A 115,343-nucleotide genomic window follows, 5' to 3' on the forward strand; every position below is an offset into this window, starting at 1 on the left:
GCTAAAACGTTAAATAATACAGGTGGTCTTATTCAATCAAGTAAGGATATGATAATATCTGGAACTGTTAATAATGCACCAGAATATAATGAAATGTCATTTTACTATTATTTGACGGAGACGCTGAGTACCCCGATTGAGCTGGAGGTATATAGAAAAGTGATAGGTAGCGATTCTAGTTATGCTCAGTTTAATACGTTATATCAATTGCTGGACTTTTATTTCGGTGATGGAATCCCGGAATCTGTCTCAGGGAAGGATTCATATATATATGATACTCAGTCCAACAGCTTTAATAGCTTAAAAGAAATGGCCAAACAGAGTGAACAATTAAACAGTGTTATGAAAAGATTGTTCGGCGATGCGTGGTTATCTGATAGCCAAGAGAAGCTATCACAAGATTGGGCCAGGGTAACTGGCTCCAATAATGCTTCTTTGAAAGATTTAAAAGATTATGGTTTGTCGGATAATAACGGTGGGATTATCGCAGGCGGTAATCTGACTCACAATGGTGGAGCATTTAACAATGGATTATTCGGTGCGAAACTTGAAGGTGAAAAAATAACAGTTGCTATCGGTGATAAGGAGGTTGTGGTAACTCAAAATCCTTATGAAATTAATATTGGGTTGAAAACAATTGCCGAACTGACGAAAGGATTAAGTACCACAAAAACCTATACCGAACTCGCTAAAATTCAGGGGTTATTTGTTTCTAACCAGAAATGGAAAGATGTTGATTTCACTGCCAAAGTCGGGGATGGTGCCAGTAACCCTATTTATCCGTTTTATGAAACTCGAACTGAGATGATTGATCAGAGCCTTTTCTTTGGTTCGCAATATTTCTTTGACCAAATTGGCTATATACCAGAAACACCTGTTTTGGTTGTGGGCGATAATTATTTTATTAGTGAGGTTATTCGCCGCCAATTAAACGAGTCTGTTGGGACATTTTTCAGTGTGCGCGATGGTATTGATGGCACCGAGTTGGTTGAGAAATTAATGTCCAATGCTGCAACTGTGAATGGAGTAGAAGATTTTACCGTCGGTAAAGCTTTAACTGATGAGCAGATTGCCGGACTGGATAAAGATATTGTTTGGTTTGTAACGGAAAATATCGATGGTCATGATGTACTCACACCTAAAATTTATTTTGCAACAACTACGTTAGAACAATTAGAAAGTGGCCGCTATGATGGTTCCGCCATAGTCCACGCTGGCGGTAATATGGATGTTGATGCATCCTCCTTTAATAATGTTAATGGCCAGATCAGTGCCGGTGGCAATATTAATATTCAATCAGAAGGCAATATTAATAATAGTAGTGTGGGCATGAATGGTGGTATCACTTCAGGTGGAGATTTATCATTGGTCTCCAGTGGTGGTTCTATAACCAACAGTGGCTCTGCTCTTAGTGCCGGTAATGATCTCACTTTACAGGCAGATAATGGTTCAATTGAGCTTACTGCCAGCCAAGGCGCTAATGTTTCCGGTAATCAAGAGCTTCATTATTATAATGATGGTGTCACCGCCGGTGGTAGCATTGACATGAGTGCCAAAGATATCACGGTTAATGCTGTTGATATTGCTGCGGAAAAAGATATCAGCCTGACTTCAACTGAAGGTGATGTCACCTTCAATAATATGTATGAGGTTGAGGGGAATTATGAATACAGCCATAAATCTACGGGGATACTAAGTCACGAATCGACAGAAACTGTCAGCTCAAGTGCTACGAGTGTTGATAGTTCGGTGAACGCAGGCGGCAAGTTTACCGTTAATTCCGCGAATGATATTGTTCTCAAAGGTGGTGAGTATAATGCCCAATCGGGTGAATTGAAGGCTGCTGGCGATGTAGACATCCAAACATCACAAGATTACAGCTATTCTGAAACCACGGTTGAACGCACTGATCTAAAATTTGGTGCAGGCGCGAGTGGTTTTGGGCAATCGGTAGGTTATGATATTAGCGGTCTGGAAGGGGAAAGTAGTAGTACCAGCACCGGTGAGCATAATAATCTTGGGTCGGATATCACCAATGCCGGGTCTAAGCCTGGTCGTGCTCCAACATCTTCCTCTGGTAATTTCCAAGCCGGGTTAGAAACCGTCACGACGGTTGATACTCAGCAAACGACGACAAATAATAATGCTTCACTTAACTTTACCGATTCTATGACATTAGAAGCGGGAAACACGGTTGATATTGGTGGTGGTAATTTTAACACTGAAGGTGCGTTGACTATTGTTGCCGATGAAGTCAAGTCTACAAAGTATGAAGATGAAGTGATAACAACGAGTGAGGAAACCGTTTCGTTTTATGGCGTAAAGGGTGAAGCTCATAGTTCAGTGGCTGATGCTGCTGATAAAGTCGGTAATTTGGTTGAAAAGGGCAATGACGGGCAAGAAATTGATGCCGGTTTAACGGCGGCAGAAGTGGCAGGTAGTGCTTCTAACCTTATGTTTAATGATTTGCTTGGAGGCTCAGTCTCAGTTGGATTCGATACGACGACGACCAGTAGTTCATCGACGACTAAAAGTGAAAATATCACTAATATAAATGCTGGTAATGTATCAATTACTAGTAATGGCGATACCACGTTAAAAGGTGTCGAATTATCGGCTGACAGTGTAGAGATCACTACTGGCGGTGATTTGAATATTTTAGCCGCCGAGTCCTCAACTGAAAATTGGTCGCAAAAAGATACCCACTCTGCAGGCGTCAGTGCCGGGGCCTCCGCCGCTCCTACAGGGGCTGGCGCGGGAGTTTCTGTTGATTACCATGGCAGCACTTCAACCTCAACTGGCTCAAGCCACACATATACTAACTCCAACCTTAATAGCAGTGATATTAGCATTAACACTGGGGGAGATATGACTTTAGCTGGCGGTAATATTCAGTCAGAAACCGCCAACCTTAATATTACTGGCGATCTGAATGTGCAGAGCGTGCAAGATACGGTCAATAACCAGACTAATAGTAATGAGTGGGGTGGATCAGTCGGGGTTGCTGTTTCAACCAATGGAGGACTTATCCCAACATTGGCTGGGAACTACGGCCAAGGTGGCGAACATTATGATTCGAAGACTACAGGGACCCAGACCGGTATTAATACCACCGGTGAGCTGAATATCTCTACAGGAGGGGACCTCAATCTTACTGGCGCGCACATTGTTTCTGATTCCAAAACCGGTACTGTAGATGTTGCGGGCAATATTAACGCAGTCGAGCTATCAGATACTATTGATCAAGATGGTGCTTACGGTGGTGGTGGTGGTGGTATTTCTAAAACAGGCTTACCGACAGTCAATGGCTATTACAACACTGTGGAAAAAGTTGAATATCAAGAAGATCAAAAAGCGACCATCGATGTTGGTAATATTAAAGGAAATGTACAAGGTGAACTGAATACTGATGGTGAAACACTTTCTCAAGTAAATGTTGATAAAGTTACAGCATCAAATAGTATTTCATTTACTGCTGGCGGTTTATCGAGTTCAAATAAACCGGCAAAAAATGGCAATACATCAAAACCACCCAAAACCGCGCCGGTGAAAACTGACAAACCGACACCACCGAAACCTACTCCGGTGGAAACTGACAAACCGACACCACCGAAACCTACTCCGGTGGAAACTGACAAACCGACACCACCGAAACCCACTCCGGTGGAAACTGACAAACCGACACCACCGAAATCTACTCCGGTGGAAACTGACAAACCGACACCACCGAAACCTACTCCGGTGGAAACTGACAAACCGACACCACCGAAACCCACTCCGGTGGAAACTGACAAACCGACACCACCGAAACCCACTCCGGTGGAAACTGACAAACCGACACCACCGAAACCCGCTCCGGTGGAAACTGACAAACCGACACCACCAAAGAATCGACCATCAAAACCAGTGAAAGGAGAGGAGAAGCCAAATCATATGAGCCCTAGTTATCCAGGTTCTAAACTAGGTGGTGATTTCAAAGGTCATTTACCAAAAGATGATAAAAACTCTTCTCGGTGGATCAAAAAAACTGCCACAGGAGATGAGCCAGTATCATACCCTAAGCCATCCGAGATTCGGCAGTCTACACCGCCGTCTAAAGCGCCAGTTTCTTCGGGTAAGCTGCCTGTAGAAAGCAATCCAAATCATATGAGCCCAAGTTACCCAGGCTCGAAACAGGATGGTAGTTTTGTCGGTAGTTTACCTAAAGATGATGGTACATCGTCAGGTTGGATCAAACACCCGACAATATCAGTGCCAACGGATTCGTCCAAACGATAGCCTAGACTAGGTCTATCGAGATAATACTAACAACAGGCTGCCATTACTTTGCAGCCTGTAATTTAACAATAGGATCTATTTGTTCAATTCTTTCTACCGATGCTGAGTTTTAAAGGTGATATAACATGATGGAGATGATTCGGTATAATAAGGCTGTTATAAAAGCCGAGCAAATTGTACCTACTTAATTATAATGGAATTTAGGATCATCTTTACGAGATGAAAATAGAATGTTTATGAAAAATATACTCTCCATCTGCATTAAAAAAAAATTGGAAATTTCTATTTTGATTTTTATCATAATCTCTATTTGTTTGTTTATCTTTTTAAGAGGCAGTAATGATGAAAAAGAGAGAGGATTAAATGTAATAAAATGTAATGCTGAAGTCATCATTCACAGTAATGTACCTGGTATGGTTGCCAATGTTAACATTGATTTTTCAGTTAATTCTACTAGTGGTATTGTTTCTATTGATGGTAAGCTTTATAAGGATAATAAGAGTATAGGGGTGATTAGTCGCAGGATTATTTTTTACGTCTACTCGATTAATGATATACTCTTATTAAGATCAGTAAATAATTGGGCTAGCGAGGTAAATAGTATTGATGATACTTTGATTAATGAAATCATGATCCATGAGTTCTACACCACACCAAATAGAAAAATGCAAATTACGTTCTCGAAAAAAGAGGAGGGCTATTATGGGATATCTACAAAAAGCATTCCATTTATATATTGCTCGCCACGGTAGACTTGCTGATGAGTACAATTGTTGATGGTTTTAATTTTTACAAACAGTTCTTACTTTAGATAGCACATGTCATTTAACTGCTATATTGCTCCAGTCGTTATGGTATATAATATTTAAAATTGTGGTGAGGACCCTAGCTCGTCGTTCTTCAACCCTAGAAACGAAATGTAAGTTCAAGTTGCATTTCATCTGTCGCTACTCATTCTGTTTACTGTGAAAAAAAGTAGTCTTAGCAGAGAAGTACTGCACAATACTCTCAATGGGTCGTATCTTACTTAATCTGATATTGTCAATCCGAGTCAGATTAACCTTTGTGACGAACTGCTAACCCTTGGTAGATTTGCCATCGCAATGTTCTCCTTTATTGATTATTATTGCTGACTATCTATAATAAATTTTTGATACGTATCATTGGAAATAATTGGCATGAGTAAATGTTATACTATAAATGATAATATTACATTTTACCCTGAAAGTGGTATCCTCTCATCCTCTTTGGGTGGCGCTCGCATTAAGATCAACGTGCCAACAGCACAATTACTAGAGGCGTTTGTTAATAGAGTTGGTTTGATAATATCGCAAAGTGATTTGTATTCAATTGCTTGGGGTGATAATGGTGTGAATGTCACACCGAACACTCTGTATCAAAACATTTCATTATTACGTAAAGCATTGCAAGATATCGGGTTGTCTGGTGAAGCCATCACGACTGTAAGAGGAAAAGGGTTTATCTTTACAGTCACTAAAGTTACAGAATGCGAAATCGATATTGACCCTGAAGATGATGAAATTATTATCGAGAATATTGTCCCTCAGCAGCAAGATGAGAAACTAGTAACCAAAAATAAATATAAAATATATAATATAGTATTACTATTCGCATCTGTATTGATTTTCTTTGGCGCTGTGTTTTATTTTATCCATAAAAGTATTCCTAAGCGTATAATCGATTATCCTAAAAACTTCACATTTTTATCAAAAATTGATGGGTGCAGTATATTCACCAGCACTGAATTACATAACTTGGAAAGTCAGGAGAAAGTTAATACGTTTCTAAGTGGCCAATCATTAGAGTGTAATAATTACCCTTATATTTACTTAAACTATACAATAAGACACCCTACAATATCAGTTATTTCTTGTGAGTTTGAAGTTAATTATAGTAAGAAAAATAACTGTAGAACTGAAATATTCGTCAATCATGGTGGTTTTAATGAAATCAAATACTAAATACATACTGCTGATTTTCATATCAGTCATCATGATTGTTTCCACTATTGCTTATGCTTATTTTTTAGCGGATAACAACAATAAAAAACTAAATTGCCATGGTGTGCATTATACGTATAGTAAAAATTTCAACATCAAGTCCAATGTTGAAATAAATCTATATAGCAAAAATGGTTATATGATAATAAATGGAATTGTTACTAATAATAACATACCCTATCAATTAACCAGGAAGACACTATTTAACATCTCTGATATAGATAATAAAACGATTCTGACTTTTACTGGCGTTGAGATTAGTCTTTCAGACGAAGTGAGCCGAACTGATCTTGAGAAAATGCTACCTAGTTTTATGTCTCAAGTAGGGAGTAATCTCTTAATTTCTATTTATAGAATTAACAATAATAATTATATTATTGAGTCTAATGGTGTGGCAAGTTTTCTGTGTAATAAGGATTAGTTTATTAGGTGTTCTGCTTAAACGTCGGCGTGGTTTTGACTATTTTAAATAGAGATATTTAAGCAGTTTTTTATCATACCCTATATCTTTATTATTTATTTTTAAGATTATATTCATTATTATGAATATTAACCAAGTCTTAACTTGGCTAAATTCCGCTCAACTAAAGCCCATCTTCCTCCTGCAGTTGTAGTGAAATTTCCATGCAAGAAAATCACATAATCACTCTTTATTTCAATATGTTATGGTGCATGCGTGACACTTTGATATGGGCTTCTTTGCATAATTTCATTAATTAATTTTTATTAAGACCTTATGATTTATATTATTTCTTAGCTTATGTTTTAATTGTTGCTCTAATTTTTTAATTCAAGTAAAGAGTACATTTTTATGCACTGTATGATAACTATATCTGACCACAATAATTTTTTTTCGTATGGATTGTATCATTTATTTAAGAGCCACCTTAAAATTTGTTTATTGGTTAAGACTACGAGTCTTGCCAATGAGACTGATGATGGCTTTATCGCTATATCCTTTTGTGAGAATGTCAGCGTTACTCTTAAAATTAGAGACAAAAAACATATGGCAAAAGAACTGGCTTCGGAAGTTGTAATTTTTAGGAATGACAGCATTAATCAATTAAGCAGTAAAGTTGAATGTATAATCGCCAATATGCTAAAGCATGGTCACGGGCATGATGTTATCTATAATGATCGTGGGGTCATTAAATTAACGTCAACTCAAATAAAAATTTGCAAATTCTTTTATGATGGGATTGCCACTAAGACTGCTTCTATTTTGCTAAATTTAAGTGAGAAAACCATTAGCACTCACAAACGAAATGTTATGAGGAAGATAAATGTTATTAATAATCAAGGGCTATATCTCTGGATTGAAAAAAATAAGAATCACTATTTTTAAATAGACATAAAAAATTAATTTAAAATAATAAGGTTTTGCTTTGATGAACGATGTTGCTCTTGTGAATAAAATTTATTTCATATTGAAAATAATACTGTCTATCGTGTTTGTTTATTCCGTTTCATTTTTACTGCTAAAATTTAGATATGATAAAAGTGATGTTATTAATTGTAATGCGAATCTGACCATTCATAGAGAAGAATTGGGACTAATGACAAAACTTATGGTCGAATTTTCTATGAATAATAAAAATGGAATTGTCTATATTGATGGCATTGTTTATAAAAATAGTGAGAAAGTAGGCACGATAAGTCGTAGAACCTTTTTTGATGTAACAGCGATTAATGATGATTTGTTATTAACATCGAAGAGAAACTGGGTGACTGAAACTAATAATGTGAATGAATCTTTATTTTCAGATCTGATGCTATCGAGGTTTTATTTAGTTGATGATCATCCCATGGCTGCTTTCTTCACTAAAAATCGTAACGGAAGTTATTATATTTCGACAAAAACAATGCCCTATGTGTACTGCTCTAAGGTTTTAAGAGATCGCTAGAGTTTAGCTTTTTAGAAATAGTGGTCTATTAGCATACTGAGGATATCATTGCTGGTCAGCCTCCTGTAAGTAACCCGTCAACGTGAACCACTAATTCCGGGATACTGATTATGTCCCCTGGAGGAGATCGCCATGTGCAAGCTCCATTATCTGTTAATTGTCTTTATGCAGTCTATTGGGGTTAGGGAACCTGAAAAGATGTCGGCTAGCAAAGCTGGGCTATCTCAGGTAACTGACTTCAACACATAATCCCAATTGGTGGATTTAGCTGTCATGTTTCAAACATATTCGGACTGATATTCTGTATTGTCGGTGTTGAACAATACATTTAAGAGTAAAGTTAAATGTATTTAAAATCAATTTGTTAGGTATTTACTTTTATTGAAAGTAAGCCTGAAGAGTCTTAACTCCACCTTAATTAGACTAAATCATTAAATTTTTAGCTCTCTCTAGGACACACTCAAATCCTTAATCAACGTGTCATTAGAGGAATAAATACATGCGTACAACACTTTTAACTTTATCACCTGCCGCTTTGTTATTGTTGGCTTCGGCTGGAACGGCCTTTGCAGCAGACTCTGGGCGTAATGCAATGATAACGATAGAGGCTAGCATCGTAACTGCAACCTGTGATGTATCGGTCACTGACCGATTGAATTTGAATAACCACACAGCAGCCGTTTTCACTGCCGCTAATACTTTTATTGATACGACGGCACAAAATTTTGATGTGAGACTTATGAATTGTGGGACACCATCGGCGGAGGATGATACTGCGAGCTTGCGTATTTCGGGTTCAACACTGAGCGGTGGCAGTAACAATATCTTTAACAGCGATAATAGCTCTAGTGTTGGTGTCATGATCAAACATGAAGGCACCATCTTACAAAGTGGAGACTCTATTCTTGTTGGGACTGCGGGTAGCACGCCAGCACCTGGAGATTTTGAAAAATCGATTTCTTTAAGTGCCGCGTTAGCTACCACTAATATATCAGCCATCGAAAATACAACGATTAGTGCACCAATTACATTTAGTTTTGTTTATAACTAACCATTTCTGATGGCAGGTGATGATAACTCCCTGCCATCAGGCAAGAGGAGTTTGAGTAATGAAATTTTTATTTCGCACGCTGTCTTTGATATTTGTTGGTTTGACTGCCACTCAAACCGTTCAGGCTGGCGGATTTGGTATTAGTGCCACTCGGCTGATTTACCCACAGGGTGCATCGAGTGTTTCACTCACTTTGCGCAATACGCAACCAGATGCTCCTTATTTGGTACAGACCACAGTCAGCGCTTCTATTGATGGGAAAGGAGTAGCCCCTTTTTTGGTCACTCCTCCGTTATTTCGCCTCGAACCAAATAGTAGCAACCAAATTCGGATTTCTGCTAATGGCGGGGCTTTGCCCAGTGATCGTGAATCGGTTTTCTATATTAATGCTCGGGCTATACCCAGTAGTGTTGCAGGAACTGGAGAAGATCAGCAACAAAGCGTTGGTGGTGAAGTAAAACTGGGCGTTGCGAACGTCATCAAGTTATTTTATCGCCCTGCTGGATTAGCCCCGAGTGTCGCCAATGCCCATAAGAACCTACAATTTACCCTAGTGAAAGAGGGATTACAGGTTAATAACTCCTCACCCTATTTTATTAACTTTGCTGGCATCAGTTTTGCCGGAGAGGCGCTATCTTTGGCGCGCGCCGAAGCTAGTATGATTGCCCCTTTCAGCAGCCATATCTTCCCGACCAAAGTTAAACAAGGGGAGATCCGCTGGCGGGTGATCAACGATCTTGGAGGTATCGATGCCTTTACTAAAGTGGTGCCGTAATGCAGGTTCTGCGAGCCTTTTCATCTGTGTAGTCGCTCTGCCGGTACAAGCTGCTGAAATAGTGGATTTCCGTGCCACCATTGTTCCTGGAACTTGCGAAATTAAGCTAGATCAAGAGTTTTTGGATTTGGGGAGCGTCCAAACAAGCTCGTTGTTATCGGGAGCCGTGGCTGCATCCAATACTTTCTCTCTGAAAGTACAAAATTGTAGCGGGACGGCACCTGGTAGCCAAAAACCTGTTATCCAGGTCACTGGCAATGGTGATGGCAGTGGCAGCAAATGGCTGTTTCGTGACGCTGACTCAGACGCTCAAGGGGTTGGTGTGCTGCTAACTCAAAACATGAATACCGTTCGCCATGATGACAAGCTGCAATTTCAAGGAATAGTCCCGCCAGCCACAGGTGCCGCTATGGCATTTTCCGCAGGGGTATCCTGTATTGATTCGGGGGGCTGTAATCCAACCACCGGTAAACTCATTGCTCGAGTTACCTTCAATTTTCTTTACGATTAAGAGCGCATTATGATTCGAGCCCTTCGTTTTCGAGACTTGCAACTTATCAGTGGCTTACTCCTTAGCCTCTGGGGAAATAGCGTTTTTGCTGCTGATGGCGGAATAAGCCTTGGACAAACGCGGGTCATATTTAATGAAACTGATCGGGCGCGCACTGTTCTGGTTAAGAATGATGGCGATAAAACTTATTTAATTCAGTCTCTGATTCAACTGGGCCCAGATAATAAGCAAGCAACACCATTTAACGTGACACCACCCTTATTTCGGCTGGAGCCTAATAGCCGTAATTTGCTGCGTATTATACGCCAGAATGAAGGAACATTATCGCAGCAACATGAATCGGTGTTTTATTTATCTGTTCTGGCGATTCCTGCTCAAGCCTCCGAGCTGACAGAGCAGGCCCAGCTATCAATGGGAATTCGTTTTTTGATTAAGCTGTTCTATCGCCCCGATGGGTTGAATATGATCCCGGAAGACGCTTACTGCAAATTACAATTTACCCAAGTCGCTGAGGGTATCCGTGTAGAAAATCCTACACCCTATTTTTTAACGCTGGGGCAATTGAATATTAATCATCGCGCCGTTAGTTTCGAGCAGCACCCGGCAATGATTGCCCCTCACAGTAATCAAATTTATCCAGCTATTTCACCGTTGGCAATGGCTGACTGGCGAGTGATTACCGATTACGGGATCCTCTCGTCGAAATGCGAATATTCACCGCCATAATTTCTGGAGAGTAAATGAAAAGTTTCTGGACTCGCCTGTCATTAATAATGATTGGGAGCTTACTGATGCTGAACAGTTTATCGGTGAGCGCAAATCAGACTGAACTTAAAGGTATTTCCTTTTATGTGATGCGGGTTATTTACCCGGAAAAAGCCAGTCAGGGTGTTGCATTAACCGTCTATAACAAAAGTGATCAGCCTTTTTTAATGCAATCTTGGATTCGGAGTATGGATCCTCAAACTGGCGGCGTTGCACCGCAGGGCAAAGTCGTTACTCCGATGCCCTTTATTGTCACTCCACCGCTGCAACGACTGGAGCCTAATAGTGATTTGACCTTGCGTATTCGGCGTACCGGAGGGGAGTTAGCACAGGATCGGGAGTCAGTATTTTATATTGCTACCAAGGCTATCCCATCTACACCTGCGAATATGGCGCAAAACGGCGGTCAATTAACGTTAGCTGTTGTCAGTAATCTTAAACTATTTTACCGCCCGTCCAGCCTGCCGGACAGTGGGGTGGCAGGTGCTGCCTCACAATTACACTTCCATCTGGAAGGTAATACGCTGGTTGCTGAAAACCCAACGCCGTTTTGGTTGACATTTTCTCGGTTAAAAGTTGGTAACTATTTGTTTGATAATGCGGCTATGCGCCTGATGGTTCCACCAAAAGGGCAGCAACGCTATAACTTGCCTGCGGGTACAAAGGGGCCAGTTGAGTGGCAATTGCTTGATGAGACAGCATGGAATACGCCATTAGAACAACAAAAATCACTTACTGGCTCATCTCGATATTGATATCCAGTTTGCCGACAAACTTATTTTAACTTCTGGTTAATCATATGTTTTTAATTCCAATTTTGTGTATTGGCAAAACAGATAAACCAGGTTGAGCTAAATATCATGAAACGACACGTTAATGGGATAAAAATCTCACCTATATTTACGGGTGCGATATTACTTACGTCTGTTCTGCCCGCTTGGGGCAGGGATTATTTTGATGCCGGACTGCTAATGCTTGATCAAGAGCAGTCTGAAAAAGTGGATTTGACTCAGTTTGAGACTACCGATCAGGTGCCTGAAGGGGCCTATCTGGTGACGGTATTTGTTAATCAGATTGAGCGCGGCGAGCAAACAATCACTTTCCAAAAAGGCTCTCGGAATAAGGTTGAGCCACTCCTCACGCCAGCGTTACTGAATGAGTTAGGCGTGAATACTAGTGCACTGCCGACATTCTCAAATTTACCACTGGATAAGCCAGTGGAGGATTTGCCTGCCCTGATTCCTCATGCACAGGTGCAATTTTCTCTGGCCAAGTTGCGGCTGGATATCAGTATCCCCCAAGTCGCAATGCAGCCAAATAGTAGCAGTCAGGTTGATCCCTCATTGTGGAACCAAGGTATTCCGGCATTTTTGCTGAATTATAACTTGAACGGCAGCCGCAGCCGACGTTCTTCCCAATCAGACTTGGGAACATCAGAGCAAACAAGCCTCTTTGCCAACTTACGGGCGGGGTTGAACTTTGATGCCTGGCGTTTACGCAGCCTGATTACCCATAGCCGGAATACGTCGAATGGTGATAATCGTGCGGGTGAAAGTACGCAGGACACCCAGTTTATCAATAGCTACCTGCAGCGGGATATCCAGCCTTGGCATTCTGAAATATTGGCAGGTGAAAGCAGCAGTGGCGGGGATGTTTTTGACAGCATTCCGTTCCGTGGCGTCAAACTTAACTCAACCGAAGAGATGTTGCCCAACAATCTGCGTGGCTTTGCTCCGGTTATCTCTGGTGTTGCGCAAAGTAATGCGAGGGTAACCGTGAGGCAGAATGGCAACATTGTATATCAAACCTATGTTGCACCAGGCCCGTTTACGCTAAATGACTTGGGGCAGAGTGGTTCTTCAGGTGATTTGACGGTAACGATAACTGAAGCTGATGGTTCTATTCGCACCCAGACTGTCGCCTATTCAACACTGCCGGTAATGTTACGTCCTGGTGCATTTAAGTATGAACTGACCAGTGGGAAATATAATGGCAGCACTACTGTTGGTTCTCAGGAGTCAACCTTTGGACTCGGCACTTTGGTTTATGGCTTGCCCTATAATCTCACGCTGTATGGTGGTGGACTGGTCGCGGATGATTACTTCTCAAGCGTGGTAGGGAGCGGGTTGTCTTTAGGGAACTTTGGCGCATTGTCTGCGGATGTCACTCAGTCGAACGCTAAGCTGAAGGACGTGGATGACCGGCAAAAAGGAGAGTCATATCGGTTGCGCTATGCCAAAAATATTGCCAGTACCGGCACATCAATTGATGTCGCGACTATGCGCTACTCGACCCGAAATTATTACAGTTTTTCCGATGTTAACAACAATGGCTACCAATTACGCGACGATCAGTTGCCCTGGTCACAAGACCGTAAGCGCAATAGTTACCAGTTACGTTTGTCTCAGAATATGGGGGATTTAGGATCGCTATATATCTCTGGGATGCGGGATAACTATTGGGACAACGGTAAGGTCAATAACAACCTTACTGCGGGCTATAGCAACAGCTACCACGGGGTGACTTACGGCATGAATTACAGTATTGACCGCATTAAAGGGGACAATAACTGGCCGGAGAACAGACAGTTATCCATGAACGTTCAAGTACCATTAAGTTTGTTGAGTGGTTCATCACTTGCTAACCGTAGCTTCGCCAGTTATCAGATGACAAATAACAATCAAGGTAGTGTCCAGAATCAGGCGGGTATTAACGGAACATCAATGGATGACCGTCTTTCTTACAATGTGACACAAGGCTGGTCTAACGACGGCAGCAGTGACATGGGGTCTGTGAATACTGGTTACCGTGGCAGCAAGGGTATGGCGAGTATGGGATATAGCTATGGTAGTGGCTACCGCGCGGTGAATATGAATGCCAGCGGCGGGGTGGTGGCACATGCCGACGGAGTCACATTGAGTCAACCTTTGGGCGATACCGTTGCATTAGTCAGTGCACCAGGTGCCAGAGGAAGTAAGGTGATGAGCGGCAATAATCAGGTGGACAGTCGTGGTTATGCGGTAGTGCCTTATCTCTCAAACTATCAGCGCAATAATATTAGCCTGGATCCGGCAACCCTGCCTGAGGGGGTTGACATAACGCAGTCAAGCCAAAATCTCTACCCAACTAAAGGTGCAGTGGTTAAGGCTAACTTTGCAACACGCGTTGGTTATCAAGTATTGGTTACTTTGAGTAAAAGTGGCGGATTAATACCTTTCGGTGCCGTGGTTGCCGTTGAAGAGAGTGCGGGTGAAGAGCCGAATACCAGCATTGTTGGAGATGCAGGGCAGGTCTATCTCAGCGGGCTACCAGAAAGTGGTCGTCTAAAAGTGAAGTGGGGGGGGGATACTAGCCAGCAATGCAATGTAGCGTTCAATTTGGCAAACACTCCAGCCCCGTCAGCGGCTAATCCGATACGTCATTTACCATTACGTTGTGAGGTTTAACATGTTGAGCACCGAGAATTCGCCCAATAGAGGGGTAAACACCGTGACAGATAAAATAAGCACCACTGGTTTTACGCGGTTACGAATAGGGCTTTGTCTGCTGTCGTTGGGCGTTATTATGCCATTACAGGCAGCTATCATTGAGATTGGTAGTGGTAGCCAACAATGGGCAGGCCCAGCCATTAATCAGAATATTTCCACCAGTTTTGGTGACTACTATATGACGCTCAATCCAAATTATGGTCTTGTTGCCATCACGGGGGCGGGAATTCCTGAAACCTTGGGTTGCGTTAAAAACACCGCCCTAAGTGATGTTGGTGGAATTCAAGGGTATAAGATTGCTCAAGGTATTTTTTTGGTACCGCAGGCATCTTTCACTATGATTTATCAGTTAAGTGCTGGCTTATCAGAAACCATGAGCGGAACTTTTAGCAATTCGGGAGTCCAGGGGATAGTCTCTGGATCTGGAAATGCTGCTGCAACGCCTGTAAATTCTGCCTGGTGTTTATCACCCCGGGCGATCTCGACGCCCTCTTTTTTCGAGGAAGATAGCGTCCGCAGTGGATCAATAACGGGCGAGTGGGTCATTATCACCGATGGGACCCAGCAAGATGGAGTATTCCCCATTCCTGAGATGTATTTTAGTAGCAGTGCATTAGTGAGTGCTACGAAGGCAAGTATTCTTACTGGCTATCAGGTTAAAGTTTCCACACGGCAATGCTCGATCAATATTAACAAATCGATCAATTTTGGCGAAGTAGAACATAATTCGACTTTTGGGGCTGAATTAGAACTAGTGAAGGATAGTCTGGTGGTGGGATGCACCCAAAATAGCGCTAATCCTGCCGCTAATATTAATATAAAATTTCAGGCTAATTCAGGGCTTTATGGCAGTGAAACTACCCGTTTGTCTCTCACTGAGGGAGGGGGTTATATCACAGGTGAAATAACGGGAGTTACAGGAACTGGAACATGTAATCTCACACAAGGTCTGAAGTTTAATGGTGAACCAATGAGATTAGGTTCAATTAATGCGGGTGAATCTAGCGAAGTTTTCTCAAATGAACTCACCTGGCGACTATGTTCCGGTGGCGACACATTACCTGTTGGTAACGTTACCGCCTCGGCAACTGTCGATGTTATTTTTAACTGATAGTCGAATAAGTCTAGTGAACATATATTATTATATTTAATCTACAGTATATAAAAATATTCTAATTTATAGATAAATAAACAAGTAACTGGAGTGGTGGCATGTTGGGATCAGCATGTCGTGTCGTATTCTTGCATGAAAATCCTTCATTAAGGCTAAGAAGTTATTCTCATCGAGACAGTCAGTGACATATTCATTAGAAATTTGAGTATGGAATACCTTAGGTTTAGACGACCTGTATCATTGAATCGGCCTAAAAAACCATTTAGGCCACTCAATTATTATAGAGATAATAGGCGAAATGAAGAGATTTCGAGCTTTAAAATAACAGTAATACAGTCGGATTTCACACTTGAGAAATCTTAATTTAATCAATTAAAACAAAAGGTTAACTCTTAATTTAATTTGATTAAGACTGTGTTTCTTTCTTTTGAAAACAATAAGTATTAAATTTATATCACGTTTTAGATATCGGGAAATTGAGGCACTAACAATGAGCGAAATTATTATGGATAGGAAAGTAAGACGACGTCTTTTATGTAAAGATGTTAACGCTGGCACCAGAGGTAAACTGGTTTTAGGTATTGTACTTGTTTTTATTGGTGCAATGGGGATGCTATTTGCAATTACTCAATAGTTTAGTCAAAAGCCCTGAGTTGGCAAAATTTCATCAATATTATTTATTTCATATTTTAAGATGGATGTAAGAGTGACATGTTATGACATCCATCTTTATTACTCCATCGATACACCTTATTTTCCTAAAAATAATATGCAGACCATGTTAATTAAAATGGTCAAATTTCCACTATCACTAAGCCATTCTTCCTGCTATGAACCTATCCCTGCAAATAACCTTCTTCAGTCTCTAAAGTTATTATCCAGAATCATAATGTTTTACTTAACCCTCTATGAAATGGATAAATGAGTTTTTAGTTTGGATTGTGGGATTTTAGCATTAAATGTAAATATTTATTTTTATTGTCAATCTCATCTATCACATATTAAAAAAAATTAAAATAGGCTATATCGTCTTTATAGTGCGACATAATGCCTCACTTCATGATGAATATTTAAACATGATATCATCATTACTTTAAAACAAAATGATTTATCATTAAAAATTGAAAATATTTTCAATATCATTAAATTCTTGTTTTATTTTTTTAATATGTGCTCTATGTTTTAATCGTGGATTGGCCGAGAGGTTTATCCATGCTGAAATCTTAAATTATATTATCTAAATTCTATTAAAGGATATTCCTATGAAAAAGATTAACGTAATTATGTTAGCTGCAACCTCAGTATTATCAGCATGTTCCTTTTATGTATCAGCCGCTACGGTTGATGTATCGAAATTGATGAAGGATACAAGTTACACACAAAATACGTCCATGACCTCAGACTTGATGTTGATTAAGCACGGCAGCCATGGTGGTGGTCATGGAGGGAATGGAAACGGAGGCAACGGTAACGGCGGTAACGGCAACGGCGGTAACGGCAACGGTGGCAATGGTGGTAATGGCGGTAATGGTAACGGTGGTAATGGCAACGGCGGCAATGGGGGGAACGGTGGCAATGGTGGTAGTGGTAATGGTGGTAACGGCAATGGGGGGAATGGTAGCGGTGGGAATGGTAACGCAGGCAACGGAAGTATGTAATAACGAATCCCCCCTTCTTGGGGGGATATCAATGACGCCTAGGGAATTAATAGCCATAGATGAAATATAAATACATTATTAAACAAGAGTTAAACAAAAGTTAATTTAATTTATATTTAATGTTGATCTAAGCAATTTTGTAATCTATGTTTCATTTTATATATATACGTGACTGATTAAAATGAAAATATTACAGGCACTACCTCAGCATAAGAAGCTAGCTATCATTACTTGGGCTAGGATTTTTGCAATATGTAGTCAACTTCTATTAAGTGTTATTTTATTTAAAGGAAAATCAAACTACATCTATTCATTTGTATTCCCTATTGCTATTATTTTATTTTTATTGTTACTCAGTATTGTTGTGACATTATACAGGATGAGGCTTCCTTCACCACTAGAAGAAAGAGAACTTGTTGCTCAGATTTGTATTGATTTACTTTTATTTACTCTCTGGGAGGAGTTTAATTTTCATGGTGAAATATTAAGTGTTTCATTTTACCTTCCAGGTGTAGCAATGGCCTTTGCTATTCTATCTAATAAAAACATTGCATTCATAGTGATTTACTCGGCTATTTTGTTTTATATTTCATCTAAGTTAACATTATTAAATCATCTCGAAATTACGCATAGACCTAAAAGCATAGAATACTATGCTCCGTGGGTGAGTTTTTTAATGTCCACATTTATTATTATTTTCTTTATAAAAAAGATGAATGACGTATCAATTGAATACAATAATGATTTAATTCGATCAAAAGAGTATCAAAAACAGTCTGATATAATATTTTCTTTTGGTCTGCAAGCTGCGTCTTCTGCCCACGATATATCAAAACCTATATCAACAGCGGTTCTGGCCTTAGAGGAAATTAAGCTATTTAAACCAGGGGAGCGATCGGGTAAAGAGTTTGATGAGTATTTAAATTTAGCCTTGGAACAAGCAAAAGAGTGTACGAAAAAATTAGCTAATATGTCATTTTCATTAGGATTTAATGAGTTTGAAAATGAAGAAGCTATCAACTTATGTTTATGGCTTGACGGCGTATTTGGTTCATTTAAACTTAAGTGTAATAAAAATATAATTTATAAATTACCCAACGCCTGCGTATATATAAAAAATGCTGGCATTCTTCATACTATTATTGTTAATTTACTTGAGAATGCTAATTCGGCTATTCCCAGTGACAATGGTTTCATTCAATGTGGTTGTAAGATAGAAAATGGTAATGCAATTATAAGCATAACTGATAATGGATGTGGTATACCAAATGATTTAATCAACCTCCTAGGAAAAAAACCGGTAAAAAGCACAACCTCTGGATATGGTATTGGCTTGATGTTAACCTTTTCTAATGCAGTCAGAATTGGTGCTAAAATAAAACTATACTCAGATTATACCGGAACAACAGCCACTATTAGGGTGAGATTGTTATGATGGAAAAGATCTTAATTTTGGATGATGATGATGTATTTACTAATACGCTATCAACGATTCTGCTTAGAAAAGGATTCTTTGTTAATATAGCAACCACTGGAGTGCAGGCCGTCAGAATGGCCGAATCTACTCAGCATATGTATATTGTGATAGATCTGCAGTTGAAAGATGACTCTGGGCTAGCATGGGTTTCTGCATTAAGACATCTTAACCCATTATCTAGAATTTTAATTCTGACAAATTACTCTAGCATCACTTCAGCCATCATTGCGTTAAAAAAGGGGGCTGATAATCTTCTGCAAAAGCCAGTGAGTGTGGATAACATCCTATTGAGTCTTCGTAATGAAATACCAACATTAAAAAATGATAAGGGTAGCCCATTTACCTACCCCTCACTAGAACAAATGGAATGGGAGTATATAAATAAAGTTGTGGATGATCATCTTGGTAATATTTCTGCTTCGGCAAGAGCGTTGAGTATGCATCGACGAACATTACAACGCAAACTTTTGAAAAAGAATATTCCTAAACCTTCATAGAAATGATTTATGCTAGAGAGGTATATTTCAATGTTTAGTTTACTGGTCGAAACTTACCATTTTTCTCAATAACTATTTCTGATAATTGCCTAATTTGTTCATAGGCAGCGGCATTCCCCTGTCTGAACAGGCCCATTTGTTCAGGTATGCCGAAGAACGTGACAAGGGGAAGTTAACCCCCTGAGCGCCTATACTCGACGGTTTTTGTATCATTGCGTTTTTAACAGCAAAAAACCGAGCTTAATGACCCGATCTGTTTATTTTTAATCCTACCTAAATGCCAGCCCCGCGAGCTCCTGAAGCTGAGCTCGTGGCGCGCCGCTGGAGAACTTGAAGTCTAACTGCTCCAGCGTTTTAACCGCTGGCAGTCCTGATAACCGTAAAAGCGTCTGCCGGCGACGTTCGTTACGGCTGTTCGTCTCCAGTTGCAGAAGCTGTTCCAAAAAGTCGCCGAATATGTCCCTGCATCCTCCAGTTTTTTTTGGGCGAGTGCGAGCCACTCACTGGCAATACGTTCAAGCTTGTAGTCGGCACAGAGCTCGCTAATACGTTGATGCTGAAGGCTCATAATCCCGCCTCCAACAGCGACTGATAGACAGACAGTGGATGTTGAAAACTCTCTCTTGGCATAACCCTTTGATTATCCGCGACGACGGGTACTGTCCTTCCTACTCGAGGAAGCAGTGCAGCCAACTCCTGTTGCAGCCGGTGTTCTGGCGGAACACCGGTCGTTCCATGCTTACGGGCGTTGGCCACGGTAATAAGCCACGGCCCGATGCGACTGTTGGCTGAGTCGACATCAAGTAGCAGCCCAGCCTGCTTAAACGTGGTTGCCAGAGGGACGACAAAGCTATGCTTCAAATAACGGTTGAATCGCTCAACTTTACCCTTGGTCTTTGCGCGATAAGGCCTGCACACCGGGGCGTAAAACCGTACTTCTCGGCGAGAGCCAGTAATAGCGGGTTCCACCGGTGGCGACCATCACCATAAACGTCACGTTCAAGAATATAGGGCTTAAACGGGTCCAGCTTCCCGGGTCGGGGAAAGCGTGCAGAATAACGAGCTTTAGCAGGCGAGTCCTGCATACGAATATAGCGGCGGATGGTCTGCCGTGAACAAGAAAGCTGTCGGACAATCCCTCGAATAGACACGCCCTGACGTAAAAGAGCTACAATCTCCACGCATAACTCCAATGTCAACATAGGCAGCTCCATAGCTGCCATTTTTACCCAAGGTGGGTCTGCTTTACATTGGCATGTGGGTCATTTTTACATCGGTACTAACAATACCTCTGTACCATTTCAATTGATTCCCTGCCGCCCACTTCTTGTGATAACCAATCTGATCGCGAAGTACTCGGCAAGCGGTGTCGTTGAGAGTGACGCGATTGCCTGACCAGATTTACTCTTATCCGGATGTATCCATGCAACCTTGAGCTGCAGGTCTGTAAAGGTCGGCTCGATGGAGTTATTAGTTGGCGGGGCGGGGAAGAAGCAATAAATTACCTCAGCACTGTTGTTAGCTTTATTATAGGAAATAAGACCATTCCATATGGCCTATATAGATAGAATTAGCTAGATTTAAGTTATATAGCGATTAGTAAAGGTAATAACAAATGTTTAAACACCGTTTGTCTGTAATCGCATTAGCGCTGATGGCTTGTCTATCGTTATCTTCAGCCCCTTCCATTGCCAACCCCGGCAATGGAAATGGTGGTGGACACGGAAACGGTAGTGGAAACCATGGTAATAGTGGGGGTAACGGACCCAGTAATAAGGCGAATAAAGCCAAAAAGGGTAGTGATCATTTAGTTTCAGTGAATCTAACCTATGACCGGGTGCGACCATTAGCTATTAATTACGGGTTGACTGGGTATCAGTCATTACCTCCGGGTATCGCTAAAAATCTGGCGCGGGGCAAGCCACTTCCTCCGGGTATTGCTAAGAAAGCCGTTCCTGCATCTTTACTGAGGCAGTTACCGTCTTACCCTGGATATGAGTGGCAAATCGTTGGTAATGACTTAGTACTTATTGCATTAAGTACAGCGATTGTTGCATCAGTCATAAATGGCGTATTTGATTAAATAGCCAAAGAAGAATACGCCTCGGCGATTTTAACCGCCCACGAGTTTAAGCCACGGGTCTTATAAGCCGGTGGCTTTTCTATTTGGAGTCACACCATGCCTCCAAACTTCTTGCGGCAGGTATAAAAGGTGGTGTCGGAGCATGCTGATGGCCTGTTGGCTGGAAGAATGCTTCTTGATGGAAGCATTACTAATATGGAGGTCTTTTAATCAATGGAGAGCGGGTCAGGTATCGAATTCTGCTTTTTTACTTCCTTATACACATCTTGACATTCGTTGCTCTATGCTCAGAGTATTTATTCCACTCTATCTGATGGTGATTATGAATAACTTGATGCAACAATTACAATCCATGCTTGGACAGGTAACGAAAAAGAACAACGAAGGTGGTTCTAGCCTGAGTAATATGTTAGTACCCGGTGCCTTAGGCGGTCTTGCAGGCTTACTGGTTGGGAGTAAATCATCACGTAAACTTTTGAGTAAATACGGTAGCAGTGCGTTACTTGTCGGTGGCGGCGCGGTACTGAGTACTGTGTTATGGAATAAATATAAAGATAGGATCCGTCAGAATCATCAGGATGAGCCACAGTATGGTCAGCAAGCTACACCTGTAGACCAGCGTGTGCAGAGATTGGTTATGGCATTAGTGTTTGCGGCCAAAAGTGACGGGCACATTGATGCGAAAGAACGACGTATTATTGAACAGAATATGCAGCAAGCTGGCATCGGTGAACAGGGCGAGCGTTTGGTGCAACAAGCGATTGATAGACCGTTAGATCCTCAATTACTGGCCAGTGAAATACAAAATGAAGAAGAAGCGCTAGAGCTCTATTTCCTCAGTTGTGCCGTTATTGATGTGGACCATTTTATGGAGCGTAGCTATCTTACCGCATTAGGTGATGCACTGAAAATTCCACAAGATGTACGTGATGGCATCGAACAAGATATTCAGCAGCAAAAGCAGAGCATTGCTGACTAATCATCTCATCTGATGGCCTTATCCTTAGGCCATCCGTTTTCCCCCCTCTTAACCCGTACTACGACAAAAACATCCTGAACTTAATATGTCTACGAGAGCGTCTGACGATTGTACTGGCAGACTTGTGGCATGGGTATACGTCGTTTCTCCTCAGAGGATATCGTAATCTTCCTGTGCTGCAGTTATCGTGCTGTAATAATGATGGACTCAGTCATCGGGAGGCTAAAAAAGGTTGGGCGGGATATATCAACACACCACGAGTGAAACTATTGCCTGATGAAATAAGGGTAAAATGGCATTAAGTCATCCGATGAAGAAAACGGCTTCACGAAGAGAGGTTGCCCAAATGGTAGTATTTTTGCTCTCTGATGATAGTAGTCTTATCACATGCGCTTTCTATCCGATTGATGGGGGAGATACAGCCCGCTAATAGCGATTGATAAGTCTTAGTGTGTCCGTACCACAGTGGATAATTTCTTTATGGATAAGCCTCTGTGCGGTGAGTTTTGCTGTTTTGTGAGCCATGACAACTATAAATATGATTATGTTTAACTTTTGTTTATATTTACAATGTAAATTATAACGTGCTGTGATAGTTGTCTTGGTGCATGGATTGCATTGGTACGGTTACAGGATTGGCTATCACAGCACCCCCATTTTAAACCTCGCCTCGGCGAGGTTTTTTTACTTCACAATGACCTTGCCTCTGATATTTACAAAACAAGCCATTGAGTTAATCGCTCAGGGGGCTGTTATTTCTCATTCAAGGGGGCCGTGTCAGATCAATGACTCCTGTACACGCCGATAGCTATTAATCTACACTTTTTGACTGCTACTGACTTTATTCCGCCCATCGGTATGCTTAAATATCTTGAGCAGATTTTATGGCGGTTTTTTGCCTCTTAATTTTCGACTGTATTTCGTCTTTCTGAATCAGTTGGATGGCAAAATAGAGATCAGGCACTAAAATAATCTCTTCGGTGTAATGTGACATACTATTTTTTCTCAGCCAGAGAGAAAGCTCTCTGCTACGGCCGGCAAGAATAAGTGTAACGCCTTTTTCCTTCAAAGTAGGAATCAGTTCTTTAAGCATTGTAAATACGCTGGCATCATTATATGTAAAGCTAGTTGTTGCATCGACCACCAGCCACTCAGGCGCAATAGGCGCATTATTAATTAGCTGGTTCACGCGCTTTTTAAAGTAGGCAGCATTAAAATAGGTCAATATAGAATTAAAGCGATACATTATTAAACCATCAATAGATTTTATACTATCCGTAGTATCAAGAGAGTGAATTACTCCTTGACTATCAACACCAAGTAACTGATCTGTGGGTTTGAATACTGTACGAAGGAATTGCAAGAGTCCAAGAATAATGGCAAACCCGATACCGTCGATCAATCCTACAACTAACACTGCTATTAAGGTGAATATCGTTAAAATATAGGCTGAACGATTGTGTGCTCGCATGGAGAAAATAGCCTTAAAACTAAACATTGACCATGCAGCATAAATAAGAACAGCCCCAAGTGTTCCCAATGGAATGAAACTAAGAGCCTGTGTCAGGAATAAAAGTACCAAAGCAATCATTAAGGCAGCAATCACTGAAACCATCTGAGACTTACCACCATTGGCGTCATTAACTGCCGTCCGACTTGTTGCCGCACTGACGGCAAATCCTTGTGATAATCCCGCAACTATATTGATATAGCCTAAAGCATATAACTCTTGATCAATATCGACCTCATAACCATTTTTATTGGCAAAACTTTGTACTGTCATCATAAAGCTAACAATACTGATCACGGCAAGGTTGAGTGATGGGACGATAAGCTCACGCAATAAGTTAGGGTCAAAATGCGGCATACTGATATGTGGAAACCCTTGGCCTAAGCTACCAATAATGGCTATTCCCATCGAGCTAAAGTCTAGGTACCAGCTTAATAGGGTGGCAATCGTCATCACAATAAGTGGTGTTGGCCATTTCGGTCGCAGTGCTTTTAGAATAAAGAGAACAAAGAGGCTGGTAACTGAAAGTATTAATGTTAATTTATGGGTGTCTGATAATCTTTCAGGTAAGGCAATCAGGCATTTAATCAAGTCTGATGGGAGTGAATTTAATCCTAATATATTGCCAAATTGCCCAATCATGATAGTAATGGCAACGCCATTCAAAAGCCCTTGTAAAATAGGCTGAGAAAGGAAGTCCGCAAAGATAGCGAGCCGAAAGCGAGCCGCAATAATGCACCAGAATCCGGTCATTATTGTCATGGCAATAGCCATTTGCCAGAGAGTATCTGGATCTCCAAGAGCAAGAGGTGCGACTGCTGCAGTAATGACGGCACAGGTCGCCGCATCTGGGCCAACAATTAATTGCCTTGATGTACCAAACAGTGCGTAAACAATCATGGGTAAAATGCAGGCATAAAGCCCGACAATAGCATTAATCCCCATTAATTCGGCGTAAGCAATGGCGACGGGTAATGCAACAGCCGCAACAGAAAGCCCCGAACGAACATCAGATTTTAAATTTGCTTTATTATAATGAATGAAAGTCGTGAGCCCAGGAATCCACCGAGTAGTCCATTTGGGTTGCATTAGGTTGGGCTCCTTAGTTTCGATATCATCAAAAATATCACTATAAGCTATTTCTTTCATAGTAGGAGTATCACATCGTGGCCTCTATCTCCGGATAACGTTATTGAGATTTATCGCCATATATTCCCGCAGAGAGAGCCGTAGCTATGAAGCAGAATTGTGTCGGGGTAAATAGTGTGGAATAGGGAGAATAATGCTAACAAAAAGCCGCCAAATGGCGGCTCACTAGCATCAATATAATTCTGTGCTTAAAAGCCCCACATAATCCAAGTAGGGCTTTAGTTTATTAGTTTTTCGCAGTCTGACCGGCTGTATTAGTGTTTTGGCCTTGGCTTACAGAGTAGGTGCCTTGGTAGCTGTCATGATCACCGATATTTGCCATTGAAACTGTTGGTGCCAAGATTGCTGCGATTAGGGCGAATGCTACGATAGTTGTTTTCATAATAAATTCTCTTCTGTTTGTTTATGTGAAAGCAGGTTACTTTCGATAGGAGAAATGTTACTCCGATCACATAATTTGAATATCGAAGAGAATTGCTGGTGTTAGTCAAAAAATATGAACGATCTTTATCTGCATACTCATACTGTGATAACGCCGTCTGATTAGGCCATTACACTGATACGTGGCAGAATATTAAAAAACCGTGACCGCTGTATCACCTGAGATGACAAACACCTAAATATGGATCGCTCCCGTTTACTGAAGTTCCTATTGCCTTATCTGTGGCCTAAAAATAACCGCAAACTACGCTATTACCTGATTGCTGCTGTCATATTTATGGTGGTTTCCAAGGTTAGTACGACACTGGTTCCGCTAGCCTATAGAGCCATGGTCGATACATTAAGCAGCGAAAGCGCCAAGATGATGGCTATTCCTCTTGGTTTCATCGTCGCTTATGGGGTAGCGAGAGTTAGTGCCGCTTTATTTGAAGAACTGCGTAACGTCATGTTTATACATATCAGCCAAAATGCGACTCGATTACTTGGCTTACGAGTATTTAAACAATTACATGAGCTCAGTTTACGCTTTCATCTTGATCGGCAAACGGGAGGGCTATCGTTATCTATCGAGCGTGGGACACAAGCAGTAGCGACGGTTCTTTCACGCATACTGTTCTCTATATTTCCCATTTTATTTGAGATAACACTGGTCTCTCTGATCATGTGGCATCTATTAGATGGTTGGTTTGCAGTAGCCATTTTGGTAACGGTGGCTTGTTATATCCTATTTACCGTGGTGGCGGTGAGTTGGCGAACTCGTTTTCGGCGAGAGCTAAATCAAGCCAATGCAGATGCCAACACGAAATCCATCGACAGTCTGATAAATTATGAAACGGTAAAATATTTTGGTAATGAAGAGTTTGAAGCTGAGCGTTTCAATACCTCGCGTCAACTCTATGAATATGCCGCGATAAAGAATCAGTTCAGCTTTACTGCATTAAGCCTCGGGCAAACAGCCATTATCTCAATAGGGTTGGTTGTGATGATGTCTATGGCGGCGCAAGGTATTACGCAGGGCCACATGACCATTGGTGATTTCGTGCTGGTTAATGCCTATCTTCTCCAGTTATATCAGCCGCTCAATTTCTTTGGGTTTATTTACTCCGAAATCAGGCAGGCGCTAATTGATATGGAGAATATGCTCGATTTATTGATGGTTAAGAAAGAAATTACAGATCGTCCTGATGCATCGGATTTACATCTCACAAAAGGTGAAGTGTGTTTTGACTCAGTGAGCTTCGGTTATGATCCACGCAGGCCTATTTTGAATAAAGTGAGTTTTACTATTCCCGCAGGTAAAACTGTGGCGGTTGTCGGTGCATCAGGTGCAGGTAAATCGACACTGTCTCGCTTACTGTTTCGTTTTTATGATGTAACCGATGGCGCGATTTATATTGATGGTCAAGATATTCGTAATGTAACTCAAGCGAGTCTGCGCGAAGCTATTGGTATTGTCCCTCAGGATACCGTGCTATTTAACGACACGCTGCGCTATAACATTGCTTACGGCAGAACCTCTTCAAGTTTTGAAGAGATTGAACGTGCAGCAAAACTCGCACATATTCATGATTTTATCATTAGTTTGCCAGATGGTTATGATACTCGGGTCGGGGAACGCGGGCTTAAATTATCCGGTGGAGAGAAGCAACGGGTAGCGATCGCGCGTACCATCCTTAAAAATCCAGCCATTTTAGTTTTTGATGAAGCGACGAGCGCATTGGATACCCATACTGAACGCGAAATTCAGGCCCACCTGCGGGAAGTCAGTCGTGATCACACCACACTGGTTATTGCTCACCGTTTATCAACCATCATTGATGCCGATGAGATTATTGTGATGGAAGCCGGCGAGATCGTGGAGCGTGGGCGGCATGAGGCATTATTGCTTAAGAATGGGCGATACTCAGCCATGTGGCAAAATCAGTACCATGAAGAGGAACAACTCGCTTTGTAACGCACTGTTGCATTATGAGTATTTAGGGCGGTTTGGCTCTTCCGCCCTAAGCTCCGGTAAAGTGAGTGTAAGCAAATACTGCCAGGGCTATGGCAATCATTATCATCGTTGTTTTTCGCATCTCAGTTTTACTCTCTTTCTAGATTGTCAGTGTTATGTAGTTGCCTAAGAAGATAACGGAAAATCAGCGAAAAAACAGCGTGCAACTGCAAAATACCTCGGTGCTGTCTAAATCTAATGAAATTAATGACTGCGCTAGCACGGGTGTCTTCTATGACAGACTTTCCTTGGAAGTTGACTTGCGTCTCGTTTTCATAATAATTATTTGTGCTAATGTAGAGGGCGTGCTAGGCCGCATGAGGGGGTTAAAATGTCAGCACTTGAGAAGCTTGTTTCTGCCTATTGCCATACCAGCCTGGACTTTGTGGCATCCACGGTTGCGTTTATGGAAAACCAAAAAAAGAAGATCAATATTGATGAGATTGAAGCCAAATTTTCACCAGAGGAACGCGATTTCTTTCGGGAAAGATTAGCTCACTATAGGGATATTTATCGGCCACTGTAATGTAGCAACCAATACATCAATATTGCGTTATGCTAAGTAAGCCGCCAGAGAGCGGCTTACTCTATGTTTATATATCTATTACAAAAAAAGTGAGTATTTTCAGGGTTTCTTGGTCGCAACAATGACACTTGATGCTTTAAATAACGCCGTGACCTCACTTCCTACAGATAATGCCATCTCTTCCAAACTTTCATTCGTAATCACTGAAATAAGCATTAATCCATTAACGGTAACGACATGAATGGTAGAGTTTACGGCGCCTTGGGTGACGGTTTGGACTTTACCGGTAAATTGGTTACGGGCTGAGAAATGTAAACCGCAATCCACTGAGGCTAAAATAACCCAAGGCGCTTTGATGAGAGCGACCGCCGGTTTACCTACTGCCAACCCCAATGCTTTGCAGCTGGTTTTGGTAATAACAGTCGTTAGCTTTTCACCCCCCTCTAAAGTCAGGACGACTTCATCATTGACTGAACCTTCAATAATGGAATGGACTGTTCCAGCTAACTGATTTCGTGCAGAGATAGACATCGGATGCCCTCATGATCAGGTCAGATTGAAGTTGAGCCAGTTAAAGCTCTTACTCGACACCTCATTTGAGCAAATACACCTGTAGGAGTACAGATGTGACTCACATCAAGCGTATAAAAAATGTACATGTGCTGATGGTCACAATATTCCCCCTATTTCTTACCAAACTCGCGAGTCACTTGCTCATAAAACGGTCAATTCAACTAAGATTAAAGAAGGCAATGCACTGACTGTGGGGCCTGTTATGTACCATAAAATAGATGGAAGTGAATACCGCCGTATCTTTATTGTCGGTGACATTCATGGCTGTTATAAAAAATTGATGGATGCGCTGGATCGTGTCCAATTTGAGCGTGAGACCGATTTAGTGGTTTCTGTGGGGGATCTTGCTGATCGCGGTTCACAAAATCTTGAATGTTATGAGCTACTTAATGCGTCTTGGTTTCGTGCGGTTCGTGGCAATCACGAACAAATGGCCATTGATGTGCTGGCCGGAGGGGCGTTTGATACTTGGATAGCCAATGGCGGACGGTGGTTTTTCTCTCTGCAGGAGAGCAAGAAACATCAGGCAGAGCAGTTGATTAAACTGGCGGAGAAGCTGCCATTAGTGATTGAAATTAATACTGATAATGGCAAATATGTTATCGCCCACGCTGATTATCCTTCTGATGAATATGTTTATGGCAAACCTGTTAGTGAACAGTTGGTGGTGTGGAATCGTAAGCGTCTGAATGCGGCTATGAAGGGGGAAAGTAATGAGATTGCCGGGGCTGATAAGTTTATTTTCGGTCATACACCCTTAGTAAAACCGTCGTTATTTAAAAATCAGCTTTATATCGATACCGGCGCAGTATTTGGTAACACACTGACTTTGATTCAAATTCAGTAGGTAGATATGTCGTTGTCGTTTGCTCGCCTTATTTCTGCAATACAAATGCCTGGTTAGCTGAATACACTCGTATTATTGACATTAAATCACAAAGAGGATGCCACCACGTTATTTTCCCCGCAGCGGGCATCGACTTGCTGAAGTTGCCAGAGTTCATGGGGCTACGGTATTTAATGCTTGATACCCCCCACACTGAATGGAGGTGGGTTGTATCAATCAAAATGAGATAAAGCGTGATGTATATTTATTGAGTAGCAAAATTCGTGATAGCAATACTGATGCGGCAAATACCGATAGCAGTAGGGTGAACCTCAGCGTGACATCCGATAAGTTATATGCGCTGGAGATAAAATAGAAAATACCATCATGCAGAATATAAACCCCGATCATTGATGGGCTAATATAGGCTAACGTTTTTTTTATCCATTCGTGTTTAGTATTAAAGTTATCAAATATAACAAATAAACATAAACTTAGGATTAAAACGTGTAAATTATCGAGAAAATAGCCAGCATTCACTGTTTTATACACATAAATCGACATAAAACTTTCATAGTAATACATGGAAATGGCTGTCGGGATCAGAAGTACTTTGGCGGTAAGAACAACTCTTGGCAATTTTGTTATTTTTTGGCAAATCTTAGAGCACAGGAATCTGCCTGCTATATAATAGAAAATCCAAGTCCATAATCTAAAATATTGAGGAAAATCAATAAGATATGGTTTTTTACTAAATGCGCTAATTAAGTCGATAGAAATAGAAAATATAACCAAGCAGGAGAGGGTCATTATTGCCGTTCTATTACTTTTTAACACTTTAGAGATTATTGGGTTAATGAGATAAATAATGGCAATGCTAAATAACAGCCAACTCTGTAAGAAATATCCACGTTTGAAACCATCTTCATTGATAAAGTAGAAAAGTACGTTCCAGAAGATAATGATGCTTATTATCGATTTGAGCTTTCTTAGTATATCTTGTTGATCTATTTCATCATTTGAGTCGATATAACCAATAATCATGAAGAATAGTGGAGTCGCGATGATCGATAAAAAGTATAAAACACTCATCACTTCGCCACCTAAAAAACACTGTTCAGTGCAAGTTTTACTGGCTGAGTAAAAGGTAACTGCAGAAAAACAGCTTAACGTTTTGAGTGCATGTAAACCAACATTTCTCATAAAGTAGTCTGACTTAGAAAAAGGTTAGATGAGATATACAGCTTGATAGGGCATAGGCTTAGCATCTGAATCTTCCTATTTAGACTACTAATTTTTCTATATTTTTACATATAATCCCAATACTGTCACGTTTGAGACACTTAATTATAAATAAAGTATCAGGAAATATTTCTGACAGAAAAAGACGTTTCCTACACTCCTCGGTGTTGACATCCTATATATCTTCCCTTCCCGCTATGGTCTACTAAAATCAGGGTATATATAGTCTATCTTTCTAATTTTTAATGATATTTCATTTAATCACATGTAGACGTGAGTTAACAATTCATAGGGTGCTGAAGCACAAACGGGTGTGGCCAATATGATAAGTTGTATGATAGTTGATAATGATAAATATCAAACGTTGGGTATGGTATCTATCGTAAAAAAGATATTTGCATCGTTAGGGTTTAAAAAAGAGATTAAATTCTATCGGAAAGCATATTATTCAGCAGATGTGATCTTTATTGGTGTAGACGAATTCAGTTTTTTTGAAGCATTAAAACGTCTGGATAAGGCTCCTTCAGCAGCAGATGTTTTTTTGATCTGTGATGCCAGATTGAATAGCTTTTTACAGGGTATTCCACGCTTCAGTAATGTGACCATGATCTTTAGAGAAGACTCTGTTGAGGCTGCAACGAATAAGATAACTGCGGTGCTTAAACGCAAGCTACGTGGCATTAAAGATAATTTAACTGAGCATAAAGTCACTAAGGTGTTGAGTCTACCCTCCTCGGATCGACAGTATTTAACACCAAATGAAAATATTGTCTTGAAGTTGTTTAATGAGGGTTTTTCCGGCGGAGATATCGCCAGAATTTTGAAGAAGAGTGAAAAAACAGTCAGTGGGCAAAAACGGTCTGCTATGAAAAAACTGGGTGCCCGTACCGACGTTGAGTTAATTAAAATGTTTATGTTCAAATAGTTAATATAAGAACGGACTGCATTTTTGGTTAGTTTTATCGTCAACACCAGAGAATACCAAAGGGATTTTCTAGTGCTAGCGGGCAGGGATGCCAGCATCAATTTCCCGGGGGGAGGGACCCGGGCAGCCCCTGTTTTATGTCATTTGGGGCTGTTGATGGGGAGTATTTTGGCACCACTTCAGTAAAAAGGTATTTGTATTAAATACTCTTCAACTTCGCTACTGTGCTGTCGATATCAACTTCATGTTCAGAAAATGTGTAAGTTACATTTTGGAATGTAGTGATCGACAACATTTTCAATGGAACGGTCTTCTCTGAAATATCTTCTTCTTGTGGCCTAATTTTATTCATCAGTAAATTTACTGAGAGGATAGTATTCGCTTTATCAACCTCGGCCTGTGCGGGTACTTCTTTGACAAAAGTATTGAATGACTTGATGCTGGTGAGTTTGATTCTCTCATTGGCAATGAATATATATTTGCTCTCAATGGCCACTTTCACCGCATATGCAGACAATCCTTTCGTATTGGTTGTCGGTTCGAAAGTGACTTCCGCACCTTTTTTGATCATCTCGGGATTAGCAACTTTAATAACGTGAAAATAACGGTTATCTCCATTCTCATCGGTGATAAACCCAAAACCTTTATCTTCAAAAAAAGTTGTTATTCTACCGTTCATCATGCATCTCGTATTAGTGTATCCAATGGATAAGTATAATACAGGTGAATCGCTTTCAGATACAGTCTGGCGGTTTTGTGACGTGTTTTAGCCCTAGTCAAGGTGAGTTGTAAAAGATAGAAACATGGATTTCTGTGCTATAAATTGAGCAGAAAAGCCGACATTTTCACTTTTTGTCTGTTTTTTGTGATCTCTGCCGTGGACAAAAAACGCTTCTATTGCTGTACTGTATTTGACACACATTTTGTGTCCAACAATCACGTAAAGGTAAGTTTGATGTCTAAGATTAAAGGTAGCGTTAAGTGGTTCAATGAAGCTAAAGGTTTTGGTTTCATCACCCCAGAAGATGGTAGTAAGGACGTTTTCGTTCATTTCTCAGCCATCGCTAGCAACGGTTTCAAAACTCTTGCTGAAGGCCAGCGTGTAGAATTTGAAATCACGACTGGTGCTAAAGGGCCATCTGCTGCTAATGTTATCGCTATCTAAGTAGCCCATATCTCTTAAAACCCGCCTCGATAGGCGGGTTTTTTATTTATCGCATTGAATTAGCACAGAAGCATATTTACTAAAAGAGATATTCTTTAAAGAAAATGAAGGTGATAGACAGGCAAAAAATCACTGTCAGCCATTCAACCCAAGTCTTGGGTAAACTAAACATAGAATTTATCCAGCGTATCAGTTACCCCTGTGGCTAACTGTTCTTTGCTGAGTCATTATCCGGCCCAAAGATTAAGGAAACATTAAGAGGGCCATTGCTAATGAGGCTTATTTTCCCTGCAAATAACTATCCTAGGCAATGTTATTACCTCTCAGGTAACCCGACGGGTTATTAACCCGTGAATTTACTGGCTAGCAAGAGAATTGACTAATATAAACGCCAGCATAGTCATGGCGAGCGAACCGGCTAAATTAAGTAAGACAGTTCCTGCGGCCCAGGCTAATTTCCCATCCTGAATTAAATAGACAACTTCAACTGAGAAAGTAGAAAACGTGGTTAGGCCACCACAAAATCCAGTGGTAATCAGTAGCTTCCATACGGGGTCAATATGTGTCATTCGGGTAAATAGGGCTAATGCCAGACCGATAATAAAGGCACCGACCACGTTTACGATGAGTGTTCCCACCGGAATATGGCTTGGTAGGCTATTGAGCTTCATGCTGACCAGCCAGCGGGCAACGCTACCCACACCACCACCAATAAATACTGCAAGTAATGTATTAAACATAAATCCCTATTCTAATGGGTATCCTGGTGCGAATACCTTGTTCAACTCGCTAACTCAATACGGTTACGGCCATTATCTTTTGCCAAATACAGTGCTGAATCGGCGGCTTTTAGCCATTGCTGATAGTTAATCATGTCGTGCCGGTAGTCGGCAATACCGGCACTGACTTTGAGTTGCAAAGTTGGGGCTTGGGTAAAGACTATACCTGCCAGTTTTTCTTGGATCCTCGTTAGAATTTCCCTGGTTTGTTCGGCCGTCGTATTCGGCAAAATAGCACCAAATTCATCTCCCCCATAGCGACCAACAATATCAATGGCACGTAGCCCCAGCAGTAACTCTTCAGCAAGAACAGTAATAGCCTCATCGCCGACGGCATGACCAAAGGTATCGTTAATAGCTTTGAAGTTATCTATATCAAGTAAAATTAGTGTGGCGCCATGTTGATAACGTCGACAGCTGTCAAATTGATTATGTAGTTGATGTTCCCAATGCCTGCGGTTATACAACCCGGTCAATCCATCCCTTACGCTGATACGCAATAATTCTTCTTTATTTTCGGCCAGACGTTTTGCGGTTCGATAGGTGACTAGTCCCAGTAGGGAGGGGTAGATAAAAATCATTGGCAAGCAGGCATAAACTTGGATATGTGATGTTTCTGGCCTAAAGGGTAAATTAAATATCCACGCAGTCAGCAAACTACAGGCAATCTGTAATGCCAGCCCTTTGTAGAAAATATTTTTCCCGCCAGAGGCAATATTGTTCATACTCATCATGGAAAGAATAACGACCGAGGGTAGAGCATTGAATGACATTATTGCGACCCATACGCCTCCTATCGCTGAGTCTATTTTCATATTAATTATTTCTTGTTCAAATGGTTGTTCAGAGCGCAAGGCTAGAATGAATGCAATATGTGGCCAGATGAGCCCATTGATGGCTAGCGCTATCCATAACCATAATGAAGCATGTTGTGTATAGAGAACCGAGCCGACACAAAACATACCAATACCTAAGCCAAATGCTCGCGGTAAATAGGTCCTTTTAGCAAAACTTAACCCAGATCGACGGGTATTTATTCTACTTGAATAAGGCAATTGGCGGTTCCCTCGTTTTTTCTACTTTAGGGGGATGTTAACGGCAATGTCTCATCCGGAATGAGTCAAAAATAAGTAAGGTGAGACTCTTGAGTAAATCATAGTTCACTAACGAAATCTGTTACATATTACTGTTGTTTTAAACCATAATTTATTCGTAAATAGCCCATGATTTAATAAATAGTGCTAACCAAGAAGGTATATATGGAAGGTATCAGTATTACCAAATTACTGGTAGTCGGCATATTGATAGTGTTGTTGTTTGGTACCAGTAAATTACGGACGCTGGGGGCAGATTTAGGCGCTGCACTTAAAGGCTTCAAAAAGGCCATGGGCAATGATGATGCACCTGTGGCAAGTACTACGGCTGAATCTAAAGCAGCAACGGATGTCAAAACCACACCACCTCTTGAGCATAAGGATTGATTTTATTCCCTCGTTTTAGCCAGTCGTTAGGCTATTTCGGAAAATTAATCATTTATTAGCTCAAGCATTATCAGTTATCCCAAAATGGCTGATAACAAAAAACGGATCTCTAATGGAGATCCGTTTTTGTCTATCTGTGGCCTAAGGTGTAATAAAGTATTGCAGCCAGTGAGGCCCGAACATGAGTTCAGACCTGACGTGCTTATTTGACTTCTAACCCTTTTGCTTGCAGGTCAGCATGGTAGGAAGAGCGCACAAATGGGCCGCAAGCTGCATGGGTAAAGCCCATCGCCATTGCTTCAGCTTTCATCTCATCAAACTCAGCCGGACTGACATAACGCTGTACCGGTAAATGGTGACGGCTAGGCTGCAAATATTGCCCCAGCGTCAACATGGTTACCCCGTGACGGCGCAAATCACGCATCACTTCAACGATTTCTGCATTGGTCTCACCCAAACCGACCATCAAACCAGACTTGGTCGGAATATCAGGGTGAGCTTCTTTAAAGCGCTCCAATAATTTAAGCGACCACTCATAGTTAGCGCCAGGACGAACCTGACGATATACCCGAGGAACGTTTTCCAGATTGTGGTTAAACACATCCGGTGGTGTGACCGTCAAGATATCCAGCGCGCGATCCATTCGACCACGGAAATCGGGCACCAAAGTTTCAATTTTAATGGTTGGATTCTTGGCGCGGATTGCTGAAATACAATCGGCAAAATGCTGAGCACCACCATCACGTAAGTCATCACGGTCAACAGAGGTGATAACCACATAGCGCAACCCCATATCCTTGATGGTCTGAGCCAGTTTCTCTGGTTCATTGGCATCAGGAGTCACCGGGCGGCCGTGAGCGACGTCGCAGAATGGGCAACGGCGAGTACAGATTGCGCCGAGGATCATAAAGGTCGCGGTACCGTGGTTAAAGCACTCTGACAGGTTAGGGCAGGACGCCTCTTCGCAAACCGAGTGCAGACCGTTTTTACGCATTGCTGCCTTGATGCCCTGAATACGGCTGGAGTCAGCAGGGAGCTTGATTTTCATCCATTCGGGTTTACGTAGCAGCTCCTGACGTTCAGTAACCACGGTTTTAATCGGGATTAACGCCATTTTATCTGCGTCGCGGTATTTGACGCCGCGTTCCATCTGAATCGGTTTACTCATAATCGTGCTGGTTCCAGTTCTGAATCTCTCAATTTGAGATTTTTCATTAAATTCAACGGGATGTGGCGTTCGTTAAAAAATATTTGAAAATTGTTTAAAAATTATATCATCTTTGTCCCACTTCATTCAGCCCCCAATTTTGTAAGTGTTAGTGGCTCGTTGGGTAACTTATACTGCGTCAGATGATACATAGTCAGCCAGTGACCAAGGTTGTTGTTCTGCCTCGGGATAACCTAACTGGCGGGTAAATTCATGCACCAATATCGGTTGGATATCAGCCACTGTGGTGCCGACGTTCAGTGCACTGACTTGCGTCATTTGCATTCCGGCATATCCACAGGGATTAATGCGCTGGAAGGGCTCCAGATCCATGTCAATATTCAATGCCAGACCGTGAAATGAACAGCCCCTACGAATGCGTAGCCCCAGCGAACATATCTTCTGTTGACCAACATAAACACCGGGTGCATCTGGGCGTGCTTGTGACTCGATACCAAAATGGGTAAGTGTTTGTATTACGGTGTTCTCAAGGGCAGTAACTAACTGCCGCACACCCACTTTGGCTCGCTTAAGATCAATCATGACATACATGATTTGCTGGCCGGGGCCATGATAGGTAACTTGCCCACCGCGGTCACTTTGGATAACCGGTATATCACCGGGCATCAGCACATGTTCGGCTTTTCCTGCCTGACCCTGAGTAAAGACTTTCTGGTGCTCAACTAGCCAGATTTCATCGGCACTGGTATCAGTACGAAACTCAGTGAAATTATGCATGGCTTGAGATACGGGGGCATAGGGTTGTAACCCTAGCTGGCGTAAAATGATCTTGTGTTGTTGCAAGCGAGGCATCATCTGGTTACAGAAATGGTAGCGTCAGTATACCAGTCCAGAAGTGTGGGGCCACTATTTTGATATTTTAAAAAATAGATTAAGATTTTAAAAATCAAGTTTACATTTAAATTCATTTGGTTAGCGGCGTTAATGCGGAATTTAAGGCAAAATAAGGCCCGGAGAGAAAACCCATCGGGCCATTATAAGGCGAGTTTGAATTGATGTGATGGTTTGCCAATAGGCAAAGTGGCTAAATTACAGCACCATCCGCACTAATTCCAGATTGCCCAGTTCTTTATACAGCGTTTCCACCTGATCAATATGGGTTGCTGTGATGGTGATGGAAACGGAGTGATAGTTGCCTTTGCTGCTCGGTTTTACCTGCGGGGTATAATCACCCGGAGCATGGCGCTGTACCACTTCAACCACCTGGTTAACCAGCTGAGGTTCAGCGATGCCCATTACCTTGTAGGTAAAAGAACAAGGGAACTCAAGCAGTTCATTCAGTTTAGTTTTCATGTGCGCTCCTGGGTTGTAGCCGGAAAAATCAGTATGAAATAGTTCCGACTCTAAAATTATAACTCCCGCCGGAGCGGGAGTTTCATATTATTTTTAATATGGGGTCGGTCGGCTGATTTTCAAGTCTCCCCATCATTTTTCAAGCTGCAGATGTGTTGGCTGCACTCTGAGGTCTATAGGGTGAAAATCAGAAGATTAGCCGAACCAGCGATGGAACATCAGCTTGATGTAGTCCACCATGCGGCCAAAGATTCCGCCTTCTTTCACTTCGTTCATGACGACCAGCGGGCGTTGGTCGATAGTTTTGCCATCCAACTGGAAGTTAATCATCCCGACAACCTGATTTTTTGCCAATGGGGCATGAATTTCAGGTGTATTTAGCACATAGCTGGCTTTCAGGTCTTTCATTCTGCCACGTGGGATAGTCAGATAAACGTCTTTATCTACCCCTAACTGAACACGGTCGCTGTCACCAAACCATACTGGCTCAGAAGCAAATTCTTTACCCACCTTCAGTGGCGCAACAGTTTCAAAGAAACGGAAGCCCCAAGTCAGCAGTTTTTTACTTTCGGTTTCACGACCTTTAAAGGTGTGTCCACCCAGTACCGCTGAAATTAAACGCATTTGTCCATCGGTTGCGGATGCCACCAGATTGTAGCCAGCAGCGTCAGTATGGCCGGTTTTGATACCATCAACATTCAAACTGGTGTCCCACAGCAAACCATTACGGTTAGTCTGACGGATATTGTTGAAAGTAAATTCTTTCTCTTTATAAATAGCGTATTCATCTGGCACATCACGAATCAGTGCCTGACCAATCAGGGCCATATCGCGAGCCGAACTGAACTGCCCTTCAGCATCCAGGCCGTGAACGGTTTTAAAGTGAGTATTTTTCAGGCCCAGCGCGTTAACGTAATTATTCATCAGGTTAACGAATGAGTCTTGGCTACCGGCTACGTAGTCGGCCATAGCAACACAGGCATCGTTACCGGATTGCAGGTTGATACCGCGAGTCAGTTTAGAGACTGGCACACGATCACCCGGTTTCAAGAACATCAGCGAGGAACCCTTAAACTCTGGGTTGCCTGTCGCCCAAGCATCTTTACCCACGGTAACCATATCTTCCGGCCCGATTTTACCTGCTTTGATGGCCTGCCCAATAACATAACTGGTCATCATTTTGGTCAGACTGGCAGGGTTGCGGCGCACATCCGCATTCATTTCTGCCAATACTTTGCCGGAGTTGTAATCAATCAGAACATAAGCTTCCGCGTCGATTTGTGGCACGCCGGGGATCATGGTTTTCAGATTGACGTCATCAGCGTTTGCAGCAGACGCTGCGCTCATAACAATAACAGTGCCGAGCGCCAGGCTCTTGATAATGCGAGAAGTAGTTACATATTTCATGATCAGGACAACAACATCCGTGGGAGTAAGTTAAGAACGTGCCACACTATAACATACCCATCTTTATTGACATCGCAGGGTTAGCGGCTTTCACTCAAGCCCCTTCAAGCCAATGATTTGGGTAGACACCAATGTGGCGTTTATACATTTCTACCGGCAGATTTATCTACCGGATTACTATTATTCTTGCAACCGTAACATCCTGTTTGTACAGCATGTTACGGTTATTTTTGTTAGACCGGCCTTAAATTGCTACAAGGTATGTATGATTTAAGGTGCCGCGACCACAAATGACTGCTGCTGCGCTTCGCTTGACAGGCGCTGTTGTAGCGCAACGGCCTGCTGGCGAGTGCTGAATGGCCCAAGCTGTACGCGGTGTACGCTGCCATTGGTCGCCACTTTTCCCGGCACACCAAAACGTTGGCTCAGACTTTGCTGCCAGGTTTGCGCGCGCTGGGCATCACTCAATGCACCGACTTGAACCACATAACCATAACTACCCGCAGTTGCCGTAGTGGCAGCTGAAGCGGTCGTTGATGAGGTTACCGGGCCTGGATTGGCCACCACTGGTGGTCTGACGGGTTCAGAACTCATCGATGACTCGGTGCTCACGGCCGGTTCTGCGCTTTCGAGTACTCCAACCGGTACAGGCGTTGAGGCGCGCAGGAAACCACTGCTCTGTGGCGCAACAGGTTGCGTGGCATCCGCACCCGATAAATTACTGTTATCGATAGGTCGCACAGGTGCACTCACTGCTGGAGCATCCTGCTGTATTGGTGTCCCCATGCCACCAGAGGTCAAATCCGGGCGGCTTGGTAATGCATAACTTTGCTTGGCGATAGTCGTGCCGACCATGCCAGGGCCAGACAATGAGCCATCCGGTGCCACATTGATAAAGTCAATTTTCACCTTGGTATTATTCGAGATATTCAAACGATCAGCAGCGGCTTTGGATAAATCAATGACTCGGCCCGGAGTATATGGGCCACGGTCATTCACCCGCACCACAATCTGGCGGCCATTACTGACGTTAGTCACACGCACATAGCTGGGAATTGGTAACGTTGGGTGGGCCGCGGTTAAGGCATTGGGATCGAAGATTTCGCCGGTAGCGGTAGCATTGCCATTCGCCTCTTCACCATACCAGGCAGCCAAACCCACTTGAGTAAAGTTTTGTGGGTCCTTGACGATGGTGTACGACTGGCCATTGGCTTTGTAATCCTGATTAAAGTTAGGATTAAAAGGCTCATAGCGTGGCTCAGCACCGCCAATCTCTTCAACCGGGCCATTGTATGTCTGCTGCACTTGCTGCTGGGGTGCCGGGGGCTGGCTGGTACATGCTGACAACAGCACTCCTGCGATGCCGATCCAAAGCCATTCCTTACGCATTGCTCACCTCTATAAATTCTTAGATAACATTTTTCGATGAGTATGTATCGACATCACGATACCAAACCCGGCCATCAGGACTATCAGCGCCGAGCCTCCGTAGCTGACCAAAGGCAAAGGTACGCCAACTACAGGTAAAATTCCACTGACCATACCTATGTTAACAAACACATAGACAAAGAGTATTAGCATTAACCCACCGACCATCACCCGACCGAAGGTGGTCTGCGCATGGGCCGCAATCACTAGCCCCCGCATAATAAGACACAAATAGAGTGCTAGCAGCACCAGTACCCCAATTAAACCGAGCTCCTCTGCCAGTACGGCAAAGATAAAGTCAGTATGGCGTTCCGGTAAAAATTCCAACTGTGACTGTGTTCCATGCAGCCAACCTTTGCCTGATAATCCCCCCGAACCAATGGCAATTTTCGACTGAATAATATGGTAACCGGCACCGAGTGGGTCACTTTCCGGATCCAGCAGCATCATCACCCGGTCTCGTTGATAGCCATGCATCAGGAAGAACCAGAGGATAGGAATAAACCCGGCGACTAATACAGCAGCAATTGCAATTAAGCGCCAACTCATACCCGAAAGGAATAACACAAACAGGCCGGAAGCAGCGATCAGAATTGATGTACCGAGGTCGGGCTGAGCGGCGACCAACAAGGTTGGCATAAAGATTAAAATCAGCGCGATACCGGTATTTTTCAGTGAGGGCGGGCAGACATCACGGTTCATGAAGCGTGCAACCATCAATGGGACAGCAATTTTAGCAATTTCAGAGGGTTGAAAACGAATAAAGCCCAAGTCCAGCCAACGCTGCGCCCCTTTACTGATTTGACCAAATGCATCAACCAAGACCAACAAGATCACACAGACGAAATAGAGATAGGGCGCCCAGCTTTCATAGACGCGTGGTGGTATCTGTGCCATCACCAGCATAACAACCAGGCCCATTGCAATTTGGCCTACCTTGCGCTCCATCATGCCCATGTCTTGCCCGCTGGCGCTCCACATCACGAAGGCGCTATAAGCCAGCAGCGCCAGTACGCAAAGTAGAAACGGCAGGTCGATGTGCATTTTGTACCACAAAGAGCCTTTTTGTTGATTATCAGTCATGAGTTACCTTCATCCGTTTCAACTAACCCGCTCCAACTAATCGGCTTCGACACCCGGAGGCAGAGGAGCGGCATCCGGTAATTCAGTATTGTTATCGCCCAACAAAATATGGTCGAGGATTTGACGGGTAATCGTCCCTACCGCAGGTCCTGCACCGCCATTTTCTAAAATCATGGCGACAGAGACTGTCGGATTTTCGTAGGGTGCAAATGCGACCATCAACTTGTGGTCGCGCAAATGCTCGGCCACTTTGTGCGCATTATAGGTTTCGTAGCTATAAACTTGTGCGGTACCTGATTTTGCCGCGGCCTTATAGGGAGTGCCCTCAAAGAACTTACGTCCCGTCCCATTAGGGCGGTTGGCAACACCATACATGCCATCTTTGGCAATCTCCCAATAACCGGAATGGATATCGCCAATCTGTGTAGTATCTTCTTGTTTATAAGGGACTAACTGCCCATCAATACGCGTACTTTGCAGCAAATGAGGTGTTCTAACCGCCCCATCATTGATCAGCGTCATCAAAGCTTTCGCCATCTGAATAGGGGTTGCAGTCCAATATCCCTGGCCGATACCAACAGGGATCGTATCCCCTTGATACCAAGGTTTTTTATGGCGCTTTTGCTTCCATTCACGGGTCGGCATCAGGCCAGCGCGCTCTTCAGACAAATCGATGCCGGTATATTCGCCATAACCAAACTTGCTCATCCATGAAGATAGGCGGTCAATTCCCATGTCATAAGCAACTTGGTAGAAGAAGGTATCGGCTGACTCCTCCAGTGCCTTGGTGACATTCAAGCGGCCATGGCCCCATTTTTTCCAGTCACGGAAGCGTTTTTCAGAGCCCGGTAATTGCCACCAACCGGGATCGAACAAACTGGTATTTTTGTTGATAACACCAGCACTGAGTGCAGAAACTGCTATATAAGGTTTTACTGTCGATGCAGGGGGGTAAACACCCTGAGTCGCGCGGTTTATTAGAGGGCGATTGGGGTCATTCAAAAGCCCTTGATAGTCTTTACTAGAGATACCATCGACAAACAGATTAGGGTCATAGCTTGGGTTTGACACCAAAGCCAATATTCCGCCAGTACGTGGGTCTGTCACCACAACGGCGGCGCGACTGCCACTAAGTAACTGTTCGATATAGGTTTGTAGATGTAAATCGAGCGTCAGGTAGATATCTTTACCGGCCTGTGGTGGCTGCTCATGTAACTGACGGATCACCCGACCACGGTTATTGACTTCAACTTCTTCATAACCGGTCTTACCGTGTAACACTGATTCATAATAGCGCTCAATACCTAACTTGCCGATATCGTGGGTAGCAGCATAGTTAGCCAGAATGCCATCTTTATCCAGGCGCTCCACATCTTTATCGTTAATTTTTGAGACATAACCGATGACGTGGGTCAGTGCTGAACCATACGGGTAGAAACGGCGTTGATAGCCTTTAACTTCAATCCCAGGGAAGCGAAATTGGTTGACTGCAAAACGCGCGACTTGCACTTCAGTGAGCGGAGTTTTAACTGCAATCGAGGTAAAGCGGCGTGAGCGCTTGCGTTCCTTTTCAAAATTGGCGATATCCTCATCCGTCAAATCCACTATCGGACGTAATGCATTGAGGGTTGCAGGGAGGTCTTCAATCTTTTCCGGCATCAGTTCTAATTGATAGATAGTCCGGTTCATCGCCAATGGTGTGCCATTGCGGTCAAAAATCATACCGCGGCTAGGGGCGATGGGAACGAGTTTGATGCGGTTTTCATTGGAACGCGTGCGATAGTCTTCAAAACGGACTATCTGCAAATTGTATAGGTTTGCGATCAATATCCCGCTTAGCAGCAGGATACCGAGGAAAGCCACAAGGGCGCGGCGCACAAACAGGGCTGATTCAGCCGAATAGTCGCGAAAAGGGTTAGGTTCTTTTTTCATCCCGCAGCTTACTTCATTCTATTCAGGATCATCATATTACTCAGATTCATCGCCCGTTTATTCCCGATGATAAGGATGGTTGGTCGTAATACTCCAGGCACGATAAAGGCTTTCCGCCACTAAAACGCGCACTAAAGGATGTGGTAGCGTCAACGGAGAGAGCGACCAGCTCTGCTCGGCAGCAGCTTTACAGGCCGGGGCTAACCCCTCCGGCCCGCCAATCAGTAGACTGACATCACGGCCATCCTGCTTCCAACGTTCTAATTGCTGAGCCAACTGCGGGGTCTCCCAGGGAGTGCCTGGGATATCCAGCGTGACAATGCGGTTATTCTTGCCAACCGCCGCCAGCATTAGCTCGCCTTCTTTTTCCAAAATGCGTTTAATATCCGCATTTTTGCCCCGTTTACCGGCCGGTATTTCTACCAGTTCGAAGGGCATATCTTTGGGAAAGCGGCGCAGGTAATCGATAAAACCTGTCTGCACCCAGTCTGGCATTTTGGTGCCGACGGCTACCAGTTGCAGTTTCACCGCTTAGCTCCAGAGTTTTTCCAGTTCATACATACGGCGGCTTTCTTCTTGCATGACATGCACAATCACTTCGCCCAAATCCACGACTATCCAGTCAGAGACACCCTGACCTTCGATACCCAGAGGTATCATGCCTGCCATGCGGGATTCTTGAACCAGGTTATCTGCCAGCGCCATAACATGGCGTGTAGAGGTACCGGTACAAATGATCATGCAATCAGTGATGCTAGATTTACCCTGAACATCCAGAGCAATAATATCTTGGCCTTTCAAATCATCGAGTTTGTCGATAACAAACTCTTGGAGTGCTTTACCTTGCAAAGGTTCCCCCTCGGGTGGTTTCTGTCCATAACGTTCTCAGGTACTGTCTCACGGGAAAATCCGTCGATGGTGACCGGTAGTGAACGGTTATGGTTTATTTATCGGCAGGATGCCGCTGAAAGCCAACTGTTTTATATCATTTCACAGGGGTTTTCAGCGAATACCTGAAATTTAGCGGCGGAGTATAACATGGGTCAATGCATCGCGATATAAACCCTCAGCCGCGATACAAACCTTGTAACTCAATATATCGCTGAACCGCTGGTGGCAGCAGGTCAGCGCAATTTTCACCATTATGACGCCGACGGCGAATATCGGTAGCAGAAATGTCTAATAAAGGTGTATCTGCCAGATAGATTGCCCCATGTGGCCGTGAGCTTAGCACTTGTGGATCAAAGACCTGATGGGCTTCAAGCCACTGTTGTAACTCGGCGGTGTCCAGTGTTTGCGAATAACCTGGGCGGGCGCAAACTAACAAATGGCACATATCCAACAGCGATTCCCAACGATGCCATTTATGCAGTGATAGTAATGAATCCTGTCCAATAATAAACGCTAAAGGCAGCTTAGCACCACGTTCTTTACGCAGTGCTTCCAGCGTATCAACGGTGAATGATGGGCTATCGCGTAATAATTCGCGTGAATCGACGCTGAACAGAGGATTACCCGCAACCGCCAGTTCTACCATTTTCAGCCGCTGCTGTGCATTAGCCTCCGGTTGAGGGCGATGAGGCGGGACATTATTGGGCAATAAAATAATATGTTGCAAACCCACTTCTTGAGCTAAAGCTTCAACTGGCTTTAAATGCCCATAATGAATAGGGTCAAAGGTTCCGCCGAACAGGGCATAAAGGGTGCGAGTCGGGGAGCTATTGGGCATCAAAAAAACTCTCAGGTAATGTTTTTCCACACATCAGCATAGACAGAGTTTCTAACTCAGGCCAGATTGACTGACCATAATCCTGTTTTAGGCGCACTTCTATCTGAGCCAATAAATGGATAGCTTGTTGCAGTTGCTGCATGGAAAGGCGTTGTAGTGCCTGAGTCATCAGCGGGCGGCGATTTTGCCACACTCTGAATTGGTCAAATAGCGTGCGCAGCGGGACTTGTTCCAGCTGACGTTTTAGCGTTAATAACTGCAATAACTCGCGTTGCAGGGTACGTAGCAAAATAACCGGTTCACTGTCTTCTTGCTGTAACTGTTGCAGAATATGCCAGGCGCGTTTGCTTTTCCCTGCCAACAAGGCATCAAGCCAGTGGTAAGGGGTGAAGTGCGCCGCATCGTTGACAGCTTGCTCGACTTTCGGCAGCGTCAGTTTACCGTCAGGGTAAAGCAACGATAGTCTTTCCAGGGCTTGCGATAACGCCAGCAGATTGCCTTCGTAGCAATAACACAGCAGTTGAATTGCCGCGTCATCGATTTCCAGATTAAGGCTTTTAGCGCGCGTTCCAACCCAACGTGGCAGTTGTGCCAATTCAGGTGTTTGGCAGCTGACAAAGACTCCATTCTTGCTAAGAGCTTTAAACCAGGCACTATTTTCTTGGGCTTTGGTAAGTTTATTTGCTCGTAATATCAGCAGAATGTCTGGATGTAGCAGGCTTGATAGTTTCACTAACTGCTCATTCATGGGGGCAGTTAACCCACTGTCAGGGAAGCTTAACAGTAGTGTCTGGCGACTGGCAAACAGGCTCAGAGCCTGACAAAGACTAAAGATATTGTCCCATTCAGTGTGAGCATCCAGTGTAAAACTGAAATGCTCGCTGAAGTCATGCTGGGCTGCCACATGGCGAATGTGGTCCTGGCTTTCCTGTAGTAAAAGTGGCTCATTACCACACAACAGATAACAAGCACGCAGCCCCTCATGGAGCTGCGCGACAAGTTGTTCAGGATAAACTCGGATCATTTGGCTGAGGTACTGACGGCCGGTTTGCCAATATTGATTTCTTTGACATCAGCGGTTTTGGTGCTGCTGGTGACTGTGCTATTTCTTGCCGCAATATTAGCATCTTCCTGCGCGCTTTTAACTTCCGCAGCATGCACGGCCAGGAGCTGGCGCACTAACTGTTGAGCGGCTTGGTCCCGCATCTCCTGACGGAGAACTTCGGCTTCTGCATCTTTTGCGAGAGCTGTCAACGGGTTATCAAAGAAGGAACGGAAGACATTGACCCGCAGTGGATAAATATCATGGCCAGGTATCAATACTTGGGCATTGACATGTAGCACTAATTGGTACTCGGCGGTTACACCGTTTTGGAAGATTGAGACGGTGGTCTGATTTTCGCTTGAACCAATAACCCGCAGTATTGGCAAGTCTTTACGCATCGGATCATCAACAATGGTGACGTTGTTTAAACGTAATTGTTGACGTACCGCACGAGTTAACGGGCCATAAGGGTCACTACTTTCCAGCAAAAGCTTTTGCAGTTCAGTAGGCACCTGAGTGGTGCCTCGCAGATTAAAGCCACAGCCAGCGGTGACCAGCACCGCCAACCCCAGCAACAGCGTCAGAATACGATGTCGCACAACTCCTCCTTGTCTTAACCCACAACCAGGTTAAGCAGTTTGCCAGGGACATAGATTACTTTACGCACGGTAACCCCATCCAGGTATTTAGCGACCAAGTGCTCTTGACCAGCACGTTCACGCACTTGCTGTTCAGTTGCGTCGGCTGGTACAGTAATTCGGCCACGTACCTTACCATTAACTTGCACCACGACTAATTTAGAGTCTTCGACCATCGCTTGTTCATCTGCAACCGGCCAAGGTGCGGTATCGATATCGCCTTCACCCCCTAGAGCTTGCCACAAGCTGAAGCAAACGTGAGGAGTGAATGGATAAAGCATACGAACGACTGCCAGCAAGGCTTCTTGCAGCAGAGCTCGGTCTTGTTCGGTTTCCTGAGGTGCACGCCCCAGCTTATTCATCAGCTCCATCACCGCCGCAATTGCGGTGTTGAAGGTTTGACGGCGGCCCACGTCATCAGTGACTTTGGCTATAGTTTTGTGCAAATCACGGCGCAAGGACTTTTGCTCTTCCGTCAGGCTGGCAATATCCAGTGGTGCAGTTGCCCCTTTTGCAGTGTGATCAAAGGCCAGACGCCAAACACGTTTCAGGAAGCGGTTAGCCCCTTCAACGCCAGACTCCTGCCATTCCAAGGTCATTTCTGCGGGTGAGGCAAACATCATAAACAGACGCACGGTATCGGCACCGTACTTTTCTACCATGACTTGCGGGTCGATACCGTTATTTTTCGATTTCGACATTTTGCTCATACCGGCGTAAACCAGTTCATGGCCTTCGGCATCGCTAGCTTTAACAATACGGCCTTTGTCATCACGCTCAACAATGGCATCAACCGGTGAAACCCAGATACGTTCACCATTAGAACCGGTGTAGTAAAAGGCATCGGCCAGAACCATACCCTGACATAGCAGGCGCTTAGCTGGCTCATCAGAATCAACCAAACCGGCATCACGTAGCAGTTTGTGGAAGAAGCGGAAGTACATCAGGTGCATGATGGCATGTTCAATACCACCAACATACTGATCGACGGGCAGCCAGTAGTTCGCCGCCGCTGGGTCCAGCATGCCTTCGTCAAATTGTGGGCAGGTGTAGCGCGCATAATACCAAGACGATTCCATAAAGGTATCGAAGGTATCGGTTTCACGCAGGCCGGGGATCCCGTTAACCGTGGTTTTAGCCCACTCAGGATCGGCCTTAATCGGGCTGGAAATACCATCCATCACCACATCTTCTGGCAGGATAACCGGCAGTTGATCTTCTGGTGTTGGTACCACGGTACCATCTTCCAATGTCACCATTGGGATAGGCGCACCCCAGTAACGTTGGCGAGACACACCCCAGTCACGCAGACGATAATTCACTTTGCGCTGGCCGACACCAAGGGCAACCAGTTTATCGGCAATGGCATTAAAACCATCTTCATAACTCAGGCCATCAAATTCGCCAGAGTTAAACAATGTGCCTTTCTCGGTCAATGCTTCTTGACTTAAATCTGGCTCACTGCCATCAGCCGCTAGAATAACCGCTTTGATTGGCAGGCTATATTTGGTCGCAAATTCATAGTCGCGGGCATCATGGCCAGGAACCGCCATAACCGCACCAGTACCGTAATCCATCAAGACAAAGTTAGCCGCCCAAATAGGTAGCTTCTCGCCATTCAGCGGATGGATGGCATATAGGCCGGTCGGCATGCCTTTTTTCTCCATGGTCGCCATTTCAGCTTCGGCAACCTTGGTATTACGGCATTCGGCAACAAAATCAGCCAGTGCCGGATTAGTGGCAGCAGCTTGCAGTGATAAAGGATGACTTGCAGCGACAGCCACGTAAGTCACACCCATAAAGGTGTCTGGGCGAGTGGTGTAGACCGAGAGTTTGTCTTCGCTATCGACTACGTCGAAAACGATATCGACACCTTCAGAGCGGCCAATCCAGTTACGCTGCATGGTTTTAACTTGTTCTGGCCAGCTTTCCAGCGTGTCCAGATCATTTAGCAGTTGATCAGCGTAATCCGTGATTTTGATAAACCATTGTGGGATTTCTTTGCGTTCAACCGGGGTATCACAGCGCCAGCAGCAGCCGTCGATGACCTGTTCGTTAGCCAGCACCGTTTGATCGTGTGGACACCAGTTCACCGCTGAGGTTTTTTTGTAGACCATGCCTTTTTCATACAGCTTGGTGAAGAACCACTGTTCCCAACGGTAATAATCCGGTTTACAGGTGGCAATCTCGCGATCCCAGTCATAGCCGAAGCCCAGTAATTTCAACTGGTTCTTCATGTATTCGATGTTGTCGTAAGTCCAGGGAGCTGGCGCAGTATTGTTTTTTACCGCCGCACCTTCTGCCGGCAGGCCAAATGCATCCCAACCAATGGGCTGTAACACGTTTTTACCCAGCATACGCTGGTAACGGGAGATAACATCGCCAATGGTATAGTTACGAACATGCCCCATATGTAGGCGCCCTGAAGGGTACGGCAGCATAGATAGGCAGTAATACTTTTCTTTGCTGGTATCTTCAGTGACTTTAAAAGTTTGCTTCTCTTGCCAGTGAAGCTGTACTTGCGTTTCGATATCTTCTGGGCGGTATTGCTCTTGCATGGCGGCCGGTGGTCCTATAGTGAAAAACAGCTACGCCTGTAGCATCATCTGTTTCATATCATAAAGAGAGATCCGCATAGCATAGCCGATAAGCGGCAGCTGCAACAACACTCTGCGTCCTACGGAAGGTTATTTCTGCACAGTGAATGGCAGAAATAACTAAAGTGGGGGAAGAACAACCTGATGATGACGTGACTTCAGTCATTTACGACTAAAATAATTAACGTTAACTTTAATATCATAGTCAGTAGGATCAGAGTGAGTTCTTTCAGATAACAGGAACAAGGTAACAAAAACAGGCGAAAAATGAGTTTTATCCCTACTTTCTTTGTCACAACTTTTGCTTTATCACAACCGTGGATCGAGGAGATTGTATGAACAAGGTCGCTCAATATTATCGTGAGTTAGTGGCATCACTGACGGAACGCTTGAAAAATGGTGAACGTGATATTGATAAACTGGTGGAGAGCGCCGAACAGCGGTTGCATGCTGTCGAAGACTTAACTCATCATGAGGTTGAGCAAATCGTGCAGGCGGTACGCCGTGATTTGGAAGAGTTTGCTCGTAGTTATGAAGAGAGCAAAGATGATTTCACTGACAGTGTATTTATGCGGGTTATCAAAGAAAGTCTGTGGCAGGAACTGGCCGATATTACCGATAAAACGCAATTAGAGTGGCGTGAGGTGTTTAAAGACGTCAGTCATCATGGGGTTTATCACAGCGGCGAGGTTGTTGGATTGGGTAATTTGGTCTGTGAGAAGTGCCATTATCATCTGGCTTTTTATACGCCAGAAGTGCTGCCATTGTGCCCTAAATGTGGCCATGACCAATTTAATCGTCGGCCATTCCAGCCTTAACGTCTATTCGGGCTAAACCGTTCGGCTACAGAGAGACACTCCGCGCTGGCGGAGTGTCATGAGCTTATTCACCGTAGCGGGTAATGCGTTCCACTAATAAGTCAATAAACCCTTGGCGATTTATCCCCATCAGCACGTTTGCATTGGGTTTATTGCCCGTGAGTTCATAATAATCAACCACTGTCATGCCTTGGGTATATTCGCCGCGAGTTTCAATCCCGACCCAGCGTTCGATGCTGGTGAATAGTTCTGGAGCCAGTAACCAGGCGATGGTGCAAGGGTCATGCAGTGGAGCGCCTTGAAAACCCCAGCGTTCCTGACGGTGATACAGCATAAAGAAATCCAGCAAGCCCGCCACCACGTCTGCTACTGGGTTATTCAACTGGCGAATACGATCGATGTCTTCATCCATAACTTGTGCTTGATGAGTGACATCCAATCCCGCCATGGTCAGTGGAATTCCAGATTTAAAGACTCGTTCAGCAGCCTCTGGGTCGACGAAAATGTTAAATTCTGCTGCTGGTGTCCAGTTCCCTAACATCACCGCGCCACCCATGATGACAATGCGCTCTATTTTGGCCATCAAAGCGCCGTGGCCGGCCAGTAGCAAGGCGACGTTGGTCAATGGGCCGGTGGCGACGATGGTCACAGGATGAGGGCTGGCACGCAATACTCTCGCCATCAGTTCTACCGCATTTTCTGCTTGCGGAGCGAAATCAGGATCAGGTAGCGATGGGCCATCTAAGCCGCTTTCACCGTGAACATTGTCAGCAATGATGAGTTCGCGCAGCAAGGGTTGCAATGCACCGCCAGCCACGGGAATATCCTGACGCTCAAGTAACGTCAGAATGCGCAGCGCATTACGCAATGTTTTATCTGGAGTTTGGTTGCCAGCGCAGGTGGTAACGGCTTCAACTTTCAGTTCGGGAGAGGCTAGCGCCAGAATCAGCGCAATAGCATCGTCATGGCCGGGGTCACAATCAATGATAATGGAGCGGGGCATCACTTTTCCTCTTTTTAGTCACACTGTTAACCTGAGAATGCTCACAATAAATGGGATAAGCAATCACGCGGGACGTAAAAAGAGAACAAGAGCAAATTTCCTCCCCTACTGGTGCAGGGGAGGTGGGGAGATTAGTGCAGGATTTTCGCCAAGAAATCTTTGGCGCGGTCAGATTTAGGATTGTTAAAGAAATCATCTTTGTTGCTATCTTCGACGATTTTTCCTTCATCCATAAAAATCACCCGGTTAGCCACTTTACGCGCGAAGCCCATCTCATGGGTGACCACCATCATGGTCATGCCTTCCAGTGCCAATTTGACCATGACATCCAGCACTTCATTGATCATCTCAGGGTCAAGGGCGGAGGTCGGTTCGTCAAACAGCATGGCGATCGGGTCCATACAAAGTGCACGGGCGATGGCGACACGTTGCTGCTGACCACCCGATAACTGAGATGGGAATTTATCGGCATGGGTAGAAAGGCCGACGCGATCCAGCAATTTCAAGCCCTTTTCTCGTGCTGCTGCTTTATCGCGCTTCAGGACTTTGATTTGTGCCAGCGTCAGGTTTTCAATAATAGACAGGTGAGGGAACAGTTCGAAATGTTGGAACACCATACCAACTTTGGATCGCAACTGCGCCAAATTGGTTCCTTTATCATTCACACCGATACCATTGACCAAAATGCTGCCTTTTTGGATAGGCTCCAATCCATTGACGGTTTTGATGAGGGTTGATTTGCCTGAACCTGAAGGGCCGCAGACAACCACGACCTCACCTTTTTTAACTTCAGTGGTGCAGTCAGACAGCACCTGAAAGTGGCCATACCACTTAGAAACATTTTTCAGGGAAATCATCAAACAGTCCTTTTCTTCAAATAGTTAACCAGCATCGACGCGGCAAAACTGATAACGAAATACACCAAACCGGCAAACAGCACCATTTCAACCTGAGTCCCGTCCCGCTCACCAATAGTGGTCGCGGTGCGGAAGAAATCGGCCAGACTGAGGACATATACCAGAGATGTATCCTGGAATAACACAATCCCTTGGGTTAACAGCAATGGCACCATTGCGCGGAAAGCCTGCGGCAGGATAACCAATCTCATGGACTGGCCTTGAGTCATGCCTAGTGCCAGGGCCGCAGAGGACTGCCCGCGAGAGATACTTTGGATCCCGGCACGGATGATTTCTGAGTAATAAGCCGCTTCAAATAATGAAAAGGCTACCATGGCAGAGATGAGGCGAATATCAGTTTTTGGTGATAAGCCCAGCACATTTTGTAATAAGCTCGGGACCACCAGATAAAACCACAGCAGTACCATCACCAACGGAATAGAGCGGAACACGTTGACATAGGCGGTGGCAAACCAGCTGACGGCTTTTATCGGGGAGAGGCGCATCACGGCCAGAACCGTGCCCCAAATGATACCAAACACAATGGCGATAATGGTTATTTTGGCGGTAACCGCCAAGCCTTGCAGTAGGTATGGCAGGCTAGGGACAATAGAACTCCAATCAAATTCGTACATTATTTACTCCCCAGATTGCCGGGTAACTGCACTTTCTTTTCAACTAATCGCATCAACAGCATGATCACGGCATTGATTAATACATAACCAATGGTGATGGCGGTGAATGACTCATAGGCATGGGCTGAGTAATCCAACAGCTTACCGGCCTGTGCCGCCATATCGACCAGCCCGATTGTTGAAGCAATCGCTGAGTTTTTTACCAGGTTGAGCATTTCTGAGGTCATCGGGGGAATAATCACCCGGTAAGCATTCGGCAGTAAAACATAGCGATAAGTTTGTGGCAGGGTTAATCCCATTGCCAGACCAGCCGCTTTCTGACCACGTGGCAGCGATTGAATCCCCGCACGTACCTGCTCGCACACGCGTGCCGCGGTAAATAAGCCAAGGCAAATCATAGATGAGAGGAAGAACTGTATATTCGGGTCTAATTCACTTTTAAACCACATGCCAATATCCACCGGCAACAGCTCAGGTACCACCAGATACCAGGTAAAGAATTGCACAATCAGCGGGACGTTACGGAACAGCTCAACGTAGCAAGTCCCTATCCCTGAAAGAATTCGATTGGGCACAGTTCTTAAAATACCGAATAAGGAACCAACGAAGAAAGCGATCACCCAAGCGCATAGTGATAAAGCGACAGTGACCTGAAAGCCAGACCAAATCCAGCCAAAGTAGGTGGTATTACCGAAAGGGGCAGGTTGCAGGAATATGCCCCAGTTCCAGTCTATTGACATAAAAAACTCCCTTAAAAGGATGGATGACCCATCCTGATGACTGATGATTCAATGCGTCGCGGCCTCCCGAGGGTTAACAAAAAAATGCGGAGTGGGGAACGGCCACCCCGCATCCTGTATACCAATCGGTCCATCATCAATCGAGTTGGGTAGACACTGCCTACCCTGATTATTATTGTTAGTTCAATGCTTTATCATTAGGGGCTTTGAACAGCGCCTTCATTTCATCAGACAGTGAGAAATTCAGGTTAAGATTTTTAGGTGGAATTGGGTTTTTGAACCAACGATCAAAGGATTTTTCAGCAACACCACCGGTTTGTGCAGTAGCGATGGTTTCATCCACCAGATTTTTAAAGGCCGGATCGTTTTTACGCAACATACAGCCGTAAGCTTCCTGGGATTGCGGGGTGCCAACGATATCCCACTGATCCGGTTTCTTCGCTTTTGCACGTTCGCCTGCAAGCAGAGCATCATCCATCATAAAGGCCACTGCACGGCCACTTTCCAAGGTACGGAAAGAATCACCATGGTCTTTGGCGCTGATGATGCGCATGTTCATTTTGTCTTTTTCATTCAGCTTGTTCAGCAGTACTTCAGAGGTGGTCCCAGACGTTACCACCACAGCTTTACCGGCTAAATCTTTGAAATCTTTAACTTCTGAACCTTTTTTGGTCAGTAAGCGAGTACCGACAACAAAAATGGTATTGGAGAACGCAGCTTGTTGCTGACGTTCCAGGTTGTTGGTAGTGGAACCGCATTCAAAATCGAAGGTACCGTTTTGCAGCAATGGGATACGGTTCTGTGAAGTGATGGGGATCAACTTGACCTGCAGGTCTGGTGCGTTAAGTTTTTTCTTGATCGCATCGACAATCAGGTTGGAATAATCTTGTGAATAACCCACGACTTTTTGCTGATTATCATAATAAGAGAATGGAACAGAAGACTCACGATGGCCGACTACGATAACGCCGTTATCTTTAATCTTCTTCAGTGTGTCAACGGAAGCATCTGCCTTTGCTGCGGCTTGCTCTGGTTTTGCTGCTGCTTCTTCTGCTTGGGCTACACCACTTGTTATCCCAGCTAACAGTAGCGCTAACGCCAATTTACGCATATGCATGGTCCAACTCCTTTGCTGTTGTTTTTTGCCTAATGTTTTCTGACTCGATGTTGTGATACTTAAAATGTAGTCATGTTAAAAACGTGAAATGCGAAAAAATCGTCTTATTTTGTTGTACTGGCGTAACCACCGATATTTGTTGGTTCACACGCTATTTTCGTTGTTACTTGTATCAGATTATCTTTAAAAAATAGCCAATTGTTATGCGAATGATAGATAAATGTTTGTTTTTTGAGACGCAAATCGCACCAAATAGAGGCAATAAAACAGTGGCGCACTGTCATGGTGCGTGTTGTGCCCTAAAAATGTGCGGACGAATAACGGCGATTCCTTTACTTGAAACCCACCAGCACCTACCTACTGCGGTAATCCCTATCAATAGCCAGATAATGGCTGATTGCTAACACTATTTGATTAGAAACAATGCAAGGTCTGTGCCAGTAACCGAAGAAAAAGTGAGTAATAACTCTGCGAGTTGAGGCGATAGGGTGTCGTTCTGGGGAGGGAGAAGGAAGAGTCAACCAGCAGATGATGACATTGCTGCTGGTTGATTTCACTGTTGCCAGTTTGAAGGGATTAGCTGAGCTGTTGGTTATTGATGGCCAGGTGGGCTTTAAACACTTCCAGAGCCGTGGGAATGTTTTCTTTTCCGGCATGTTTTTCTGGATTCCACAGATCGGCAAAGGTAATCGCACGACCACAGTGGATAAAGACCTCGTCCACTTCAATCACTAACACACTTCGTGCTGGTTGGCCATTTTGGCTAAAGCGCTCACATAATTGGGGGTCGATGGAGATTTTTGCCCGGCCATTAACGCGAAAACCCTCGGTCCAGCCTGGTATCAAGAACAAAATACCAATAAATGGGTTATGCAGCAGATTGCGGATGCCATCCAGACGATTATTACCGGGTCTGTCTGGCAACATCAGGGTTTTGCTGTCCTGCACATGAATAAAACCCGGCTCCCCACCTTTGGGTGAGCAGTCGATTCCATTGGCACCTAGCGTACCCAGCACCGCAAAGGGGGCCGCTGCGATCAGCTTTCTGGCGTAATCATCAATGTAATCTATCTGTTTTTTCAACACATTCTGATTAGGTGAGGCGTAGTGCTCGCTTAGCTGAGCTTCAGTGGTGAGGATAAATTCTGGATTTAGTGACATAAGGCTCTCAAATTGCAAATCATGCTAATTATTCGTACTGCGCGGCAAGATAACAGCAGTGATAACGATTCGCAATACTGATAATGGGGGAGTTTAAAGGGATGACGGGCATATCAAGGACATGCCCGTAGAGCTGTTTATTTTTTATCTGAACGGCAGCGGATAGCGCGGTATAACGTCAATACCCCGAGAACCAAGGTGATAATCCACATTGGCCAAGAACCAAAACGAGCATAAGGGGTAAGGCCCGTGGTTGGTGTGACTTTAACTTCCAGTACCTGCTGGGTAAACTGCGGGATCTGCGCCTGCACTTCACCACTCGGACCGATTGCTGCGGTAATACCATTATTGGTCGAGCGCAGCAGAGGGCGACCCAACTCTAGCGCTCGCATCCGTGCCATTTGGAAATGCTGCCATGGGCCGATAGAGTGACCAAACCAGGCATCGTTAGAGACGGTCAGCAGGAAATGGGTATCAGGTCTGAAATTATCCCGCACCTGCTGGCCCAAGACAATTTCATAACAGATAGCTGCCGTCAGGTTAAATCCAGCCACATTGAGCTGCGGCTGTACATAATCGCCTCTACTGAATGAGGACATCGGTAAATCAAATAACGGAGCCAGAGGGCGTAGCAGTGATTCCAGCGGCACAAACTCACCAAATGGAACCAGGTGATGTTTGCTATAGCGATTGTGAGTCGGGTATTGATAAGGCTCTTTGTCCCCTAACACAATGATACTGTTAAAGAAGTGATAACCCTTACCCTCAGGTCGGCGCTGGGCGTCAATAATTCCAGTAATCAGGCTGCTATGGCTGGCTCGCATCAGGCCGTCAACCATAGTGAGGAAGGTGTTCTGATCGGTTTCAATGTCAGGAATCGCTGATTCTGGCCAGATGATAATCGGCGCTTTACCCATATACGGGCGCGTTTCATTCAGATACGTTTGTAACGTGCTGAGCAGGACTTTAGGGTCCCACTTCATTGATTGTGCGATATTACCTTGCACCATAGCGACATTCACGGCGCGTTCGGGCTCGGGGGTGAACCAATGCAATTGGCGCAGTGGCCAAGGCAGCAGTAACATCGCCACGGCAATAATCGCGGCGGTAATACGGCGCTGATAGCAGGCGTAAACCAGTAACCCACTGATAGACATCAACATGAAGGTGACGCCATCGACTCCAAGGATTGGAGCAATGCCCCGTAATGGACCATTAATTTGGCTATAACCAAATTGTAACCACGGGAAGCCGGTCAATACCCAGCCGCGCAAGAATTCAGTCAGTTGCCACACTACCGGAGCGGTAATCGCCAGCCGCCACCAGCTTGCTTTAGGGCACAGTCGCGCTAAAACACCGGCAAACAGCATGGTGTAGAGCGACAGATATGCCGCCAGTAGCACCACCAGGAATATGTTGATAGCCATTGGCATACCGCCAAATTCCGAGATGCTGACATAGACCCAGTTAATGCCGCTCCCAAACTGCCCCATACCCCAACAAAAACCAATGAATGCAGCTTGTTTCGTGCTGCGATTCAATGTCAGGCTGAGTAAGCCAAATAGCGAAATAATAGCCGCTGGCCAGTGGTCAAATGGCGAGTAGGCCAACGTACCGCAAGCGCCAAAAAGTAGCGCCAGCAGGGCGCGAGCCCACTGGCGTTGAAGGTATGAAGCGATAGGCATTGAGGATTTATTCTTCCAGTTTGGGTTGCGGAGCGTCATCCGGGATTTTCACATGAACCTGAATGATACGTCGGCTATCCGCCATGGCAACTTTAAATAAGTAACCTTCAATTTCAATAGTTTCACCGCGAGCAGGTAAATGACCAAAGGCCTGCATCACTAAACCACCGATAGTGTCCACTTCATTGTCGCTGAAATGGGTATTGAATACTTCATTGAAATCTTCAATTTGTGTCAACGCGCGAATGGTGTATGTGTGCCGACTGAGCTGACGAACATCTCTGTCTTCCTCATCATCATACTCATCTTCTATTTCGCCAACGATCAGCTCAAGAATATCTTCAATGGTCACCAGGCCTGAGACGCCACCAAACTCATCAATGACAATAGCCATATGATAGCGCTGGGAGCGGAACTCCTTTAGCATCCGATCAACACGCTTACTTTCAGGCACCACAACCGCCGTCCGTAAGACTTTATCAATGCTGAATGGCTCAGAATCCGTGCGCATAAACGGCAGCAGATCTTTGGCCATTAGAATGCCTTCAATATGATCTTTATCTTCGCTGATCACTGGAAAGCGGGAGTGAGCAGATTCAATAATGACATCCAGGCACTCATCCAGCGTTTGATTACGTTTCAATGTAACCATCTGAGAGCGGGGGATCATGATGTCCCGCACGCGCTGCTCGGCGATATCCATCACACCTTCTAGCATGTCTCGGGTATCGGGATCGATCAGATCGTTTTGTTCAGAATCACGGATAAGCTCTACCAGATCACCACGATTTTTAGGTTCACCGTGGAATAACTGGTTAAGGATGAGAGTAAAGAACCCTTTCTTGGGACTGGGGCTATCGTTGTTTTGTGAGTGGTCGTCGCTCATGGCGTTTTAGTTAAGTTTACCCATATTAAATTAAATTATTATCGGCAGCGGTAAACTCACACCGCCGACATCACTTGTTATTTTCACCCTGTCAACAGGGCATCAGTACACCCGATTAACGGGCTTATTCGGGGTCTTTCTCTGAAATATACGGGTCTGGATAACCCAAATTCTGCATTATTTCAGTCTCAATCGACTCCATTTCTTCAGCTTCATCGTCAACGATGTGGTCATACCCTAGCAGATGGAGACTGCCGTGAACAACCATATGCGCCCAATGAGCCAATAGAGCTTTATCTTGTTCAACCGCTTCTTGCTCTACGACCTGACGGCAAATGATTAAATCACCCAATAGTGGCAGTTCAATTTCAGGTGGGGCCTCAAAAGGAAAAGACAAGACATTGGTTGATTTATCTTTACCGCGATAGGTCAAATTTAGCTCATGGCTTTCTGCTTCATCAACCAGGCGGATGGTCACTTCAGCGACTTCCTGAAATTGGGGTAGCACCGCTTCCAGCCAACGTTGAAAATCGGCTTCAGTCGGTAAACCCTGACTATCGGCGCAGGCAATTTGTAAATCGAGGATAACTTGGCTCACGGAGCCTCCTGCTCTGACGGGGTATGACTTTCCCGCTTACGTTGTTCGGCAATGGCATCTTTGCGTTTTTGTTCCGCCGCTTCCCAGGCTTCATAGGCAATAACTACCCGGGCAACCACAGGATGACGCACGACATCTTCACTATGGAAGAAGTTAAAGCTCAGCTCTTCCACATCAGATAACACTTCAATGGCATGGCTTAGGCCTGATTTCTGATGGCGTGGTAAGTCAGTTTGCGTTATATCACCGGTAATCACCGCTTTGGAGTTGAAACCAATACGGGTCAGAAACATTTTCATCTGCTCGATGGTGGTGTTCTGGCTTTCATCCAAAATGATAAACGCGTCATTTAGGGTACGACCACGCATATAGGCCAGTGGCGCGACTTCAATCACATTACGCTCAATCAGTTTTTCAACTCGCTCAAAGCCCAGCATTTCAAATAGGGCATCATAAAGTGGGCGCAGATAAGGGTCGACTTTTTGACTGAGGTCTCCGGGCAAGAAACCCAGCTTTTCGCCAGCTTCAACCGCTGGGCGTGTCAACAAGATACGCCGTACATTTTGACGCTCCAGGGCATCCACCGCGGCAGCCACTGCCAGATAAGTTTTCCCGGTACCGGCTGGACCAATCCCGAAAGTGATATCGTGGTCGAGAATATTGGCGATGTACTGTGCCTGATTGGGGGTCCGAGGTTTGACCATTCCGCGCTTGGTACGGATATTCACCGCTTTTCCGTAGTCAGGTACGCTCTCGGCGGTTTGTTCCAAGACGCGGCTCTCTTTCACGGCAAGGTGAATAGCTTCAGGGTCGATATCTGGGATGACACCACGGATGGACGCAGTATCAACATACAGATGGCGCAGGATATCTGCCGCTGCAACAACGCAGATATTCTTACCGACTAACTTGAAACGATTATCACGACGATTAATTTCAATACCTAATCGGCGCTCCAACTGCTTAATGTTGTCATCAAAAGGGCCGCACAAGCTCAGCAGGCGCTGATTATCGGCGGGTTCCAGCAAGATTTCTTGTGTCACGACGTGCAAACTGTTTCTCTGAGTCACTGCATTCCTCTGGGTCACTTAGGGCCGGTTTATTTGAAGCCAAGGTGCAACTCCAATGACTTTAGATATATCACAAGCTGATGTAACACTAATAATACATGTCATTTCTGAATTATTCATGGTGCAGGGCGCTGACGCAAGTTTGCCACTTATCAATATGTCTCTTCGGCCTCTATTCAAATAGCGACCGTCATATGGCGCAACTTTAAAAGTCGGAATCTGCGTAGCATCCCGCCAAAATAAAACAGGCACTGAAAATACAGTGCCTGCTTGTGCGAAGTGGCTCGAAATTAAGGCTGATACAGGCCAACACCGATTTCATTTTCTTTGCGGGTTCGGGCAATTACCGATTGCGGTGACTCATGAACTCGCAGCTCCATTTGGTCTTCGGTACGTAGCAAAATACCCCGCAGCGAGCTGGCATAAACGTCAACAATTTCCACGTCAACGAATTTGCCAATCATCTCTGGTGTCCCTTCAAAATTGACTACGCGGTTATTTTCGGTGCGCCCAGCCAACTCCATGACATTCTTGCGCGAGGTTCCTTCCACCAGAATTCGTTGCACTGTACCCACCATCCGGCGACTGATCTCCATTGCCTGTTGGGTAATACGCTGTTGCAAAATATGTAGCCGCTGCTTCTTTTCGTCCTCGCTGACATCGTCCGGAAGGTCTGCCGCTGGGGTTCCGGGGCGGGAGGAATAGATAAAACTGTAGCTGGTATCAAAGTGAACATCCGCCACCAGTTTCATGGTTTGCTCAAAATCTTGCTGAGTTTCACCAGGGAAACCGATGATAAAATCAGAACTAATTTGGATATCAGGCCGCGCTTGACGCAGTTTGCGGATGATAGCTTTGTACTCCAGTGCGGTATGAGCGCGTTTCATCATTGTCAAAATACGGTCAGAGCCACTTTGCACTGGTAGGTGTAGGAAGCTCACCAGTTCTGGAGTGTCACGATAAACATCAATGATATCATCTGTGAATTCAATGGGATGGCTGGTGGTGAAACGCACACGGTCAATACCATCGATGGCGGCAACTAAGCGCAATAACTCGGCAAAACTACAGATATCACCATCATAGGTCGCCCCACGATAGGCATTTACATTCTGACCCAGCAAGTTCACTTCCCGCACACCTTGAGCGGCTAACTGTGCAATTTCAAACAAAATATCATCACTTGGCCGGCTGACTTCCTCACCTCGGGTGTAAGGCACCACACAGAATGTGCAGTATTTATTACAGCCTTCCATGATGGAAACAAATGCTGTGGGGCCTTCGGCGCGTGGTTCTGGCAGACGATCAAATTTTTCAATTTCGGGGAAGCTGATGTCTACTATCGGGCTGTGCGTGCCTTGCACATGATTAATCATTTCTGGTAAGCGATGCAGGGTTTGTGGGCCAAAGATCACATCAACACAGGGCGCGCGCTGGCGTAGATGTTCGCCTTCTTGTGAGGCTACGCAACCGCCGACGCCAATAATCAATTCAGGGTTTTTCTCTTTCAATAATTTCCAGTGCCCCAGCAGACTGAATACCTTCTCTTGCGCTTTTTCGCGGATAGAGCAGGTATTAAGCAGCAGCAAATCAGCCTCTTCCGGGATTTCAGTCAACTGGTAGCCATGGGTGCTGGCCAGCAAATCAGCCATTTTTGATGAATCATACTCATTCATCTGGCAGCCCCAGGTTTTGATGTGCAGTTTTTTAATCATTGCCTATCTACCGTCAAAAAATTCATCTTAAAAGTCACATAGCGCGGTGTGGCTCTTCGTGCAGTGCTGCATAAATAGAATAGGGGTAGCACAAAGGCTCCTTGGTCATGAGGCTATTGTAGTCATTTGCCATTGCGATGACCACCGCATAACGGTTTACTTATTCTGATAGGGGATGAAAAATCCGGTACACTTGGGGTAAACAAGACACTTGCCGGTGCAGGTGTTATTAATCACTTTTAAAGCATGGCCAAAATGAATAAATCGCAACCAAATTATGATGTTGTGGTGGTGGGTGGTGGCATGGTGGGTGCTGCGGCGGCACTAGGGCTAGCCCAAACTGGCTGGTCAGTAGCATTACTGGAGCATGAGGCACCCGCGGAATTTGATGTCAATAGCGCTCCGGATCTACGGGTTTCGGCTATTGGTTGTACCTCTGTGTCATTGCTCAAGCAACTTAACGTTTGGCCGCGAGTACAGCAAATGCGTTATGCGCCTTATCGTCGCCTGGAGACCTGGGAGCAGCCAGGTTCTCACGTTATCTTTGATGCGGCATCGCTTTCATTGCCAGAACTGGGTTTTATGGTTGAAAACCGGATTTTGCAGTTGGCGCTGTGGCAACAGATGGCGGAATGCCCTAATTTGACGTTACTGTGCCCGTCACGGCTACAAAGCATGGCTAGAGTAGATGAGTGCTGGAAAATCACTTTAGATGCTCAGCAAGAGATACAGGGCCGTTTAGTGATAGGGGCAGATGGTGCCAACTCGCTAGTGCGGCGTTTAGCCGGTATTGGAACCAGTGGATGGCAATATCGTCAGTCTTGCATGCTAATTACCGTCGAAACGGATACCGCCCAACAAGATACAACCTGGCAGCAGTTTTTCCCAACCGGTCCTCGCGCTTTTCTGCCGCTGTTTGATAATTGGGCATCACTGGTGTGGTATGACAGCCCACAGCGCATCCGCCAGCTTCAGGCGCTGCCAATGGCACAACTGAACCAAGAAATTGCAGCCGCTTTTCCGTCTCGTCTGGGAGCGGTTAAGGCAATTGCAGCGGGTTCTTTCCCGCTGGTTCGCCGGCATGCTCAGCAATATGTCCAGCCGGGGTTAGTGTTGTTGGGCGATGCCGCCCATACCATCAATCCGCTAGCCGGGCAGGGGGTTAATCTGGGCTACCGGGATGTTGATGCGCTGCTAGAGGTGTTGAATCAGGCGCGTGAACGGGCTGAGCTTTGGCACAGTGAGCCGGTATTACTGCGTTATCAGCGGCGTCGTCGTACCGATAATCTGATTATGCAAAGCGGCATGGATGTATTTTACACCACCTTTAGTAATAATCTGCCTGCAGTGAAATTTGTACGTAATCTGGCGCTGATCACTGCGCAACGCGCGGGTAAGCTTAAGGAATATGCTTTGAGGTATGCGTTGGGGCTGTAAGTTCGTCCCACGGTTATGGCCTGTATGTAAATATTGGTTTTGCCTACAGGCTATTTAAGTTCAATGGCTCAATCAATAATTAAGAAAACAAAATCCAGAAAAGCAAAAAGCCCGCCGAAGCGAGCTTTTCTAAATTTGGCTGGGGTACGAGGATTCGAACCTCGGAATGCTGGAATCAGAATCCAGTGCCTTACCGCTTGGCGATACCCCAAAAGATGGTGGCTACGACGGGAATCGAACCTGTGACCCCAGCATTATGAGTGCTGTGCTCTAACCAGCTGAGCTACGTAGCCATCTTAAATCTTTATTCTTAAGAGATTGTATGGCTGGGATACCAGGATTCGAACCTGGGAATGCCAGGATCAAAACCTGGTGCCTTACCGCTTGGCGATATCCCAACTGAAATACAATTCTTTTTTTGCTGACTTAGCACTACCACAGCACAACTTCACTGCTTTACAGCTATCCATCCAATAAAAAAGATGGCTGGGATACCAGGATTCGAACCTGGGAATGCCAGGATCAAAACCTGGTGCCTTACCGCTTGGCGATATCCCATCCGCTGTGACAAACCGATGAACGAATAATGGTGCGGGAGGCGAGACTTGAACTCGCACACCTTGCGGCGCTAGAACCTAAATCTAGTGCGTCTACCAATTTCGCCACTCCCGCAAAAAGATGGTGGCTACGACGGGAATCGAACCTGTGACCCCAGCATTATGAGTGCTGTGCTCTAACCAGCTGAGCTACGTAGCCATCTTTTTTCGCATTACCTTCATCGGCGTTGCGGGGCGCATTATGCGTATATGGCCGAATTGCGTCAACTAATTTTTTCCCAAAAAAGCGCTGAAAGGGTTCGTTTGTTTGGCTTGTGAACAGTCTGGCGATTAAAGCAGCAGTTATGATGATTAATTGTTGAATTTGCCCGCAAAAGGAATATGTCTGTCCTGTTTGATGTTGCAGCGGTGTTAGTTGCTCTTAATTACTGAGCTTCTTTGTATTATGGATTCAAGGGGGGGTTAATGGCAGATAAAAAACAAGGCCGCACAGAGGCGACCTTGATGGTTGAACGATAAATGCCGCTATCCGCAATAAGGTTCGATTATTTATAAGCATCCTGATGCACGCCAACAGCGCGGCCAGATGGGTCATCCATGCTTTTGAATGATTCGTCCCACTCAATAGCTTTCGCTGATGAGCATGCGACCGACGGGCCACCAGGGACACACTCGGCGGCACTTGGCAGCGGGAACAGCTCTTCAAATATTTCGCGATACAAGTAACCTTCTTTGGAAGATGGCGTGTTGTATGGGAAACGGAAGTGAGCAGTTTCCATCTGTTGATCAGTAACTTGCTCAGCGGCTTTTTCTTTTAATGTGTCAATCCAGCTGTAGCCCACACCATCAGAAAACTGCTCTTTCTGACGCCATGCCACACTGTGTGGCAGATAAGATTCGAAACATTCACGCAGTACATGTTTCTCCATCTTGCCATTGCCGCACATTTTATCTTGCGGGTTGATACGCATTGCGACATCAAGGAAGTTCTTATCCAGGAAAGGTACGCGAGCTTCAACACCCCATGCAGACATCGCTTTGTTGGCACGGGCACAGTCATACATATGCAGAGCTAGCAGCTTACGGACCGTTTCTTCATGCAATTCTTTGGCGTTTGGTGCTTTGTGGAAATAGAGATAGCCACCGAATACTTCATCAGAACCTTCACCAGACAGCACCATTTTAATACCCATCGCCTTGATTTTACGTGACATCAGGTACATTGGTGTCGAGGCGCGGATGGTGGTGACATCATAGGTTTCAATGTGATAAATCACATCGCGGATAGCATCCAGACCCTCTTGCACCGTGAAATGAATTTCATGATGCACAGTGCCTAAATGGTTAGCGACTTCTTTCGCGGCGCGTAAGTCAGGAGAACCCACTAAACCAACGGCGAAAGAGTGCAGTTGTGGCCACCAAGCTTCACTGCGCTCATCATCTTCTACCCGGCGGGCCGCAAATTTTTTGGTGATAGCTGAAATAACGGAAGAATCCAGACCACCGGACAGCAGCACGCCATAAGGGACGTCAGACATTAAATGGCTTTTTACTGCTTCTTCTAATGCGTTAGCCAACTCAACTTTGTCAGTAACATTGTCTTTTACATTGTCGAAATCAAACCAGTCGCGATGATAATATTCGCGAATTTCCCCGTCTTTGCTCCAAAGATAACTACCCGCCGGGAATTCTTTAATGGTGCGGCACACTGGAACCAGGGCTTTCATTTCTGACGCCACAAACATATTGCCGTGTTCGTCGTGGCCCATATACAGCGGAATAATCCCCAGGTGGTCGCGACCGATCAGATAGGCGTCTTTCTCTGTATCGTATAAGACAAAGGCGAACATGCCTTGCAGATCGTCAAGGAATTCCGGCCCTTTTTCCTGATACAGCGCCAGAATGACTTCGCAGTCTGAGCCGGTTTGGAATTCGTAGCGATCGCCATATTGTTGACGTAAAGCCTGATGATTATAAATTTCACCGTTTACCGCCAGAATATGGGTATGAGCAGCATTATACAGCGGTTGAGCACCAGTATTGACGTCGACAATCGACAAGCGTTCATGGGCGAGAATAGCTTTATCATTGGCCCACACTCCAGACCAATCCGGGCCACGGTGGCGCATTAAACGTGACATTTCCAGCGCTTTTTTGCGTAACTCAATGGGGTCGGTTTTAAGGTCGAGGACCCCGAAAATAGAACACATAGTAATCTCCCTAACTTCGCTGCTTTGGCGGTGATGATGTTGAATTTGAGTCGTTCATCGCTGGAACTCTTTTTTACATACTTGCTTATGATTGATGCAAGTTATGCCCCATGACGATGCAGTCATCCGAATAATTTGTAGAAAGTGATGCAAAAAACACGCCAATTTATAGCACCATAGATTTGCAGCTATAGCAGGCGCGGTTCTTAGGGCATAAAAAGAAAATGCGCCAAAATAGGGAGGAATGGCAAGAAACTTTGGTGCAATGCACCAAAAAAGGGAATGTAGCGAACAGGGAATAGTGGCGGCCATACATGACCGCCAACGTAAATTAGATAATATCGATTTCTGCCACTGAAGGATAAACGTAGCTCGGACGGAATGGCATGGCTTCAATATCGGATAACGTCGACACACCCGACAGCACTAGAATGGTCTCAAGACCAGCCTGGAAACCAGCCAAAATATCAGTACGTAGATTATCGCCGACAATCACAGTGCTTTCTGAGTGCGCTTGCATTTTATTCAGTGCAGCACGGATGATCCACGGGCTAGGTTTACCGACATAAAAGGGCTTACGGCCAGATATTTTCTCGATTGGGGCACAGAGTGCGCCACAAGCTGGCGCGAAACCATGACCATGGCTATCTGGATTGGTGGCAATAAAACGCGCGCCATTGGCAACAAAATAGGCGGCTTTATGCATCATATCCCAATTATAAGAGCGGGTTTCACCGACAATGACAAAATCAGGATTGATATCGGTGATGGTAAAACCAGCTTTATACAATTCGTGAACTAATGCGCCTTCACCGACCACATAGGCTTTTTTACCATCCTGACGGCGTAGGAAGTCAGCGGTGGCCATAGCCGAGGTATAAAATGCACTTTCTGGTACTTCCAGACCCGCAGAACTGAAGCGGTTAGCCAGATCCTGAGCGGTTTGTGACGGATAGTTGGTCAAAATAACCAACGGCATTCCGGCTTCTTGAATTCGGGCCAGGAAAACATCAGCACCGGGAACAGGGTGATTGTCATGCAACAACACACCGTCGATATCACATATAACGCTTTTGATTGTCATTGTTTATATTACTCTTTCGGCCGCAGCAATAGGTCACTATAACATGGTCGATTACAGGATTGACCATGCAACTTCCTTATTCACGGGCTATCTATAACCCGCCATTTTAAAATCTACGGGTTCTGATTTTCCAACAGACGTTGTAACAATACCCCGTTCAGCATCGCCCGTTTAGCTAACGCAAAAGCGCCGATGGCCGATTGGTGGTCAAGCTGCGAGGTGACTATTGGCAGATTTTGGCGAAAGTTTTTCAACACTTGCGTATTGATACAACCTTGGATGGCAGGAAGCAGGATTTTGTCGGCTTCAATGATTTCACCGGCAATAACGACTTTTTGCGGATTAAATAAGTTGATGGCGATAGAGATGGCTTTACCCAAGTAGCGGCCAACATGCTCAATAACTTCAGTTGCCAGCAAGTCGCCTTTATTTGCAGCTTTGCAAATAGTACTAATATGGCAATCATCTAATGTCAGCTTGCTAGGGTAACCCTGAGCGAGCAGGTGGCGTACGCGGTTTTCAATTGCCGCATTAGAGGCTACGGTTTCCAGACAACCAAAATTGCCGCAATAGCAGCGCTCACCCAGCGGGTCAATCTGGATATGGCCGATTTCACCGACGTTGCCATTACTGCCTAAAAATATCTGGCTGTTAACGATGATACCGGCACCGGTGCCACGGTGTAGCCGAACCAATATGGAGTCCTCGCAGTCACGGGTTGCACCAAAATAGTGCTCAGCCAGAGCCAGGCTACGGATATCGTGGCCGACAAAGCTGGTGACATTAAAGCGATTTTGCAGGTTTTCGACTAATGGCCAGTTGCTTACGCTGATATGTGGCATATAGCGCACGATACCTTTGCTTGGCTCAACCAAGCCCGGAAGAATAACTGCAATGGCAATCAGCTCGCGTAATTTGCGCTGATAGGCCTCAATAAACTGGCTGATGACATTAAATAGCGCGTATTCCAGTGTCTCTTGGGTGCGCTCTGGTAGCGCGTAGTGCTCTTCGCCTAGCGACTTCCCACTCATGTCAAACAGGGTAATGGTGGCATCATGGCGTCCCAGACGGACAGCAATGGTATGGAATTGGCGGTTTTCGGTGACGATAGAGATGGCGCGGCGGCCACCGGTCGAGGCTTGCTGATCGACTTCCTTAATCAGCCCGCGCTCCAACAGTTGGCGAGTAATTTTGGTGACACTGGCGGGGGCTAATTGGCTGAGATCGGCAATTTGAATGCGCGAAATCGGGCCTTGTTGATCAATAAGCCGATAAACCACGGCACCATTGAGTTGTTTCACAAGATCTACATTACCAATTTGTGACAGTCCGCCAGTGCTCATCAATAAAATTACTCGCTTATTTTAAAACCTCGTTACCGTTAACGATGGTTTTAATGATTTTATAATCGCGGGTAAATGCGGTTAGGTTGGCAACTTTGCCGACTTCAATACTCCCTAACTGCTTATCCACGCCAATGGCGCGGGCCGCATAAAGTGTTGCCATACGCAATGATTCATCGAGCGCGATGCCGACATGTTCAACACTGTTCTGTACTGCTTCTATCATGGTCAGTGCTGAACCGCTTAAGGTGCCATTCTCATCTACACATAAGCCATCGCGATAGTATATTGTTTTGCCAGCAAAAATAAATTGATCAATTTCTGCCCCAGCGGGTGCGGTTGCATCAGTGACCAGCACTAACTTCTCACCTTTCAACCGCTTAGCATTACGAATATTGGCCCAGTCGACATGTAGACCATCAGCAATGATACCGGTGTAGACTTCTGGCGTATCAAAAATTGCACCAATCAGGCCAGGCTCGCGCCCAGAAATATATGGCATTGCATTATAAAGGTGCGTTGAAAAACGAATACCGGCAGTAAACCCTTTACGGGCTTGCTGATAGGTTGCATTCGAGTGACCGGCAGAAACCAAAATACCGGCATCAGTCAGTTGACGAATATATTTAGCATCAACAATTTCTGGTGCGACAGTCAATTTGGTGATCACATCGGCATTAGCGCACAGATAATCAATCATTTCAGCGCTAGGTTGACGGATAAACGCCGGATTGTGGGTGCCTTTCTTCAGAGGGCTGATATAAGGCCCCTCCAGATGCAAGCCCAGAGCTTGATGCTGATTCTCTTTCTTTTGCAGGTATGAACGCATGACGTCGACGCCGTGCTTCATAAACTCATCACTGCAAGTAATCAGTGTTGGCAGGAAGCTAGTGCAACCTGATTTTTCATTGGCGCGCTGCATGATATCCAATGTCTCTTCTGAGATGGCCTCAAGAGAGTCATTGAACTGGACACCGCCACAACCATTAAGCTGAACATCAATAAAACCGGGGGCCAGAATGGCACCACCCAAATCGCGTATCTCAATACCAGCCGGAAGTTCATCGACAGGACAGATACGTTCGATCAATCCATCAGCCACGACAACGGCATGATTATCCAGTACTTCATGGCTGGTATAAATACGACCGTGAGTTAAAGCGTACATCTTAGCCCCCTGATAACTATTACAGATTTTTGACGTTTTCAGCTTCTAATTCGCGGAAATATTTTACCGTTTTGACTTTCAGTTCCATGGTCGAAGGCTCATCACACACCATGATGGCTTTAGCATGCAGTTGCAGGCAACTGATGGTCCACATGTGGTTGATGCTACCTTCAACCGCAGCTTGTAAGGCTTGTGCTTTGCCATGGCCAGTAACCAGAATCATCACTTCTTCTGCATCCAGCAATGTACCCACACCTACTGTAAGTGCATATTTCGGCACGAGGTTTGCATCACCACCAAAGAAGCGGGAGTTAGCCATGCGGGTTTCTTGTGTCAGCGTTTTGATACGAGTACGAGAAGCTAAAGAGGATGCAGGTTCGTTAAAGGCGATGTGGCCATCAACACCCACGCCACCCATGAACAGGTGAATTCTACCGTAAGACTTAATTTTCTCTTCGTAGCGACGGCATTCTGCATCGATATCAGGTGCATTACCATTCAGCAGGTTGATGTTTTCAGCAGGAATATCAACATGATCGAAGAAATTGGTGTGCATGAATGTGTAGTAACTTTCCGGGTGTTCTTGCGGCAAGCCGACGTACTCATCCATGTTGAAGGTGACAACATTCTTGAAGCTTACTTCGCCCGCTTTATGCATAGCGACTAAGTGTTTGTAGGCTTCCATCGGCGTGCCACCAGTCGGCAGGCCCAGTACAAACGGACGGTCAGCTGTTGGTTTAAATGCATTGATACGATTTACGATATGACGTGCTGCCCATTTGCCAACTTCTGTGGTGTTTTTCAGTGGGATAAGTCTCATCTTGCACCTCTTGGATTGCGAATAGTGGCTATACTCTACGCGGTTCGAATCATTCATCTAAGCGTAACTCAGATTTTGACTGATGCGCTGGTACAATGCTTTGTTCATTTTTCGAATGATAAAATAAGTTTTGTGTCATGGCTAGTGCATTGGTGCTTTTTGACTGGTTTTTGGTGACATTTATCACAGAATAGGGGGTTTTAATTTGCGTTACGAAATAAATTTTTTACACTCCGCAATGAGTAATACGTGTCGTGAATAAATAAAAGTGTGCCATGCGTTTTTCTAAAAGGTAGTGAGTCAATTAAATAAACTACTTAAAGGGTCCGATATCGGACGAATAGGGGGAAAGGTGAATATTCTTAGTTACTTGCAGAAAGTGGGTCGGGCTTTAATGGTCCCTGTGGCCACACTGCCTGCAGCCGCGATACTAATGGGTGTTGGTTACTGGATAGACCCAGTCAGTTGGGGTGGTGATAATGCACTGGCGGCATTATTTATCAAATCCGGTGCTGCCATCATCGATAACATGTCTGTGTTGTTCGCAATTGGTGTTGCTTACGGTATGTCAAAAGACAAAGACGGTGCTGCTGCACTGACCGGCTTTGTGGGATTCTTGGTATTAACCACGCTGTGCTCTCCAGCTGCGGTTTCGATGATTCAAAAGATCCCGGTTGATCAGGTTCCTGCTGCTTTCGGCAAAATCAACAACCAGTTCGTGGGTATTCTGGTCGGTATCATCTCAGCTGAATTGTACAACCGCTTCAGCAGCGTTGAACTGCCAAAAGCACTTTCCTTCTTCAGCGGTCGTCGTCTGGTTCCAATTCTGACCTCTTTCCTGATGATCGTCGTTGCTTTCATCCTGATGTACGTATGGCCGCTGATTTATAATGCATTGGTGACCTTCGGTGAATACATCAAAGATATGGGCTCTGTTGGTGCGGGTATCTATGCCTTCTTCAACCGCTTGCTGATCCCCGTCGGCTTGCATCACGCCTTGAACTCCGTGTTCTGGTTTGACGTTGCTGGTATTAACGATATTCCTAACTTCCTGGGTGGCCAACAGTCTATCGATAGCGGTAAAGCTATTGTCGGTATTACTGGTCGTTATCAGGCCGGTTTCTTCCCTATTATGATGTTCGGTTTACCGGGTGCGGCGTTGGCGATTTATCACTGCGCACGTCCGGAAAATAAAGCCAAAGTGGCGGGTATCATGTTGGCGGGGGCATTTGCAGCCTTCTTCACCGGTATCACTGAACCACTTGAATTCTCCTTCATGTTCGTTGCACCGGTGCTGTACTTTATTCACGCCGTGCTGACCGGTATTTCTGTGTTCATTGCCGCCAGTATGCATTGGATTGCAGGCTTTGGTTTCAGTGCTGGTTTGGTGGATATGGTGCTGTCTTCACGCAACCCACTTGCCACCCACTGGTACATGCTGATTCCACAAGGCCTGGTGTTCTTCGCCATTTACTACGTGGTATTCCGTTTCACCATCCAAAAATTCAACTTACTGACTCCAGGCCGCGAACTGGCTGTTGAAGGTAGTGAAGAAGATGGTTATGACGTCAATGTTGATAAGAACCCAGAAGTTAACGAAAGTGAAATTAATGGGTTAGCGCGTCGCTACATTGGTGCTATCGGTGGTTCAGATAACCTGACTGGCATTGATGCTTGTATCACTCGTCTGCGCCTGAATGTGAAAGACTCTGCACAGGTTAATGACAGTGTTGCCAAACGCTTAGGCGCTTCTGGTGTCATCCGCCTGAACAAACAAAGTGTGCAAATTATTGTCGGTACCCGTGCAGAACTGATTGCTTCGGCCATGCGTAATGTACTGGCAGGTGGCCCGGTTCCGGCGGCAAGCAGCACGGCTGCTGCAGCTGCTGCCAAGCCTCAAGCGGTGGTTAATACCGCGAAAACCGCCTCTCTGGTATTGGTTTCTCCCATTACCGGTGATGTTGTGGCTCTGGATCAGGTTCCTGATGAAGCCTTCGCCAGCAAAGCGGTGGGTGAGGGTGTTGCTATTCGCCCGACCGATAAAACTGTCGTTTCTCCGGCGAACGGTACCATTGTTAAGATCTTCAATACTGACCATGCTTTCTGTCTGGAAACTGAAACCGGCGCGGAGATTGTGGTTCATATCGGGATTGATACAGTGAAACTGAACGGCCAGGGCTTTGCTCGTCTGGTTGAAGAAGGTGCCACTGTCGTTGCTGGTCAGCCAGTGCTGGAGCTGGATCTGGCTTATCTGAATGCCAATGCGCGCTCAATGATTAGCCCGGTTGTTGTCAGCAATATTGATGATTATGCCGGTATCTCAGTGTTGGCGGGCGGCTCTGTTGTCGCGGGCCAAAGCCCACTGTTTGAGGTTCGTGGTAAATAATCAGTTTAAGATTCGCGCTATGATGTACTGAATGACTGGCCTGAGTTTTAAGCAACCTAGCGGGAAGAGAGCGATCTCTTCCCGTTTTTTTGTTTTATTTACTGTAACAAACGGTTGTTTCCGGGCCGGGCTTGTTGGATTATATGCGGTTATATTTGTTGCGTTTGCATTGAGGAATAGAACAATGAGTGAGGCAGAAGCCCGCCCAAGTAATTTTATCCGTCAGATTATTGACGAAGACTTAGCCAGCGGCAAACACACGTCGGTTCATACTCGCTTCCCGCCGGAGCCTAACGGCTATCTGCATATCGGCCATGCGAAGTCTATTTGCCTGAACTTTGGTATTGCACAAGACTATCAGGGCCAATGTAATCTGCGTTTTGATGATACTAACCCCGTGAAGGAAGACGTGGAGTTCGTTGAGTCAATTAAACACGATGTAGAGTGGTTAGGCTTCACCTGGAGCGGTGATATACGTTACTCCTCAGACTATTTTGATCAACTGTACCAGTACGCTGTGGAGCTCATTAACAAAGGGCTGGCCTATGTCGATGAGTTAACCGCTGAGCAGATGCGTGAATATCGCGGCACATTGACAGCGCCGGGTAAAAACAGTCCTTATCGTGACCGCAGTGTGGAAGAGAACCTGACACTGTTTGAAAAGATGCGTGCGGGTGGCTTTGCTGAAGGTACAGCGTGTCTGCGCGCTAAAATCGACATGGCGTCGCCATTCATTGTGATGCGCGACCCAGTGCTGTATCGCATTAAGTTTGCCGAGCATCATCAGTCGGGTAACAAGTGGTGCATCTACCCGATGTATGACTTTACCCACTGCATTTCCGATGCTATTGAAGGGATCACCCATTCACTTTGTACACTGGAGTTCCAGGACAACCGCCGCTTGTATGATTGGGTGTTGGATAATATCTCCATTGAATGCCACCCACGTCAGTATGAGTTCTCGCGCCTGAATCTTGAATACACCATTATGTCTAAGCGTAAGCTGAACCAATTGGTGACTGAGAAGGTGGTGGAAGGCTGGGATGATCCACGGATGCCAACTATTTCAGGTTTACGTCGTCGTGGTTATACCGCCGCTTCTATCCGTGAATTCTGCCGCCGTATTGGTGTGACCAAGCAAGATAACAACGTTGAGATGATGTCACTGGAATCTTGTATCCGTGATGATCTGAACGAAAATGCGCCACGGGCTATGGCAGTTCTTGATCCCATCAAGGTGATTATCGAAAACCGTGCCGCTGGGGAAGAGTGGCTGACGATGCCAAATCATCCGAATAATCCGGACATGGGCACTCGTCAGGTACCATTCGATAGCGAAATTTATATCGATCGCGCTGACTTCCGCGAAGAAGCTAATAAGCAATATAAGCGTTTGGTGCTGGGTAAAGAAGTGCGCCTGCGTAATGCTTATGTTCTTAAAGCTGAGCGTGTTGAGAAAGATGCCGAGGGTAATGTCACCACGCTTTATTGCAGTTATGACCCAGAAACCTTGAACAAAGACCCTGCTGACGGCCGTAAAGTGAAAGGTGTTATCCATTGGGTATCTGTTAAGCACGCCTTGCCAGCGGAAATTCGTTTATACGACCGTTTGTTTAGCGTACCAAACCCAGCGGCGGCGGACGACTTCCTGTCGACCATCAACCCTGAGTCTTTGATTATCCGCCATGGCTTTGTTGAACCAAGTCTGGTTGCTGCTGTACCAGAGAGAACCTATCAATTTGAGCGTGAAGGTTATTTCTGTGCTGATAGCCGTTATTCACGTCCAGATGCTTTGGTGTTTAACCGCACTGTAGGTCTGCGTGATACTTGGGCAGCGAAAGCGGCTAATTAATCTTTAGCCCTCAGTATTAGTAGAGCAGGCGTGGCTTAGTCCACGCCTTTTTTATGGAATGTTTTTTTTATTAAACACCGATTCCTCCCCCTCTTTATCCTCTCGTTGTACTGTATCCCTTGGTCAATCTCGAAAGATCGCTTTCCTTTCTCTCTTGAGAGCACCTGTCTGTAAGTCTTTCTTAAATATTCGCTTTACGAATTAACTGAATAAATATCACTGTTTTTTCAATAAAAACGTATGTTTTATTCAATAAGCTGAAACCATTCAAGATGTCAATGAGAGACTATTTTCACTCAAGGTCTTGCTGTTATGCATTGTTTTTAAAGCTTTTGTGAGCTCTGTAATATTTTTTCACAGTTATGTGCTCGTTGTCATACTTTGAATAATTAGCTTCTTTTTTGATTGATAATTCGCGTCGCGAAAAATAGTCTGTATCCCAGCAGCAATCTTCAGAGAGTTTATTTTTCGCAAGATCAACTGCTGGTGGAGATTTCTTCCCGGCAAAAATTTTACCCACTTAGGGTTTCTTTGAGGCTAAGTCTGTAAGCAGTGGTGAATACAGGCAAAGCACTTTAAATGTGATGTCAAAGAGGAATTTTTTTATATGGTTATGCACGGTGCTAAACGTAAAACGTTAGCGCTCGCAGTCGCGGGTGCAGTGTTAGGAACGGGCTTTATGGCAACCCCAGAGGCCAGAGCTGAAGGTTTTATTGATGATTCGTCACTGACCGGCGGTATTTACTATTGGCAGCGTCAGCGTGACCGTAAAGATTTAACGCCAGGCAGTGCTGAATACGGTAAGTATGTCGCCAACCTGCATCACTCCACCTTTAACGCCAATCTAGACTTCTCCTCCGGTTATGCCGCAGATATGTTCGGCATTGACTTAGCGGCTTTTGGCGCGGTTGAAATGACCAACAGTGGCCCAGCGGCACCAAACGAAATTGGTTTCAGTGATGCCAAAACCCGTTGGGATGAAAAGTGGACTGGCGATAAGAGTGGCGTCAGTGTTTACAAAGCGGCAGCCAAATTCAAGTTAGGCAATTTCTGGGCGCGTGGTGGTTATATCCAACCTACCGGCCAGACACTGCTAGCACCACATTGGAGCTTCATGCCGGGGACTTACCGTGGTGCTGAAGGTGGCGCGAAATTTGATTTCGATACTGCCGGTGCTCTGTCCATGTCTTATATGTGGACTGATGAATACAAAGCTCCGTGGTATCAGAACATGTACAACTTCCGTCAGGCCGACGGTAAAACCGGTGTGAGCTACCTGCATTCATTCGGTGCCAAATATGACTTCAAAAATAAACTGGTACTGGAAGCTGCATTCGGTCAGGCCAAAGACTACATGGATCAGTATTTTGCCAAGGCATCTTATGCCTTCCCGGTTGCTGGCAATGATCTGCGTACTTCCTACCAGTTCTACGGTGCAAAAGACAAAGTTGATGGCGGCTTCAAAGATGTTAATGACGTCTATGACGGTCTAGCTTGGTTACAAGCATTGACCTTGGGCTACACCACTGGGCCACTTGACTGGCGTTTGGAAGGAACGTGGGCCAAAGCTGATGGTAATCAGGGTTACTTCCTGCAACGTATGACTCCAGGTTATGCGACCTCAAATGGTCGTCTGGACGTGTGGTGGGATTCTCGCTCTGACTTCAACGCCAACGGCGAAAAAGCGCTGTTCGGTGGCGTGATGTATGACTTGAAAAACTGGAATATGGCCGGTTGGTCGGTCGGGACTTCTTATGCGTATGGTTGGGATGCTAAACCAAGTACCAAGCCAATCTTTGACCAGAATGTGCGTCTGAAAGAATCTGCATGGAACTTTGATGTTCTCTATACCCTGCAAGAAGGCCGGGCGAAGGGCACATTATTCAAATTGCATTACACCATGTACGACAACCATACCAATATTCCAAGCTATGGCGGTGGTTTCGGTAACGTATTCCAGGATGAGAAAGACATTAAGTTCATCGTAATTGCACCATTTACTATCTTCTAATTTTTTGATTGCCATCCCCGGTAACTCCCCGGGGACTTAATGGAGTGCAGCCATGAAGAAACTACTTTTTGTTCTTGCCGCGGTGGTAGGGCTTAGCGCCTGTGCACCACAAGGGCCGGTTCAGCCAGAAGATAGCAAACTTAAACAAGCTTATAGTGCCTGTATCCAGGCTACCGAAGGCTCACCAGAAAGACTAATACCTTGCAAAGCGGTGCTGAACGTCTTGCAACAAGAGAGAGCCCATCAGGCCTTCACTGATAAAGAGACGGTGCGAGTATTGGATTATCAGCGCTGTATTGATGCGGCTCATACCGGTAACGGCCAAGCTTATGACGCCCAGTGCGGCAAACTATGGCAAGAGATTCGCAACAATAATTAATCGGCAAAAAGAACAATCTGCGGCACCAATTAATCAGCTACAGAAATTGAAACTAACAATAATTCTGCCAGCAGTAATACTTCCAGTAGCAATGTTGGCAGAAATTATTAATTACGGATGAGGTTAGTGATGAACAAATTCAAATTAAATGCGTTAGCGGCGATAACCGCAACCTTTGGCTTGATGGGGTACGCCAACGCGGACACCACCAATCAACAGATTGTTGACCAGCTAAGTACCTTGAAAGTTAACTATAAAATATTAGATAACCGTGCGGCTGAGAATGGTGTTGATTGTGCCAAGTTGGGTGCCGATTGGGCATCATGTAATAAGGTATTGATTACTCTGACCAACACCGGGGACGAGATCACAGGCCAGGATTGGGCCATTTACTTCCACAGCATCCGTCAGATTCTGACTGTAGATAACGACCAGTTCAACATTACCCACTTAACCGGTGATCTGCATAAAATTGAGCCGACGGCGAAGTTCACCGGTTTCCCGGCTAATCAGGCGGTTGAAATCCCGATAACCGGTGAATACTGGCAGTTGTTTGCCACTGACTTTATGCCGCGCTGGTATGCTACCTCCGGCGATGCTAAGCCAAAAGTACTGAAAAGTACCGATACCGAGGATATCAACGAATATCTCACCCAGTTTACCGGCGATCACTGGAAACGCACCAAAGACGATAATAATGTATTGATGACGCCAGAGTCGCGTTTTGTTAAAAACGAAGCAGTGAAAACCTTAGCGGCGGCTAGCCTGCGTGGTCAAATTATCCCGACACCGATGGCGGTGACAGTTCACCAGCAAGATGCAGATTTGAGTAAAGGTGTGGCACTGGATTTGAGTGTCTTGCCTAAGCCAGCCGCTCAAGCTGCCCAGCAGCGTTTTGAATTACTCGACCTGACCGTCAATTCGGCCGGCTTCCCGATTAAAACGTCAATTCTGCCAGCGGCCTTTAAAGGTGATTTGGCGGTTTCCGGTGCTTATGAGCTGAAGATTGGTGAGAAAGGCGCGCAAGTCATTGGTTTTGATCCCGCAGGGGTGTTTTACGGCTTGCAATCGATCCTCTCTTTAGTGCCGACTGATGGCAGCAAAAAAATCGCTACGTTAGATGCAAAAGATGCGCCACGCTTCGAATACCGAGGTGTTTTCCTCGATGTTGGACGTAACTTCAAAACCAAAGATGCGGTGCTGCGCCTGCTGGATCAGATGGCCGCTTATAAGCTGAACAAATTCCACTTCCACTTGAGTGATGATGAAGGCTGGCGCATTGAGATCCCTGGCTTGCCGGAGCTGACCGATGTGGGGAGCAAACGCTGCCACGATTTGACTGAAAATACCTGCTTATTGCCACAATTGGGTTCTGGCCCGGATAGCAATAATCTGGGTTCCGGCCACTTTACCCGTGATGACTACATTGAAATTCTGAAATACGCTAAAGCTCGCCAAATTGATGTAATTCCTGAAATTGATATGCCAGCCCACGCCCGTGCGGCAGTGGTATCGATGGAAGCGCGTTACAACAATCTGATGAAGCAGGGCAAAGAGAAAGAAGCTAATGAATTCCGTTTAGTTGACCCAACAGATGACTCTAACACTACGTCAGTTCAGTTCTATGAGCGCAAAAGTTATCTAAACCCATGTCTGGATTCATCGAAGCGTTTTGTCGATAAAGTGATTGGCGAAATGGCCCAGATGCACAAAGACGCGGGCATGCCATTAACCACCTGGCATTTTGGTGGTGATGAAGCGAAAAACATTCGTCTGGGGGCTGGTTTCCAAGACAAAAATGGCACCATTGAGCCGGGCAAAGGCATCATTGATAAGAGTGTTGAAGATAAGCCGTGGGCTAAGTCTCAGGTATGTCAGGACATGGTCAAGCAAGGCAAAATTCAGGATGTTGAGCATCTCTCCAGCCACTTCGCTATTGAAGTTAGCAAACTGGTTAATGCCCACGGCATCGAAAAAATGCAGGCTTGGCAAGATGGTTTGAAAGACGCTAAGGATTCGAAAGCCTTTGCTACCAAACGGGTTGGCGTTAACTTCTGGGATACCCTGTATTGGGGGGGGGCTGACTCCATCAATGATTGGGCCAATAAAGGTTATGAAGTGGTTGCCTCTAACCCGGATTATGTCTACTTCGATATGCCTTATGAAGTTAATCCGAATGAACGCGGTTACTACTGGGCGACTCGTTTTAGCGATGAAGCCAAAGTTTTCAGCTTTGCACCAGATAACATGCCGCAAAACGCTGAAACCTCGGTTGACCGCGATGGTAATCATTTTAGTGCGAAGAGCGATAAGCCATGGCCGGGCGTACATGGTATTTCAGGACAATCGTGGAATGAAACAGTACGCACTGATAAACAGATGGAATACATGATTTTCCCTCGCGTATTGCCACTGGCCGAACGAGCCTGGCACCGCGCCTCTTGGGAGCAGGATTATAAAGCGGGCCGTGAGTACCAAGGTGGCGAAACACATTGGGTCGATACTGAAGCATTGAACACCGATTGGCAGCGTTTCGCTAATATTATGGGCCAACGCGAATTGGCAAAACTGGATAAAGCCGGTGTTGCTTACCGCTTGCCGATACCGGGTGCGCGTGTTGTCAACGGCGTATTAGAAGCCAACATTTCCTTACCGGGGCTGATTATCGAGTATTCCACTGATGGTGGTAAGCAATGGCAGAAGTATGATGCCAAGCTGCAATCTACAGTCAGCGGTGAGGTGTTAATCCGTTCAACCAGCCCAGACGGAAAACGCAGTAGCCGTGCTGAGCCAGTGAAAGTTTGATTATTGTTTTTAACGTGCTGTGTCTGATGTTATCTCCTGTTTGCTAGGTTCTTTAGGTAAACAACATTAAGTGAAGTTGAGTTGATGGTTTTTCCCCCGGCAAGTCCGGGGTTTTTTTTGCTCCCAATACAGACATAATCACCAGATAAAGGCGGTGAAATTGATGTCGAAATTAATAGCGGGCAAACATGAACAACTGAGGGAGAGATAAATAAGAGTGACCACCTGGCTCCCGACTTAACGAGAAAGGTGGCCATCATGCTGATGGATAATGCGGTGGTTTAAACCCTAAGGCTAGGTAGTACTTAAAATATTAGCGCTTAAAATTTTTATAAAATCAATGCGATAATATGATGCCAAATAGGTTTCAAATTGCAGGTAGGTGGCAATTGAGAGAACCCGATGAGCTTACATTGAGTAAGTGGTTCGGGTGAGTGATAGCAGCCAACACACCTGCAGAGTCAAAGATGATGGGCAGACTTTATCTCTCGTCGTGCGCCGACTCATTTTCACGACAATTACCCACCTCACAGTGGCCGTACAGATACAGACTATGATTGGTCAGCTTGATACCATGTTGTTTAGCAATTTTACGTTGTAGCGATTCAATCTCTTCATTACTAAACTCAATCACTTTGCCGCAATCCAGGCAAATTAGATGATCGTGATGCAGCTTCTGCGTCAGCTCAAAGACTGATTTACCGCCTTCGAAATTGTGGCGGGTGACAATGCCGGCATCATCAAACTGGTTCAGTACACGGTATACCGTCGCCAAACCAATTTCTTCACCGATATCGATCAGCTTTTTATAAAGGTCTTCCGCGCTGACGTGGTGGCACTCCGGATACTGCAACACTTCCAGAATTTTAAGCCGGGGCAGTGTTACTTTTAAGCCAGCGTTTTTTAAGGCTTTGTTGTTGTCAGTCATGCGGATTCAGTCCTGTTACTATCGATTCAAATTAAGGCTGTTCAGCCTATGACATCCGTGGCGCAATAATTACAATTGCGTCTCATTATAGAACTGCTAGCCCCAAATGAAAACCGTGGTTGTTAACAAAGATATAATTACACACTTTGCCCGATTAATCATGCAATGTATTGATGAATGGGATTGTTGCATCATTTAAGTATAAGGTCGCTACCGGTAACGTTACAAATTTGTAGCGATTTATTTTCATTTTGCACGCATCATGCTGCTGATTTGTGGACTGCTTAACAAAGCTCATTCTGATAATAAATTAAACCAGCCATATTTTGTGGTTATTGGCTTCTGCAACATGGAGTTAAAGGTTGGGGGTAGAAAAAAGGACATCAAAGGAGAACTTGAGTTAATGGAAACGCTGGCGATATTTAATACCACCTTAGCGTTTCCTATTTGGCAAATTAACCGGCTAACTCGGCCAGATTCAGTTCTTCGCTGATCTGTTTTACCCAAGCTTCTACACGTTCATTGGTCAGTTCTGGTTGTCTGTCTTCATCAATGGCTAAACCAATGAAGTGATCATCATCAGCCAAACCTTTAGAAGCTTCAAAGTGGTAGCCTGCGGTTGGCCAGTGACCGACGATCGCTGCACCACGTGGTTCGATGATATCGCGCACAGTACCCATCGCATCACAGAAATATTCTGCGTAGTCTTCTTGATCACCACAACCGAACAAAGCAACCAGCTTGCCGTTGAAATCGATCTCTTCCAGTGTTGGGAAGAAATCATCCCAATCACACTGGGCTTCACCGTAATACCAGGTTGGGATACCAAGCAGTAGAATATCGAAGCCTTCTAAATCTTCTTTACTGCTTTTGGCAATGTCGTGAACCTCAGCAACCTCTTTGCCCAGTTGCTTTTGGATCATCTTGGCAATGTTTTCGGTATTGCCAGTATCGCTGCCAAAGAAAATGCCTACAGTTGCCATATAACTTAATACCTTTTTAATTCAAATAGTTGCGTTAAATTTCGAGCGTGTTGCCCAATAATATAACACATGTATAGGGCGACATCATGCCAGAAAACGCCATCTGGCTCATATCAAGTTTATGCGATATTAAATTTTTGTGAGTCGCTCAATCTTGCAGTGTCATTGCCGATAACCTTTGTGTAACCGGAAGGTTGCAATTTGCGGTGCCAGGGGGAAAACCGTCAGATGAGAGTTTGTCGGGAAAGGAGTCGTCGTTAGCTGTATGGAACGTCCTTTATTGCTTTTCGGTCATCAAATAACACCAGAGTCTCTAACGGTAACTATCCGATATATAAGGGGAACGAACATGCGGTTTTTAAAAAACATTACCATCAGGGCAGCATTACTATGGGTGCTTGGCGCTTTTTGTCTGCTCTGGGGCAGTGTATCTACTTATACGCTGTTATCACTTAACCAACTGACTCAATCTTCCAACGCCAATGCGGTGTTGGTTGAAAACATGAATTTGGTCAATCAGGGAACAGACCAATATTTCCGTATGGTAACTCGTCTTGCTCGCTCAGTTGATTATCGCCAAAACGGTAATATTGCGGACGCGGAGAAAGAACTCAATTCATCTAACGTCGCACTGGATAATTTGAAGAAAAAACTCGCCGAGTTTAAAACCATCGACCACGCACAGATTGATCCCGCTTTAGTCACAGGAGTGATTGATGGGTGGAGTGGATTAATTGATCAGGGCGTGACGCCGCTCTATCAGGCGGCAATGGACAACAATAGTGTGGCTTATCAGGATTTAGCGAAGAAAACTGTGCCGGCGTTGAGCCGCCAATATGGGGCTGTTGCCGAAACATTTAATCAGGCAGCATCGAAAGCCATTGGTGTGGCTAAAGATCAATTCTCGCACTTAACCAAAGTAAGCAGCATTACGCTTATCTCTGCGCTGGTCGCCGGTCTGGTGATTTTATTAGCCACAGACCGCTATCTAGTGGTCAATCTGGTACGCCCATTAGACGATATTCGTGCGCATTTTCGGGTTATTGCTTCTGGCCAGTTGGGGCGGCCTATAGTCGATTTTGGTCGTAACTGTGTTGGGCAATTATTCCCGCTGTTGCGCGATGTGCAGACCAGTTTGGTAAACACCGTACAAGCGATTCGTAGCAGCACCGATGGGATTTACCATGGTGCCGCAGAGATTTCTGCCGGTAACACAGATTTGTCATCCCGTACTGAGCAGCAGGCTGCAGCCCTCGAAGAAACCGCCGCGAGCATGGAGCAACTGACCGCCACCGTAAAACACAATGCTGATAATGCGCATCATGCCAGCCAATTGGCGGCTAATGCCTCAGCAACCGCGAAAAAAGGCGGGGTATTGGTGGCTGATGTGGTGAATACCATGAATGAGATTTCAGCCAGTTCACGCAAAATAGCTGATATCACGACTGTGATTAACAGTATCGCTTTCCAAACTAATATTCTGGCGCTGAATGCGGCAGTTGAAGCGGCCCGCGCCGGTGAGCAAGGCCGTGGTTTTGCCGTGGTGGCCAGTGAGGTCCGTAATCTTGCTCAGCGCAGTGCACAAGCAGCGAAAGAGATTGATAGCTTGATTAATGAGTCAGTTAGCCGAGTCAGCAGTGGTTCGGCGCTAGTGGAAAGTGCGGGTGTCACTATGGATGAGATAGTTCGCTCCATCACCAATGTGACTGATTTGATGGGGGAGATTGCTTCTGCCTCTGATGAGCAAAGTAAAGGTATTACTCAGGTCGGGCAGGCGGTGGCTGAAATGGACAGTGTGACCCAGCAGAATGCCGCATTAGTGCAAGAAGCTTCCCGAGCTGCGGCCTCACTAGAGGAACAAGCGACTCAGTTGAACCTGGCGGTTGCTGTGTTTAAATTACAATCAGATGAGGAGCGGGTAAAACCGGCAGCAAAACCGCGCGCGAAGGTATCAGCCGCAACGGCGGTCAGCAAGCCAGACAGCAATGCGAACTGGGAAACATTCTAAGCGAGTAGGGCATAAAGTAATAACGGCGTGGCGCAATGAATTACGCCACGCCGTCGTGGTAACCGAAAAGGTTAAAACCCGTCTTGTGAGTGCTCTAACTGAGCAAGTAACATTTGTTCAATTAGTTCACTGCGGCTGATATTACGCTGCTCTGCAAGGCTGTTGAGAGCATCGACGGCATCAGCATTAATCTTCAGTTCCACACGTCGTAAGCCACGTACTTTATCGCGTCGCAGTTGATTTCGCTTATTAATTCTAAGCTGTTCATCACGGGATAATGGGTTTGTTTTCGGTCGCCCCGGACGGCGTTCATCTGCGAACAGATCCAGCGTCGTGCGATCCGTTTGTTCTTTTGCCATAGGTAGCGGTACTACAAGGGATTTACATCAAAAAGCTTGATGATTTGGTTTACACGTTTCAAGTTGAGAACATAGATAGAATGCATTGAGTAACCTATTATCCTACAGCTTGAATTTGCATTTGCCACCAAAGCGCGAGGCAAATTTATAGCGCGCCATAATACCCCAGCCAACCGAGCAACGACAATGCTTTACTGTGAATAGATTGGGCTAATTTGTTCTTTTTTGCACAATTTTTCCACAGGTAATACATTTCTTTTCCCCAGGGAGTGATTTTTAAACAATCCTGCTGGCCGCCAACTTTATTCGGGATCAATAAAGCGGTGAATCGCACGCAATACTGAATCTGGTTTTTCTGCGTGCACCCAATGACCGGTTCCGGCAACGACATGGGCACGGGCTTGCGGAAACTGGCGAGCAATCTCATCGCGATAGCTGTCTTGGATATAGGGCGATAGTTCACCACGAATAAATAAAATAGGGTGTGGCCAGGGGGGAATGGGTTGCCAGCCAACAATATTTTCGTACTGATTCCACAGTGCTGGCACATCAAAGCGCCATTCACCATTGTGGAATGATTTTAATAAGAACTGAATAACACCTTCTTCTTTTATTAATTCACGCATCAGTTGGGCTGCTTGCTGGCGCTGAGTCACTCCCGCAGCACTGACTGCATTGATCGCCGCGAAAATCTGATCATGACGACGTACCTGATAATTAACTGGGGCGATATCAATGGCAACCAGCTTTTCAATGCGGTCTGGTGCAATGGCTGTCATTGCCATCGCGACTTTACCGCCCATAGAATGCCCAATGATAATCGCTTTCTCTATGGCGAGCTGGTCCATTAATTCCAGCACGTCTTGTGCCATATCCGGGTAACTCACCTGCGGCGAACGCGGAGATAATCCGTGGTCGCGCAGGTCTACCTGAATCACATCATGGTCTTGGTGCAAATCACGAGCGAGCACACCAAGATTATCAAGGTTACCAAATAGGCCATGAATTAAAATAATGGGCTGGGCTGGTGTGGGAGAAAGTGCGTTTTGTAAGCGGAAGTTTAATTTCATGGTGAAGTTCATACTGAGAGATATTGTGGTTAGGGTATCATGACTGGGTAAAGGTGTGCTGCTCCATGATTATTTGCCTTATCAGGTATATGTGGGTGATTGAGTTGTTACTGATGCGCAGAGCGGATTTATCCGGGTAAAGCCATGATAAAGGTACTCGTTAGCGCGCTTTGACTTTATAATCCTAAGATATGCATAAGAAAGTAGAAAACCGTACTGGATAAAGATGAAAACTATTGAACTCGACGAAGAACTTTATCGCTATATTGCCAGCCATACGCAACACATTGGCGAGAGCGCGTCTGATATTTTGCGGCGCATGCTGAAGTTTACCGCTGGTCAACCGGTACCCAATTTGCCTGCTAATAGTAATGATGCAGCCAAAACGGTGGTCGCGCCAGCGCCACGAGACCGGGTTCGTGCAGTGCGTGAATTGCTGCTATCTGATGAGTATGCGGAGCAAAATAGGGCAGTTAACCGCTTTATGTTGGTGCTATCAACACTATATACCTTGGATGCACAGGCATTTACTGAGGCGACAGAATCATTACATGGCCGTACCCGGGTTTATTTTGCCGGTGATCAGCAGACATTATTGCAAAACGGGACGCACACCAAGCCCAAACATGTCCCTGGTACGCCATACTGGGTCATTACCAATACCAATACCGAGCGTAAACGCAGCATGGTGCAACATATCATGCTGACAATGCAGTTCCCGCCGGAGTTGACTGAGAAAGTCTGCGGGACTATCTGATTTCATTTAACCATCCTCTTTTACCGCTGTTGTCTTTTAGTGTGCCATCAGGGGTAAAAGTGCAAGCTTATAGGGAGTCGTGACTGTGGCTAATCACCCTCGTGCCGGGCAGGCTGCTCAGCAAAGCGATTTGATTAATGTTGCTCAACTCACATCGCAATATTATGTATTGCAACCTGAGGCTGAAAATCCAGCCCATGCGGTTAAGTTTGGTACTTCTGGCCACCGCGGCAGTGCGGCGCGCCACAGTTTTAATGAGGCTCATATTTTGGCTATTGCTCAGGCGATTGCTGAAGTTCGTCACCAGCACGGTATCACTGGCCCATGTTATGTGGGTAAAGATACCCATGCATTGTCTGAACCGGCTTTTATTTCGGTATTGGAAGTGTTGACGGCGAATGGTGTAGATGTTGTGGTGCAGCAAGACAATGGTTTCACCCCCACTCCCGCTATTTCCCATGCCATTCTTTGCTATAACAGCAAAGGTAAAGATCTGGCTGATGGCATTGTGATTACGCCATCACATAATCCACCTGAAGATGGCGGCATCAAGTATAACCCGCCCAATGGTGGTCCAGCAGACACCAATCTGACCTCGGTAATTGAAAAGCGAGCTAACCAGTTACTCAGCTTGAAATTGGACGGAGTTAAACGTCAGACACTCGATAAAGCCTGGAAAGGCAATCATCTGCGTGAGCAGGATTTGATTCAGCCGTATGTTGAAGGTTTGGTTGAGGTGGTGGATATCCCCGCCATTCAAAAAGCAGGCCTTAAGTTAGGCGTTGACCCACTCGGCGGTTCGGGTATTGCCTATTGGCAACGTATTGGCGAGTACTATAAGTTGGATTTGACGCTGGTTAATGATTCCATCGATCAAACTTTCCGCTTTATGCATCTGGATCATGATGGTGTGATCCGCATGGATTGTTCGTCAGAATCTGCCATGGCGGGTTTATTGGCTTTGCGCGATAAGTTTGATTTAGCGTTTGCTAACGACCCGGATTATGATCGTCACGGCATTGTAACTCCTACCGGGTTAATGAATCCGAATCATTATTTAGCAGTATCAATCAATTACTTGTTCCAGCATCGTCCACAATGGGGTGCTGATGTGGCGGTCGGTAAAACACTGGTATCCAGTGCGATGATTGATAGAGTGGTGGCCGATTTGGGCCGTAAACTGGTGGAAGTTCCGGTTGGGTTCAAATGGTTTGTCGACGGATTACACGACGGCAGCTTTGGTTTTGGTGGTGAAGAGAGTGCTGGGGCATCTTTCCTGAGTTTTAATGGCAAACCTTGGTCGACGGATAAAGACGGCATTATCATGTGTTTGTTAGCGGCTGAGATCACGGCTGTTACCGGCAAAAATCCACAGCATCACTATGATGATCTGGCTAAGCGCTTTGGTGCTCCAAGTTATAACCGCATTCAGGCTCCGGCAACTCAGGCGCAAAAGAATGCTCTGTCTAAGCTCTCGCCTGAAATGGTGAAAGCGAGCACACTAGCAGGCGACCCTATCACTGCCCGTTTGACCACTGCACCGGGTAATGGCGCGTCTATTGGTGGCCTGAAAGTGATGACCGACAATGGTTGGTTTGCTGCCCGGCCATCAGGTACTGAAGATGCTTATAAAATTTACTGTGAAAGTTTCCTTGGCGCTGAACACCGCGAAAAGATAGAGCAAGAAGCGGTAGAGATTGTTAGCGAAGTTTTGGCGGGCGCGAAGTAATTTGCATAACGCCTGACTCACAGCAAAGAGGTAGCCGATTGGCTACCTCTTTGACTTAATGACGGTCTCTTTGACTTAATAGATGGTCATGGCAATTAACCTAAAGCCACCATCAACGCACCCGCAGTAATTAACGCCACTCCCAATCCGGCAATCAGCGATATTTTTTCGCCAAACAGAACAAAGGCGAGAATAACAGCAAAAACGACGCTGAGTTTATCAATGGGAGCCACTTGCGAGACATTGCCGTTTTTAATCGCCATAAAGTAAAATAGCCAAGATAGGGCACCTGCCACACCGCTGAGGATGATAAACAGCAACGCTTTTTTATCTGCCAATACCGCACCGACTAAATTAAACTTCCCTTGAACCACCACGACGCCAACTAAAAATAGCGCCATTACCACCGCGCGTACCGCAGTTGCAGTATTGGCATCTAAATGTTGTAAACCGATTTTACCGAAGATAGCGACCAATGACGCAGTGAGAGCCGAAAGCAGCGCGTATATTAACCAGGTGCTCATAATAAATAAGACCTATTATCATTAAAAATGTAATGCTACTCTGCCAAACTGGTTTTTTCTAGTCTTGATCTAAAGCATCAGGGTGGATAAATCGTTATGGAATAAAGCGATAGCCAACACCGGTTTCAGTTAACAAATGTTTAGGGCGCGTCGGGTCTATTTCTAATTTCTGACGTAAATGCCCCATATAAATGCGCAAATAGTGGCTGTGCTCAACATAATTAGGCCCCCATACTTGGTTAAGTAATTGGCGTTGGGTTATCACCTTGCCAGCATTAGCCAATAGTGCCGACAGCAAACGAAATTCTATTGGCGTCAGGTGCAGGTTTTCACCGGCTCGGGTGACTTGACGGTTAATCAAATCGACACTGATATCGGCAAAATTGACCAGTGGGCTTTCCTGACTACCGCCGCTATGGCGACGCAAAGCCACCCGTACCCGAGCCAGTAATTCACTGATCCCAAAGGGTTTACTCAAGTAATCATCAGCTCCGGCATCCAGTGCCGCAACTTTATCCTCTTCACTATTACGTGCTGATAACACGATAATGGGAATCGCACTCCACTGGCGTAGATCTTGGATATAACTGAGGCCATCACCATCCGGCAGGCCCAAATCTAAAATAATCAGATCCGGTTTGCGGGTACCGGCTTCAATCAAACCCCGCTGTAGAGTATCACTCTCAAATACCCGCCAACCCTCACTCTCCAGCGCAATACGAACAAAGCGCCGGATCTCTTTTTCATCTTCAACAATCAGGATGTTAGTCGGGGATATGATCAAATCTCCTCAGTATCACTATTCTCACTTTCAATTTCCGGTGCTTTTTCCAGTGGCAAAATAAAGTGGAAACTGGCACCGCCAGCTTGATTGGGTTCAACCCAGATACGGCCGCCATGTACATCAATAATGGCACGACAAATGGCTAAACCCAAGCCCACACCTGGAATAGCTGACTCTTTGTTACCACGGGAAAATTTATCAAAAATCAGCTGTTCCTGCCCAGGAGTCACTCCAGGGCCATTATCCCAGACTTCCACCTGCAACCATTCACCTTGCACTACCGCTCTAATCCCCAGCAAAGCATCAAAGCCCGCGTATTTATGGGCATTTTCCAGCAGATTGATAAACACGCGTTCTAACAAGCTGCCATCGCAGTTGATTAGCACCAATTCATCGGGCAGTTCGACATTAATGTGGTGGTGATTGAGGGCAGTTTCCAGCATATGTAATGCGCTACCGACAATCTCTTCGAGTGATTGCCACTCTTTGCGCAGGTTAAAACCGCCAGATTGAATGCGCGCCATATCCAATAAATTATTGACCAGCCGAGTGGTACTCAACACTTGCTGGCGGATCTCACTCGCTTGCGGGGCATGCCGCGAACCTTCGGCGGCCAAATCCAGCGTTAATATTTCGGCTTGACCGAATAATACGGTTAGCGGAGTTCGTAAGTCATGGGAAAGTGCTGCCAGCAGTGAGTTACGTAACTGCTCCCGCTCAGCATCCAATTTTGCCAGCTCAGCACTGCGGGCCAGATGCAGTCTTTCCAGCGCATTGGCAATCAAGCTGGTAAAGGTTTGCAGTAAGCGTTGCTGTTCCGGCACCATTAATTGGCGCAGGTTTGCCGGTTCAATGGCTAATACGCCAAAAGTCTGTTTGGATGCGGTTAGTGGCAGTAATTGATAAGGCACTCCCGGTAAAGTATCCGTCCCGGCACCCGCAGGTGCTCCTTTGTCAAAACTCCAGCGGGCGATGGCTTCATCGACAGAAAGGCTGCCCCTTTCATCAGTAGCGACTTGTTGTAAACGGCCATCTTCCTGTGGCAACAACAAGTCTGTTTTGGCTTGAAAACTGCTGGAAAGAAAGTGGCGGCTAGTTTTGGCAATATCAACAGGGGTGAGGGCACGGCTTAATCCGCGCGACATTTCATACAGGTGCCGGGCGCGTTGCTCACGATAGCGAGCAATTCTGGCCTGATAGCGCACACCGGCGGTTAAATTCCCCACCACGATACCGACAATCAGCATCACACCAAACGTCAGCAGATACTGCACATCGGTAACTGCCAGTGACCAGTGGGGTTGGACAAAGAACAGGTCAAAGCTGGCGACATTAATCACTGCCGCTAATACAGAAGGCCAGCGGCCATAAAACAGCGCGATGATAACCACGCCCAGCAAGTAGACCATGACCAAGTTTGCCTGATCGAAGCCGGGTATTAACCACTGTGATAGTAATGTGATTAGCGCACATAAGCCGATGGCGGCTATACAGCCGCGCAACTGCATACGCCACTTTTCAGTAAAAGTGCGCGAGTCCGTTTCTTTGGTAACACTGCCGAGGTTATCCCCCTCCAGTGAGATAATCACTAAATCCAGGTCCGGCCCCAGTTTACCGAGGCGGTCAGCAAAACTGCCGCGCAATTTCCAGGGTTTTTCTACCCGGCGGCCAATGATGATTTTCCCCAGATTATGTTCACGGGCGTAGCGCAATACCGCCTGTTCTTCCCTGGGTTCTGACAGTGTGGCGGTTTCCGCCCCCAACTCTTGCGCCAATTTAAGTGTCCGCAAGATGGCGCGGCGCTTGGCTTCCGGCAGTGCATGCAGACGTGGGGTTTCAACATAAACCGCATGCCAGATACAACCCAGACGAGCAGCGAGCCGGGCGGCGGTCCGTACCAATTTTTCATTACCGCTGTTATGACCAATGCATAAAAGGATGGCATCGCGGGTATGCCAAACTCGCTCTCGCCCCTGAGTATCTCGAAAGGCGCGCATCTGGTCATCAACACGGTCGGCGGTGCGGCGCAGAGCCAGCTCACGCAGGGCGATTAAATTACCTTTACGGAAAAAATGCTCGATGGCCCGTTCGGCCTGACCGGAAATATACACTTTGCCTTCATTCAGGCGCTGGCGCAGGTCATCCGGCGGCAGGTCAACCAGCACTACTTCGGTGGCTTCATCGAACATATGGTCAGGAACGGTTTCCCGCACCCGAATTCCGGTGACGCCGCCAACCACATCATTCAGACTTTCCAAATGTTGCACATTCACGGTGGTCAGCACATCAATACCGGCGTTCAGCAGTTCCTCGACATCTTGCCAGCGTTTAGGGTGACGGGAGCCCTGGGCATTACTGTGTGCCAACTCATCCATCAGGATAAGCGCCGGGTGGCGGGCCAGTGCGGCATCTAAATCAAATTCACGGACTTGACGGCTGCGGTGATGGATGCGTTTTTGTGGCAGGACTGCCAACCCTTCCAGCAATGCGGCGGTTTCGCTGCGGCCATGGGTCTCCACGACGCCGACCAGCACATCCAGCCCCTGACTCCGTAAGCGCTGAGCCTCTTGCAACATGGCGTAGGTTTTACCCACTCCGGCGCAAGCCCCAAAGAAAATTTTCAGCCGGCCACGGGTTTTTTCATTAACCGCTGCCAGCAGGCTATCGGGGTTGGGGCGGGTTGGTTCTGCATCCACCATTATCTGTCCTTAAGGTTTTACCGGGGTCGCCGGTACTGTCACGTGACTTTGAGCATCCAGCGCCATATTCAGCGTCAGTACGTTAACCACGGATTCACCGAAGAAATTGGGTACCGATTTTTGTACATTCTCATCAATAAGCTGTTTGACTTCAGACAACGGCATCTGGCGGATGCTGGCGATTCGTGGTGCCTGATAGTAAGCCGCCTCTAGTGAAATGCTAGGGTCCAGACCACTGCCTGAGGCAGTGACCAAGTCCACCGGCACTGGGCCGGATTGTGTTGGGTTGGCCAAATGCTGTAATTTAACGCGCTCACTGATAGCTTGATCCAGAGCCGGGTTACTGATCGCCAGATTACTGCCACCCGAGGCCATTGGATTATAAGGCATATCTGCCGTGACTGATGGGCGACCGCTAAAATAACCCGGTTGGGTAAAGTTCTGGCCCAGCAAGGTAGAGCCGACCACTTCATCACCTAACATGACCAATGAGCCATTAGCTTGCTGGGCAAACAGCAATTTCGCCAGCCCGGTGGTCAGCAGAGGATAAGCTATCCCAGTGATCAGTGTCAGTAATATCAGTAAAACCAATGCGGGCCGAAAGTTTGAAATCTTGTTGATGGATGGCATGTTGGTTGATGACATATTGATTGCCTCTTAATCGTGTTTATCTTGTTGTTAGCTCATCATCAGGGCGGTTAGCACCAGATCGATAAGTTTGATACCAACAAATGGCACCAGTAACCCGCCCAAACCATAAATCCATAAATTACGGCGCAGCAGGGCGGCGGCACTCATCGCCTTGTAACTGACTCCTTTTAAGGCCAATGGGATTAGAAACACAATCACCAGCGCGTTGAAAATAACCGCCGACAGAATGGCAGAAGCCGGTGAGTGTAACTGCATTACATTCAGGGCATTAAGCTGCGGGTAAGTCGCCGCAAAGGCGGCGGGAATAATGGCGAAATATTTCGCGACGTCATTGGCGATACTGAAAGTGGTCAGCGAGCCACGGGTCATCAGCATTTGCTTACCGATATGCACCACTTCAATCAGCTTGGTCGGGTTTGAGTCTAAATCCACCATGTTGCCCGCTTCTTTGGCCGCCTGAGTCCCCGAGTTCATGGCGACTGCTACGTCAGCCTGTGCCAGTGCGGGCGCATCGTTGGTGCCGTCACCGGTCATTGCCACTAACCGGCCTTCCGCCTGATACTGGCGAATCAGTGCTAATTTAGCTTCCGGCGTGGCCTCCGCCAGAAAATCATCGACCCCAGCTTCAGCCGCAATAGCCGCCGCAGTCAGGCGGTTATCACCGGTGATCATCACGGTTTTAATACCCATTTTGCGTAGTTCGGCAAAACGTTCTTTAATGCCGCCTTTCACAATATCTTTCAGTGCCACGACACCCAGCACCCGTGGCCCATCAGCCACCACTAAGGGTGTGCCACCGGTGCGCGCCACACTTTCCACTGCATCGTCGACAGCACGTGGGAAGTGGCCTTGGTTGGATTCCACATGACGGCGGATGGCATCGACTGCCCCTTTGCGGATCATCCGGTCCTGCACATTGACACCACTCATACGCGTTTGAGCCGAGAAGGGCACAAAAGTGGCATTTAGGCTGTGTAAGTCGCGCTCACGCAAGTTGAACCGCTGTTTAGCTAAAACGACAATGCTGCGGCCTTCGGGGGTTTCGTCGGCTAGCGAAGAGAGTTGCGCGGCATCTGCCAGTTGTTGCTCGGTAACACCGGGGGCGGGTAGGAACTCGGATGCCTGGCGGTTACCTAATGTGATGGTGCCGGTTTTATCCAACAGCAACACATCGACGTCACCGGCGGCTTCTACTGCCCGCCCGCTGGTGGCTATCACGTTGGCCCCCAACATCCGGCTCATTCCGGCGACACCAATGGCGGATAACAAGCCGCCAATCGTGGTGGGGATCAGGCAAACCAGTAGCGCAACCAACACGGTGATGGTGACCGGAGAGCCTGCGTGGTTGGCCTCAACACTGAAAACCGAAAATGGATACAGGGTGGCGGTTGCCAGTAAAAAGACGATGGTTAATGCCACCAGCAAAATGGTCAGTGCCACTTCATTGGGGGTTTTACGTCGTTTGGCTCCTTCAACCATGGCAATCATTCTGTCGAGGAATGTTTCTCCGGGGTTAACACTGCACTCAACTACCAGCCAGTCTGACAGCACGCGAGTACCGCCAGTCACGGAGGAGAAATCACCACCCGATTCGCGGATAACCGGTGCTGATTCACCGGTAATGGCGCTTTCATCCACTGATGCGCCGCCCTCCAGCACTTCACCATCGCAAGGGACGGTATCACCGGCTTCAATCAGCACCACATCACCTTTGCGCAGGCTATCGGCCGAGACTTTCTCCTGTGGTGCATCAAAGCGGGCTTCTGACAGTTTTTTGGCCCAACTGGTTTTTTTCACCCCACGCAGACTTTCAGCTTGCGCTTTGCTGCGCCCTTCGGCCAGTGCTTCAGCAAAGTTGGCAAACAGCACGGTAAACCATAGCCACAGGGCAATATTGCCAGTAAACAGGGCACTACCGGTGGTTTGCCCGCTTAAAATAGCCAGCCAAATCAGGGTGGTCAGCCAACTGCCCAGATACACCACGAACATCACTGGATTACGCCACTGGACGCGCGGGTCCAGTTTTTTGACTGCATCAAGCAGTGCAGTACGAACCAGTGCGGGTTCAAAAATTGCGCGTTGTTTGCGAGTCATCATTATTCTCTCAGCGTGTTAACCAAATTTGCAGATGTTCAGCGACCGGGCCTAAGGCCAGTGCAGGGATAAAGGTCAATGCGCCGACTAACAACACCGTGCCCACCAGCAAGCCGATAAACAGCGGGCCGGAGGTTGGCAATGTACCGTTACCCGCCGGTTGCCGTTTCTTCGCCACCAACGAACTGGCAATAGCCAGCACCGGCAGAATGACCCCGAATCGGCCCAAGAACATCGCCGCAGCCAGCAACAGGTTATAAAACGGCGTATTGACACTTAGACCAGCAAAGGCACTACCGTTATTATTGGCCGCCGAAGACAGGGCGTAGAGCACTTCGCTAAAACCATGCGCGCCGGGGTTTAGTATTCCTGCGCGGCCAACATCAGTACACAGCGCCAGTGCGGTACCTAGCAGCACGATGGTCGGTGTCACCAGAATGGCTAACGCGGTCATTTTCATATCAAAAACGTCGATTTTTTTACCCAGATATTCTGGGGTACGGCCAATCATCAGCCCGGCAATAAACACCGTCAGCAGCACAAATAGCAGCATGCCGTACAGACCGGAGCCGACACCGCCAAACACCACTTCACCCATCTGCATCAGCCACATGGGTACCATGCCGCCCAGGGCCGTGAAGGAGTCGTGCATGGCATTAACTGCCCCACAAGAGGCTGCTGTGGTGACCACGGCATACATGCTGGAGGCCAGAATGCCGAAACGGGACTCTTTACCTTCCATATTGATAGTGCTGTCGGCACCTAACTGGGTTAAATGCGGATTACCGGCCAGTTCGGCGTACATCACCACCACCACGGCCACCACAAAAATCAGTGACATTGCCCAGATAAGCACGTGACCTTGGCGGTTATCGCCCACCACCTGACCAAACGCAAAACACAGGGCGCAGGGGATCAGGAAAATAGCCAGCATTTGCACAAAGTTGCTAAATGCTGTCGGGTTTTCAAAAGGGTGGGCGGAGTTGGCACCAAAGAAGCCGCCGCCGTTTGTTCCCAGCATTTTGATGGCTTCCTGCGAAGCTACTGGCCCCATGGGTAAGGTCTGTTTTACTCCCTCTAATGTGGTGATATGCAGGTAGCCGTCCAGATTCTGTAGCACCCCCTGACTAACAAAAACCAGGGCGATAAGCAGTGCGATCGGCACTAAGACATATAAAGTGATGCGTACCAAATCAACCCAGGCATTGCCCAGAGTGGTGGCCGAATGACGGGAAAAAGCACGGATTAGCGCAAAGGCGACGGCGATACCGGTCGCGGCAGAGAGGAAGTTTTGTACTGTCAAACCGGCCATTTGGCTCAGATAACTGAGGGTGTTCTCGCCGCTATAGGCCTGCCAGTTGGTGTTGGTGACAAAACTGACGGCAGTATTCAGTGCCAGATGCCATGACATACCCGGCATCTTTTCCGGGTTCAATGGCAATGAACCTTGCGCCATGAGGAGCACGAACAGCAGTCCGGCCCCCAGTAAGTTAAAGCACAGAATGGCAAGGGCATATTGCCAGCCTGTCATTTCTTCATTTTTCACACCGCTGCAGCGCCATAAACCGGCTTCAATTTTTTGCAGTGGAGTGAAGGGCTCACCTTCAATAAGGCGCGCTAAAAAGCTCCCTAACGGGCGGGACAGCACCAACAACACCAGCATGAAGCTGGCGATAAGCAGAAATCCTGACGCTGCCATTTAAAAGTCCTCCGCATTAAACAAGGCATAAACCAGATAGCCCAGAAGCAGCAGAACCAGCAGCGCACCACCAATGATGCTGATACTCACGATACACCTCCACAGGTCTTATTTTTGATAACCCGGTTTTTGAAAGCCGCGTTTTATTAATCCAATTTTTGTTAACAACAGCTTAGGAAGTCGTAAGAAAAGTTCTTGATAAAAAAGCGGGTTGGGGTGTAAAAAAAGTATAAAAATGGTCAAAAAATGATCTGATAATGTGTGTAAATTAGTCACTGGCGGTGTGTATGATCATCGGGAGCTGGCAAAATTCGCTTTCTTTAATGCTGAATACATCCAGTTTTCTAATTCACAAATAGCACGCAACCGTGGTGCAACAAAAATTAGATGTAAATTAACCTTGTTGTAACAAAATTACAGATTTGACAGTTTTTTTCTGCATTTCGTGCCTTATAGTGGTCGGATGAGTGGTAAAGTTTCAATCAATACGGTAAAATTTTGTCCAGTTTCCAATTTTGTTTATTTTACTTTCAACGCCAAGCGGTGAGTCGGCTCACTGATTATCTGGGTCAGCCGTTACGCGGAGGCGTTTTAAAGGAGGGTTATTATGACTATGTACAATGCATATCCATTACATCAGGTTATCTTGCGCCGTAGCGCAGTGATCCTGGCCGGATTTTTGGCGCTGCCGATCATGCTTTTCCGCAAAGATCGCGCCCGTTTTTATAGCTATCTGCACCGTGTCTGGCTAAAAACCAGTGATAAACCGGTCTGGCTGGCACAATCTGAAATGGCACCGCAAGATTTCTATTGATTATTTTTAGGCAGTAATTTTATTAAAAAGATAGACAATGAAAAGGCCCACAGTGTGAATATTGTGGGCCTTTTTATTTGTGGTATTTATACTATATCTGCCGTAATTATTTATAGCATTAAGTATTGCTATGCAATACAAATAATTATCATCTTTATTATTAATAACATTAAAATTTATTTTTAATCTATTAAATCAGAATGTAGCCTGTGCTACTTTTTTTCCTCCAACAACGGCTAACGATTAATATAGCAATAACTGAGAGGTTCTATGGAAAGGTACGTACAAACAACATCATTGGTTAATTATAATAAAGGTGTTTTCTCCCTTTACTTTGTCAGCCAAGATCAACATAAAATGGCAAAAGGTATTACTGCCACGAGTGACGAAGAGCTTGAGCTAAAGCAAGTTATTCATATGCCAGCATCAGGATTCATGTACATGGTCTCTATGGTTGAAAATATGTTGGAAGATCCCAGAATGGAGCAAGAAATAAAAAGGCTTCTTGATTCAGGATTATTACCGTCGGTACCAGATTCAAACAGTAATATCGTCGAGGAAGTTGATGTAAAAAAATAACACAATAAGGCAATAGAGTGGATAACAAAAAAAACTCCACAATACTGTTATCATCTGAAATACAAAAGGCAAAGAATACATCAACACTAAGTCTGCGTCACGACCCCAAATTTAGCAAAATAGAGGCTGGGGTAGGTAATGACACCATTGAGTTAGGGGGCTACAAAAACCTATTTAGTGGTGGTGGTGATGATATTTTATTTAAAGATATTAATTGGCAAAATATCTGGTTCCAGCGCCATGGCAATGACCTTATTGTGCTGGTTGATCGCCGGATCGGAATAACGACTGAACAGAGTGAATTTGAGAGTATTGGCTCAGTGACTTTCTCAAATTATTTTGCGGGCGAGCGGGCAAATATAGTTGTGAGTATCGAGGGTTTAACGTCGAAGGTCACGCGGAAAGACGAAGCTCTGGACAGCCTGGTGGATATGATGAGCCAGCATGATATCACTGAGAGTGGTACTGACTTTATGCATCAGATAGATACTAACTTGCGTAATAATATCACTGCTGCATGGGGTAATGTTCTCGCTGCGTAAGATATTATTCTTTATTTAACCTCAGATATTGAGATAAAAATGCCGTCCAGATAATTGAACTGAACGGCATTTTTATTGGTATCTATTGCGCCTCGCAGCAATAAGGTTGTTATGATTAACCCCATGGTTTTTACATTTGGGGCCGGCTCATGTCGATAACAAATAAGCAAGTCAACAGTGCTGAGAGTCGCTATGCTTTACACGAACTTGATCAATTAATTGCCAGCGGCCTAACCCGTGGCAAGTTGATGGAGTTCCATAGTCGCTATAAACTCGTGCTCTTGGCGCATTCACAGCCTGAATATCGTGAGATTGGCCCTTTGGTGGCTGAGATGGATAAATGGCCTTCATTAACCGAGTTTGTGACTGAATATCGCCAACGTCTGGCACATTTGTTATCTCATCAACCTACAGCCGCTAACCACACCAATGTATTGATGCATGTGCAGGGTTATTTCCGGCCTTACCTCGCCTCTGAACAGCGCCAGGCCTTGGCACAACTGATTGAACAATATCGCCTAGGGGAAGTGCCATTAAGCGTACCTATTGCTCAAATAAGGGTTTATCTGGCTGAGTTTCCTAATGATTATCTGACCGGGCAACACTATTTCACTTTTTATTCAGACCAAGGATAAAACATGGCAACGCATCTGGTTTGGTTCCGTAATGATCTGCGCCTAACGGATAATTTGGCGCTGCATGCGGCTTGCCAAGACCCACAAGCAACGGTTATTGCCGTCTTTGTTGCTACGCCAACACAGTGGGCCACACATGATATGGCCCCACGGCAGGCGGCATTTTTGCTGCAAAACTTGCAACAGTTACAAACTGCGCTCGCGGCGCGGGCGATACCGCTGCACTATCATCAGTGTGATGATTTTCAGGGCTCGATTGATTGGTTGGATGATTTTTGCCAGCAACATCAAGTGAATGTGCTGTTTTATAATCAGCAATATGAGTTAAATGAACAGTTGCGCGATAACGCACTGGTCGCTCGCCTTAATGGCCGGGATATTGCCTGTAACTCTTTCCATGACAGTGTGTTATTGCCGCCGGGCAGTGTTCTGACGGGCAATAATGAAATGTATAAAGTTTTTACTCCGTTTCGCCGGGCATTCATTCAACGTCTGATAATGAGCGATTGTGGTAGCGTGCCAGCCCCCAAAGCCCGTAGTGCCTCAATGGAAATAGTGCCGCAGCCACTGACTCCATTTGATTATCCACAGCAACCTCTTGATAACGTGCTCTTTCCCGCGGGGGAAGAGGCTGCTCTTCAGCGGTTGCGAACCTTTTGCCGTGAACAAGTTCAGGACTACCAGCAACAGCGTGATTTTCCTGCTATCGCAGCCACCAGTTGCTTGTCACCTTATCTGGCACTGGGAATACTCTCGCCTCGTCAATGTGTGAATCGTCTGCGGGCAGAGTGTCCAGAGGTATTGGAAAATGCCGACGGCGGTGCCTTTATCTGGCTTAATGAACTGATCTGGCGTGAATTTTATCGCCATTTACTGGTAGCCTATCCACGGTTATGCCAGCATCGTCCCTTTATTGGCTGGACTGATGCGGTAGTATGGAATCACTCACAACAGCAATTAATCGCCTGGCAACAGGGGCAGACAGGTTATCCTATTGTTGACGCCGCAATGCGGCAACTGAATGAAACTGGTTGGATGCATAACCGGCTGCGCATGATCAGTGCCAGCTTTTTGGTCAAAGACTTGCTGATCGACTGGCGACAAGGCGAGCGTTATTTTATGTCGCAATTATTGGACGGTGATTTAGCCGCTAATAATGGGGGTTGGCAGTGGGCAGCATCAACCGGTACAGATGCCGCGCCCTATTTTCGTATTTTTAATCCCACCACGCAGGGAGAGCGCTTTGATAAAGATGGCGTGTTTATTCGCCGCTGGCTACCTGAGTTGGCTATGGTGCCAGACAGCGATATCCATCAGCCATGGAACTGGGCGCAGCGGCAACAGCAGCCATTGGATTACCCACTACCGCTGGTGGACCATAAAGCAGCCAGATTGGCTACACTCGCGGCATTTGACGCCGCTAAGCGGGATGGCAGCAAGGATCCCTAACCACAAGGAGCCTTCATGTTTTTGACTTATTCTTCGACTCAATCGGCATCAAGTGTCAGCAAGCTAAGCAGTAGCAAACGTCGTAGCAGGCTGCTTAATGCCGGGGTGGTTTTCTCTTTTAGTCTGTATAGCTCACTGGCAGCAGCCGGTTTTGAAGTGGTCGCTCTTGGTGTGGATGGCGGTGTCAGTGATGGCAATCTGACGTCTTATCTCATTCGCGATGACAGCCAGCCGCTGTATTTGGCACTGGATGCTGGCTCAGTACTACCGGGCATCGCCAAGGCGCTGGAAAAAGGCAACTTCCCTGAAATCACGGATGACATCGCTGCTCCCTTGACCCGGCAGGGATACATTTTTCGCCAGCGTATTAACAGCTATTTCATTAGTCATGCTCATCTTGACCATGTTTCAGGCCTGATCATTGGCTCTCCAGAAGATAGCAAAAAAACCCTTTATGCTTCGGTAGATACCATTGATGTGTTGCGAAACTACTATTTTAACTGGCGTGTCTGGCCCAATTTTACTGACAGTGGCAGTGGCACTCGATTAGGAACTTATCGGATGCAATTGGTGCGTCCGGCTCAGCCGCTGAGTATGGGGCTGACCCGCTTAACGGGCGAGATGTACCCGCTGAGCCATGATAAATCACCCTCTTCGATGCTGCTTATCAGCAGCAATAATGCCACTTTTGCCTATTTTGGTGATACCGGGCCGGATGAAATAGAAAAGTCGAAAAATCTGGATGTGGTGTGGCGTAAACTGGCTGAAAAGGTGAAACAGCAGCAACTAAAAGGGATGATTATTGAGGTTTCCTATCCCAATGATGCTCCGGACAGCAAGTTGTATGGTCATATGACACCAAAATGGTTGCTAAAAGAGCTGAAAAAACTCGCCGCTTATAGTGGAGAAGAGGAGCCATTAAAAGGTTTGCCGGTGGTGATTAGCCATATCAAACCGTCATTCCAGCAAGGGCAGGATGTGCGTAAAACCATTGCTGCTGAGCTAGCACAAGGTAATGATATGGGTATTAATTTTATCATTATGGAACAAGGTGATAGCCTGAGGTTTTAAAGCAATAGCACCTGAAACGATAGGTGAAATTTATATTTTTCACCGGTATAGATAACTAGCGAGACATAAAAAATGCGTAACACAGAACTGGAAACCCTTATCAACAATAAGCTGGATATCACGGCTTTTCAGGATTACGCACCCAATGGTTTGCAGGTTGAGGGGCGCGAAGAGGTTCGCCGTATCGTCACCGGTGTGACCGCCAGTCAGGCATTGCTGGATGCTGCTGTTGGGCAGCAGGCTGATGCTATTTTGGTGCATCACGGTTATTTCTGGAAAAACGAACCGGCAGTGGTGCGTGGGATGAAGCGTAACCGCCTGAAAACATTGCTCACCAATGATATCAATCTGTATGGCTATCATTTGCCGCTGGATGCCCATCCAGAGTTAGGCAATAACGCGCAGCTAGCAAAATTGCTTGATATCCGGGTGTTGGGGGAGATTGAAACTCTCTTGCCTTACGGTGAATTTGATACCCCGCTAAATGCTGTCATTTTACGTGAGCGGTTAGAAACGTTATTGGATCGTCAGGTGTTGCATTGTGGTGATCGCGCGCCAGCCAGTATCCGCCGTATTGCCTGGTGCAGCGGCGGTGGGCAAGGCTATATTCAGCAAGCCGCTGAATTTGGTGTCGATGCATTCATAACGGGTGAAGTTTCTGAGCAGACAATTCATATCGCTCGCGAGATGGGTGTGAATTTTTATGCCGCAGGGCATCATGCAACTGAGCGCTATGGCATCAAAGCGCTTGGTGAATGGCTAGCAGCTCAACATCAACTTGAGGTTATCTTTATTGATATCCCTAACCCAGCTTGAGCCTGAGTTAGTTAAATTTGGCACCGATGAGGAGTATCATCGGTGCCAAATTTAACATCTAGTCCGCAGTCCCAGTATGAAAAAATTTAACCTCACTACAAACAAGGCTTTATCCGCCATAAGGCTGTTTAAAACAATCATCTAGTCATAGTTGAATGATAAAACTGCAATTTTTAAGAATATTTCCCCGTTGAACTCTGATTTTAAATAAGAAAAAAATCGCTTCACACCCTCTATCATCATTAAAAAACCATAAAAATAAGCATTTATAGTGATTAATATCGCCATCATGTTCATGGCTAGTGATTGCTCGCAATTATTGGTTGATTCGCTTCTATTGACAGCGGCTAGGTGCTAACGCATAAATATGTACTTATGGCTGTTATTTATCTAAAAACAAAAACTATAAATTAATCAGGGAGACGGGAGTGCAACGAGCACGATGCTATTTACTGGGAGAGAGTGCGGTGGTTCTGGAGCTGGAACCGCCGGTAACATTAGCAAGTCAGCAGCGGATTTGGGGTTTGGCTGATCGCCTGATTCATCACCCTGATATTATTGAAGCGATCCCTGGCATGAATAATCTGACTTTATTGCTGACCGATCCACAAAATACCGCGTTGGATGCGATTGAGCGCCTGCAACGTTGGTGGGAAGAGAGTGAGTCATTAGTGCCTGAGTCGCGTGATATCACCATTCCAGTGATTTATGGCGGTGAAAGCGGCCCTGATCTGGCTGAAGTGGCGCGCCATACCGGTATGACCGAGCGGCAGGTGGTTGAGTGCCATGCAGGGGCGAGTTATATCGTCTATTTCCTGGGTTTCCAGCCAGGTTTCTCCTATTTGGGCGGTATGCCTGAGCAGTTGTCCACCCCACGACGCGCCGAGCCACGTCTGGTGGTTCCGCTAGGTTCTGTTGGTATCGGTGGCAGCCAAACGGGGATCTATCCACTGGTAACGCCTGGTGGCTGGCAGTTAATTGGTCGCACATCATTGGCACTGTTTAACCCATTAGAGATGCCGCCAACCTTGCTGCGGCCGGGTGACAATGTGCGCTTCCTGCCTTTAAAGGAGGGCGTATGTTGAATATTATTCGTTCAGGTATTTATACCACAGTGCAAGATAGCGGCCGTGGCGGTTTTCGTCGTTTGGGTATCAGTCAGGGCGGGGCATTGGATTTACCTGCGCTGATGATGGCGAACATGCTGGTCGGGAATGATGCAGGGGCTGCTGGGCTGGAGATTACTCTTGGCCAATTTACCGCTGAATTTACCCAGCCGGGCTGGATAGCATTAACTGGCGCGGGTTGCGATGCGCGGCTTGAGGGCCAACTGCTGTGGACGGGATGGCGTTATCCGGTCAAGCCCGGACAACAGTTAAAACTCAGTGTACCAGTGCGTGGCATGCGCAGTTATCTGGCGATTTCTGGTGGTATTGATGTACCGGAAATGCTCGGCTCGCGCAGCACAGACCTGAAAGCGGGCTTTGGTGGTTATCAGGGGCGGTTAATTAAAGAGGGCGACAGCCTGCCGCTCGGCAAGCCAACCCGTTTGCCACGTGAATCCGTCGGTATAAAACAGTTGTTATTCGGTAATCGTGTACGAGCGGTTCCGGGGCCGGAATATCATGAATTTGACGATATTGCGCAGGGCGCGTTCTGGCGTGAAGCTTGGCAACTCAGCCCGCAAAGTAACCGGATGGGGTATCGGCTAACGGGGCGCGAGTTAATGCGCACCACTTCCCGCGAGATGTTATCCCACGGTTTATTACCCGGTGTGGTGCAAGTCCCTCATAACGGTCAGCCGATTGTATTGATGGCAGATGCGCAAACCACTGGCGGTTATCCGCGCATTGCTTGTGTTATCGAAGCCGACCTCTACCACCTAGCGCAACTTCGGCTCGGTGAGCCGGTGCACTTTGTCCCATGTACCTTGGAAGAAGCGCTGCGCGCCAAGTCCGAACAGCAACATTTCTTGCAACAAATCGAGTGGGGCTTACAGCAAGGTTTCGATGCCACGGAGGCCAAATGAAAGTGGATTTAAATGCGGATTTAGGCGAAGGCTGTGCCAATGATCAGGCTCTGCTGCAATTGGTCAGTTCTGCCAATATTGCCTGTGGTTTCCATGCCGGTGATGCACAAACTATGCGCCAGTCGGTGCGCTGGGCTATCGAATATGGGGTGGCTATTGGCGCACACCCGAGTTTCCCGGATCGCGAGAATTTCGGGCGCACAGCAATGCAGCTACCACCAGAAACTGTCTATGCCCAAGTGGTTTATCAGCTTGGTGCTCTTGCCGCCATGGTGAAAGCGGAAGGGGGCGTGATGCAGCATGTGAAGCCCCACGGCATGTTGTACAACCAGGCCGCCGTGGATCCGCTGTTGGCTAATGCTATTGCTCAGGCCGTCAAGGCAGTAGACCCGGCATTACGGTTGGTCGGATTGGCCGGGAGCGAATTGATCCGTGCCGGTGAGCGCGCGGGGCTAGTCACTCGTCAGGAAGTCTTTGCCGATCGTCGCTATCAATCTGATGGCACTTTAGTGCCGCGCAGCCAGCCGGATGCCTTAATTGAAAGTGACGAACTGGCTTTGTCACAAACCCTGGCAATGGTGCAGCGCCGTCAGGTTCAGGCCCGTGATGGTCACTGGGTGCCGGTGCAGGCGGATACTGTCTGCATACATGGTGATGGTGTTCATGCATTGAATTTTGCCCGCCGTTTACGAGAGAGTTTTCAGCAACACAACATCGACGTTACCGCACAATAATTAACCGCTTTGGGGCATTAAAAACATAACCGCCAAGCCCCGGTGGAATCATATTTTTATGACAGGAGAGTCACCTTGGAACAAACGGTAAACCTATGGCCGCTGATTGGTATCGCGGCAATTGTCATTGGATTTTTACTGCGTATAAACGCCGTCTTGGTCGTCATTACCGCCGGGATTATTACCGGTCTGGCCGCATTGATGCCGATAGCGACTATTTTGGAAAAACTGGGTGAAGGGTTTCTTAACACCCGCAACCTGCCATTGATTCTGTTACTGCCATTGGCCGTTATCGGGCTACTTGAGCGCCACGGCTTGAAAGAGCGGGCGCAGGCGTGGATTTCGCAGATTAAAAGTGCCACTTCTGGCCGCTTACTGATTGTGTATTTGTTCGTACGTGAGGCCACGGCAGCACTGGGTTTAACCAGTCTTGGGGGGCATGCTCAGATGGTGCGTCCGCTATTGGCCCCAATGGCTGAAGGTGCGGCAACCACTCGGTATGGCGAATTGCCAGAGAAGGTGCGCTATCGTCTACGGGCGATGTCTGCCGCCACAGATAACGTTGGCTTATTCTTCGGTGAAGATATTTTTGTCGCCTTTGGCGCCATTATCTTTATGCACAACTTTATGTTGGAGTCCGGTGGGATTCAGACCGAGCCACTACACATTGCATTGTGGGGCATCCCGACCGCAATTTGTGCTTTCCTGATCCATTCTTACCGCTTACAACGTTTAGATAAACAACTCGCCGCTGAATTAACTGCGCTGAGTCAGTCTGCTTTGGCCACCAAAGGAGACGTCAAATGATTTTCCAACAGCAATATTTATATTGGTTGGCGGGGGTTGTATTACTGATTGTGGCGGCAATGTCATTTCGTGATAAAGCCAACCCGCGCCGTATCACCACCGGCCTATTTTGGGGGCTGTACGGGCTGATTTTTTTGGTGGGTGATTGGACCTACCGTCTGGCTAGTACCCTAGGGGGAGAAGGGCCAGATGAAAAACGCATTCTGAATATCACGGTCGGTGTGGTGGTGGTCATCATGGCACTGATAGCCGGTTTTGGTGGTGTAAAGCTGGGCAGCTATCATCAGCGTACTGCGCAAGAACGCGAAGTGAGTGCTAAACGATTGGGTAATAAGCTGTTTATCCCTGCGCTGACAATTCCAATTGTGACTGTTATCGGTGTGCTGCTGTTTAGTTATATCCCAGCACTGGACCAGTGGCTGTTTGGTTCAGGTAACCACTCAACTTTAGTGACCTTATTCTCCATGACTGTCGGCTGTGTACTCGGCCTGCTGATTGCGGTGGTGATGACCCGCGAGACTGCCGCACAACCGGTACAGGAAGCTCGGCGTTTGCTGGACTCCATTGGCTGGGCATTTATTTTGCCGCAGATTCTGGCAACACTCGGTCTGCTGTTTACCACCGCCGGAGTTGGGACGGCGATTGCCCACTTAACTCAGGAATATCTGGCGGTAGATCATCGCTTTATTGCGGTGGCGGTCTATGCTATTGGCATGGCGCTGCTGACGATGATCATGGGGAATGCGTTTGCCGCTTTCCCTATTGTGACGGCAGGTATCGGCATTCCAATCTTGGTATTGCAGCATGGGGGTAACCCCGCAGTGATGGCCGCTATCGGGATGTTCTCAGGTTATTGCGGCACCTTAATGACGCCTATGGCTGCCAACTTTAACATCGTTCCTGCCGCACTATTGGAGCTACCGGATAAAAATGCGGTGATCAAAGCACAGATCCCAACCGGGATTACTCTATTGATTGTTAACGTATTTTTGCTGTATTTCCTGATGTTTCTCTAGGAGGGATGATGAGAAGTGTATTAATTACCGGGTTTGAGCCATTTGGTGGTGAGCGGGTGAATCCCTCTTGGGAAGTGGTCAAGCAACTGAATGATTTAATGATGGGAGGTGTCAGAGTGGTGGCCCGTCAATTGCCCTGCGCTTTTGGTGAAGCCCTGACTGCACTGAATGCTGCGATAGATGATATTCAGCCGGTGTTAGTGTTAGCCATTGGTCAAGCTGGTGGGCGTGCCGATATCACCATCGAGCGGGTTGCCATTAATATTGATGATGCCCGAATTCCAGATAATTTGGGTCATCAACCTGTCGACCAACCTATCGTCGAGGAAGGTCCGGCGGCCTATTTTACCCGCTTGCCTATCAAGGCGATGGTACAAGGGATTCGTGATGCAGGAATTCCGGCCTCGATTTCCCAGACTGCCGGAACTTATGTCTGCAACCATGTGATGTATGGCTTATTGCACCGCTTAAATTCATCTAATAGTGATGTTAAGGGCGGATTTATCCATATTCCTTACTTACCTGAACAGGCCGTCGATCACCCCGGCGCACCCAGTATGTCGACACAATCGGTGTTGATAGCCTTGGAATTGGCAATCTCTATTGCCTTGCAAATTGAGCACGATCTGCATATTCCCGGCGGCGCAATTCACTGATTTAGTCATAAAAAACGCCACCGGAAGGTGGCGTTTTACGCAATATTAGAAAAATAAAAAAACTTATTTTTTCAACTGACTTTTAAATTCGCGCTCTGCATAACCGGTATAAAGCTGACGCGGACGAGCAATTTTGATGCCCTCGTCGTGCATTTCATTCCAGTGAGCAATCCAGCCGATAGTTCGCGCAATTGCAAAGATAACGGTAAACATTGAAGACGGAATACCCAATGCTTTCAGGATAATGCCTGAATAGAAGTCAACGTTTGGATACAATTTACGCTCGATGAAGTACGGGTCGTTCAGCGCAATATGCTCCAACTCCATCGCCACTTTCAGCAGATCGTCTTCCAGTTTTAACTCTTTCAACACTTCATGGCAGGTTTCACGCATCACAGTGGCGCGCGGGTCGTGGTTTTTATACACACGATGACCAAAGCCCATCAGGCGGAATGAGTCATTTTTATCCTTCGCACGGCGGATAAATTCTGGAATATGCTCAACGGTTTTAATCTCTTCCAGCATCTTCAGGCAGGCTTCGTTCGCGCCGCCGTGAGCCGGTCCCCACAGGGAGGCAATCCCGGCAGCAATACAGGCAAACGGGTTAGCGCCAGAAGAACCCGCAGTACGAACTGTCGAGGTTGAGGCGTTTTGCTCGTGGTCGGCGTGCAGGATGAAAATACGATCCATCGCGCGTTCCAACACTGGGTTCACTTCATATTCTTCACACGGTGTTGAGAACATCATGCGCAGGAAGTTACCGGCATAAGATAGGTCGTTACGCGGATAAACAAACGGTTGGCCGATTGAATATTTGTAACACATCGCGGCAACGGTTGGCATTTTGGACAGCAGACGGAAGGCGGTGATTTCACGATGGCGCTCGTTATTCACATCCAGTGCATCATGATAGAAGGCGGCCAGTGCACCCGTCACCCCGCATAATACTGCCATTGGGTGTGAGTCACGGCGGAACCCGCGGAACAGACTGGTGATCTGCTCGTGGATCATGGTGTGGCGGGTCACTGTTGCTTTGAAGGTTTCATACTCTTCAGGGGTTGGTGCTTCGCCGTACAGCAGGATGTAGCAAACTTCCAAATAGGTGGAATTGTTAGCTAACTGGGCAATCGGGAAGCCACGGTGCAACAGAATACCTTCATCACCATCGATATAAGTGATTTTTGATTCGCAGGATGCGGTAGAAGTAAAGCCTGGGTCAAAGGTAAAATAACCTTTCGAACCTAAGGTGCGGACGTCGATAACGTCAGTGCCGATGGTTGGGGATAGCACGCCCAGTTCGATCGCAGCTTCGCCTTCTAGATTCAGCGTCGCTTTCTTGTTAGCCATTTACAGTCTCCTTAGCGCTTATTTTAAAATCTCTAACAACTGAAATATCTTAGATGTCCGCAAGGCCATCACCTCATCAGCACTGCTCTGTTTTATTCACCATTAAACAGGTGATTTAGGGTACAGAGTATCTTGCCAATGCGGCCCGTGATCCTAAGCTCTGGATCAATAGGTGACGTTACAAAGTTGTTAACGATTTGTCGGATACTTATCGTTGATGGTTCATTGCCTACGATATCTATGGGGATATTCACTTAATACACTGTTGCATAACTTAGGCTTATGGGGAAGTGTATCCGCAGACCTTTAGTGCATCATAGGGCTTATTTCTACCCTAGTTGTAATGGAAATGTTTATTCTTTGTCAAATCAGATAATTAATTTTATATAAATTGTGTAAATCGTGATCCTAATCACTGTTCAGGGGAAATGTTACCAATCAGTTTGTGTGGGAATTGTAATAAGAATGTGAACCACCTATACTGCCGCCAGGTCTCCGGATTACCCTGAAGTAGGAGCACCCAGCGTTATACAGAGCACGCCGTCTAAGCATTCAGGATGTTATGTTTAAATGTGCGATGTGAAGAGTTTCGGCTCTTAACGCTGTCTGACCCCCACCCAGATCCGGAGGATGGAAAATAATAAAAGCTGTGTGGGCAAAAACGTGAAAAAACAAAGACCTGTCAATTTGGATCTGCAAACGATTCGATTTCCTGTTACTGCGATAGCGTCCATTTTACACCGAGTCTCTGGCGTAATTACTTTCGTTGCCGTTGGTATCCTCCTTTGGCTGTTAGGTTTGTCTGTTTCCTCGCAAGAGGGATTCATGCAAGCTGCGGCGATCATGAATAGCTTTTTTGTTAAATTCATCTTCTGGGGAATACTCACTGCGCTGGCCTATCACATTTGCGGTGGCATTCGTCACTTGTTAATGGATTTCGGCTATATCGAAGAGAGCTTGGCTGCGGGGACCCGCTCCGCCCAAGTCGCAATGGTGTTAACCTTGGTGCTGTCAGTTTTAGCTGGAGTCCTTGTATGGTAAGCAATGCTTCTGCGTTAGGGCGTAATGGAGTACACGACTGGCTGTTACTACGTGCTTCTGCAATCGTCATCACTCTATATGTTCTCTATATTCTGGGCTTTGTCGTTATTGTCCCGGATATCACCTACGAAATCTGGCGTGGCTTCTTTGCCTCGCACATCACAAAAGTGTTTACCCTGCTGACATTACTGTCAATTTTGGCTCACGCCTGGATTGGTCTGTGGCAGGTATTAACGGACTATATAAAGCCGCTGGCGTTACGTCTGGTGTTACAACTGGCCGTCGTGATTACGCTGCTGGTCTATCTATTGTATGGAACAATTGTGGTGTGGGGTGCCTAAATGAAACTGCCGGTCAGAGAGTTTGATGCTGTTGTTGTTGGTGCAGGTGGCGCAGGTATGCGCGCGGCACTACAAATTTCACAAATGGGGCTGTCTTGCGCCCTGATATCTAAAGTTTTCCCGACCCGTTCTCATACCGTATCTGCGCAGGGGGGTATTACTGTCGCACTGGGTAACACCCATGAAGATAACTGGGAATGGCATATGTATGACACGGTAAAGGGTTCCGATTATATCGGTGACCAGGATGCCATCGAATATATGTGTAAAACCGGCCCGGAAGCAGTTCTCGAACTGGAGCATATGGGCTTGCCTTTCTCCCGTTTAGAAGACGGCAGTATTTACCAGCGGCCATTCGGTGGGCAGTCGCTCAATTTCGGCGGTGGGCAAGCGGCTCGTACTGCGGCTGCAGCTGACCGTACCGGGCATGCACTGTTACATACCCTTTATCAGCAAAACCTGAAAAACCACACCACCATTTTTTCCGAGTGGTATGCGCTGGATTTAGTGAAGAATCAGGACGGCGCTTTTGTTGGCTGTACCGCTATCTGCATTGAAACCGGTGAAGTGGTCTATTTCAAAGCGCGAGCAACTGTGCTGGCCACCGGTGGTGCCGGGCGTATTTATCAATCCACAACCAACGCGCACATTAATACCGGTGACGGTGTGGGCATGGCCCTGCGTGCCGGTGTTCCGGTGCAGGACATGGAAATGTGGCAGTTCCACCCGACGGGTATCGCCGGGGCGGGAGTGTTGGTGACCGAAGGTTGTCGTGGTGAAGGTGGATATCTGCTGAATAAACACGGCGAGCGCTTTATGGAACGTTATGCCCCGAACGCCAAAGATTTGGCGGGTCGTGACGTAGTGGCACGTTCTATCATGATTGAAATCCGTGAAGGCCGTGGCTGTGATGGTCCTTGGGGCCCTCATGCGAAGTTGAAACTAGACCATTTGGGTAAAGAGGTTCTGGAGTCCCGACTGCCGGGTATTCTTGAGTTATCTCGCACCTTTGCCCACGTTGACCCGATCAAAGAACCTATCCCGGTGATTCCAACTTGTCATTATATGATGGGCGGGATCCCGACTAAAGTGACCGGTCAGGCCATCACGGTAAATGAAAAGGGTGAAGATGTGGTTATCCCTGGTTTGTTTGCGGTAGGTGAGATTGCCTGTGTTTCCGTCCATGGTGCCAACCGTTTGGGTGGTAACTCCTTACTGGACTTGGTGGTCTTTGGTCGTGCCGCGGGTATGCATCTGCAAGAGTCCTTAATGGAGCAGGGCCCCAGCCGCGATGCCAGTGATTCAGATATTGAAGCTTCACTGGATCGAATGAACCGCTGGAATAACACCCGTTCCGGTGAAGACCCAGTTGAAATCCGTAAAGCATTACAATCTTGCATGCAGAATAACTTCTCGGTATTCCGTGAAGGGGATGCCATGGCAAATGGATTGGAAGAACTGAAAACTATCCGTGAACGTCTGCAAAACGCCCGTCTGGATGACACTTCCAGTGAGTTCAATACCCAACGTATTGAATGTCTGGAGCTGGATAACCTGATGGAAACGGCGTTTTCTACCGCTGTGTCAGCAAACTTCCGTACCGAAAGTCGTGGCGCTCATAGCCGCTTTGACTTCCCGGAGCGTGATGATGCGAACTGGCTGTGTCATTCGCTGTATTTGCCGAACACCGAAAGCATGACCCGCCGTGAGGTAAACATGCAACCTAAGCTACGCGCGGCGTTCCCGCCGAAAGTGCGTTCTTACTGATGCCCGTTACGGAGGAATAGGTCATGAAGCTTGAATTCTCGATTTATCGCTATAACCCGGACGTCGATAACGCGCCGCATATGCAGGATTACACCCTGGAAGCGGAAGAAGGCCGGGATATGATGTTGCTGGACGCACTTATCCAGTTAAAAGAAACAGATCCGACTTTGTCGTTCCGCCGCTCATGCCGAGAAGGCGTTTGTGGTTCTGACGGTCTGAATATGAATGGCAAAAATGGATTGGCCTGCATTACGCCGATCTCAGTTTTGCAAAAGGGCAATAAAAAGATTGTGATCCGCCCATTGCCGGGGCTACCGGTGGTGCGGGATTTAGTGGTCGATATGGGGCAGTTTTATACTCAGTATGAGAAAATTAAACCTTACCTGTTGAATGATGGCAAAAATCCGCCAGCACGTGAGCATTTACAGTCGCCGGAGCAGCGTGAAAAACTGGATGGTTTGTATGAATGTATCCTGTGCGCTTGTTGCTCAACTTCTTGCCCGTCATTCTGGTGGAATCCGGACAAATTTGTTGGCCCAGCAGGATTACTGGCGGCCTATCGCTTCCTGATAGACAGCCGTGATACTGAAACAACAGCACGTTTGGATGATCTGGACGACGCTTTTAGTGTTTTCCGCTGCCATAGCATCATGAATTGTGTCAGTGTTTGTCCTAAAGGCCTTAACCCGACCAAAGCAATCGGCCACATTAAATCTATGTTGTTGCAACGTAGTGCATGATGTGAGTTTATTAACCCGGGGAATGTATCCCCCGGGTTGCTTCAAGGTAGGGAATCTCTAAAAACTGGCGAGCTGTCTGTTTTTAGAGGTTCCTTGAACGGGACCGTTAAGGTCCATAACAGAATGTGCATTGAGCACATCGAGTGAACCGTTTTTACGGCAAACCGTTGATATTACGGTGTATATGTTAACCACGGCGAAAACTGAAGCTTCAAAGCTTAAGGGATCATGATGCAGAACGGCGCAATGAAGGCCTGGCTGGATTCCTCCTATCTGGCGGGCGCGAACCAGTCCTACATAGAGCAGCTCTATGAAGACTTTTTAACCGATCCTGGTTCCGTTGATGATAGTTGGCGTTCAATTTTTCAACAACTACCGACGACGGGTGTAAAACCTGATCAGTTCCACTCTCAAACTCGTGAGTATTTCCGTCGCCTGGCGAAGGATACCTCTCGTTATAACTCATCCATCAGCGATCCTGAAAATGATGCCAAGCAAGTTAAGGTATTGCAGTTAATCAATGCCTTCCGCTTCCGCGGCCATCAACATGCCAACCTTGATCCACTCGGTTTGTGGAAGCAGGAGTCTGTTCCAGACCTCGAGCCTTCCTATCATAATCTGACCGAAGCCGATTTCCAGAACACCTTCAATGTCGGCTCTTTTGCTATTGGCAAAGAGACCATGAAGCTGTCTGACCTGTACGCAGCTCTGAAGCAGACCTACTGCGGGCCAATTGGCGCTGAGTACATGCACATTACCAACACCGAAGAAAAACGCTGGATCCAGCAGCGTATTGAGTCGGTGGTCGGGAAACCGACATTCAGCGATGAAGAGAAGCGCCGTTTCCTGAGCGAACTGACTGCCGCTGAAGGTTTGGAACGTTATCTAGGGGCTAAATTCCCGGGCGCTAAGCGTTTCTCGCTAGAGGGCGGCGATTCGCTGGTCACTATGCTGAAAGAGATGATTCGCCATGCGGGTAAGAATGGCACACGTGAAGTCGTTCTGGGGATGGCTCACCGTGGCCGTCTGAACGTATTGATTAACGTGCTGGGTAAGAAACCGGAAGATTTGTTTGATGAGTTCTCTGGTAAACATAAAGAACATCTGGGTACCGGTGACGTTAAATATCACCAAGGTTTCTCTTCTGATGTCGAAACCGAAGGCGGGCTGGTTCACTTGGCACTGGCCTTTAACCCATCGCATCTGGAAATTGTTAGCCCGGTTGTTATTGGTTCGGTACGTGCACGGCGTGACCGCCTGGACGAAGCTCGCAGCAACATGGTATTGCCAATCACCATTCATGGTGATGCGGCGATTGCCGGGCAGGGAGTGGTGCAAGAAACCTTGAACATGTCTCAGGCCCGTGGCTATGAAGTGGGCGGGACGGTGCGCATTGTTATCAATAACCAGATTGGTTTCACCACCTCGAACCCACTGGATGCGCGTTCTACCCAATACTGTACCGATATCGCCAAAATGGTACAGGCACCTATTTTCCACGTAAATGCTGATGATCCTGAAGCTGTGGCGTTTGTTACCCGTCTGGCGTTGGATTTCCGTAACACCTTTAAACGTGACGTGATGATCGACCTGGTTTGCTACCGTCGCCATGGGCATAACGAAGCCGATGAGCCAAGTGCCACACAACCAGTGATGTATCAGAAGATCAAAAAACACCCGACGCCGCGCAAAATCTATGCTGACAAGCTGACCGAGCAAAATATCGCCAGCCTGGAAGATGCCACGGAAATGGTCAACCTGTATCGTGATGCTCTGGATCACGGTGATTGTGTGGTGGAAGAGTGGCGTCCGATGAATCTGCAATCCTTCACATGGTCACCTTATCTGAACCATGAATGGGACGAGGAATATCCAAGCAAAGTTGAGATGAAACGCCTGCAAGATTTGGCGCGTCGTATCAGCCATGCGCCGGAAGCCATTGAAATGCAATCACGTGTTGCCAAGATCTATGGTGATCGTGCCTTGATGGCTGCAGGTGAGAAGCCATTTGACTGGGGTGGTGCTGAAACTCTGGCCTATGCCACACTGGTAGATGAAGGTATCCCGATTCGTTTATCCGGCGAGGATGCGGGGCGCGGTACTTTCTTCCATCGTCATGCCGTGATTCATAACCAGAAAAATGGTTCTGTTTACGTGCCACTGGCAAATGTGCACAGCGGGCAGGGTAACTTCCAGGTATGGGACTCTGTGCTGTCGGAAGAAGCGGTCTTGGCATTTGAATATGGCTATGCCACGGCTGAGCCACGTACTCTGACTATCTGGGAAGCACAGTTCGGTGACTTTGCCAACGGTGCGCAAGTTGTTATCGACCAGTTCATCAGCTCCGGCGAACAGAAATGGGGCCGGATGTGTGGTCTGGTAATGTTGCTGCCACATGGTTACGAAGGGCAAGGTCCAGAGCACTCCTCTGCGCGACTGGAACGTTATCTGCAACTTTGTGCTGAACAAAACATGCAGGTATGTATTCCATCAACGCCTGCACAGGTTTACCACATGATCCGCCGTCAGGCATTACGTGGTATGCGCCGTCCACTGGTGGTTATGTCGCCTAAGTCACTGTTGCGTCATCCGTTGGCGGTATCCTCTCTGGATGAACTGGCTAATGGCAGCTTCTTGCCAGCGATTGGCGAAATTGACGAGTTGGATCCGAAAGGTGTCAAGCGTGTCGTGATGTGCTCAGGCAAAG

At 46.2% G+C, this 115,343-nt stretch carries 103 protein-coding genes, 6 tRNA genes and 2 pseudogenes (2 of these 111 running past the window's edge); 54 read left to right on the top strand and 57 right to left on the bottom strand.

All coding sequences use genetic code 11. The annotated features are described in order from the left end of the window. The 17 genes from DJ58_RS03230 to DJ58_RS03160 form a co-directional block, all read left to right on the top strand. Positions 1 to 4,278 carry the 3' portion of a two-partner secretion domain-containing protein gene (locus DJ58_RS03230; protein WP_050504536.1) on the top strand. Its footprint begins 3,747 nt before the window's first position, so only the last 4,278 of its 8,025 coding nucleotides appear in the window; its start codon lies off the left edge, out of view; the stop codon is at positions 4,276 to 4,278. 236 nt (positions 4,279 to 4,514) lie between these two features. Next, complete coding sequence (locus DJ58_RS03225; protein WP_138070084.1) at positions 4,515 to 5,030, top strand: hypothetical protein; 516 nt, start codon at positions 4,515 to 4,517, stop codon at positions 5,028 to 5,030. Between the two features lie 426 nt (positions 5,031 to 5,456). Continuing rightward, positions 5,457 to 6,260, top strand: coding sequence for a winged helix-turn-helix domain-containing protein (locus tag DJ58_RS03220; RefSeq protein WP_004712183.1), 804 nt, complete (start codon positions 5,457 to 5,459; stop codon positions 6,258 to 6,260). Next, positions 6,244 to 6,720, top strand: a complete 477-nt coding sequence (locus DJ58_RS03215; RefSeq protein WP_226977636.1) for a hypothetical protein — start codon at positions 6,244 to 6,246, stop codon at positions 6,718 to 6,720. The genes DJ58_RS03220 and DJ58_RS03215 overlap by 17 nt, the downstream gene beginning before the upstream one ends. A gap of 585 nt (positions 6,721 to 7,305) precedes the next feature. Beyond that, on the top strand, positions 7,306 to 7,644 hold the full coding sequence (locus DJ58_RS23690) for a helix-turn-helix transcriptional regulator (protein WP_004712187.1): 339 nt from the start codon (positions 7,306 to 7,308) through the stop codon (positions 7,642 to 7,644). 43 nt (positions 7,645 to 7,687) lie between these two features. Further along, entirely contained in the window at positions 7,688 to 8,203 is a 516-nt protein-coding gene (locus DJ58_RS03210) for a hypothetical protein (RefSeq protein WP_032911898.1), read from the top strand. Positions 8,204 to 8,702: 499 nt separating this feature from the next. Then, positions 8,703 to 9,254, top strand: a complete 552-nt coding sequence (locus DJ58_RS03205; protein WP_032911900.1) for a fimbrial protein — start codon at positions 8,703 to 8,705, stop codon at positions 9,252 to 9,254. A gap of 58 nt (positions 9,255 to 9,312) precedes the next feature. Continuing rightward, positions 9,313 to 10,029, top strand: coding sequence for a fimbrial biogenesis chaperone (locus tag DJ58_RS03200; RefSeq protein WP_004712193.1), 717 nt, complete (start codon positions 9,313 to 9,315; stop codon positions 10,027 to 10,029). Continuing rightward, positions 10,004 to 10,540 carry a fimbrial protein gene (locus tag DJ58_RS03195; protein WP_032911901.1) on the top strand — a complete coding sequence of 179 codons (537 nt, stop codon included), beginning with the start codon at positions 10,004 to 10,006 and terminating at the stop codon, positions 10,538 to 10,540. Before DJ58_RS03200 ends, DJ58_RS03195 begins: the two co-directional genes overlap by 26 nt. A 9-nt stretch (positions 10,541 to 10,549) precedes the next feature. Next, a complete protein-coding gene (locus DJ58_RS03190) occupies positions 10,550 to 11,266 on the top strand; it encodes a fimbrial biogenesis chaperone (protein WP_050413920.1) in 717 nt (238 codons plus the stop codon). Between the two features lie 14 nt (positions 11,267 to 11,280). Further along, positions 11,281 to 12,060, top strand: a complete 780-nt coding sequence (locus DJ58_RS03185; protein ID WP_004712198.1) for a fimbrial biogenesis chaperone — start codon at positions 11,281 to 11,283, stop codon at positions 12,058 to 12,060. Between the two features lie 105 nt (positions 12,061 to 12,165). Next, the gene (locus DJ58_RS03180) at positions 12,166 to 14,751 is read left to right on the top strand and encodes a fimbria/pilus outer membrane usher protein (protein WP_032911903.1); all 2,586 of its coding nucleotides are present in this window, start codon (positions 12,166 to 12,168) and stop codon (positions 14,749 to 14,751) included. A gap of 43 nt (positions 14,752 to 14,794) precedes the next feature. Next, positions 14,795 to 15,904 carry an adhesin gene (locus tag DJ58_RS03175; protein ID WP_138070083.1) on the top strand — a complete coding sequence of 370 codons (1,110 nt, stop codon included), beginning with the start codon at positions 14,795 to 14,797 and terminating at the stop codon, positions 15,902 to 15,904. A gap of 493 nt (positions 15,905 to 16,397) precedes the next feature. Beyond that, positions 16,398 to 16,541, top strand: a complete 144-nt coding sequence (locus tag DJ58_RS23545) for a hypothetical protein (RefSeq protein WP_153802881.1) — start codon at positions 16,398 to 16,400, stop codon at positions 16,539 to 16,541. 628 nt (positions 16,542 to 17,169) lie between these two features. Beyond that, complete coding sequence (locus DJ58_RS23755; RefSeq protein ID WP_050413921.1) at positions 17,170 to 17,565, top strand: hypothetical protein; 396 nt, start codon at positions 17,170 to 17,172, stop codon at positions 17,563 to 17,565. Positions 17,566 to 17,746: 181 nt separating this feature from the next. Beyond that, positions 17,747 to 19,000: a sensor histidine kinase gene (locus DJ58_RS03165; protein ID WP_004712205.1), complete on the top strand. Its 1,254-nt coding sequence runs from the start codon at positions 17,747 to 17,749 to the stop codon at positions 18,998 to 19,000. Next, positions 18,997 to 19,539: a response regulator transcription factor gene (locus tag DJ58_RS03160; protein ID WP_032911907.1), complete on the top strand. Its 543-nt coding sequence runs from the start codon at positions 18,997 to 18,999 to the stop codon at positions 19,537 to 19,539. The genes DJ58_RS03165 and DJ58_RS03160 overlap by 4 nt, the downstream gene beginning before the upstream one ends. Positions 19,540 to 19,808: 269 nt before the next feature. Here DJ58_RS03160 and DJ58_RS0121995 read toward each other — a convergent pair whose 3' ends face one another. The 3 genes and pseudogenes from DJ58_RS0121995 to DJ58_RS23945 all read right to left on the bottom strand — a co-directional run. Further along, the gene (locus DJ58_RS0121995; protein WP_370447126.1) at positions 19,809 to 20,039 is read right to left on the bottom strand and encodes an ATP-binding protein; all 231 of its coding nucleotides are present in this window, start codon (positions 20,037 to 20,039) and stop codon (positions 19,809 to 19,811) included. 64 nt (positions 20,040 to 20,103) lie between these two features. Further along, positions 20,104 to 20,741 (bottom strand): annotated as a pseudogene (locus DJ58_RS23235) (helix-turn-helix domain-containing protein). Positions 20,742 to 20,859: 118 nt separating this feature from the next. Beyond that, positions 20,860 to 20,984: pseudogene (locus DJ58_RS23945) on the bottom strand (integrase); the annotation flags it as partial. 170 nt (positions 20,985 to 21,154) lie between these two features. On the opposite strand from DJ58_RS23945, the gene DJ58_RS03155 reads away from it, so the two are divergent. The 3 genes from DJ58_RS03155 (at position 21,155) to DJ58_RS23950 (ending at position 23,031) form a co-directional block, all read left to right on the top strand. Then, positions 21,155 to 21,622, top strand: coding sequence for an anti-virulence regulator CigR family protein (locus tag DJ58_RS03155; RefSeq protein WP_032911909.1), 468 nt, complete (start codon positions 21,155 to 21,157; stop codon positions 21,620 to 21,622). A gap of 322 nt (positions 21,623 to 21,944) precedes the next feature. Next, positions 21,945 to 22,601 carry a tellurite resistance TerB family protein gene (locus DJ58_RS03150; protein WP_032911920.1) on the top strand — a complete coding sequence of 219 codons (657 nt, stop codon included), beginning with the start codon at positions 21,945 to 21,947 and terminating at the stop codon, positions 22,599 to 22,601. Between the two features lie 346 nt (positions 22,602 to 22,947). Further along, positions 22,948 to 23,031, top strand: coding sequence for a hypothetical protein (locus DJ58_RS23950; RefSeq protein WP_244263167.1), 84 nt, complete (start codon positions 22,948 to 22,950; stop codon positions 23,029 to 23,031). A 432-nt stretch (positions 23,032 to 23,463) separates the two neighbouring features. Here the strand turns inward: DJ58_RS23950 and DJ58_RS03145 are convergent, their stop codons facing one another. Next, positions 23,464 to 25,200 (bottom strand): SulP family inorganic anion transporter, encoded by a 1,737-nt coding sequence (locus DJ58_RS03145; protein ID WP_032911922.1) that lies wholly within the window; start codon positions 25,198 to 25,200, stop codon positions 23,464 to 23,466. A 682-nt stretch (positions 25,201 to 25,882) separates the two neighbouring features. Between DJ58_RS03145 and DJ58_RS03140 the strand changes: the two genes are divergently transcribed. After that, positions 25,883 to 27,655 carry an ABCB family ABC transporter ATP-binding protein/permease gene (locus DJ58_RS03140; protein ID WP_004712222.1) on the top strand — a complete coding sequence of 591 codons (1,773 nt, stop codon included), beginning with the start codon at positions 25,883 to 25,885 and terminating at the stop codon, positions 27,653 to 27,655. Positions 27,656 to 28,025: 370 nt separating this feature from the next. Continuing rightward, positions 28,026 to 28,220, top strand: a complete 195-nt coding sequence (locus DJ58_RS03135) for a glycogen synthase (protein WP_004712223.1) — start codon at positions 28,026 to 28,028, stop codon at positions 28,218 to 28,220. 99 nt (positions 28,221 to 28,319) lie between these two features. Here the strand turns inward: DJ58_RS03135 and DJ58_RS03130 are convergent, their stop codons facing one another. Next, positions 28,320 to 28,751, bottom strand: coding sequence for a TOBE domain-containing protein (locus tag DJ58_RS03130; RefSeq protein WP_004712226.1), 432 nt, complete (start codon positions 28,749 to 28,751; stop codon positions 28,320 to 28,322). Between the two features lie 244 nt (positions 28,752 to 28,995). Between DJ58_RS03130 and DJ58_RS03125 the strand changes: the two genes are divergently transcribed. Further along, on the top strand, positions 28,996 to 29,640 hold the full coding sequence (locus DJ58_RS03125; RefSeq protein ID WP_004712228.1) for a metallophosphoesterase: 645 nt from the start codon (positions 28,996 to 28,998) through the stop codon (positions 29,638 to 29,640). Positions 29,641 to 29,856: 216 nt separating this feature from the next. Here DJ58_RS03125 and DJ58_RS03120 read toward each other — a convergent pair whose 3' ends face one another. Next, on the bottom strand, positions 29,857 to 30,822 hold the full coding sequence (locus DJ58_RS03120; RefSeq protein ID WP_004712230.1) for an acyltransferase family protein: 966 nt from the start codon (positions 30,820 to 30,822) through the stop codon (positions 29,857 to 29,859). Positions 30,823 to 31,195: 373 nt separating this feature from the next. Here DJ58_RS03120 and DJ58_RS03115 point away from each other — a divergent pair, with 373 nt between their 5' ends. Beyond that, positions 31,196 to 31,786: a helix-turn-helix transcriptional regulator gene (locus tag DJ58_RS03115; RefSeq protein WP_004712233.1), complete on the top strand. Its 591-nt coding sequence runs from the start codon at positions 31,196 to 31,198 to the stop codon at positions 31,784 to 31,786. A gap of 199 nt (positions 31,787 to 31,985) precedes the next feature. Here DJ58_RS03115 and DJ58_RS03110 read toward each other — a convergent pair whose 3' ends face one another. Next, the gene (locus tag DJ58_RS03110) at positions 31,986 to 32,465 is read right to left on the bottom strand and encodes a cold shock domain-containing protein (protein ID WP_032911924.1); all 480 of its coding nucleotides are present in this window, start codon (positions 32,463 to 32,465) and stop codon (positions 31,986 to 31,988) included. Positions 32,466 to 32,741: 276 nt separating this feature from the next. Here DJ58_RS03110 and cspE point away from each other — a divergent pair, with 276 nt between their 5' ends. Next, entirely contained in the window at positions 32,742 to 32,951 is a 210-nt protein-coding gene (gene cspE / locus DJ58_RS03105) for a transcription antiterminator/RNA stability regulator CspE (protein WP_004712236.1), read from the top strand. A gap of 356 nt (positions 32,952 to 33,307) precedes the next feature. On the opposite strand, the gene crcB is transcribed toward cspE, so the two are convergent. Both crcB and DJ58_RS03095 read right to left on the bottom strand, forming a co-directional pair. After that, positions 33,308 to 33,691 carry a fluoride efflux transporter CrcB gene (gene crcB, locus DJ58_RS03100; RefSeq protein WP_004712238.1) on the bottom strand — a complete coding sequence of 128 codons (384 nt, stop codon included), beginning with the start codon at positions 33,689 to 33,691 and terminating at the stop codon, positions 33,308 to 33,310. 41 nt (positions 33,692 to 33,732) lie between these two features. Further along, the gene (locus DJ58_RS03095; protein WP_032911911.1) at positions 33,733 to 34,785 is read right to left on the bottom strand and encodes a diguanylate cyclase; all 1,053 of its coding nucleotides are present in this window, start codon (positions 34,783 to 34,785) and stop codon (positions 33,733 to 33,735) included. Positions 34,786 to 34,989: 204 nt separating this feature from the next. On the opposite strand from DJ58_RS03095, the gene tatA reads away from it, so the two are divergent. Next, positions 34,990 to 35,211, top strand: a complete 222-nt coding sequence (gene tatA, locus DJ58_RS03090; protein ID WP_004712242.1) for a Sec-independent protein translocase subunit TatA — start codon at positions 34,990 to 34,992, stop codon at positions 35,209 to 35,211. Between the two features lie 202 nt (positions 35,212 to 35,413). On the opposite strand, the gene lipA is transcribed toward tatA, so the two are convergent. The 13 genes from lipA to leuS form a co-directional block, all read right to left on the bottom strand. Beyond that, a complete protein-coding gene (gene lipA, locus DJ58_RS03085; protein ID WP_004712243.1) occupies positions 35,414 to 36,379 on the bottom strand; it encodes a lipoyl synthase in 966 nt (321 codons plus the stop codon). Positions 36,380 to 36,547: 168 nt separating this feature from the next. Next, positions 36,548 to 37,234 carry a lipoyl(octanoyl) transferase LipB gene (gene lipB, locus DJ58_RS03080; protein ID WP_004712245.1) on the bottom strand — a complete coding sequence of 229 codons (687 nt, stop codon included), beginning with the start codon at positions 37,232 to 37,234 and terminating at the stop codon, positions 36,548 to 36,550. Between the two features lie 234 nt (positions 37,235 to 37,468). Next, a complete protein-coding gene (ybeD, locus tag DJ58_RS03075) occupies positions 37,469 to 37,732 on the bottom strand; it encodes a DUF493 family protein YbeD (protein ID WP_004712247.1) in 264 nt (87 codons plus the stop codon). A 195-nt stretch (positions 37,733 to 37,927) separates the two neighbouring features. Next, on the bottom strand, positions 37,928 to 39,139 hold the full coding sequence (gene dacA, locus DJ58_RS03070) for a D-alanyl-D-alanine carboxypeptidase DacA (protein WP_032911913.1): 1,212 nt from the start codon (positions 39,137 to 39,139) through the stop codon (positions 37,928 to 37,930). A gap of 270 nt (positions 39,140 to 39,409) precedes the next feature. Next, positions 39,410 to 40,528 carry an endolytic peptidoglycan transglycosylase RlpA gene (gene rlpA, locus DJ58_RS03065; RefSeq protein WP_004712251.1) on the bottom strand — a complete coding sequence of 373 codons (1,119 nt, stop codon included), beginning with the start codon at positions 40,526 to 40,528 and terminating at the stop codon, positions 39,410 to 39,412. Between the two features lie 9 nt (positions 40,529 to 40,537). Further along, positions 40,538 to 41,650, bottom strand: coding sequence for a peptidoglycan glycosyltransferase MrdB (gene mrdB / locus DJ58_RS03060; RefSeq protein ID WP_004712252.1), 1,113 nt, complete (start codon positions 41,648 to 41,650; stop codon positions 40,538 to 40,540). A 36-nt stretch (positions 41,651 to 41,686) separates the two neighbouring features. After that, positions 41,687 to 43,582, bottom strand: coding sequence for a peptidoglycan DD-transpeptidase MrdA (gene mrdA, locus DJ58_RS03055; RefSeq protein ID WP_032913273.1), 1,896 nt, complete (start codon positions 43,580 to 43,582; stop codon positions 41,687 to 41,689). Between the two features lie 57 nt (positions 43,583 to 43,639). Then, positions 43,640 to 44,110 carry a 23S rRNA (pseudouridine(1915)-N(3))-methyltransferase RlmH gene (rlmH, locus tag DJ58_RS03050; RefSeq protein ID WP_004390602.1) on the bottom strand — a complete coding sequence of 157 codons (471 nt, stop codon included), beginning with the start codon at positions 44,108 to 44,110 and terminating at the stop codon, positions 43,640 to 43,642. A 3-nt stretch (positions 44,111 to 44,113) separates the two neighbouring features. After that, the gene (gene rsfS, locus DJ58_RS03045) at positions 44,114 to 44,431 is read right to left on the bottom strand and encodes a ribosome silencing factor (protein WP_004712555.1); all 318 of its coding nucleotides are present in this window, start codon (positions 44,429 to 44,431) and stop codon (positions 44,114 to 44,116) included. A 217-nt stretch (positions 44,432 to 44,648) separates the two neighbouring features. Further along, the gene (gene nadD, locus DJ58_RS03040) at positions 44,649 to 45,311 is read right to left on the bottom strand and encodes a nicotinate-nucleotide adenylyltransferase (protein ID WP_032912151.1); all 663 of its coding nucleotides are present in this window, start codon (positions 45,309 to 45,311) and stop codon (positions 44,649 to 44,651) included. Next, on the bottom strand, positions 45,301 to 46,335 hold the full coding sequence (holA, locus tag DJ58_RS03035) for a DNA polymerase III subunit delta (protein ID WP_032912153.1): 1,035 nt from the start codon (positions 46,333 to 46,335) through the stop codon (positions 45,301 to 45,303). The genes nadD and holA overlap by 11 nt, the downstream gene beginning before the upstream one ends. Further along, on the bottom strand, positions 46,332 to 46,955 hold the full coding sequence (gene lptE / locus DJ58_RS03030; RefSeq protein WP_004712559.1) for an LPS assembly lipoprotein LptE: 624 nt from the start codon (positions 46,953 to 46,955) through the stop codon (positions 46,332 to 46,334). Before lptE ends, holA begins: the two co-directional genes overlap by 4 nt. A 14-nt stretch (positions 46,956 to 46,969) precedes the next feature. Next, positions 46,970 to 49,552 (bottom strand): leucine--tRNA ligase, encoded by a 2,583-nt coding sequence (leuS, locus tag DJ58_RS03025; RefSeq protein WP_004712560.1) that lies wholly within the window; start codon positions 49,550 to 49,552, stop codon positions 46,970 to 46,972. 374 nt (positions 49,553 to 49,926) lie between these two features. Between leuS and DJ58_RS03020 the strand changes: the two genes are divergently transcribed. Continuing rightward, complete coding sequence (locus DJ58_RS03020) at positions 49,927 to 50,409, top strand: zinc ribbon-containing protein (protein ID WP_004712561.1); 483 nt, start codon at positions 49,927 to 49,929, stop codon at positions 50,407 to 50,409. Between the two features lie 64 nt (positions 50,410 to 50,473). Here DJ58_RS03020 and rihA read toward each other — a convergent pair whose 3' ends face one another. The 11 genes from rihA to miaB form a co-directional block, all read right to left on the bottom strand. Then, a complete protein-coding gene (gene rihA / locus DJ58_RS03015) occupies positions 50,474 to 51,412 on the bottom strand; it encodes a pyrimidine-specific ribonucleoside hydrolase RihA (RefSeq protein WP_004712563.1) in 939 nt (312 codons plus the stop codon). 131 nt (positions 51,413 to 51,543) lie between these two features. Then, entirely contained in the window at positions 51,544 to 52,269 is a 726-nt protein-coding gene (locus tag DJ58_RS03010) for an amino acid ABC transporter ATP-binding protein (RefSeq protein ID WP_004712564.1), read from the bottom strand. Continuing rightward, a complete protein-coding gene (gene gltK / locus DJ58_RS03005) occupies positions 52,269 to 52,943 on the bottom strand; it encodes a glutamate/aspartate ABC transporter permease GltK (protein WP_032912155.1) in 675 nt (224 codons plus the stop codon). Before gltK ends, DJ58_RS03010 begins: the two co-directional genes overlap by 1 nt. After that, positions 52,943 to 53,683: an amino acid ABC transporter permease gene (locus DJ58_RS03000; RefSeq protein WP_004712565.1), complete on the bottom strand. Its 741-nt coding sequence runs from the start codon at positions 53,681 to 53,683 to the stop codon at positions 52,943 to 52,945. Before DJ58_RS03000 ends, gltK begins: the two co-directional genes overlap by 1 nt. A 178-nt stretch (positions 53,684 to 53,861) precedes the next feature. Next, positions 53,862 to 54,800 carry an amino acid ABC transporter substrate-binding protein gene (locus DJ58_RS02995; RefSeq protein WP_004712566.1) on the bottom strand — a complete coding sequence of 313 codons (939 nt, stop codon included), beginning with the start codon at positions 54,798 to 54,800 and terminating at the stop codon, positions 53,862 to 53,864. A gap of 576 nt (positions 54,801 to 55,376) precedes the next feature. Beyond that, on the bottom strand, positions 55,377 to 55,961 hold the full coding sequence (locus tag DJ58_RS02990; protein ID WP_004712567.1) for an MSMEG_1061 family FMN-dependent PPOX-type flavoprotein: 585 nt from the start codon (positions 55,959 to 55,961) through the stop codon (positions 55,377 to 55,379). A 137-nt stretch (positions 55,962 to 56,098) separates the two neighbouring features. Further along, the gene (lnt, locus tag DJ58_RS02985) at positions 56,099 to 57,646 is read right to left on the bottom strand and encodes an apolipoprotein N-acyltransferase (protein WP_004712569.1); all 1,548 of its coding nucleotides are present in this window, start codon (positions 57,644 to 57,646) and stop codon (positions 56,099 to 56,101) included. 7 nt (positions 57,647 to 57,653) lie between these two features. Then, positions 57,654 to 58,532: a CNNM family magnesium/cobalt transport protein CorC gene (gene corC / locus DJ58_RS02980; RefSeq protein WP_004712570.1), complete on the bottom strand. Its 879-nt coding sequence runs from the start codon at positions 58,530 to 58,532 to the stop codon at positions 57,654 to 57,656. 124 nt (positions 58,533 to 58,656) lie between these two features. After that, positions 58,657 to 59,130 carry an rRNA maturation RNase YbeY gene (gene ybeY / locus DJ58_RS02975; RefSeq protein ID WP_032912157.1) on the bottom strand — a complete coding sequence of 158 codons (474 nt, stop codon included), beginning with the start codon at positions 59,128 to 59,130 and terminating at the stop codon, positions 58,657 to 58,659. Next, positions 59,127 to 60,200 carry a PhoH family protein gene (locus DJ58_RS02970; protein ID WP_172460455.1) on the bottom strand — a complete coding sequence of 358 codons (1,074 nt, stop codon included), beginning with the start codon at positions 60,198 to 60,200 and terminating at the stop codon, positions 59,127 to 59,129. The genes ybeY and DJ58_RS02970 overlap by 4 nt, the downstream gene beginning before the upstream one ends. A gap of 290 nt (positions 60,201 to 60,490) precedes the next feature. Next, the gene (gene miaB / locus DJ58_RS02965; protein ID WP_004712573.1) at positions 60,491 to 61,915 is read right to left on the bottom strand and encodes a tRNA (N6-isopentenyl adenosine(37)-C2)-methylthiotransferase MiaB; all 1,425 of its coding nucleotides are present in this window, start codon (positions 61,913 to 61,915) and stop codon (positions 60,491 to 60,493) included. Between the two features lie 255 nt (positions 61,916 to 62,170). Here miaB and ubiF point away from each other — a divergent pair, with 255 nt between their 5' ends. Then, positions 62,171 to 63,352 (top strand): 3-demethoxyubiquinol 3-hydroxylase, encoded by a 1,182-nt coding sequence (ubiF, locus tag DJ58_RS02960; protein WP_032912161.1) that lies wholly within the window; start codon positions 62,171 to 62,173, stop codon positions 63,350 to 63,352. A gap of 136 nt (positions 63,353 to 63,488) precedes the next feature. Here the strand turns inward: ubiF and DJ58_RS02955 are convergent. From DJ58_RS02955 to nagB, 11 genes are all read right to left on the bottom strand, one after another. Next, a tRNA-Gln gene (locus DJ58_RS02955) sits at positions 63,489 to 63,563 on the bottom strand. 5 nt (positions 63,564 to 63,568) lie between these two features. Next, a tRNA-Met gene (locus DJ58_RS02950) sits at positions 63,569 to 63,645 on the bottom strand. 30 nt (positions 63,646 to 63,675) lie between these two features. Further along, positions 63,676 to 63,750, bottom strand: a tRNA-Gln gene (locus DJ58_RS02945). Positions 63,751 to 63,835: 85 nt separating this feature from the next. Beyond that, positions 63,836 to 63,910: transfer RNA gene (locus tag DJ58_RS02940), tRNA-Gln, on the bottom strand. A 29-nt stretch (positions 63,911 to 63,939) separates the two neighbouring features. Next, positions 63,940 to 64,024: transfer RNA gene (locus DJ58_RS02935), tRNA-Leu, on the bottom strand. Positions 64,025 to 64,031: 7 nt separating this feature from the next. Next, a tRNA-Met gene (locus DJ58_RS02930) sits at positions 64,032 to 64,108 on the bottom strand. Between the two features lie 346 nt (positions 64,109 to 64,454). Continuing rightward, on the bottom strand, positions 64,455 to 66,119 hold the full coding sequence (gene asnB / locus DJ58_RS02925; protein ID WP_004712458.1) for an asparagine synthase B: 1,665 nt from the start codon (positions 66,117 to 66,119) through the stop codon (positions 64,455 to 64,457). 331 nt (positions 66,120 to 66,450) lie between these two features. After that, entirely contained in the window at positions 66,451 to 67,203 is a 753-nt protein-coding gene (locus tag DJ58_RS02920; protein WP_004712459.1) for an HAD-IIA family hydrolase, read from the bottom strand. A gap of 113 nt (positions 67,204 to 67,316) precedes the next feature. Next, positions 67,317 to 68,546, bottom strand: coding sequence for a DNA-binding transcriptional regulator NagC (gene nagC, locus DJ58_RS02915; protein WP_004712460.1), 1,230 nt, complete (start codon positions 68,544 to 68,546; stop codon positions 67,317 to 67,319). A 16-nt stretch (positions 68,547 to 68,562) separates the two neighbouring features. Beyond that, positions 68,563 to 69,714 carry an N-acetylglucosamine-6-phosphate deacetylase gene (nagA, locus tag DJ58_RS02910; RefSeq protein WP_004712461.1) on the bottom strand — a complete coding sequence of 384 codons (1,152 nt, stop codon included), beginning with the start codon at positions 69,712 to 69,714 and terminating at the stop codon, positions 68,563 to 68,565. A 19-nt stretch (positions 69,715 to 69,733) separates the two neighbouring features. After that, a complete protein-coding gene (gene nagB / locus DJ58_RS02905; protein WP_004712462.1) occupies positions 69,734 to 70,534 on the bottom strand; it encodes a glucosamine-6-phosphate deaminase in 801 nt (266 codons plus the stop codon). A gap of 352 nt (positions 70,535 to 70,886) precedes the next feature. Here nagB and nagE point away from each other — a divergent pair, with 352 nt between their 5' ends. Both nagE and glnS read left to right on the top strand, forming a co-directional pair. Continuing rightward, entirely contained in the window at positions 70,887 to 72,920 is a 2,034-nt protein-coding gene (gene nagE, locus DJ58_RS02900; RefSeq protein ID WP_032912071.1) for an N-acetylglucosamine-specific PTS transporter subunit IIBC, read from the top strand. 184 nt (positions 72,921 to 73,104) lie between these two features. Further along, positions 73,105 to 74,772, top strand: coding sequence for a glutamine--tRNA ligase (gene glnS / locus DJ58_RS02895; RefSeq protein WP_004712465.1), 1,668 nt, complete (start codon positions 73,105 to 73,107; stop codon positions 74,770 to 74,772). Positions 74,773 to 75,082: 310 nt separating this feature from the next. Here glnS and DJ58_RS0122010 read toward each other — a convergent pair whose 3' ends face one another. Beyond that, positions 75,083 to 75,292, bottom strand: coding sequence for a hypothetical protein (locus tag DJ58_RS0122010; RefSeq protein WP_032912073.1), 210 nt, complete (start codon positions 75,290 to 75,292; stop codon positions 75,083 to 75,085). Between the two features lie 87 nt (positions 75,293 to 75,379). On the opposite strand from DJ58_RS0122010, the gene chiP reads away from it, so the two are divergent. The 3 genes from chiP (at position 75,380) to DJ58_RS02880 (ending at position 79,967) form a co-directional block, all read left to right on the top strand. Further along, positions 75,380 to 76,783 carry a chitoporin ChiP gene (chiP, locus tag DJ58_RS02890; RefSeq protein WP_004712466.1) on the top strand — a complete coding sequence of 468 codons (1,404 nt, stop codon included), beginning with the start codon at positions 75,380 to 75,382 and terminating at the stop codon, positions 76,781 to 76,783. Between the two features lie 52 nt (positions 76,784 to 76,835). Beyond that, a complete protein-coding gene (gene chiQ / locus DJ58_RS02885) occupies positions 76,836 to 77,162 on the top strand; it encodes a ChiQ/YbfN family lipoprotein (protein ID WP_004712467.1) in 327 nt (108 codons plus the stop codon). Positions 77,163 to 77,291: 129 nt separating this feature from the next. After that, complete coding sequence (locus tag DJ58_RS02880) at positions 77,292 to 79,967, top strand: beta-N-acetylhexosaminidase (protein WP_032912075.1); 2,676 nt, start codon at positions 77,292 to 77,294, stop codon at positions 79,965 to 79,967. A 481-nt stretch (positions 79,968 to 80,448) separates the two neighbouring features. On the opposite strand, the gene fur is transcribed toward DJ58_RS02880, so the two are convergent. After that, entirely contained in the window at positions 80,449 to 80,895 is a 447-nt protein-coding gene (fur, locus tag DJ58_RS02875; protein ID WP_004712469.1) for a ferric iron uptake transcriptional regulator, read from the bottom strand. A gap of 455 nt (positions 80,896 to 81,350) precedes the next feature. Continuing rightward, positions 81,351 to 81,878, bottom strand: coding sequence for a flavodoxin FldA (gene fldA, locus DJ58_RS02870; RefSeq protein WP_004712470.1), 528 nt, complete (start codon positions 81,876 to 81,878; stop codon positions 81,351 to 81,353). Between the two features lie 349 nt (positions 81,879 to 82,227). Between fldA and DJ58_RS02865 the strand changes: the two genes are divergently transcribed. After that, positions 82,228 to 83,886: a methyl-accepting chemotaxis protein gene (locus DJ58_RS02865; RefSeq protein WP_032912076.1), complete on the top strand. Its 1,659-nt coding sequence runs from the start codon at positions 82,228 to 82,230 to the stop codon at positions 83,884 to 83,886. Between the two features lie 71 nt (positions 83,887 to 83,957). Here DJ58_RS02865 and ybfE read toward each other — a convergent pair whose 3' ends face one another. Then, positions 83,958 to 84,245: a LexA regulated protein gene (gene ybfE, locus DJ58_RS02860; protein WP_004712472.1), complete on the bottom strand. Its 288-nt coding sequence runs from the start codon at positions 84,243 to 84,245 to the stop codon at positions 83,958 to 83,960. Positions 84,246 to 84,547: 302 nt separating this feature from the next. After that, complete coding sequence (ybfF, locus tag DJ58_RS02855) at positions 84,548 to 85,315, bottom strand: esterase (protein ID WP_032912077.1); 768 nt, start codon at positions 85,313 to 85,315, stop codon at positions 84,548 to 84,550. A gap of 226 nt (positions 85,316 to 85,541) precedes the next feature. On the opposite strand from ybfF, the gene seqA reads away from it, so the two are divergent. Both seqA and pgm read left to right on the top strand, forming a co-directional pair. Continuing rightward, entirely contained in the window at positions 85,542 to 86,072 is a 531-nt protein-coding gene (gene seqA / locus DJ58_RS02850; RefSeq protein WP_004712474.1) for a replication initiation negative regulator SeqA, read from the top strand. Between the two features lie 85 nt (positions 86,073 to 86,157). Continuing rightward, a complete protein-coding gene (gene pgm, locus DJ58_RS02845) occupies positions 86,158 to 87,801 on the top strand; it encodes a phosphoglucomutase (alpha-D-glucose-1,6-bisphosphate-dependent) (RefSeq protein WP_032912078.1) in 1,644 nt (547 codons plus the stop codon). A 95-nt stretch (positions 87,802 to 87,896) separates the two neighbouring features. On the opposite strand, the gene DJ58_RS02840 is transcribed toward pgm, so the two are convergent. The 7 genes from DJ58_RS02840 to DJ58_RS0122015 all read right to left on the bottom strand — a co-directional run bounded on the left by DJ58_RS02840 (position 87,897) and on the right by DJ58_RS0122015 (position 96,342). After that, entirely contained in the window at positions 87,897 to 88,325 is a 429-nt protein-coding gene (locus DJ58_RS02840) for an EamA family transporter (protein ID WP_032912080.1), read from the bottom strand. 94 nt (positions 88,326 to 88,419) lie between these two features. After that, positions 88,420 to 89,109 carry a two-component system response regulator KdpE gene (gene kdpE, locus DJ58_RS02835; protein ID WP_032912082.1) on the bottom strand — a complete coding sequence of 230 codons (690 nt, stop codon included), beginning with the start codon at positions 89,107 to 89,109 and terminating at the stop codon, positions 88,420 to 88,422. After that, a complete protein-coding gene (gene kdpD / locus DJ58_RS02830) occupies positions 89,106 to 91,808 on the bottom strand; it encodes a two-component system sensor histidine kinase KdpD (RefSeq protein ID WP_032913274.1) in 2,703 nt (900 codons plus the stop codon). The genes kdpE and kdpD overlap by 4 nt, the downstream gene beginning before the upstream one ends. Before the next feature lie 9 nt (positions 91,809 to 91,817). Further along, the gene (gene kdpC / locus DJ58_RS02825; RefSeq protein WP_004712259.1) at positions 91,818 to 92,453 is read right to left on the bottom strand and encodes a potassium-transporting ATPase subunit KdpC; all 636 of its coding nucleotides are present in this window, start codon (positions 92,451 to 92,453) and stop codon (positions 91,818 to 91,820) included. Between the two features lie 33 nt (positions 92,454 to 92,486). Further along, positions 92,487 to 94,553, bottom strand: a complete 2,067-nt coding sequence (gene kdpB / locus DJ58_RS02820; RefSeq protein ID WP_032911946.1) for a potassium-transporting ATPase subunit KdpB — start codon at positions 94,551 to 94,553, stop codon at positions 92,487 to 92,489. A 10-nt stretch (positions 94,554 to 94,563) separates the two neighbouring features. After that, the gene (kdpA, locus tag DJ58_RS02815) at positions 94,564 to 96,252 is read right to left on the bottom strand and encodes a potassium-transporting ATPase subunit KdpA (protein WP_004712262.1); all 1,689 of its coding nucleotides are present in this window, start codon (positions 96,250 to 96,252) and stop codon (positions 94,564 to 94,566) included. Continuing rightward, positions 96,253 to 96,342 carry a K(+)-transporting ATPase subunit F gene (locus tag DJ58_RS0122015; RefSeq protein WP_032911927.1) on the bottom strand — a complete coding sequence of 30 codons (90 nt, stop codon included), beginning with the start codon at positions 96,340 to 96,342 and terminating at the stop codon, positions 96,253 to 96,255. It abuts the gene before it with no gap. 517 nt (positions 96,343 to 96,859) lie between these two features. Here DJ58_RS0122015 and DJ58_RS02810 point away from each other — a divergent pair. The 13 genes from DJ58_RS02810 to pcp all read left to right on the top strand — a co-directional run bounded on the left by DJ58_RS02810 (position 96,860) and on the right by pcp (position 107,400). Further along, positions 96,860 to 97,066 carry a YbfA family protein gene (locus DJ58_RS02810; RefSeq protein WP_032911928.1) on the top strand — a complete coding sequence of 69 codons (207 nt, stop codon included), beginning with the start codon at positions 96,860 to 96,862 and terminating at the stop codon, positions 97,064 to 97,066. A 270-nt stretch (positions 97,067 to 97,336) separates the two neighbouring features. After that, complete coding sequence (locus DJ58_RS02805) at positions 97,337 to 97,645, top strand: hypothetical protein (protein ID WP_032911929.1); 309 nt, start codon at positions 97,337 to 97,339, stop codon at positions 97,643 to 97,645. A gap of 17 nt (positions 97,646 to 97,662) precedes the next feature. Beyond that, a complete protein-coding gene (locus DJ58_RS02800; RefSeq protein ID WP_004712266.1) occupies positions 97,663 to 98,187 on the top strand; it encodes a hypothetical protein in 525 nt (174 codons plus the stop codon). A 149-nt stretch (positions 98,188 to 98,336) separates the two neighbouring features. Then, complete coding sequence (locus tag DJ58_RS02795) at positions 98,337 to 98,822, top strand: YbgA family protein (RefSeq protein ID WP_004712268.1); 486 nt, start codon at positions 98,337 to 98,339, stop codon at positions 98,820 to 98,822. Positions 98,823 to 98,825: 3 nt separating this feature from the next. Next, the gene (gene phrB, locus DJ58_RS02790; protein ID WP_004712269.1) at positions 98,826 to 100,271 is read left to right on the top strand and encodes a deoxyribodipyrimidine photo-lyase; all 1,446 of its coding nucleotides are present in this window, start codon (positions 98,826 to 98,828) and stop codon (positions 100,269 to 100,271) included. 15 nt (positions 100,272 to 100,286) lie between these two features. Then, entirely contained in the window at positions 100,287 to 101,342 is a 1,056-nt protein-coding gene (locus tag DJ58_RS02785) for an MBL fold metallo-hydrolase (RefSeq protein WP_004712270.1), read from the top strand. Positions 101,343 to 101,414: 72 nt separating this feature from the next. Then, positions 101,415 to 102,158 (top strand): type 2 GTP cyclohydrolase I, encoded by a 744-nt coding sequence (locus DJ58_RS02780; protein WP_004712271.1) that lies wholly within the window; start codon positions 101,415 to 101,417, stop codon positions 102,156 to 102,158. A gap of 428 nt (positions 102,159 to 102,586) precedes the next feature. After that, positions 102,587 to 103,243: a 5-oxoprolinase subunit PxpB gene (gene pxpB / locus DJ58_RS02775; protein WP_004712273.1), complete on the top strand. Its 657-nt coding sequence runs from the start codon at positions 102,587 to 102,589 to the stop codon at positions 103,241 to 103,243. Then, the gene (gene pxpC / locus DJ58_RS02770) at positions 103,237 to 104,187 is read left to right on the top strand and encodes a 5-oxoprolinase subunit PxpC (protein ID WP_032911931.1); all 951 of its coding nucleotides are present in this window, start codon (positions 103,237 to 103,239) and stop codon (positions 104,185 to 104,187) included. Before pxpB ends, pxpC begins: the two co-directional genes overlap by 7 nt. Then, positions 104,184 to 104,921, top strand: coding sequence for a 5-oxoprolinase subunit PxpA (pxpA, locus tag DJ58_RS02765; RefSeq protein WP_032911933.1), 738 nt, complete (start codon positions 104,184 to 104,186; stop codon positions 104,919 to 104,921). Before pxpC ends, pxpA begins: the two co-directional genes overlap by 4 nt. 75 nt (positions 104,922 to 104,996) lie before the next feature. Then, on the top strand, positions 104,997 to 105,728 hold the full coding sequence (locus DJ58_RS02760; protein WP_004712276.1) for a DUF969 domain-containing protein: 732 nt from the start codon (positions 104,997 to 104,999) through the stop codon (positions 105,726 to 105,728). Then, a complete protein-coding gene (locus DJ58_RS02755) occupies positions 105,725 to 106,744 on the top strand; it encodes a DUF979 domain-containing protein (protein WP_032911935.1) in 1,020 nt (339 codons plus the stop codon). The genes DJ58_RS02760 and DJ58_RS02755 overlap by 4 nt, the downstream gene beginning before the upstream one ends. Before the next feature lie 8 nt (positions 106,745 to 106,752). Then, the gene (pcp, locus tag DJ58_RS02750) at positions 106,753 to 107,400 is read left to right on the top strand and encodes a pyroglutamyl-peptidase I (protein WP_032911937.1); all 648 of its coding nucleotides are present in this window, start codon (positions 106,753 to 106,755) and stop codon (positions 107,398 to 107,400) included. Positions 107,401 to 107,463: 63 nt separating this feature from the next. Here pcp and DJ58_RS02745 read toward each other — a convergent pair whose 3' ends face one another. Then, positions 107,464 to 108,747: a citrate synthase gene (locus DJ58_RS02745; protein WP_004712279.1), complete on the bottom strand. Its 1,284-nt coding sequence runs from the start codon at positions 108,745 to 108,747 to the stop codon at positions 107,464 to 107,466. A gap of 630 nt (positions 108,748 to 109,377) precedes the next feature. Between DJ58_RS02745 and sdhC the strand changes: the two genes are divergently transcribed. The 5 genes from sdhC to sucA all read left to right on the top strand — a co-directional run. Continuing rightward, positions 109,378 to 109,788: a succinate dehydrogenase cytochrome b556 subunit gene (sdhC, locus tag DJ58_RS0122020; RefSeq protein WP_172460456.1), complete on the top strand. Its 411-nt coding sequence runs from the start codon at positions 109,378 to 109,380 to the stop codon at positions 109,786 to 109,788. Further along, positions 109,782 to 110,129, top strand: coding sequence for a succinate dehydrogenase membrane anchor subunit (sdhD, locus tag DJ58_RS02740; RefSeq protein WP_032911938.1), 348 nt, complete (start codon positions 109,782 to 109,784; stop codon positions 110,127 to 110,129). The genes sdhC and sdhD overlap by 7 nt, the downstream gene beginning before the upstream one ends. Then, complete coding sequence (sdhA, locus tag DJ58_RS02735) at positions 110,130 to 111,896, top strand: succinate dehydrogenase flavoprotein subunit (protein ID WP_004712282.1); 1,767 nt, start codon at positions 110,130 to 110,132, stop codon at positions 111,894 to 111,896. It abuts the gene before it with no gap. A 23-nt stretch (positions 111,897 to 111,919) separates the two neighbouring features. Further along, positions 111,920 to 112,636: a succinate dehydrogenase iron-sulfur subunit gene (locus tag DJ58_RS02730; RefSeq protein WP_004712283.1), complete on the top strand. Its 717-nt coding sequence runs from the start codon at positions 111,920 to 111,922 to the stop codon at positions 112,634 to 112,636. A gap of 231 nt (positions 112,637 to 112,867) precedes the next feature. After that, a protein-coding gene (sucA, locus tag DJ58_RS02725) for a 2-oxoglutarate dehydrogenase E1 component (protein WP_032911940.1) crosses the window boundary here: on the top strand, positions 112,868 to 115,343 show its 5' portion. It continues 332 nt past the right edge of the window; the window shows 2,476 of its 2,808 coding nt (coding positions 1-2,476); it begins with the start codon at positions 112,868 to 112,870; the stop codon falls past the right edge of the window.

It is taken from the genome of Yersinia frederiksenii ATCC 33641, assembly GCF_000754805.1.
Lineage (GTDB): Bacteria > Pseudomonadota > Gammaproteobacteria > Enterobacterales > Enterobacteriaceae > Yersinia > Yersinia frederiksenii.

Excerpts from the sequence above, each read along its gene's own strand:
- DJ58_RS03225 (WP_138070084.1), top strand. The coding sequence starts at position 4,515 with ATGAAAAATATACTCTCCATCTGCATTAAAAAAAAATTGGAAATTTCT.
- DJ58_RS03220 (WP_004712183.1), top strand. The coding sequence starts at position 5,457 with ATGAGTAAATGTTATACTATAAATGATAATATTACATTTTACCCTGAA.
- DJ58_RS03215 (WP_226977636.1), top strand. The coding sequence starts at position 6,244 with ATGAAATCAAATACTAAATACATACTGCTGATTTTCATATCAGTCATC.
- DJ58_RS23690 (WP_004712187.1), top strand. The coding sequence starts at position 7,306 with ATGGCAAAAGAACTGGCTTCGGAAGTTGTAATTTTTAGGAATGACAGC.
- DJ58_RS03210 (WP_032911898.1), top strand. The coding sequence starts at position 7,688 with ATGAACGATGTTGCTCTTGTGAATAAAATTTATTTCATATTGAAAATA.
- DJ58_RS03205 (WP_032911900.1), top strand. The coding sequence starts at position 8,703 with ATGCGTACAACACTTTTAACTTTATCACCTGCCGCTTTGTTATTGTTG.
- DJ58_RS03200 (WP_004712193.1), top strand. The coding sequence starts at position 9,313 with ATGAAATTTTTATTTCGCACGCTGTCTTTGATATTTGTTGGTTTGACT.
- DJ58_RS03195 (WP_032911901.1), top strand. The coding sequence starts at position 10,004 with ATGCCTTTACTAAAGTGGTGCCGTAATGCAGGTTCTGCGAGCCTTTTC.
- DJ58_RS03190 (WP_050413920.1), top strand. The coding sequence starts at position 10,550 with ATGATTCGAGCCCTTCGTTTTCGAGACTTGCAACTTATCAGTGGCTTA.
- DJ58_RS03185 (WP_004712198.1), top strand. The coding sequence starts at position 11,281 with ATGAAAAGTTTCTGGACTCGCCTGTCATTAATAATGATTGGGAGCTTA.
- DJ58_RS03180 (WP_032911903.1), top strand. The coding sequence starts at position 12,166 with ATGAAACGACACGTTAATGGGATAAAAATCTCACCTATATTTACGGGT.
- DJ58_RS23545 (WP_153802881.1), top strand. The coding sequence starts at position 16,398 with ATGAGCGAAATTATTATGGATAGGAAAGTAAGACGACGTCTTTTATGT.
- DJ58_RS23755 (WP_050413921.1), top strand. The coding sequence starts at position 17,170 with ATGAAAAAGATTAACGTAATTATGTTAGCTGCAACCTCAGTATTATCA.
- DJ58_RS03165 (WP_004712205.1), top strand. The coding sequence starts at position 17,747 with ATGAAAATATTACAGGCACTACCTCAGCATAAGAAGCTAGCTATCATT.
- DJ58_RS03160 (WP_032911907.1), top strand. The coding sequence starts at position 18,997 with ATGATGGAAAAGATCTTAATTTTGGATGATGATGATGTATTTACTAAT.
- DJ58_RS03155 (WP_032911909.1), top strand. The coding sequence starts at position 21,155 with ATGTTTAAACACCGTTTGTCTGTAATCGCATTAGCGCTGATGGCTTGT.
- DJ58_RS03150 (WP_032911920.1), top strand. The coding sequence starts at position 21,945 with ATGAATAACTTGATGCAACAATTACAATCCATGCTTGGACAGGTAACG.
- DJ58_RS23950 (WP_244263167.1), top strand. The coding sequence starts at position 22,948 with ATGGTAGTATTTTTGCTCTCTGATGATAGTAGTCTTATCACATGCGCT.
- DJ58_RS03145 (WP_032911922.1), bottom strand. The coding sequence starts at position 25,200 with ATGCAACCCAAATGGACTACTCGGTGGATTCCTGGGCTCACGACTTTC.
- DJ58_RS03140 (WP_004712222.1), top strand. The coding sequence starts at position 25,883 with ATGGATCGCTCCCGTTTACTGAAGTTCCTATTGCCTTATCTGTGGCCT.
- DJ58_RS03135 (WP_004712223.1), top strand. The coding sequence starts at position 28,026 with ATGTCAGCACTTGAGAAGCTTGTTTCTGCCTATTGCCATACCAGCCTG.
- DJ58_RS03130 (WP_004712226.1), bottom strand. The coding sequence starts at position 28,751 with ATGTCTATCTCTGCACGAAATCAGTTAGCTGGAACAGTCCATTCCATT.
- DJ58_RS03125 (WP_004712228.1), top strand. The coding sequence starts at position 28,996 with ATGTACCATAAAATAGATGGAAGTGAATACCGCCGTATCTTTATTGTC.
- DJ58_RS03120 (WP_004712230.1), bottom strand. The coding sequence starts at position 30,822 with ATGAGAAATGTTGGTTTACATGCACTCAAAACGTTAAGCTGTTTTTCT.
- DJ58_RS03115 (WP_004712233.1), top strand. The coding sequence starts at position 31,196 with ATGATAGTTGATAATGATAAATATCAAACGTTGGGTATGGTATCTATC.
- DJ58_RS03110 (WP_032911924.1), bottom strand. The coding sequence starts at position 32,465 with ATGAACGGTAGAATAACAACTTTTTTTGAAGATAAAGGTTTTGGGTTT.
- cspE (WP_004712236.1), top strand. The coding sequence starts at position 32,742 with ATGTCTAAGATTAAAGGTAGCGTTAAGTGGTTCAATGAAGCTAAAGGT.
- crcB (WP_004712238.1), bottom strand. The coding sequence starts at position 33,691 with ATGTTTAATACATTACTTGCAGTATTTATTGGTGGTGGTGTGGGTAGC.
- tatA (WP_004712242.1), top strand. The coding sequence starts at position 34,990 with ATGGAAGGTATCAGTATTACCAAATTACTGGTAGTCGGCATATTGATA.
- lipA (WP_004712243.1), bottom strand. The coding sequence starts at position 36,379 with ATGAGTAAACCGATTCAGATGGAACGCGGCGTCAAATACCGCGACGCA.
- lipB (WP_004712245.1), bottom strand. The coding sequence starts at position 37,234 with ATGATGCCTCGCTTGCAACAACACAAGATCATTTTACGCCAGCTAGGG.
- ybeD (WP_004712247.1), bottom strand. The coding sequence starts at position 37,732 with ATGAAAACTAAACTGAATGAACTGCTTGAGTTCCCTTGTTCTTTTACC.
- dacA (WP_032911913.1), bottom strand. The coding sequence starts at position 39,139 with ATGAAATATGTAACTACTTCTCGCATTATCAAGAGCCTGGCGCTCGGC.
- rlpA (WP_004712251.1), bottom strand. The coding sequence starts at position 40,528 with ATGCGTAAGGAATGGCTTTGGATCGGCATCGCAGGAGTGCTGTTGTCA.
- mrdB (WP_004712252.1), bottom strand. The coding sequence starts at position 41,650 with ATGACTGATAATCAACAAAAAGGCTCTTTGTGGTACAAAATGCACATC.
- mrdA (WP_032913273.1), bottom strand. The coding sequence starts at position 43,582 with ATGAAAAAAGAACCTAACCCTTTTCGCGACTATTCGGCTGAATCAGCC.
- nadD (WP_032912151.1), bottom strand. The coding sequence starts at position 45,311 with ATGCCCAATAGCTCCCCGACTCGCACCCTTTATGCCCTGTTCGGCGGA.
- holA (WP_032912153.1), bottom strand. The coding sequence starts at position 46,335 with ATGATCCGAGTTTATCCTGAACAACTTGTCGCGCAGCTCCATGAGGGG.
- leuS (WP_004712560.1), bottom strand. The coding sequence starts at position 49,552 with ATGCAAGAGCAATACCGCCCAGAAGATATCGAAACGCAAGTACAGCTT.
- DJ58_RS03020 (WP_004712561.1), top strand. The coding sequence starts at position 49,927 with ATGAACAAGGTCGCTCAATATTATCGTGAGTTAGTGGCATCACTGACG.
- rihA (WP_004712563.1), bottom strand. The coding sequence starts at position 51,412 with ATGCCCCGCTCCATTATCATTGATTGTGACCCCGGCCATGACGATGCT.
- DJ58_RS03010 (WP_004712564.1), bottom strand. The coding sequence starts at position 52,269 with ATGATTTCCCTGAAAAATGTTTCTAAGTGGTATGGCCACTTTCAGGTG.
- gltK (WP_032912155.1), bottom strand. The coding sequence starts at position 52,943 with ATGTACGAATTTGATTGGAGTTCTATTGTCCCTAGCCTGCCATACCTA.
- DJ58_RS03000 (WP_004712565.1), bottom strand. The coding sequence starts at position 53,683 with ATGTCAATAGACTGGAACTGGGGCATATTCCTGCAACCTGCCCCTTTC.
- DJ58_RS02995 (WP_004712566.1), bottom strand. The coding sequence starts at position 54,800 with ATGCATATGCGTAAATTGGCGTTAGCGCTACTGTTAGCTGGGATAACA.
- DJ58_RS02990 (WP_004712567.1), bottom strand. The coding sequence starts at position 55,961 with ATGTCACTAAATCCAGAATTTATCCTCACCACTGAAGCTCAGCTAAGC.
- lnt (WP_004712569.1), bottom strand. The coding sequence starts at position 57,646 with ATGCCTATCGCTTCATACCTTCAACGCCAGTGGGCTCGCGCCCTGCTG.
- corC (WP_004712570.1), bottom strand. The coding sequence starts at position 58,532 with ATGAGCGACGACCACTCACAAAACAACGATAGCCCCAGTCCCAAGAAA.
- miaB (WP_004712573.1), bottom strand. The coding sequence starts at position 61,915 with ATGATTAAAAAACTGCACATCAAAACCTGGGGCTGCCAGATGAATGAG.
- ubiF (WP_032912161.1), top strand. The coding sequence starts at position 62,171 with ATGAATAAATCGCAACCAAATTATGATGTTGTGGTGGTGGGTGGTGGC.
- asnB (WP_004712458.1), bottom strand. The coding sequence starts at position 66,119 with ATGTGTTCTATTTTCGGGGTCCTCGACCTTAAAACCGACCCCATTGAG.
- DJ58_RS02920 (WP_004712459.1), bottom strand. The coding sequence starts at position 67,203 with ATGACAATCAAAAGCGTTATATGTGATATCGACGGTGTGTTGTTGCAT.
- nagC (WP_004712460.1), bottom strand. The coding sequence starts at position 68,546 with ATGAGCACTGGCGGACTGTCACAAATTGGTAATGTAGATCTTGTGAAA.
- nagA (WP_004712461.1), bottom strand. The coding sequence starts at position 69,714 with ATGTACGCTTTAACTCACGGTCGTATTTATACCAGCCATGAAGTACTG.
- nagB (WP_004712462.1), bottom strand. The coding sequence starts at position 70,534 with ATGAGACTTATCCCACTGAAAAACACCACAGAAGTTGGCAAATGGGCA.
- glnS (WP_004712465.1), top strand. The coding sequence starts at position 73,105 with ATGAGTGAGGCAGAAGCCCGCCCAAGTAATTTTATCCGTCAGATTATT.
- chiP (WP_004712466.1), top strand. The coding sequence starts at position 75,380 with ATGGTTATGCACGGTGCTAAACGTAAAACGTTAGCGCTCGCAGTCGCG.
- chiQ (WP_004712467.1), top strand. The coding sequence starts at position 76,836 with ATGAAGAAACTACTTTTTGTTCTTGCCGCGGTGGTAGGGCTTAGCGCC.
- DJ58_RS02880 (WP_032912075.1), top strand. The coding sequence starts at position 77,292 with ATGAACAAATTCAAATTAAATGCGTTAGCGGCGATAACCGCAACCTTT.
- fur (WP_004712469.1), bottom strand. The coding sequence starts at position 80,895 with ATGACTGACAACAACAAAGCCTTAAAAAACGCTGGCTTAAAAGTAACA.
- fldA (WP_004712470.1), bottom strand. The coding sequence starts at position 81,878 with ATGGCAACTGTAGGCATTTTCTTTGGCAGCGATACTGGCAATACCGAA.
- DJ58_RS02865 (WP_032912076.1), top strand. The coding sequence starts at position 82,228 with ATGCGGTTTTTAAAAAACATTACCATCAGGGCAGCATTACTATGGGTG.
- ybfE (WP_004712472.1), bottom strand. The coding sequence starts at position 84,245 with ATGGCAAAAGAACAAACGGATCGCACGACGCTGGATCTGTTCGCAGAT.
- ybfF (WP_032912077.1), bottom strand. The coding sequence starts at position 85,315 with ATGAAATTAAACTTCCGCTTACAAAACGCACTTTCTCCCACACCAGCC.
- seqA (WP_004712474.1), top strand. The coding sequence starts at position 85,542 with ATGAAAACTATTGAACTCGACGAAGAACTTTATCGCTATATTGCCAGC.
- DJ58_RS02840 (WP_032912080.1), bottom strand. The coding sequence starts at position 88,325 with ATGAGCACCTGGTTAATATACGCGCTGCTTTCGGCTCTCACTGCGTCA.
- kdpD (WP_032913274.1), bottom strand. The coding sequence starts at position 91,808 with ATGGTGGATGCAGAACCAACCCGCCCCAACCCCGATAGCCTGCTGGCA.
- kdpC (WP_004712259.1), bottom strand. The coding sequence starts at position 92,453 with ATGTCATCAACCAACATGCCATCCATCAACAAGATTTCAAACTTTCGG.
- kdpB (WP_032911946.1), bottom strand. The coding sequence starts at position 94,553 with ATGACTCGCAAACAACGCGCAATTTTTGAACCCGCACTGGTTCGTACT.
- kdpA (WP_004712262.1), bottom strand. The coding sequence starts at position 96,252 with ATGGCAGCGTCAGGATTTCTGCTTATCGCCAGCTTCATGCTGGTGTTG.
- DJ58_RS02810 (WP_032911928.1), top strand. The coding sequence starts at position 96,860 with ATGACTATGTACAATGCATATCCATTACATCAGGTTATCTTGCGCCGT.
- DJ58_RS02805 (WP_032911929.1), top strand. The coding sequence starts at position 97,337 with ATGGAAAGGTACGTACAAACAACATCATTGGTTAATTATAATAAAGGT.
- DJ58_RS02795 (WP_004712268.1), top strand. The coding sequence starts at position 98,337 with ATGTCGATAACAAATAAGCAAGTCAACAGTGCTGAGAGTCGCTATGCT.
- phrB (WP_004712269.1), top strand. The coding sequence starts at position 98,826 with ATGGCAACGCATCTGGTTTGGTTCCGTAATGATCTGCGCCTAACGGAT.
- DJ58_RS02785 (WP_004712270.1), top strand. The coding sequence starts at position 100,287 with ATGTTTTTGACTTATTCTTCGACTCAATCGGCATCAAGTGTCAGCAAG.
- DJ58_RS02780 (WP_004712271.1), top strand. The coding sequence starts at position 101,415 with ATGCGTAACACAGAACTGGAAACCCTTATCAACAATAAGCTGGATATC.
- pxpC (WP_032911931.1), top strand. The coding sequence starts at position 103,237 with ATGTTGAATATTATTCGTTCAGGTATTTATACCACAGTGCAAGATAGC.
- pxpA (WP_032911933.1), top strand. The coding sequence starts at position 104,184 with ATGAAAGTGGATTTAAATGCGGATTTAGGCGAAGGCTGTGCCAATGAT.
- DJ58_RS02755 (WP_032911935.1), top strand. The coding sequence starts at position 105,725 with ATGATTTTCCAACAGCAATATTTATATTGGTTGGCGGGGGTTGTATTA.
- pcp (WP_032911937.1), top strand. The coding sequence starts at position 106,753 with ATGAGAAGTGTATTAATTACCGGGTTTGAGCCATTTGGTGGTGAGCGG.
- DJ58_RS02745 (WP_004712279.1), bottom strand. The coding sequence starts at position 108,747 with ATGGCTAACAAGAAAGCGACGCTGAATCTAGAAGGCGAAGCTGCGATC.
- sdhC (WP_172460456.1), top strand. The coding sequence starts at position 109,378 with ATGGAAAATAATAAAAGCTGTGTGGGCAAAAACGTGAAAAAACAAAGA.
- sdhD (WP_032911938.1), top strand. The coding sequence starts at position 109,782 with ATGGTAAGCAATGCTTCTGCGTTAGGGCGTAATGGAGTACACGACTGG.
- sdhA (WP_004712282.1), top strand. The coding sequence starts at position 110,130 with ATGAAACTGCCGGTCAGAGAGTTTGATGCTGTTGTTGTTGGTGCAGGT.
- DJ58_RS02730 (WP_004712283.1), top strand. The coding sequence starts at position 111,920 with ATGAAGCTTGAATTCTCGATTTATCGCTATAACCCGGACGTCGATAAC.